The organism is Flavobacterium sp. 1, assembly GCF_002797935.1.
Lineage (GTDB): Bacteria > Bacteroidota > Bacteroidia > Flavobacteriales > Flavobacteriaceae > Flavobacterium.
Map to the genome: position 1 here is coordinate 4,613,706 of NZ_PGER01000001.1, position 115,343 is coordinate 4,729,048.

Consider the following 115,343-nt stretch of genomic DNA (forward strand, 5'->3'; position numbering starts at 1 on the left):
ACTTCTTAATTCTATTGCTTTATTATCTGACATTCTTTTATTTTTTAAATCTGAAACTAAAAATTGTTAATCTGCTATCAAAAATCCTACGTTCCCAACTGCAATTGATTTCGCACTAATTCATAATAACTTCCTTTCAATTGTATCAATTCCTGATGATTGCCAATTTCTATGATCTTTCCTTTTTCTAACACCACAATTTGGTCGGCATTCATAACCGTGCTTAATCGGTGAGCAATAACAACAACGGTTTTGTTCTTAAAAAAAACACCAAGTTTTTGCATAATCTCTTTTTCATTGTTAGCATCTAGCGAACTTGTGGCTTCGTCAAAAAATAACATTTCAGGGTTTTTATAAACCGCTCTAGCAATTAGTAATCGTTGTTTTTGACCTGTACTCATACCGACTCCTTCCATTCCTATTTTTGTATTATAACCTAGCGGATAATCTTGGATGAAATTTTTAATATTAGCCACATCAGCGGCATAAACCAATCGCTCTTTTTTGACTATATCAACTCCAATCGCTATATTATTCGCAATAGTATCATTAAAAATATATCCCTCTTGCATTACTGTTCCAACGTGTGACCTCCAAGTTTTTTGAGCGATTGTTTTTAACGGAGTTTTATCTACTAAGATTTCTCCAGAATTAGGCTCATAGAATTTAAGTAACAACTTCATCAAAGTAGTTTTACCGCTGCCACTAGTACCAACAATAGCGGTTACTTTATTTGCAGGTATTATTAAATTTAAATTTTCTAAAACATTGACATCAGAACCAATGTATCTATAACTTAAATCTTTTATTACAATATCAGCAGCTTTTGGTATATCATGTGTTTGTGTTTTTTCTTGCTGGATTTCATCTTCTTTGTTGTGAATTTCTGAAAGTCTGGCTAAGGATATTTTTGCATCTTGCAGTTCTCGAATGAAACCAATCAATTGAAAAACGGGACCATTTAAACTGCCAACAATACTAGAAATAGCCATCATCATTCCGAGTGTTATCGAGCCATCAATAACTAATTTTGCTGACAGAAATATAATAAAAATATTTTTGAGTTCGTTGATAAAATTTGAACCTATGCTTTGCGTTTGCTCCAATATCAAGCCTTTCATCGATACTTTGAATAATCGTGCTTGCACATATTCCCACCCCCAACGTTTCTGTTTTTCGGCATTGTGGAGTTTTATTTCTTGCATTCCATTTATGAGTTCTATTACTTTACTTTGTTCTTGTGAAACTTCAGCAAAACGCTTGTAGTCTAGTTTTTCTCTGCGTTTGAGAAATAAGATGATCCAAAGAAAATAAAGAAAACTTCCAGCAAAAAAAACTGCAAATATTTTGAGATTATAATAAGCTAAAATGCCCCCCATAATAAACATATTGACGACAGAAAACAAAACATCTAACGACGAAGTTGTCAATATTTTTTGTATTCTGTAATGATCATTTATACGCTGCATAATATCGCCCGTCATTCTGACATCAAAAAAGGAGATAGGCAAATTCATTAATTTAATAAAAAAATCAGAAATTAACGAAATATTTATCCTTGCCGACAAGTGCAACAAAATCCAACTACGAATCAATTCTAATGCGGTTCGTCCTGCAAAAAGGAACAGCTGTGCAAACAGTATTAAATAGATAAATTGAATATTCTGATTTTGTATGCCAACATCTACAATACTTTGGGTAAGAAAAGGGAAAATAAGTTGCAACAAACTTCCTGCTGCTAATCCAATAATTAACTGGATTACAAACGATTTATAGGGATATATATATTTGAAAAGCAAACCAAAACCAAATCCTTTTTTGTCTTCACTTTCAAATTCTGATTGATAAAATTTTGGTATTGGTTCGAGCAATAATGCAATACCCTCTTCAGTAGTTTTCGTTGCATTATTTCCAATCCAGAATTTTAAAAAATCTTTTTCGTTGTATTCTAGTAACCCAATAGCGGGGTCAGAAATATAATAAACACCTTTTTTAATTTTATAGAGAATAACATAATGATTTTTGTTCCAGAACAAGACACAAGGCAATGGTGCTTCTTGTAATTTTACTAAAGACAATTTTACACCTATTGATCGAAAGCCTATTTTTTCGGCAGCATCGCTTAACATCATCATATTGCTCCCCTCACGTGTGGTTTCGCTATAATCTCGTAGTTCTTGTATATTTATAGTTTTACCATAATGTTTGGCAATGATTTTTAGACAAGTTGGACCACAGTCTTTAGATTCAGCTTGTATATAGTTGGGAAATTTCTTCAAACTTTTCTTTTACTTTTATGATATTTATCTTGAATGATAAATTTTTGTTGGACTTATGTGATACTTATATGGAATGTTTTTTGGAATATTGAAAGAGGCACGCCTTTTCTTAAAGTTTATTAGATGATACATAATGCCTTCCATTTTTTTATTGTATATCACTTTTCCATTATCAAAAACAATCTTTCCAGGATTGCCTTCAAAAAGAATAAAATCAAAATGTGCCTTGATTTCATTTGTTATTACAGCAGCTTTTATTATATGGGTAAAGCTTACAATATCAGTTTTAAATTCAAATATTGATTTCCCTTCTCCCAAAGGTTTATAGCCAAGCTCACTACATTCATCGAAACAACAGGATTCGTAGTTTGAAAAAACGGATTTATAATCTTTACTTTTCATAAAGAAAGTATTCATTTTTTCATTGTTCTTGTACAACGAAAAACAACCCGTTGTATAATCATGACGCATACTAAGATAATCATGACTGTTAAGCATTTCCTCTGTTAGAAAACCTCTGATATCTCCATAAATAAGGTCTAAATCACTTTGCCCCCAGTAATCATATCCTTGAAATATTTCGGGGAACAAAAAACCGTAGGCAGGTTTAAAGTCATTAAGCTTAAATGGATAATCAAGACTTACCTGAAATTCTAATTTTTTGGAAGCCATTTTTTTAATCTCTTCAAGAGTTTTATGAATAATTATTAGATTATCAGGTTTGTTTGGGATTTCGTCCAAATTATCCGTGATGATATAAAAATCTATCGTTGGATTGAAAGAGCAAGAATGCACGTAATACGGAAAATACCAAGGGTAATTACCATACCAACACGTCAAGACCGCTATTGATGTCAATTGCATATTTAGTGATTTTTAAAATTCGTCTTCCAGCAAATCGTTGATAAAATAGACCAACTCTTCTCTGTCGTACATTTTGGGATATGGGTACTGATTGATGATAAGGGCTGGAGTAAACGAAATTTCGTTGGCTCGGTTCATCAAGTATTGTTCTTGCAATAGTTCATTAATTTTAAAATCTGTAATTGTTGATTTTTCAGAAACTATCAATTGGCTTTCGTCTTTGTTTTCAAACCATTGGTGGAGTGCTTCCAGGAACGTCTCTTGCCCGTAGTCAAAATAAATGCGAATTAATTTTTGATGTACTTTCTCAAATTGGTCATTACCATCTTCCACATTAAAATTAAAACGAAAATCAACACAAACGCTGTCTTTGTGTTTTTTCAGAATTTCTTCGATAATAGTATGGGCTTCTTTACAATATCCACAAAAAGGATTGGTAACCAAGGTAATTTTCAGTGAAGCATTTTCGTTGCCAACTATTAAATTGCCCGACGATAATGGTTCGTAATTAGTTTTGTTCGAAGCTAATAAAGTATTCTTGAAAACCTCATAATTACGCATAAACCTACTGCCTTTAAACTGAAATTCTTTGAGTTTTTTCTGATTTGTAAGCAATTTTTTTAAGCCAAGCCAAGCGATGAGTACCGATATAAAAACCAAGCCGTTAAGCAAAATAGACGGCACAGCAAAAGCAAAAGCAACATTTTGTAAAACGAACAAATACCCCAACTCTAAAAGAATGATGCTGATGATGACCAAGCAGAGGGGACACCATTTTTTCTCTACATATTTTTGGTAATATAATGAAGCAAAAATTACAGGCACAGCAAAAACAAGCAGTATTTTTTGAAGAGTAAAAAAGCTATCAGTATTATTCGTCAAAAAGGAAAAAAACAAACCCATGAATTGAAAACCAAAAAAAACCATGCTCAAATCACTGAAATTGACGATTTCAAAAATTTTCCATTTATTCGAACCAACAACCGTGGCACAACTGGTAGATGCCGTCATATTGCAAAAATTATTGAGCAATTCACTTTTAGCATCAAACAAATCTTTGAGGGCGGCTACAGAAAATAAAATCCCAGTTATAGGAAATAACAAAAATAGGATGTCTTTAACTGCGGCATTTAATGAATATAAAACACTGCCAAAAGCAAGAATTAAAATTGAAAAAAATAACCTATTAAAGTTTTTCTTTTCAATTTTAATGGCTTCTATTTCTGGTTTTTCAACCAAAAGCACAATTTCTAGCCATCTTTGTTCTAGTTCTTGACGGCTTAAGGTGTTTTTATCTTTAAGAATCAAATAATTTTCTCCACTCTTTTCGACTAAAAACAAGCTTGGTGGGTTTAATTCTTCGTTAAGATAGGCTATGAATAGAGTTGGCAAAACATCTATTTGCTCTTTTTCTAAACGGGTTGCCAAATTATCAATGTTAAAAAAACTCAAAGTATCAGCAATTGACAATAAAGATGGATATGCTGGATGCGACTGTATTTGAAACTCAAACTCTTGTTTGTCAATGGTTATGTTTTCCTTTTCCAAATATTGGAAAAGATAGTTAAAATTTTCGGTCATAAAATTTGAAGTATTTTAGAGTAACGGTTTTTCTTTTAGAAGATTTTCAATAGCAGGTAGGTCATTGTTAACTATTTGTTTTAGTATTTTACCATGTTTATCTATCAAAATCATAGTGGGTACACTAGATATATTATACTGCGTTCCAACACCATTCTTATTTTTTGGTAATCCTGAAAGATTGAGCCAAGGCATTTTTTCTTTATCAACGGCTTTTTTCCACCATTCGTAATCATTATCAATACTCAAATTCACAATACTTACCTTATCGTTATATTGTCCATAGAATTTTTTTAGCTCTGGTATTTCCTGCCTGCAAGGACCACACCAACTTGCCCAAAATACTAAAAGCATCTTTTCTTTGCCGTTTAATGCTTGCTCAAAATTGTAATTTTTTCCATTTATATTAACCCAATTGAAGTTGGATTTGAAGCCATTTACTTCTATGGCTAATTTATTCTTAACATAAGTTTGAATAAGACTATACGTTTTAGAATTTTTAAGATCTTCAGAAAACAAAGAAGAGAGTTTTTTAATTTCTTCAACAGTATATGAATCTCTTTTGTCAAACAAATCATTTAAAAGTGCATAACTAGAAGAATATTTTTTTATGTTTTCGGCAGTTAGCATTTTGTAATGATTTAATTTTATAAATATATCTGCTTCTTCTGAGCCATCAAATTCTATCTTAAAATTTTTAACTCCATCATATTCAATAGTCTTATATACTGAATCAACAAAAAACTTTATATGCTCATTTCCAAATAAGGGATTTCCCCAAAAAGTTCCGGTTTTAGAATACTCATCTTTAAACGATAACTTTCCCACCCTTTTGCCTTTTTTAAGTAAATAAAAAGCGGTATGCTGTGGTTCGTTAACTTTGTAGCGGTAGTCAAACTGACCATTATTAGTATTTATTGTGTCATTTGTGTATATTTGCTTTCCTGTATCGTAATCATACCTCCCTTTTTCTACAACCACTTTATCAAAATCTGTGGTCAGTTTACTAATGTCTGCTTCAATATGACCGGAATCTTCTTTTTTTGAGCAAGAGTTGAACAGAACTACAATTACTAATAAGTAAGTCGTTAAATTTAGGAATTTCATTTTTTTAAGCATTAAAAGTTATAAAAAGGTTAGGGCAGCATTTTGATGAACTGCCCTAAATTAGAAGATTAATAGCTAGAATTATTAATTCCAACATCTACTAAGTCCACCATTGCTTGTAATGGGATCCAATCCACCTATTGCATCACAATAACAAGTTACAACATTTCCAGTTTGATTTCCCCTGCAAAATCCAGTATTGGTACTTCCGCCTGAGAATACTGAACAAGGCCCCATACTGCAATTGCTAATACCACTACCCGCCATAATGTTTTTCATTTCATTTCTAGTAAGTTTGCCTGCTATGGTAGCAAGACTCATTTTTTCTAATTTTTTCATCTTTTCTTTTTTAGATGATTAATAAATATTTTTTTTACTACATAAAATTTTCAAAACAATCAGCAATTCAATCCACCACGTGCACTTGGTTTTATAAAAAATGAATGTAAGAATTTTTCATCAAATATTAAATTTAAATTTAAATATATCAATTCTTTTTTGGGCATAATTAATGCAAATTTCGGCATAATTGTTATTTTTGATAAAAATTGTCCATTATGATAAAGCAAAAACTAACGAATAAGCGTGTTGAAAGAAACCTTTCCCAAGAAAAAATTGCAGATTTACTTGGAATATCCCAATCCCAATACAATCGTAGAGAAAACGGAGTTACTAAAATATCCAAAAAAGAATGGGATAAAATGGCAAAAGTTCTGGATACTACTTTAGAAAATATTTATGAACCCGAAGACGGTATTTATATAATCAATAATGAAAGTGCAAATCGCGATTATTTGGGCAGTCATAATCATTTTGGAAGTAATAATGAATATGTCTTTGAAACAATGAAAAAATATATTTACAAATTAGAAGAAGAAATAAAAATTAAGGAGCAATATATCAAGGATTTAGAGCAAAAATAATTCTTAAAAACTTAAAAAACAGAAACACGTGGTTTTGTCCAAAGAAAAATTGTAATAAATTTCAAAAGTATGAAAAGCAAAATGCTTGGACAAGCGGGTTTATTGTGGCGAATACCATCTAATTAATTAACAAAAAATTACATCAATTATAGGTTTTACTTAGCGACTATTAGGATATATTTACTTTCAATAAATTCTTATAAATGAAAGTAAAATTACTCATTACATTATGCTTGTTCGTGTGTCAATTCAGTTTTTCCCCCTGCTGGCGCGAGCAGAAATAAGTTCAAAGGCTAGTGCGAGCATCTTGCTCGTACACACAAAGGCTATCCTAAATTACTTTGACAACAGAAGCGCCAATGCTTCGGCAGAATCTTTTAACGCTAAAATTAAAGCTTTTAGAAGTCAATTCACGGGAGTAAGAAATATAGATTTCTTCTTATTCAGATTGTCTAATCTTTTTGCGTAATTCCCAACTTTGCACCTGATCTCTTTGTAGAGTTTCTGCTCGGACCATCTAGGGTTTTTCCACGTGTACTTGGACAAAGTAAATCAGTAAGAATTTTTTAAAAATATAATAAAATAATATTTTTCTTGTTTAAAAAATTAAAATAAGTTAATTGTGTTGTAAATAAATTAGTAACACACTAATTTTTGACTCCCCATACCTAATAGTACAGTATATTATTTATATAATTTTATAAATCATTATCAACAAACTTGCTATTAAATCCAATTGTTAATTCGCCTGAATAATGTATTAAAAATCCAAATTCTAAAAGAACATTCTCTATACAATCCTTACTGGCAAAATCAGCATGTATTTCAATAGCTATTACTTTGACAATATTCAACCAACTTAAATTAGCCTTCTCACTAAAAACAGATGCTTCAGCTCCCTCAATATCTATTTTAAAAAAATCGATTAACTTTAAGTCAAATTTTTTTATAATTTCAGAGACAGAAAGAACTTCACATAATTCACTTCTGCTATCGGATCTTTCCGTTAATCTAAAAGCCCAATCTTCACTATCTTTAACAGCTGATAAATTAGAATTATATCCCCAAATACCTTTAGGGACGCAGGTAACATTCGATAAATTATTTTCTTTAATATTATGGCTCAACCTTTGGAAATTTTTCTGAGAGGGTTCCAGAGCGATAATACATAGTTCTGGAAAATATGCCATAAAGTACATACTTGTAAGACCAATGTTTGCGCCTGCATCTATTATAGTGACAGGTGAAGAATTATTGTTTTGAAAAAAATCAATAATTATTTCATATTCTTCCTCTATCAAAATTTGTTTAAATACTTCTATATCAGATGAATTTTTTTTTAAGTTAATGCTAAAAGATTTATCATTGATTAGATAATTAAAAAATATGGAGTTACCTTTTTTTTCAATTTTAATTCCTTTGAAAGAAAGGAATTCCACTAAACGAAATGTATTCAACAATACTTCATTTGTGTTGCTAATTAGTGTACGCCCGAAAGAAAATTTTGTAAATTCAAAAATCTCGAATAACGAATATAGTTTGATGTGTTTAAGATTCATTTGCTGTTAATATATTTAGATATCAATACATGTTGAGTTTAATAACGCTTTTATAAAATTAATTCGAATTTAGTGTTTTATTTTTAAATTCATTTGGGGTTGTTTAGGATTTTGATTACGGCGGATTTAATTTCCAAAATGCCTGGACAAGCGGGTTTATTGTTGCTAATACTATTTATTAACAAAAAATTACATCAATTCTAAGCTTTTCTTATGAGGATTTGAATAATTTTACCTTCAATATAATCTTACATATGAAAGTAAAATTACTTTTGGCATTATTCTTATTTATATGTCAATTCAGCTTTTCGCAAACCGAGAAACTTCTTAAAGGGGTAGTGTCTTCAGATAATTTTTTATTGTCTAACGTAGATGTTATCAATAAAACCTCCAAACAATACACTATAACCAATGAAAATGGTGAATTTGTAATTGCTGTTAAGGTAAATGACAGTCTCTTTTTTTATAACAAAGATTTCAGTTTAAAAGGATTGAAAGTAACTCCTGTGCAGGTAATACAGAATAATCTACAAGTTATAATGTCTCAAAAAGCCGAAGAATTAGAAGAAGTTTTAGTTGCGAAAAGAAATAAGATTAAGTTAAACTTGAACACATGGCGCGAACAAAGTAAACGTGATGAAATTACCGCAGAAAAAAATCCCTATACTGAGAATAAGGTTGTTATGGTTAGAGGAAACACATTTGTTAATGGCTTGAATTTTTGGGGAATTGGCAAAAAGGTTGTAGAATTATTATCAAAAAAGAAAGAGTCGGAAAAAGAAACTCCGCCAGAAACTGAATTTGCAGTATTGGCAAAAAATACCTGCGATCAAAAATTTTATTTGGAAACTTTAAAATTAAAATCAGAAGAGATAGATCTTTTCCTTCAATTTTGTGATGTCGATCCAAAAGCGAAAGCACTAATTAAAAATCACAATGTACTCAGCATGATGGATTTTTTATCTGCCAAGAATATTGAATTTCAAAAGATGAAAAAGTGATCAATGTCAACTATCTATTCAACCACCAAATACTTCCGTTTAAAATCGTTGCAAAACTTACCCAAAGCAAATATGGAATAAATAAATAACCTGAAATTTTATTGATTTTGGCAAATTGAATATGAGTTTCATAAATCATCAGCCAGAGGATAATTATTTCCAATCCGGCTAACATTGGGTTTTTTAGTGCAAAAAACAAATACGACCACAAGGCATTTAAGGCCAATTGAATGGCGAAGAACTGCAAAGCTTTTTTAACGGTTTCTTTTTCAAAATCAATTCTGTCCCAAACCAATCCTGCAGCAATTCCCATCATGATATATAACATACTCCAAACAGGAGCAAAAACCCAATTGGGCGGATTAAAACTTGGTTTAATCAATGTGGGATACCAAGTTGTTATAGCAGAACGGGTAACCATCCCAGAAAAATAGCCTACAACGAGGCAAGTGACAACTATTGATAATATGCGGGTGAGCTTATTCATTCCTTTTATTTTAGAAGCCAAAATTACTTAAAAACTTTCTAAGGAATGCACATAAAGGAATAAACGATTTAACCAAAAAAAGTATCTTTGCCAAAAATTAGTATTTATGTTTAAAGCTGACGATTTTATCCCATCAAAATATAATCATTCAATAGACCAGGGAAGTTTTTCTTGGAGTGCACCGAGTAATATTGCTTTGGTAAAATACTGGGGAAAAAAAGACAATCAGATTCCAGCAAACCCGTCCGTTAGTTTTACGTTGAATAATTGCAAAACGATTACCACTTTGGCTTTCGCCAAAAAACAAAACGACGGCAATTTTTCTTTCGATTTATTATTTGAAGGAAAACAGAAAGAAGACTTCAAGCCAAAAATCCAAAAATTCTTGGAGCGTATCGAAATATACTTGCCTTTTCTGAAAGACTATCATTTTACGATTGACACCCAAAATACTTTTCCGCATAGTTCAGGTATTGCTTCATCGGCATCGGGATTGGCGGCTTTGGCTATGAATTTCATGAGTTTGGAAAAAGATTTAAATCCAGCAATGACCGAAAAGTATTTTCTCAGTAAAGCTTCGTTTTTGGCTCGATTAGGATCAGGAAGCGCCTGCCGAAGCGTAAAAGGACAAGTAGTTGTTTGGGGAAATCAAGCGAATATAAAAGGAAGCACAGATTTATATGGAGTTGAATATCCGTACGAAATTCATCCTGTTTTTAAAAATTTTCATGACACAATTTTATTGGTTGACAAAGGCGAAAAGCAAGTTTCGAGTACAATAGGACACGATTTGATGCACGACCATCCATTTGCCGAAAGACGTTTTGCTCAGGCTCATGAAAATCTTGATAAGCTGATTCCTGTTTTTAAAAATGGAGACCTAGAAGAATTTATCAAAATTGTAGAAAGTGAGGCCTTGACTTTGCATGCAATGATGATGACTTCTTTGCCGTATTTCATTTTGATGAAACCCAATACATTGCAGATCATAAATGCAATTTGGAAATTTAGAAATGAAATTAAAACCCCTGTTTGTTTTACTTTGGATGCTGGAGCCAATGTGCATGTTTTGTATCCGAATGAGGTAAAAGAAAATGTGCTCCAATTTATTAAAGCAGAATTAGTTGGCTATTGTCAAAATGGTCAGTACCTTTGCGACGAAATTGGGAATGGCGCTTTGTTGAGTTGATTCTTTATTTTTGTATATTTAGGCTTTAATTGACACAATCATGGACTTGAATGCCGAAAAATTGGAATTAATCAAGAAGATAGCAAAGACTAAGGATATTGATATTCTGAAGAAAATTAAGGCTGTTTTTGAAGACAGAGAAAAAGAAGTTTGGAAAGAATTAACGCCCGAACAGCAGGAAGAAATAAACATAGGAATACAAAATGAAAATCGTGGTGATGAAATCGATTTTTGAAAAAATGATTTCCAAATTATATAATTTAAGTAATCATGGACATACAATTTGAAAAATCTGAATTGATGAAAAAGTTGGAGAAAACCAATGATATATCAATAATTAAAGCTATCAAGAATATTTTCAAATCGGAGAAGAAAGATTTTTGGGATGAGTTAACTCAAGAACAAAAGGACGAAATTGAAGAAGGAGAAAGACAAATTGAAAGGGGTGAGTTTGTAGATTTTGAAGAATTTATTCAGAAGTATATCGAGTAATTATGCGGGAAATTAAAATTTCAATTGACGCTCAAAAGAAAACAAAATTACTTTTAGAATATCTTGAAGCAAAATGGTCTGTAAAAGTTAGAGTTAAATTTGCAAAGAAACTCTATGACTCTTTAAAAATAATCAGAGCCAATCCTGATATTTTTCCTAAATCGGCGAGAAATAATAAACTGCACAAATGTGTTGTTACAAAACAAACGACCTTGTTTTATAGCTTCACAAGCAAACGGGTAAATGTCGTTGCTCTTTTTGACACAAGACAAAACCCATCAAAAATCATGAAAATACAATAATATCCATATGAAAGGACCTTTATTTTACTCAAAAATATTACTCTTTGGAGAATACGGAATTATTCGTGACTCAAAAGGGCTGTCAATTCCTTATAACTTTTACAACGGAGCTTTGAAGAAAAATGCAAATCCTTCTACTGAGGCGATACAGTCAAATGGACATTTGAAGCGATTTGTTGTCTATTTGGAACAATTGCAAAAAGAACAGCCGGATTTGGTGACGTTTGACTTAGAGGCTTTAAATAATGACGTTCAAACAGGAATGTATTTTGATTCCAGTATTCCGCAGGGATATGGAGTAGGCAGCAGCGGTGCTTTGGTAGCTGCTATTTATGATAAATATGCAGAAAATAAAATCACGGTTTTAGAGAATTTAACGCGTGAAAAACTATTGACTCTAAAAACAATTTTTTCCCAAATGGAGAGCTTTTTTCACGGAAAAAGTTCGGGATTGGATCCGTTGAACAGTTATTTGAGCATCCCAATTTTGATTAATTCAAAAGATAATATTGAAGCCACAGGAATTCCTACTCAAAGTCTTGACGGAAAGAGAGCAGTGTTTTTATTGGATTCAGGGATTGTTGGAGAAACGGCTCCAATGGTTAATATTTTCATGGAAAACCTAAAAGATCAAGGTTTCCGAACAATGCTGAAAAATCAATTTGTAAAATATACAGATGCTTGTGTGGAGAATTTTCTGGGAGGTGATGTAAAGTCATTATTCGAAAATACGAAACAATTGTCTAAAGTTGTTCTTAATAATTTTAAACCAATGATTCCAGAACAGTTTCATGGAATCTGGCAGGAAGGAATCGATTCAAATGATTATTATTTGAAATTGTGCGGTTCTGGCGGTGGCGGTTATATTTTAGGATTTACTGAAGATTTAGAAAAAGCAAAAGCCTCATTGAAAGATTTTAAATTGGAAGTCGTTTATCAGTTTTAATATTTAGCCTAAGAAAATTAATAAACATCTTTAAATTCTAAACCAATTTCATGTTAAGCAGAAAGCATAAACTATTTATATGGAAAATTATCAGTTTATTCTCTGTCGTAAGAGGCTATAACATACCCATTATAGCTTTAGCCCAATATTTATCAGCTATTTTCATACTGGCGCCAGAGCAGAGAGCTTTGTCAATATTATTAGATTTCCGTCTTTTTATTATTGTGCTGTGTTCAAGTCTGACCATTGCTTCGGGATATATCATCAATAGTTTTTATGACAGTAAAAAGGATTTAATTAACCGACCGAATAAATCACAACTGGATCGTTTAGTAAGTCAAAAAACGAAACTGCAGGTCTATTTCAGTCTTAACCTTTTTGTGGCTCTCATTGCTTTTTTCGTTTCTTTTAGAGCTGTTTTATTTTATTCGGCTTATATCTTTTTGATTTGGTTTTATTCTCATAAAATTAAAAGATATCCGTTAATTGGAAATTTAATGGCAGCATTTCTGGCAGTTCTTCCTTTTTTCGGAATCCTGCTTTACTATTATTTAAAAATGCCTTTGTATGAAATCGAAAGCAATAGCGGTAAACTTGCCGTAATACTTTCACATGGAGCTTTCTTATTCTTGTTAATCTTAATCAGGGAAATGATAAAGGATTTAGAGAATTTAAAAGGAGATTTTGCCAATGATTACAAAACTATTCCAATTATTTATGGAGAAGAAACGGCCAAAAAAATAATTACAGTATTAACTATATTAACCGTTCTGCCTGTTTATTTTTTAATCAATGTCTACGATGTCGGATACATGGATATTTACTTTTATTTCGGCTTTATAGTTCTGATTTTTTTCTTGTTATATTTATGGAAATGGCAAACCAAAGAACAGTATGTAATGCTTCACAATGTACTGAAGTTTCTCATTGTATCGGGAGTTTTTTGCATCGTGCTTATCAATCCAAGCGTGTTATGGCACGGAAAAAAAGTATTAATGACGATTTAAGTCGATTATTAATTTTTTGAAGCAGAAACATTAGGTATTTTTAAGAAGCATTGTTCCTGCTCTGCGTTTCAATCTTGCCACCCGAACCCCGGGCAACAAGGATTTCCACTTCGATCAGGGCTAAAAGATAAACATTTAGCATTTTTGCTATCATTATAATCACAACCAAAATCAGATTAATAACGAATTGAAAAGTTTTAAAAGTCATTAAATTAAGGAGTTATCTTTTTCTAATTGTCAAAAATCGTTTCTCAATGATATAAATAGTATCTTTGCACCAAATTATAGAATATTATGAACAATAAGGAAGGCAATAATAAAAGAAGTGGTGCTAGACCAACTAGTTCTAGACCAAGTTCAAATAAGCCAAAACCTGCGATGCAAAAAAGGGCACAAGGGCCAAAAAAAGTAAAAACAAACACTAAAGTTGCCGAAGCAGAGGTTAATAAAGTAGAGAAAAAACCTAATCAAGCGCCAAAGAGACCTAAAGTAAAAGATGAAATTCGTTTGAATAAATACATCTCAAACTCAGGAACCTGCTCAAGACGTGATGCCGATATATATATTCAATCAGGAAATGTAAAAGTAAATGGAATTCCAGTTACCGAAATGGGGTATATGGTAAAACCAGGAGATGTAGTAAATTTTGATGGTGCAGTTTTAACTCCAGAGAAAAAAGTGTACATCTTATTGAATAAGCCCAAAAATTTTACAACTGCACTTGATGAAGGCCAAGAATATCGCAATGTTTTAGAATTAGTAAAAGGTTCCACAACTGCAAAGATTGGAGCAATTGGAAGAATGGACAAGAATACAACAGGATTATTAGTCTTTACTAATGACACTGATATGATTCGTAAATTCACATTGCCGAGCCAAAAATCAACTAAAATTTACCAAGTTTCTTTAGATAAAAATTTAAAATTCGAAGATTTAGAAAAAATAAATAAAGGGCTTGTATTAGATGGCCACCGAGTTGCCGTAGACGAAATAAGTTATATTGAAGGAGAATCCAAAAGCGAAATTGGAATTCAATTGAAATCTTCCAACATAAAAGTAGTTCGCGCTATATTTGAGCATTTTGAATATAACGTTCTTAGAGTTGATCGTGTAGCTTTTGCTGGTTTAACCAAGAAAAATCTGCCGAGAGGAAATTGGAGAATGCTTACCGAACAAGAAGTTATCAATTTGAAAAATGTATAATTTTTTTTAAAAAATATAATTTCAAATCCCTTTCATTTCTATGCAAGGGATTTTTTAATTTAAAACAGTACCGAATGACACCAGAAAAATTACAATCTATAGCTTTTAAATGGTTTGAAGCTTTTAATAATCATAATTTAGAGCAATTATTATCTCTTTATGATGATGAAGCAGAGCATTTTAGTCCAAAATTAAAAATACTCAAGCCTGAAACACAAGGTTTACTAACTGGAAAAGAGGCTTTAAGAAGCTGGTGGCAAGATGCGTTTGACAGATTGCCTAGCCTGCATTATAAAGTAACTTCCCTAACTGCCAATGTTGATCGAGTTTTTATGGAATATATTCGGATAGCTGATGGTGATGAAGATATGCTTGTCGCTGAGGTTCTTGTTGTGAATGAGGATAAAATTATAGCTTCCAGAGTGTATCACGGATAGTTTTTTAAGAAAAAATTAACAGTTATATTCATAATAACAATTAGTTTTATATTTCCTTAAATATAACAAATATGAGAAAAATTACATTTTTTATAACCGTGCTGGTTGTTGCGCTAGTATTAGTGAATTGTAAGTCTAATGAGAAAAAACAAGATTTTTCATTGTTTACCAAGAATTATTTTGATGATAAAAATGCATTAGATCCGCTAGGAGCAACGCAAAACGGTCAAAATGAATACAATGATCAGCTGCAGTTTGAAATGACGGACAGCTTTAGAAAAAAGCAACTTGAATTTTTCAATAAATATGAGACTGGACTAGGAGCATTTGATGAAAATCAACTTTCAGATGAAGAGAAAAACAGTTATGAAATTATAAAATGGGAAGTTGAAGTTGGAAAAAAACTATTGGAACAACCTACAAACCTAATACCAATTCATCAGTTTTGGGGTACGCATTTAACCATGGGACAATTTGCCGGAGGTACAAGCGGACAGCCTTTTAAAACAGAAAAGGATTATACTGATTTTTTAAAGAGAATGGATAAATATAGTTTTTGGATCGATTCTGCTTTAGTATATATGAAGAAAGGAATTGAAAAAGGAATTGTTTTGCCTAAAGCATTAACAGAAAAAGTAATTCCGCAATTTGCTGAAATGCCAACTCCAAATATAGAAGACAATTTGTTCTATTCTTCTATAAAGTTGATGCCGGCAACATTTTCGGATGAAATGAAAAAAGATTTGACTGCTAAATATACTGCTGAAATCAATGAAAAATTGATACCTAGGTATAAAAAAATGGCTGATTTTCTTAAAAATGAATACTTGCCAGCGTCAAGAGCTACTAGTGGAATAGGCAGTTTGCCTTTTGGGAAAGATTTATATGCAATTTATGTAAAACAATGGACTACAACTGATATGACTCCAGAAGAAATACATGAATTAGGATTAAAAGAGGTTGCCCGCTTAAATGCTGAAATGGAAAAAGTAAAAAGCCAAGTTGGATTTAAAGGAACTCTTCTTGAGTTTTTTGAATACGTAAGAAACAAACCCGAATTAAAACCATTCAAAAAGCCAGAGGAAGTAATTGCTAATTTTGAAAGAATTTATAGTGTCATAAAGCCAAATGTTGACAAGTTATTTTCATTGCAGCCAAAGACAAAATTTGAGATTAGAAGAACAGAAGCCTTTCGTGAAAAAACGTCCAGTGCTGAGTATATGCAAGGAACAGCAGATGGTTCTCGTCCAGGCGTTTTTTATGTTCCCATTCCTGATGTAAAAGAATATAATGTATATGGGGATGAAGATTTGTTTTTGCATGAAGCCATTCCGGGGCATCATTTTCAAATTTCATTGCAACAAGAGAATACTGCTTTACCAGATTTTAGAAAGTTCAATTGGTTTGGTGCTTACGGTGAGGGTTGGGCATTATATACAGAGAGTTTAGGGAAGGAATTAGGTCTATATCAAGATCCTTATCAATATTTTGGGATGTTGGGGAATGAAATGCATAGAGCAGTTCGGTTAGTGGTTGATACAGGATTGCATAGCAAAGGCTGGACAAGAGAGCAGGCTATTAAATATTCTATGCAGAATGAAGCTGAAAGTGAAGCAGGAATTACTGTTGAAATTGAGCGTTATATGGCTATTCCGGGACAAGCTTTGTCATACAAAATTGGGCAGCTTAAAATTTTGGAACTTCGTAAAAGAGCACAAGATAAGATGGGAGCTAAATTTGATATTAAAAAGTTCCATGAAAAAGTATTAGAATCTGGTGTAATGCCGTTAGCTTTATTGGAAAAGAAAATTGATTCTTGGATTAATGAATAAATAACAGTTAAAAAAACGGCATCAATTCTAGAATTGATGCCGTTTTTTTTATGAAGTTTTTTAAAATTATAATTTAAAAATTTTACTTAAAAAGTTTGTTTTGACAAAAGTGTCAGCACTATAGTAAGTGTCTGTGTCTTCACATTCAAAATTAGGATAGCCAAGAATGACCCTAATGCCTTCTGGCACAGTATTTAATATTGCTTTTTTTTCAGAATTTAAATTGCTTTGAATGTTTTTTGTTTTTTGTTGTTCATTTTTAAAGTGAGACAAGATCAGCATGACAGCAAAATTTAAAACAGCCCCCGCAGTTGCACTTTTGATGCCAATTTCATTTGAAATCATTTCCGATATACGTCCTTTTTTAGTAGAAAAAATTAAATTTAGAGGAATGAAACCTTCGCGTTCAAATGAATAATTTATTGAAGACAGTTTCCCGTTGTCATATTGTATGGTTTTGTAGAAGTCAGTAAAGGTTACGCATTCAATAAGATCTTCATATAATGAAGGATTTTCTATTATATTATCAAGACCAATAAGTACGGTACAGATACTCGTATCAATTGATTTTTTTAATAAAATTTCATTTTCTTCATATTTTTTACAAAACATTGAAATTAATGGCGAAGTTATTATGCTTCGTAGTTGATTAAGTAAAATGGGGGTCATACTTTTATCGTTTATCAGGTAAATACATTATTTGTATTGGTTTTAAATAATAGACAAAGCGGTCAATTTTGTCGATTATCTGATAAATATATAAAAAATATAACAATGAGCAATAAAATTAATTTTTTTTATAAAATAGTATTTTTCACATAATAATTTTTTTCGCATTCACTATTTCAGCTTAGGTCAATAGTTTAGGGGAAATTGCTGTTTTTGCAAGCCTAAAAAATAGCCTTAATCCAGATAACGGGGGAAATATTCATTCCTCATAAAAAGAGGGCTTCCATGATCAGGATTTTTTTTGAAATCCTTGAACAGCCGAAAAGCGAAAAAAGCTTTTTCTTTGTCATCAGGGTTAGGGGAAGCTGATAAGCATTACAATTATAGTTTTTCCTTTTTGACTGTAATCCAGTTTGTCAAAAGCTTCGGCAAATTCCCAGCCGTCCATTACAGGATTATCCAATCTTTTTGCATAATCCCCAACTTATGCTACTGATCCTTGATCCCTTTTGTTGGAGATCAAAAAAAAAGGAATAAAAACAAAAAACCCACTAATTTCTTAGTGGGTATTGTGGTACCTCCAGGGATCGAACCAGGGACACATGGATTTTCAGTCCATTGCTCTACCATCTGAGCTAAGGTACCGTGCTAATGCGGGTGCAAATATAGAACCATTTTTAATTTATCCAAAAGAAATTTTAAAAAAAATCAATTCGTATCTTCGCATTGTTAAATATAAATTATGATTTTAGCAATTGATGTTGGAAATACCAGAATTAAATCTGCTGTATTTGAGGGTGATGCGGTTTTAGAAAGCTTTGTTTTTTCGAAAATTGAGCTTCGAAAAAACATTCAGAATATTTTAAAAAAATATAGAAAAGTTACTCATTTAGTTGTTTCTTCAGTTTCGGATATAGAAAAACAGTCTTTTTCAGAATTTGAAAGTCTTGTGGATATTCATTTTGTTTCACATAATGATCCGTTTCCGTTCGTTAATCGTTATAAAACCCCTAAAACTTTAGGAGTAGACAGAATGGTGCTTGCTGCGGGTGCAACACTTCAGTTTCCGAATCAAAACCGGCTGGTTATTGATGCAGGGACTTGTGTGACTTATGATTTTATCGACGAATCGGATAATTATCTTGGCGGAGCAATCTCTCCAGGATTACAGTTGCGATATACTGCATTGCACAACTTTACTGCAAAACTTCCCTTATTAGGACTGGAAAAGCCAGAATATTTTATTGGTAAATCTACTTCAGAATCGATTCATTCTGGTGTTGTAAACGGATTGGTCTATGAAATCGATGGTTTTATAGATGAATATAAGGTATTACATCCAAACTTTATAATAATTTTAACGGGTGGAGATGCAGTTTTTTTGGCTAAACGATTAAAAAATACCATATTTGCCAATTCAAATTTCCTATTAGAGAGTTTGAATCAAATTTTTCAATATAAAATAGAAAATGATTAAAAAATTTATTGTTATTGTATGTTTCTTTTTTTCGCTAATGGCTAATGCTCAAAGTGGATCTGCATCTCCTTACTCTTTTTTCGGATTAGGAGAATCCAGATTTAAAGGAAATCTTGAAAACCGTTCCATGGGCGGACTTAATATAGAGCAGGACAGTCTTCATATAAATATTTTGAATCCTGCAAGTTTTGCTTCTATAAGAGCCACTGCTTTCACAATTGGAGGAAATTATACGTCAACCAAATTGAAAACGGATTCCAAAAGTGATGATGCTAAAAGAACAACCATTGATTATTTAGCTGTAGCTTTGCCTTTAGGGAAAATTGGGGTTGGATTCGGATTATTGCCTTATACTTCAGTGGGGTATAATATTCAATCAACTAATCTAGATGTACCCGACGCTGTAAATAATGTTTTGAAAGGCACTGGCGGTTTAAATAAAGCCTTTTTTTCATTGGGATACACAATTATTCCTAATTTAGTTGTAGGTGGTGATGTACAGTATAATTTTGGAAGAATTAATAATTCAAATTTAGAATTTTTGACGGGAGTGCTGATTGGGACTGAAGAAAAAAATAAAGCGGATTTAAATGGATTTGCTGCCAATTTTGGCGCCATGTATAAGCATAAAATCTATAAAAAGACAAATTTCTATAGCAGTTTTACATACGCTCCTCAAGCTACTTTATCGTCAACAAATACTAAAACTATTTCAACGGTAACTTATAATTCAAATTATGATGTTGCTATTTACGATACTTCAGATAAAAAAGAAATTAAAACAGATTTAAAAATTCCTGAAAAAATGTCTTTTGGTTTTGGAGTTGGTGAAACTAAAAAATGGCTGTTAGGTACGCAATTGGTTTTTCAAAATGTTGGAAAATTAACAGATGATTTTAATACAGTAGATAATGTTTCTTACGGAAGATATTCAAGTTATAGTTTAGGCGGTTTTTATCTTCCTAAAAGCAATGTTTTTTCAAAGTATTTTCAAAAAGTTGTCTATAGGGGAGGTTTAAGATATACCAAAACAGGAACTATAATTAATTCTGAAGAAATTGATGAGAAAGCAGTTTCTTTTGGAATGGGTCTTCCTATCATAGGAAGTCTTTCCAATGTAAATGTAGGTTTGGAATATGGACAAAGAGGCACAACATCTCATGGATTGATACAGGAAAATTATTTTACTCTTGCAGTGAGTTTTTCTCTTAATGACAAATGGTTCAGGAAACATGGAATCGACTAGTCAAGAAGTAAAATAAATTCAGTCTCTTAATTGATTACTTATTATGTTTATGGCTTTCTTTAAAAAATATATTCCGTTTCTTTCGCTGTTAATTATTATTGCCAGCATGGTTTTGGGATGCGAAAGTAATTTTAAAGAAGTGCATAATAATGATTATTCTGAATTTGTCCCAAGTGGCGATGCAGATCAAGTGAATTTAAAATACACTGATTCCGGGAGAATAAAATCGATACTTGTAAGTCCAAAAATGTTTGATTATTCTAATGTCGATTTTGCCTTTACAGAATTCCCTAAAGGCGTAGATGTTACCATTTATGACGATAAAGGAAAAAAAACATTTATCAGGTCTAATTATGCGGTTTCCTATAAACTGACCAATATTATAGATTTGCAGGGCAAAGTGAAAATCACTTCTGAAGCAGGACAGATACTGGAAACAGAACAATTGTTTTTTGATCAAAAAAATCAATGGTTTTATACAGAGAAAAAATTTAAATTGACCGATGCTGCAAACAGTTCTACTGGTCAGGGAATTGATTTTAGTAAAGACTTTAAAACTATTAATTCGCAGAGAATACAAGGAGAAATTGAATCCAAAGAATAATAAAAAAATAAACACATGAATTTTTTAAAATACACATCCTATTTATATTTAGCTTTTGGACTCTATTTTTTATACGAAGGATACACGAAATGGAATGCTAACGAGAATCCTTTGTTGAGTTTTATTCTTGGAGGGCTTGCTGTTTTTATGTTTTTCTTTAGAAGAAAGTTTGCTAAAAAGTTTGAAGACAGAAATAAACAATCTTAAATGAAATGGAAATAGGTATCATAATATTGTGCTTAATACTATGTGCTTTTTTTTCAGGAATGGAGATAGCTTTTATCTCTTCGAATAAAATTTATCTGGAGTTAGAGAAAAAACAAAACAGTTTTCTTTCCAGAACACTTACTAAACTTACAGAAAAGCCATCAAAATTTATTGCGGCAATGCTTATTGGTAACAATATAGCATTAGTGGTTTATGGGTTTTTCATGGGTGAGTTATTGATGAGGTGGTTACTGCTTTTTAATCTGCATTTTTCGGATGCCATAAGTCTTTTAATTCAAACGGTAATTTCAACTTTAATAGTTTTAATAACAGCTGAATTTCTCCCGAAGGTTTTCTTTCAAATTTATGCTAATTCACTGATTAAGTTTTTTGCCATACCTTCTTACTTCTTTTATCAATTATTCTATTTTGTATCTACTTTTCTGATTTGGATTTCAGATTTTATTTTGAAAAAATTCTTTAAAACCGAAGGAGATCAAGTGCAGCTTTATTTTAGTAAAATAGAATTAGGAAACTATATTACCGAGCAAATGAGTACGGTTGAGGATGATGAAGAAGTAGATTCGGAAATACAGATTTTTAGAAATGCTTTAGATTTCTCAGGTGTAAAAGCAAGAGATGTAATGACGCCGCGTACCGAGATCGCTGCTATTGACGTAATTGAATCGATAGAGGATCTGAAGACATTGTTTATAGAAACAGGTTATTCAAAAATGGTAATTTATCAAAATTCATTAGATGATATCATTGGATATGTGCATTCTTTTGATTTGTTTAAAAAACCTTCCAGTATTAAAGAAATAGTTATCCCCGTGGAATTTATTCCAGAGGCTATTTATATAAAAGATGCTATGAATTTATTGACTAAAAAAAGAAAAAGTGTGGCAGTTGTATTGGATGAATATGGCGGTACATCGGGAATTCTTACAATTGAAGATATTGTTGAAGAGCTTTTTGGAGAAATAGAAGATGAACACGATTTGGATGAAGAATTAATTGAAAAAGAGCTAGATGATAATTCATTTTTATTTTCCGCCCGTTTTGATGTCGAATATTTGAATCAAACGTATAAGCTTGCAATTCCTGAAAGTGATTCCTATGGAACGCTTGGAGGATTTATCGTTGATTTTACTAAAGAAATTCCTCAAAAAGGAGATGAAATTACTATTGATAATTATCATTTTGTCATTGAGGAAGCAACAAATAAGAAGATTGAATTGGTTAAAATGACTGTCAAGGACTAGGATTGCTTTTTTAATTTAAAAAAAAGCAAAAAAAAAACAGTAGTTCTATAATTATTAATTAGATAATTGTATTTTCGCAAACAAAATTTTAAAATAAACAATAATATACAATGGCAGTTTTATCAAAAATCAGACAACATTCCGCTATAATGATTGGAGTTATTGCTCTAGCATTATTCTCATTTATCATACAAGATCTTTTTACAAAAGGGAATTTTGGTAAAAGCTCGAAGGATGTTGGAAGCATCAATGGAAAGGATATTGCATTTGAAGACTTTAGGCTTAAAGTAAGCAATGTCGAAAAAAGCGGACAGGGAATTACAGCTACAGAAGCATCAAGAAGAGTTTGGGACCAAGAAGTAACAATCGCTTTGCTTTCTGCAGAATTTGATAAATTAGGATTAAGAGTAGGAGAGAAACATATCTTGGAAATTCTTAAAGCTGATCAGAATATTGGTAAAAACCCAATGTTTTTGAATGCTGCTGGTATGTTTGATGTTGTAAAATTTAAAGAGTTTTTTAAATCAAATCCAGAGCAGGCTCAATATTTAAAAGACAGAGAGAAAGACGCTGAATTGAATGCTAAATTTCAAATTTATAATACTTTAATTAAAGGAGGTATTTATACAACTGAAAGCGAAGGAAAATTCAATTATGAATTGGGAGCTAACAAAGTAAGTTTTGATTATGTTGCTGGTTTATTTTCTACTATTAAAGACAGTGAAGTAAAAGTAACTGATGCTGATGTATTGGATTACATGAAAGCAAGTCCAAAAAATTCAAGTCAGAAGAAACTCGTGATATAGAGTATGTTTTAATTGAAGATAAAGCTTCACCAGCCGATATTAATGACGTTAAAGCTAAGCTTGCTTCTTTGTTGACAGGAAGTGTGGTTTACAATCAGGCTACTGGTAAAAATGATACTTTGGCTGGATTTAAAAATGCTAAAAATGCAGCTGAATTTGTAAATTCAAATTCGGATGTTCCTTATGATTCATCTTATGTTGCCAAAAAAGATTTACCAGCTGTTGATGCAGATAAATTATACAATTTAGCACCAGGAGAAGTTTATGGACCATACGTTTTTGGTAAATACTACTGTCTTTCTAAATCATTAGGAAAAAAAGCAGGTGTAAATGCTAAAGCAAGCCACATCCTTATCAGTTATGAAGGAACTCAAGTTCCTAATAAAAAGGAAAAAAGAACAAAAGAAGAAGCTAAAGCTAAAGCAGAAGCTATTTTAGCTCAAGTTACAGCAAATCCTGATAGTTTCATGATGTTAGCATTTACTGCCTCTGATGATTCATCAGCTCAGCAAGGAGGTGATTTAGGATATTTTGGACAAGGACAAATGGTAAAGCCTTTTAATGATTTTGTTTTCAATAACGGTATTGGTAAAATTGGATTGGTTGAAACGCCATTTGGTTACCATATCATTAAAGTTACAGACAAACAAGACGGTGTTCGTTTGGCAACTGTTGCTCAAAAAATTGAAGCTTCAGAAGCTACTTCTGATAAAGTATTCGAGCAGGCGACTAAATTTGAAATGGAAGTTGCTGAAAAAGATTTTAATAAAACAGCTAAAGAAATGGCTCTTACTGTATCGCCAGCTGTTTCAGTAAAAGCGATGGATGAAAGTTTTGGGCCTCTGGGAGCTCAAAGAACTATTGTAAGATGGGCTTTTGAAAATGATACTAAAGAAGGAGCCGTTAAAAGATTTGAAGTGGCTAATTTAGGTCATGTAATTGCTAAACTTAAGGCTATTGATAAATCAGGATTAGTTCCAGTTGCACAAGCAAGACCTTATGTTGAGTCTATTCTTAAAAATAAGAAAAAAGCGGAATTGCTAAAAGCTAAAATGACAGGAAGTTCATTAGAAGCGATTGCAAAAGCAACGGGTTCTACTGTTCAAAAAGCTGTTGATGTAACTTTGGAAAATCCAGTTTTACCTGGAGGAGTTGGTCAAGAGGCTAAAGTAGTTGGAAATGCATTCGCTTTGGGGGCTAATAAAGTATCTGCTCCAATCGAAGGAGTTACTGGTGTTTATGTAGTGAAAAATACAAGCACTGTAAAAGCGCCAGCTCTAAAAAGCTACACAGATAATGTTGCTAAACTGAAATCGCAAGGTGCATCAGATGCAAACAGAGTATTGCCAGCATTAAAAGAAGGTGCTGAAATAAAAGATAACAGAAAAGATTTTAATTACTAAACGGTAATTAACCAAAAAACAAAAAGCCCGATACTTATCTGCAAGTATCGGGCTTTTTGTTTTAACTATATTCTTATTGTTACTGCACAATTAAATTGTATAGCGTAATATTTTGTGAGCATTTTAAAATCTCTTTTATTTTTTATAAGACAGATCAGTGTTTTTTTATTAGTATAAAATTTTGCTGTTTAAAGTTTATTTTGGTATATAATCTAAAGAATTTGCGTTATTAGAAAAATTGCCATTAATTTGTCCTTTCATTTTTGAAGAAAGGATTTTCTCAATAAATTTTTAATTCTAAGATGGATTACCTGAAATTTTAATTAATAATGATATGTATGTTTAGTTTTTTTAGAAAAAAGCCGAAAGTATATTCCAAAATTGAAAATCATATTTTTGGAATAATTACTGAGTTATTGAAACTTAGCGTTACAGATATAAATTGTGACGAATTGGGAGGTAAATATTATTTAAGCAATGAAGAGCAGCATTTTAGAGTTACTATTTTTAGTAATGATGCAGTTATCAGATTAACTAATACGCGTGACTCTGTTGCAGAGAAATATGATAAAATCTTTGTTGATGATGTTTTAAAAGCTGTAAAAGAAGAAAAACACCGCAGGATGGAATTAGTATGCGATTCGATTACATCCAGTATCGAAAAAATGGCCGAGCGTTTGCACAATACGCTCATTGAATCAAATGAGCAGACCGATCATATGATCTGGCTTGTTGAAGCTTCAAAATATAATAAAAGTAAAAGAGCAAATTAGCGGCATATTTTTGCTCGATGATTTTATGAATTCTCCATTATAAAATCAAATCACGATACTCAATAATCGTTTCGTAGCCTTTGTTCGAAAAGTAAGATTTAGGATTTTCTTCGGAAACTACCAATACAAAATCACCTCCCCAAGCTCCAAGACTTTTTATAGTGCCGTTAAAATCCGGAAATAAAGTTTCTTTAACTGTTTTGGTTTCAAGAATTGTGCTTAATATTTTTTCGTGGTTTTCTAAAGTCTGCGCAAAAGCAGTTTCGTTTTTTGCGTTTAATACCGTTTGGGTTATCTGGCTGATAATTTCTTTTTGGGTTTCTAAATTGTTTTTTTTCTCTTTATAAGAAGCTATCGCGCTTTTACTGCTTTGCTTTTGATTGAGATAAACAAAGTATAGATTTTTTGAAAAAGAAGGATTGAATTGTACCGTTTCAATAATTGCTTTTCCTTGTTCAAGATAATATACAACTGGAGTGTTATTTTGAGCACAGGCAATATCATAACCACTGCCTCCAAAGCTGTTTTTAAGCAGTGTAAAAGCGTCAATTTGAAACCATTGGGCAATATTGTTTATTAGAGTAGAAGAGGTTCCCAGTCCCCATTTTCTTGGAAAAGTCAATCGAGTAGTTACGATATAGCCTTCAGAAATTAATAACGCACCCGGGTTGAGCTGAAGGGCTGTTCTCAAAATGATAATTAAGGTGTTTTTTATTGATTCTGTTTCAAAAGGAGTTGTTGAGAGAATTGCACCAAAAGGAATTGTCTCATCAAACCAAATACTTCCATCAGCATCATAGCTTGTCCATTTTATTTCTTGCTTGTTACTTTTTTCAACTGTCAGGTTTTGACCAAACTTTGTTGGCAGGGCCAATGCTTTTGCGCCATCAAGAACTAGATATTCTCCAGTTATTAAAAGTTTGCCGTTGCTGTAGAAGGTTGTTTTCATTTTTGAAAAAGTATTAAGAACGCAGTATTAAGTATTGAGATTTCTTAAGTTTGATTTTTTGAAATTGAAATTGATTTTTGACTGTGATTATTTCCTTAAATTTTCTAGAAAATCAACTACTGCACTATGTGAAACAACGTGGTGTTTGAAATGTTTTTTGGTCAAAATACGTTCTTCTTCATTGGCTTCAAACTGGTTTAGGATATTATTTAAATGCATTTTCATGTGGCCGTCTTGAATACCGGTGGTTGTGAGCGAGCGCAATGCGGCAAAGTTTTGAGCCAATCCAGCAACTGCTACGATTTGCATTAATTCTTCAGCTGATGGTTTCTCCAGCATTTCTAAAGATAATTTTACCAAAGGATGCAGTGATGTTAAACCGCCAACAGTTCCTAAAGCTAATGGTATTTCCAGCCAAAAACTGAATATTCCGTTTTCTATTTTGGCATGGGACAAGCTGGAATATTGACCGTTTTTTGAAGCGTAAGCATGAATTCCGGCTTCGACCGCTCTAAAATCGTTTCCTGTGGCAAGAACAACAGCATCAATTCCGTTCATGATTCCTTTATTGTGGGTCACTGCGCGGAAAGGTTCTACTTCGGCAATTTGAACCGCCTGGATAAATTTGGATGCAAATTCATGTGGGTTTTCGATATGCTTCTCAACTAAATTTTCGATAGGACAAGATACTTCGGCGCGGACAATGCAGTCTGGAACATAGTTGGAAAGAATGCTCATTATTACTTCTATGTTTTTTTCTTCTTCTGAAAATAACTCGAAAGCCAATGCTTCCTCCTTTAATGTTTTGGCAAATACTTCCAAGCAGGAGTTTATGAAATTGGCTCCCATGCTGTCTTTTGTTTCAAAAGTGGCATGAAGCTGATGGTAATTTGGGAGTAAATTGATCTTGTCTTTCAGTATGATGTCCAAAATACCGCCACCGCGTTTTTGCATGTTCTTAGTGATGTTTTCGGTTGAATCAAATAATTTTGATTTCAATTGGGTAAAGAACAGTGCTAATTTTGATGTATCTCCTTTATAGATAAAATGAACTTGTCCAATTTTTTCAGTATTAATAACGGTTGCTTTAAAACCACCGCGTGTTGACCAAAATTTGGCTGCTTTGGAAGCCGCTGCAACTACAGAGCTTTCCTCAATAGCCATTGGAACGGTGTGATATTTCCCGTTAATCAGGAAATTTGGCGCTACTCCCAGCGGAATATAAAAATTGGATATGGTGTTTTCTATGAATTCATCATGCAGTTTCTGAATTTTTTCATCGGCATTCCAATAGTTTTTCAGTAATGTAACTGCCTCGTTTGGAGTTGAAAAATAGTTATTGGCAATCCAGTTTATTTTTTCTTCTTTGGATAATTTAGAAAATCCGGCAACTGCGTTATTCATAGAGTATAAATTATAGCTTTATCGCAGCAAAGATACATATTCATTTATTTTATTTTAGAATTGATTTTGTTCTGCTTATTGCGAAAAACTGAAAGCTTGGTTTTTATAAAAAACGTAAGATTGTTTTACGAATGTCAGCGGCTTCCTGTTTATTTTCACGTCGGAAGAAAATATCACTTTTGCAGCTGTTTTGGGTTAATTTTTAAATATTGCCTATTTAATGGGAAGAATGTTTGGTATTAATTCAATCGTTGAAAAACATTCATAGGGATTGTTAAAAATATTATTTTATAACATTTAACAGCATAAAAGTGTTTTATTTGAGTAAATTTCACTAAAATTGTTGTTTTTATAACTTAATCCATATTATGTATTTGAATAAAATTACTGCGTTACTTTTCTTTTTGTGTATTACGGTATTCGGGCAGCAAAAAGTCACTGTTGATGAGATTTTTACAGGCGCTTTCCGAGCCAAAGGGATGGATGAATTACAATCGTTGCAAAACACCAATCAATATACGGTATTGAATTTTGACAGAGCAACAAGGAGCATGCAAATTGATCTTTATGATTTTGCTACCTTAAAAAAAGAGTCAAACCTAATTGACACTAAAAACTTTGCAGCACTTGTAGACGGAATAGACAGTTATACGTTTGATGCTTCTGAAAAGCAACTATTAATTGCATGTAGCTCTGATAAAATTTTCCGCCACTCTTTTGCCTCAGATTATTTTTTATATGATCTGACAACCAGAACTCTAACAAAACTTTTTGATTTTAAAGTGCAGGAGCCTACTTTCTCTCCTGATGGGACAAAAATTGCTTACGCTAAAGGAAATAATTTATATGTGTATGATGTCGCTTCGAAAAAATCGACAGCAATTACATCAGACGGAAAAAAGAATTCTATCATTAATGGTATTACAGACTGGGTTTATGAAGAAGAATTTGCTTTTGTAAGAGCTTTTGATTGGAGTAAAGACAGTAAAAAAATAGCTTTTATCCGTTTTGATGAAAGTGAGGTTCCAGAATTTTCGATGTCAATTTTTCAAAAAAGTCTGTATCCAACTATTGAGACTTTCAAATACCCGAAAGCTGGAGAAAAAAATGCAACAGTTTCTTTACATATTTATGATGTAGCGGGCAGCATAGCCAAAAAAGTTGATTTAGGAAATTATAAGGATTTTTATATTGCGAGACTGAAATGGACAAATGACAGCAATGTATTGTCGGCTCAGGTTTTAAACCGTCATCAGGATAATCTGGATTTGTTATTTATTGACGGGACAACAGCTAACGCAAAAGTGGTTTTGAACGAAAAAGACAAAGCATATGTTGATGTAACTGATAATTTAACGTTCTTACAAGACAACAGTTTTATCTGGACAAGTGAAAAAGACGGTTTTAACCACATTTATATTTATGATAAAACAGGGAAACTTAAAAATCAAATTACAAAAGGAAACTGGGAAGTTACTTCATACTACGGTTTCGACGAAAAAACAAAAACCATTTTTTATCAGTCTACAGAAAATGGTTCTATTAACAGAGATGTTTACAGCATAGCATTAGACGGAAAAAACAAAATACGTTTGACTAAAAATACAGGAACTAATACGGCTACTTTCAGCCCTAATTTCCAATTCTTCATTAATACTTTCTCAAGCGCAGCTCAGCCTACAGTTTATAGTTTAAATGAGTCAAAAACTGGGAAAGAAATTAAGGTTATCGAAAATAATCAGGAACTTGCTTCTAAATTAAAAGGCTATAATTTGCCTTTTAAAGAGTTTTTTGTTTTAAAAACAGCCAAAGGAAATGAGCTTAATGCTTGGCTGATTAAGCCAAAAGATTTTGATGCTTCAAAAAAATATCCTGTTTTTATGTACCAATATTCAGGACCAGGATCACAACAGGTAAATAACGAATGGAATTCTGCTGATGATTATTGGTTTATGATGTTAGCACAGCAAGGTTATATTGTGGCTTGTGTTGATGGTAGAGGAACTGGTTTTAAAGGTGCCGATTTCAAGAAAGTAACACAGCTGCAATTAGGGAAATATGAAGTTGAAGATCAAATTGATGCTGCCAAAGTGATAGGAGCTTATTCTTATGTAGATGCTTCAAGAATTGGTATTTTTGGCTGGTCTTATGGCGGATTTATGGCATCAAACTGTATTTTTCAGGGAGCCGATGTTTTCAAAATGGCAATCGCAGTAGCGCCTGTAACCAACTGGCGTTTTTATGACAGCATTTACACCGAAAGATACATGCAGACTCCACAAGAGAATGCAAGCGGATATGATACTAATTCGCCAATTAATCATGTAGATAAATTAAAAGGGAAATTTCTTTTGATTCATGGTTCTGGTGATGATAATGTGCATGTTCAAAATTCGATGCAAATGATGGAAGCATTAATTCAGTCTAATAAGCAATTTGATTCTCAAATATATCCAGACAAAAATCATGGTATATATGGAGGGAAAACAAGGATTCAGCTGTATAATAAAATGACTAACTTTATCAAGGAAAATTTATAACCCAAATCATAACCTAAACAAAAACCCAAACAAAAAAATGACAGAAACTAAAACGAATACAGCACATCCAAAAGGGCTTTGGGTGCTGTTTGGAACCGAAATGTGGGAGCGTTTCAACTTCTACGGAATGCGGACCCTATTAACCCTGTTTTTAGTAAATTCTTTATTAATGAAAGAAGAAGATGCTTCTTTAATTTATGGAGGTTTTCTTGGACTCTGTTATTTGACTCCAATGTTAGGAGGTTTTATTGCAGATCGTTTTTTTGGAAATAGAAACTGTATTATGCTGGGCGGATTATTAATGGCTATAGGGCAATTATTATTATTTACCAGTGCAAGTATTTTTGGTGATAATCTAGGGTTAGCTACAGCTATAATGTATTCGGGATTAGGAGTAATTATTTTTGGGAATGGTTTTTTTAAGCCAAATATTTCCAGTATGGTGGGAAGCTTGTATCCAAAACAGGAAAAAACAAAATTGGATACTGCTTTTACCATTTTCTATATGGGAATCAACATAGGAGCTTTTTTAGGTCAATTTATATGTCCATTAGTAGGAGATGTTAAAAGTGAAGGTGGCATAAGAGATATTCATGCTTTCAAATGGGGATTTCTTGCAGCGGCGATTGCAATGCTTATAGGGACGCTGGTGTTTTATTTCTTAAAAAATAAATATGTGGTTACTCCTGATGGTAAACCATTAGGAGGGCTTCCATCTAAAAATGAATCATCTGATTATGAAGAAGGAGAAGCTCAAAGTGCAGTTTTTTCGACTAAATCATTAATAGTTTCAGTATTGGCTTTTATTGGAATGTTCTTTTTGTTTCATTTTTCAGTAGATGGAGATAATGTTGTTAAAACCATTATTTATCCAATCATTTATGCCTGTGGTATAACTTTGGCAGGTTTAATTTTATCTGACAGTTCATTGACAAAAGTTGAAAAAGACCGAATTTGGGTTATTTATATAATTTCTTTTTTCATTATTTTCTTTTGGGCAGCATTTGAGCAGGCAGGTTCTTCATTAACTTTTATTGCGGATAACCAAACGGATAGAGACTTTTTTGGTTGGCCAATGCCAGCATCAATGGTTCAGATTTTTAATGGATTATTTGTTGTTGCATTAGCGGTTCCATTCAGTATATTGTGGGATAAATTAAGAGCTAAAGACAAAGAACCAATTTCTCCGGTTAAATTGGCTTTGGGACTATTAATAATTGCTATAAGCTTTTTTATGATTGCCAATCAGGTAAAAGACCTTGGTAATTCTGGATTATTGGCTGTAAAATGGTTGATCTTGTTGTATTTATTGAATACTTGTGCAGAACTTTGTTTATCTCCAATCGGTTTGTCATTGGTAGGTAAATTATCACCAAAACGTTTTTCTTCTTTATTATATGGCGTATTTTTCTTGTCGAATGCATCTGGATATGCACTAGCGGGAACTTTAGGAGCAATATTGCCAGCCACAGGAGACAAATTTGTAAAAGCAAAAGAATTAGGTATAGATCTTCAGGCTGTATTGGATAAAAAAATAATACCAACAGCTGAACAATTACAATTATTGGACAAAAATCAAATTATGGATCATAACCCAGTTTTTGTTGGGTTTGAAATTCATAATTTATTTGAATTCTTTATGGTTTTTGTAAGTTTAACTGGGCTTGCAGCATTATTATTATTTGCATTAACTCCATTTTTGAAAAAAATGATGCACGGTGTCAGATAATTTAATAAAATAAAAAAATACTGGAAACATCATCTTTTGGATTCAATCTGAAAGATGATGTTTTTTATTTATACACTTAAAATAATTATAATGGAACAGAATTTAAGTTTAGAACAAATTCAAAATTTTAAAGGAAAATATCCTAAGCAATTGTGGTATTTGTTTACTGTTGAAATGTGGGAGCGGTTTTGCTTTTATGGAATGCGTGGTGTTTTAACCTTTTTTATGGTAGATCAGCTTTTGCTAAAAGATGAAGCGGCTAATTTACAATATGGAGCTATTCAGGCATTTGTATATGCTTTTACTTTTATTGGAGGTATTTTTGCTGATAAAGTTTTAGGTTTTAAGAAATCATTGTTTTTTGGAGGAATCGTTATGATTTTAGGAAATTTGCTTATTGCTTTTGCCCCTCAACATCTGTTTTATTACGGCTTAGCATTTTCAATAATTGGGACAGGTTTTTTTAAGCCTAATATTTCCTCAATGGTTGGAGAACTTTATCATGAAAACGATCATAGAAGAGATGCAGGTTATGGAATGTTTTATGCCGGAATTAATATTGGCGGTTTTTTTGGTGGTATTTTGTGTATTTATTTAGGGAAATATTATTCTTGGCCATTGTGTTTTCTTTCAGCTGCAATTGTCATGATGTTTGGGCTGCTTACTTTTTTGTTTACTAAAAAACATCTTGGACCAATTGGGGATTCTCCGTTGCTGCATTTAGAGCCAAGTAAAAGAAAATTTAGAGAAATTGCGGTTTATATAGGATCGTTATTAAGTATTCCATTTATTTTTATAATGGTAAAAAATACCGATTACACGGATTATTTCATGTACACAATTGGTATAATTGCTATTATTTATTTTCTGTATGAAGTTATAAAATTAGGGGATGTAAAATTGCAGAAAAAGATGATTGCCGCTTTTACGTTTATTTTCTTTTATTTAGTATTTAATGCAATCTATGAGCAAAGCGGAGGTTCATTATCATTGTTTGCCAAAGATAATTTAAGTCATGATCTGCTTGGATTCAATGTTGATCCAAATGCGGTAAACAACAGTTCTAACACATTGTTTGTTGTTATATTTAGCCCTTTAGTTGGGTTGCTTTGGCTTTGGTTAGCCAAAAAGAAGATAGAGCCTAATACATTAATTAAGTTTGGAATTGGATTTTTGTTTTTATCGGCTTCATTTTATATTTTTTATTACACTAAATTTTTTGCCGATGTTAACGGAATCACCTCATTGAACGTGTTCACATTCGCTTATTTGGTAACAACAATTGGAGAGCTGTGTTTAGGTCCTATCGGAATGTCAATTATTACTAAGCTTTCGCCAAAAAGACTCTTTGGAATGATGATGGGATTGTGGTTTTTAGCAAGTGCCTTTGGTCAGTTATTTGCAGGGAAATTGGGTGCCGAGATTTCTAAATCAAATACCGGAACAACTTTGATGTCTAAGCTGCAGTCATACACAGACGGGTATTATCAATTGGCTGTTTATTCGCTGGCCGCAGGGGTTATCTTGATTGTGATCTCGCCTTTAATTAAAAAATTAATGCAAGAAGTAAAGTAAGTGATTATTTTTGCTGTTATTTTGTATAAATTTGTAAATTAGAAATATATTTTTAAAGTAAATAAAGTTCAGTTTTTGAATTTGCTTAAATGAATTAATAAAAACGTTAGATGAAAAAAATAATTTTAATCGCATTCTTTTTTATTGGGCTGAGTGTTTCTCAAGCGCAAGAATTAAAATGGTACACAGATGTAAAAGAAGCTATTAAAGTTTCAAACAATGAGAAAAAACCATTACTGTTATTTTTTACAGGAAGTGATTGGTGCGGGTGGTGTATCCGTCTGCAAAATGAAGTATTAAAAACACCTGAATTCAGTACATGGGCAAATAAAAATGTAATTCTTGTAGAATTGGATTATCCTAGAAGGACTGTACAGCCTGAAGCTGTTAAAGCACAAAATAACGAATTGCAGGAAGTATTCAAGATACAAGGTTTTCCAACGATTTATTTTGCAAATGCTAAGGTTAATAAAGAAGGAAAGATAAATTTTGAAGGTTTGGGAAGTACTGGTTATGTGGCTGGAGGTCCTGCCGCATGGATTGCTTCAGCAGATCCGTTTGTAAAAAAACCTGCTTTAACTCCAGAACCTAAAGCTAAATCAAAAACTAAAAAAGCATAAAAAATATTAGTTGATTTTAAAGAATCCCTTTTCTGCAGTTGCATGGAAAGGGATTTTTTGTTTAGAACAAGTTACTTCCCATTTTTTTTGAACTGACTTATAATTTGATGCATCGGCAACAAGAATCTTGGGTTTTATAGTTTGCAGTAATCGGTCAAGATTGAGTTTTGGAGACTGTGTCAGCAGCAAAACATCAGGGTGAATATTCTTGGGGAATACCATTGAACTGTCTATCAAAAGGATTTTTTTTCCTTTAAAATAAAACAGATTTTTTAATTTCGGCTGTTCTTTTAAAACGCTGAAATTAGCAGTCAGATAAGAAGACAGTATTGCATTGTTCTTGAGGTTTTTTAAAACACTGTCATTAGCATATACAGTTGCTGTAGTTCCATTTCTTTCTATGAGCTGTGTTTTTTTGGAGGTGTTCAAGACTATGAATTCGGTTTGATTCTGAATCTCCCATTTGGTTGCAATGCAGGATAATTGGAGTGTTATTACAGCTGATAATACTACGAATACACTTTTGGTATTTCTCCGCTGCAATGCAATAATCATTGTAATAATTACCAAATAACTGCTTATCAGAAGGGGAGTATTTAAAGGAATGTTTTTTATAATGAATTGTTCAAATGAAGCAATGAAACCAATTATTTTGTCCAAATAATGAATACTTAATTCCAGTGTTTTTGCCGGATAATAAGGAACCCAGTTAAAAGAGGCTAATATCATAACTAAACAGCCAACTCCCATAATAATACTTAGGAATGGAATCACAATGATGTTTGTAACAAAGAACAGTTCAGGAAATTGATGAAAATAATAAATGCTTAGTGGCAGCGTGCCAATCTGTGCCGCAAATGAAACGGTTAATATGTCCCAAAAGTAGTTCCCGATTTTGTTTTTTGGTCTCCAGATATTTGCCAATAAAGGCTGAAGCCAAACGATAAAAAATAGCGCTGCATAACTCAGTTGAAAACCTACATCGAATAAAAAGGAAGGCTGAAATAATAAAATAAGTAAGATTGAAACAAGCAGTGTATGGTAAATGTTGATGCTTCTTCTTAAATACTGACCAATAGCAACAAACGAAAACATCGTTACAGACCGCACCACCGAAGGAGCAAGCCCTGCCAGAATTCCAAAAAGGAACAAACTGGCAAGTATAATTAACAGTTTGATGAAAGCGCCTTTTTTGGTGTTTGGAAAAGGTTTCAGCACAAAAGTGATAAACAACAGTATAAACCCAATATGCAATCCCGAAACCGACAGAATATGCACGGCTCCCGCATATTGATAGTCCTGTGTGGTTTCTGGGTCTATGTCCTGCTGCTGTCCCATAATTAAGGCAACAGCCACGTTTAATTCTTTATTGCTGAATTTGTTTTTTTCTAAATTTTGGATAATCCGAGATCTGAATTGCGATGTGTAATACCAAATGTCTTTTGTTATTTCTGAGTTGAGCTGTATTTCATTTGGGACAGCATAGAGCTGGGCATAGATTTGTTTGTTTTCGAGATATTTGGAATAATCAAATTGATTTGGATTTTTTTGGGCAGTGTTTTTGTTTAATGAAGCATTTATTTTTAATTGATTTCCAATGATAAAAGGATGCGTCAAGCTGTCTTTACGGATGTTGAGCAGAATTCGGCCAGATGCTTCTTCTTGATTAACCGAATTCAACAGGGCAATATAGCGTTCATTGAAAGCGTTACTTTTTAATTTTTCCCTTAATGTTAGCGTGAAAGTGTGTTTTGTATCGAAGATATTTTTGTAATGGGTGTAGTTGTTTTTTTGGTTCGAATCGGTGTGGACAGTTTGTGTAGTGGCACCAATCGAAAAGGCGAGGAGATAAACCGCGATGCCGAAAAACAGTTGAAATTTGGTGTTTTTTTTGCTTGAATAATATGTACTGATAAAAATAATAACAGTTATAACCAAAAAAGCAAATATTGCAGGGGGAATTGGTCTTAGGAAATATACCGTGAATATACCTGATATAAAGGCTGTTGTGATTCTGGCTAATGGGAATTGTAGTACTTTCATACTGCCAAAATACAAATATTTTTGTAAGAAATAAAACCTTTTTTTAATTATGGTTTGCGAAGGGTGTCTTAGAGATGCTTAACAGATGTTAACCTGAGTTTGATTAATACAAAGCAAAAACAGTTATTATAAACAAAATTTACATTAAGTGAATTTATGGCTGTAAATTCCTATATTTGAAAATGAATAGGATAAAACAAACTTTCGGTTAAAGTTCCTAAATATAGGTTGATTCATTAAGGTTTGTTTTACGTTCAAAGAGTTATCCTAAGCTTAAAAAAATATAACTAAATCTGAATAATATGAGCCAAATGTATAAGAGTTTTATTGAGTCTAAAGGTTATTCTACTGATTTACAGGAATGTATTGAGAAAACAGTTGACGAATTAACAAAAAACAGGACGAATTTTAATGACCCAGGAATGTTGCTCGGGAAAATCCAAAGCGGAAAAACTAGGACATTTATCGGAATTATAGCACTTGCTTTTGACAGAGGTTATAATATTTGCGTAATATTCACGAAGGGTACAAAGGCACTTGCTGAACAAACTATGAAACGTCTAGATAATGAGTTTTTTCAATTCATTGAAAATGATGAACTAAAAGTTTATGACATTATGAGCTTGCCATCACTGACACCATACATTAAGCAACAAAATCTCATTTTTATAGTAAAAAAAGAGACAAACAATCTTGACCATTTAGTAAAACTATTTATAAATAACCCTGATTTGTCACAAAAGAAAGTACTATTTGTTGACGACGAGGCAGATTTTGCAAGTATTGGATTTAAAAGAGACCGCAGTGCTCAAAGTGGAATTTCTATAAATGTATTAGCCCAAAAAATAAATTCTATACGACAAGGGTTTGAAAATAACTACAGTTTTTTACAAGTTACAGCGACACCATATTCTTTGTATTTGCAACCAGGTGGTGAATTAGAATTAAACAGTGATGTGTTTGAGCCTATTAAGCCCGCTTTTACATCTTTGGTTCCAATTCACGATGCTTACATTGGAGGACAACAATATTTTGAAGAATCTCAAAATCCAGAATCTCCATATTCTAAGCTTTATACAAGAGTTCCTGACAATGAAATTGAAGTTCTAAACAGAAGAGACCAACGTTATCTTAATAATATAACTACAACACCAAATCTTTCTGTATTTCGAAGTGCAATTATGAATTTTTTAGTTGGCGGTTCAATCCGAATTCTTCAAAATGAATTAAATCAAAAAAAATATAAATGCAGTTTTATTATACACACATCAACAACAAAAGACAGGCATCAATGGCAAATTGAACTCGTTGAAGCATTGTTATCAAGTCTTACTGAGTCAGCATCAACCGAAAGTCAAGATTTAAAAGATTTAATTGAAATATCTTATTCGGATTTAGCAGAATCAATTGAGATGAACGGAGATAATTCTTTTACTCTTCAAAGAGTTACTAAGAAAGTTATAGAAGCACTAAATGATGGTTATGTAGGAGTTACAAAAATTAATTCTGAAAATCAGATAGCTGCTTTATTAGATCGAAATGGTCAATTAAGGCTTGACAACCCATTCAATATTTTTATAGGTGGACAGATACTTGATAGAGGCATTACCATTGACAATTTAATAGGATTCTTTTATGGAAGAAACCCGAATACATTTCAACAAGATACTGTTTTACAGCATTCTCGAATGTATGGAGCCCGAAGTTCAAAAGATATGGCATTAACAAGACTTTATACATCAAGTAGGATATATAATGCTCTCCTCTCAATGCACGAATTTGACTCAGCTTTGCGTGATGCTTTTGAAGAAGGTATTCACAATGGGGATAATAGTGTTGTATTTGTTGAGAGAGATGAACAGGGATTAATTAGACCATGTGCACCTAATAAAATCCTAATTACATCAACCCATACTATACGACCACACTCACGATTTCTTCCTGTGGGATTTCAAACAAAAGCTAGAACACATATTCAAACCACAATTACTGAAATAGATAGAATATTAAATGAATTTTCAAATGGAAATTTTGAACAACCATTTCTATTAGATGTTGAAAAGGTTTTCGAATTAATTGATTTGATAAACTCAACATTTGAATTCGAAGAAAGATATGAGAACATAGGTCTTGAATGGGATTATCTAACCTTCAAAGCAATTTTAAGAAGACTTCAAGCAAATATTTCAAATCAAGATTTAAAAGGAAAAATCTATTGTTATGTACAAACAAATAGAAATCTAAGTCGAAAAAAAAATAACGGACTAACATTTTCGGATGCACCTGATGATGGTAATACTGATAGAAGAATTGCAAGAAATGTTTCAAATGAAACTGCTTGCTTAATTCTCCTTAAACAAAATGGTTTAAAGGTTAATGGTTGGCGAGATGCAGAATTTTGGTGGCCAATATTAATGACACCTCTGAATTCTAGGCCAGCGGTATTTGCAAGTGAAACAATGAATTGAAAATAAAAACCATCCGGTTACATTGGCTAAATTTAAAAAAACAGTATCTATTTATACAAATTTAATGACACCGAAAAACAACCTGATTTAGTCCCAAACCTCTTGTGGAAAGCAACACGTTAACAAAAAATCCAAATGCCTTCTTCTTCAAAATTAATAACCAAACTCAAATTTTTAACCGCATCGTTTGTTTCGGGTGAGGGATAGAAGCAAGCTACCGAAGTAGTGCGGATAGCCCGATCTCGTTGCAATATGATTTGAATTTTAATGCAACGAGAGCACGCCCAAAATATTCTAAAAATTACTTTATAGAATCAACAATTAAATGAGCTGTTTTTTTGCTGGCGCCTATTCCGCCTAGTTTTTCTTCGAGTAAATCATAGTTTTCGAGCAACGTTTTGCGGTAATTGGGTTCCAGAATTTTGGTTAATTCTTCTCGGATGCGCTTGGTTGAGCAATCGTCCTGAATCAATTCGGTGACAACTTCTCTGTCCATGATTAGGTTGACGAGCGAAATGTATTTTAGGGTGATGATGCGTTTGGCGATTTGATAGGAAGCCCAGCTGCCTTTGTAGCAAACGACTTCGGGAACTTTGAAAAGAGCAGTTTCGAGTGTTGCCGTTCCTGAGGTTACCAGTGCTGCGGTGGCATTGCGCAATAAAGCATAAGTTTTGTTGGAAATGAATTTTATGTTTTCGCCAGAAATGAATTGCTGGTAAAAGGATAATTCCTGGCTTGGCGCTCCCGCAATTACAAATTGATAATCGGGAAAATCACTGACAACGCTTAACATTACCGACAGCATTTTGCTGATTTCCTGTTTTCGGCTACCGGGTAAAATGGCAATAATCGGTTTTTCGGACAATTGATTTTCGATTCTGAAAGTATTGGTGTCAACACCCGATTGGTTGTGAATGGCATCAATCAACGGATGACCGACAAATTCAACTGGGAATTTATGTTTGACTTCGTAGAAATCTTTTTCAAAAGGCAGAATCACGTACATTTTGTCAACGTCATGTTTGATGGCTTTGATTCGGTTTTCTTTCCAAGCCCAAATTTGAGGGGAAATATAGTAATGATTTTTATAACCGGTTTGCTTCGCCCATTTGGCGATCCGCATGTTGAAACCGGGATAATCGATGTAAATAATCACATCTGGTTTGAATTGCGTAATATTATTTTTGCAGATAGTGATATTATTTAAAATGGTCTTCAGATTAAAAATCACTTCGACAAACCCCATAAAAGCCAGTTCACGATAGTGTTTTACCAAAGTTCCGCCTACATTTTGCATCAAATCGCCACCCCAAAAAAGGATGTCGGCATTTGGGTCCTCTTCATAGAGCGCTTTCATCAAATTAGAGCCATGTAAATCTCCAGAAGCTTCTCCTGCAATAATATAGTATTTCATTTTTGTAATTTTTTAGATGAACAAAGATAGTGTTTGTTGAATAGATTCTAAGACTCTAAGATTTTGGCAGTAATTAAAAAAACTTAGAATCTCAGCAACTTAGCATCTGTATCTTCCTTAAAGAAACAAGGTAACAATGGTAAGCATAATAACTGCCAAAACAACACCTCTTGCCATGAGCTCTTTATTCATTTTTAGCAAAACTGCAAATGCGATTAAATCAAGTATGGAACCAAGAGTAACAATTTTGCCGAGATGGCCTTCGTTTTTCATTGTTTGAATTCCTACTAAAAAATCTGAGTGCATCACAATTGTGATGTAAAGAAACATTCCTAAGAAAGAAGCAATGATTCCAATTATAAATCCGATGAGTAAATCTATTTTATTCATATTTCTTTATTTAATCCAGTCTCTTTTGGTTAAATTTTGTACGGCATGATGCGCAGTAAGGTCAAATTGTACGGGGACTATGGAGATAAAACCGTTTTGCAGTGCCCATTCATCAGTGTCTTCCCCTTTGTCCAGATTGATGAATTCTCCAGTAAGCCAGTAGTAATCTTTGCCTTGAGGGGTTTTTCGCTTGTCAAATTTTTCAGTCCAAACCGCATTTGCCTGACGGCAAATTTTGATTCCTTTGATTTCTTTTTCTTTTAATTTGGGGAAATTTACATTCAGGATGACGCCTTCTGGCAGTTTATTATTTAAGACTTCGAGAGTTATGGTTTTGATGTGGGACTTGATTTGTGTAAAGTCGGCATTCCAATCGTAGTCTAATAAGGAGAATCCAATTGCTTGTATGCCTTCGATTCCTGCTTCTACAGCGGCACTCATGGTTCCTGAATAGATAACGTTTATGGATGAATTGGATCCATGGTTAATGCCTGATACGCAAAGATCCGGTTTTCTTTTCAGAATTTCGTGCACGGCTATTTTTACGCAGTCTACGGGAGTTCCAGAACAGCTGTATTCTGTTATTGCATCTGTATCTTTAGAGATTTTATTGAGATACAAAGTGTCGTTTATGGTAATGGCATGACCCATTGCGCTTTGGGGTTTGTCAGGAGCGACAACAACAACATCTCCTATTGTCGCCATAACTTCTATTAAAGTTCGGATTCCTGGAGCAGAAACTCCATCGTCATTTGTAATTAGTATTAAAGGCCTTTCATTTTTCATTGAGGGAAGTTAAAAAGAATAATTTTTTGATAAAAATTGTATTTGAAAACAAATGTACTAACACAAAATCTTATATTGCGAACAAATAAAATATATTTTTTCTGCTTAGTTTTTTTAATGTCAGAAAATCTATTTTATATCTTTAACAAAAAATTATGCAGCAAAATTGGGAGTTGGCATGGTTTTTAATGTAACTTAGTTTAAAAAATTGATGAATTCTATTGTAAGCTTTATGAAAAGAAATTATAAAATACTCATAGCAGTAGCGTGCCTATCGGTCACCTTATTTGCCTTTAATATTAATTCAAGAAAAGCTATTGATCCGGAAAGAGATAAAATATTGTTGGAATTATTGACGTTTGTAATTGAGAAAGGACATTATAATCCAGCAGTTATTGATGACGATTTTTCAAAAGGTGTCTACAAGGATTATATAGCCGCTTTGGATCCGTCTAAGCGGTTTTTCCTGCAGTCGGACATTAATGAGTTTTCCAAATTCGAAATAGAGCTTGATGATCAATTAACGAATAAAGATTTAACTTTCTTTAACCTTACTTATGATCGTTTAATGCTTCGTATGGATGAAAGTAAAAAAATTTTCAAAGACATTTTGAACAAGCCTTTTGACTATAATGTTGATGAGGATTTTAATGTTGATTATGATAAAGCTCCATATGCCAAAAATATCGCTGAATTGAAAGAGAGATGGAGAAAACAAATAAAATTATCTACATTATCGTCTTTTACAGATAAGCAAAAATTGGAAGCGGAAAAAAAATTAAAAGACCCTAACTATGTTGTTAAATCGGATGCGGTTTTAGAAAAAGAAACAAGAGAAAGCTCTTTGAATTCGCTAAATGATTCTTTTGGATTTATGAGTGAATTAAAAAGAGACGACTGGTTTACATTGTATATTAACTCCATTATGGCTCGTTTTGATCCGCATACCACTTATTTTGCTCCAGAAGAAAAAGAAAGATTCGATGTGAGTATGAGCGGTAAATTAGAAGGAATTGGCGCCAGACTGCAAAAAAAGAACGACTATACCGAAATTTCTGAATTAATTTCAGGCGGACCAGCTTGGAGAGGAAAACAGTTAGAAGCTGGAGATTTAGTGATGAAAGTTGCACAAGGTAACGGCGTGCCGGTTGATGTAGTTGGAATGCGTCTAGATGATGTAGTTAAAAAATTAAAGGGCCAAAAGGTTCTGAAGTTCGTTTAACAGTTAAAAAAGTAGACGGAACTATTCAGATAATTTCTATAATACGTGATATTGTAGAGATTGAAGAAACTTATGCTAAATCTAGTGTAGTTGAAAGGAATGGTAACAAATATGGTGTAATTTATTTACCTAAATTTTATATCGATTTTGAAAATAAAGACGGCAGAGATGCTGGGAAAGACATAGCTCTTGAGGTCGACAGATTGAAAAAAGCGGGTGTAAGCGGTATTGTTTTGGATGTACGTGATGATGGCGGAGGTTCATTATCTACTGTGGTTGACATTGCTGGTCTGTTTATTGAGCAGGGACCAATCGTTCAGATAAAATCAGCGGGGAAGAAAAAAGAAATTTTATACGATACTGATAAAAAAATTGAATGGGACGGTCCATTGGTAATAATGGTAAATGAATTTTCAGCGTCTGCTTCAGAGATTTTGGCGGCTGCTATTCAGGATTATAAAAGAGGAATTATTATTGGAAGTAAACAAACCTATGGTAAAGGAACTGTTCAAAATGTAATTGATTTGAACCAGTTTGTGCGCAATAGTTCAGCTGGTGATTTAGGGGCGTTAAAAACCACTACCCAGAAATTTTACAGAATAAACGGAGGTTCTACCCAGCTTGAAGGAGTAAGCAGTGATGTTGTTATGCCAGATCGTTATGCTTATTTAAAAATGGGAGAGCGCGATGAAGAGAATGCAATGAAATGGGATAAAATTGATCCGGCTCCATATACTGTTTGGAATAAAAATTCAAAATTTGATCAGGCAATAGCTAACAGCAAACAAAGAATTGAGAAAAATGTTCAATTTCAATTGATTGAAGAGAATGCTAAATGGATTGACAGCAGAAGCAATGAGAATAATTACAGCTTGAATATTGATAAATTTAAAGTTGCTCAAAATCAAATAGAAGAATCTGCCAAAAAGTTCAAACCTATTCTTGATTATAAAAACAATCTAAAATTCAGTTCACTGCCTTATGAATTAGAAGGGTTTGCTAAAGATTCAGTTCTAAAAGAAAAAAGAGACAGATGGCATGAAAGTTTATCTAAAGATATTTATGTTGAAGAAGCTTTAAACGTACTTGATGATCTGCAAACGAAATCAATCGTGAAAAATTCTATTCCTGGAGATAAAAAAGGAAAGTTAGTTAAATCGTAAATTTAGCATTTGATTATAAAGGAAGCGCTCCAATTTTTGGAGCGTTTTTTTTATATAATTGGTTGAATATGTTAAATAATGACATAAAAGGTCTTTTGGTCAATTGATTTGTTTAAGTTTAAAAAAACTAATTTATATTTTAGTAAAATATTATGCGGATGTCGGTTAAAAGACAAAACAAAAAAAACAATACCACCAGTACATGAAAAAAAAATATAGAATACACGTTGCATTAATTTGCCTTTCTGTAACTTTATTTGCCTTTACAGTTAATGCAAAAAAATCAAATGATCCTGAGAAAGACAAATTGCTATTGGAATTATTGATGTTTGTAATAAAGAAAGAACACTATAATCCTGCAGCGGTTAATGATAATTTTTCAAAAGGGGTTTACAAAGAGTATATAGAAGCTTTGGATCCTTCTAAACGATTTTTTCTGCAGTCGGATATCAATGAATTTTCTAAATTTGAACTGGTGCTGGATGATCAGTTGACGAATAAAGATTTGACTTTCTTTAATCTTACTTACGACCGTTTGATGCTTCGTATGGAAGAAGGGAATAAAATATTTAAAGAGATATTAAGCAGTCCTTTTGATTATAAAACCGATGAGAGTTTTAATGTAGATTATGATAAAGCTCCTTATGCTAAAAGTAATACGGAACTAAAGGATAAATGGAGGAAACAAATTAAGCTGTCTGTGCTTTCTTCTTTTACAGACAAGAAAAAAACTGAAGAGGACAAAAAACTGAAAGATCCGGCTTATGTTGTAAAATCGGACGCTATGTTGGAAAAGGAAACAAGAGAAAATTCAATAAAAGCACTAAATGATTCTTTTGGGTTTATGAATGAATTAAAAAGAGAAGATTGGTTTACATTGTATATCAATTCTATGATGTCTCAATTCGATCCGCATACTACTTATTTTGCTTCTGAAGAAAAAGAGAAATTTGATGTAAGCATAAGCGGTAAATTTGAAGGTATTGGCGCTCAGCTGCAGAAGAAAAATGATTACATCGAAGTCTCGGAACTTATTTCTGGGGGACCGGCATGGAGAGGGAAGCAATTAGAAAAAGGGGATTTAATCATTAAAGTCGCTCAATCCAATGGTGTGGCAGTTGATATAGCAGGTCTGCGTTTGGCAGATGTTATCAAAAAAATAAAAGGGCCAAAAGGTTCTGAAGTTCGTCTTACTGTAAAAAAGACTGATGGCACAATACAGATTATTTCTATTATCAGAGACATTGTTGAGATTGAAGAAACGTATGTGAAATCGAGTGTTGTGGAGAAAAACGGACTGAAATACGGGGTTATTTATTTGCCTAAATTTTATATTGATTTTGAGAACAAAGATGGGAAAGGGAGAGATGCAGCTAAAGATATTGCTAAAGAAATAGACCGCTTAAAAGAAACTGGCATAAAAGGTATTGTTTTAGATGTTCGTGATGATGGAGGAGGTTCTTTGGGGGCAGTTGTAAACATTGCAGGTTTGTTTATAGAAGAAGGGCCTATTGTTCAGGTTAAATCAACTGTTAAAAAAGAAATTCTGTATGATACTGATAAGAAAATAAAATGGGATGGACCATTAGTAATTATGGTAAATGAATTTTCGGCTTCTGCTTCGGAGATTTTGGCAGCCGCTATTCAGGATTATAAGCGGGGAATTATCATTGGCAGTAAACAAACGTATGGAAAAGGAACAGTCCAGAGAGTAATTGATCTGAACCAATATGTTAAAAATAGTTCATTTGGAGATTTTGGAGCCTTAAAAACAACTATTCAAAAATTTTATAGAATTAACGGCGGTTCTACCCAGCTTGAGGGAGTAAGCAGCGATGTGGTTATGCCAGACCGTTATGCTTATTTAAAAATGGGAGAGCGTGATGATGCGCATGCATTGCCATGGGATAAAATTGATCCAGCTCCTTACATAGTTTGGGATTCAAAATTTGATCAGGCAATTACCAATAGTAAACAAAGAATTGAGAAAAATGTTCAATTTCAATTAATTGAAGAAAATGCTAAATGGATTGACAGCAGAAGCAATGAGAATACTTACAGCTTGAATATCGATAAATTTAAGGCAGCTCAAAATCAAATAGAAGCAGCAGCCAAGAAGTTCAAACCTATCATTGATTATAGAAACAATTTAAAATTCAATTCATTGCCGTATGAATTAGAGGGGTTTGTCAATGACCCAGTTTTAAAAGAAAAAAGAGACAGATGGCATGAAAGTTTAGCTAAAGATATTTATGTCGAAGAAGCTTTAAATGTGCTGGATGATCTGCAGCCAAAATCAATTGTAAAAACTAGTATTCCAATAGATAAAAAGGGAAAGTTGGTTAAAAGATAAGTTATGTTTTGCCTTGCTAAATAATTAATGCAAGATTGGGCTAAAAACATTTAAAAAACACCTGTAAAATCATTTGCAGGTGTTTTTTTATAGCCTTTGCTGGGACATTTTCAAAAAAAAGCATCCTATTGCTAGAATGCTTTTTTTAAAATGATTAGCGGAATGACCTATTCCTGTACTACGATTTGATAACATAATATACAAATCACAAATATCAATATTATCCCCGATGTGAGGACAATATAATTTGATAATTTTTGAGAGTACAACTCAAAAAAGCCTTTAGTACCAAATACCACAAAGGTACTAAAGGCAAAGAAAATTAAAATTTCCAAAAACAAATTTAATCCTAAGAACGTATTTTGCGCTTTTAAAATAATACTGCCACTACTGACAGTACCTTCAAAAAACAGTACAAGAACAAATGAGATAAATAGCGCAAGAAGTATCCATTTGGTTTGGGTCATTAATTCCCGTCTAATCATTTCAAAAATATTTAAATTTTAAAGTACAAACATCAGTAATAAAAACAGTATTCACAATACCCACTTTTAGTGATATTTCAATTATTTTTCATTTAAAAATTAAAGCTGATTCTAAAATTATGTAGTGCAATTAAAACAGAATAAAATTTTACACGGCAAAAAAAAAACACATTTATAGTTTATACAGTTTGTTTATATTTGTAGAAATTAAAAAAATGCCAAAAGAAATCACACCTTATAAAGATTCATCTCTCAGTAAAAAAGAACAGGTTGCCAAAATGTTTGATACTATTTCCGGTAACTATGATAACCTTAACCGAGTTATTTCGTTTGGAATCGATGTTAAATGGAGAAAAAAAGTTTTGAAATTGGTTGCCGAAACTAATCCCGAAACGATATTAGACATTGCTACTGGAACTGGTGATCTCGCTATTTTAATGGCACAGACCGAAGCAAAAAAAATTATCGGGCTTGATATCTCGGCTGGAATGCTCGAAATTGGCACTAAAAAAATACAGGAAAAAAAGCTGTCTCAAACTATCGAAATGGTATTAGCTGACTCAGAGAATATGCCTTTTGAGGATAATTATTTTGATGCCATAACTGTAGCTTTTGGTGTCAGGAATTTTGAACATCTTGAAACAGGACTTTCAGAAATTCTCAGAGTATTAAAACCGGGCGGAATATTTGTAATTTTAGAAACCTCGGTACCTGATAAAACGCCTTATAAACAAGGATATAATTTTTACAGTAAAAATATTTTGCCTCTTATTGGAAAAATTTTCTCAAAAGATAATGTAGCCTATGGGTATTTATCTGAATCTGCGGCTGCTTTTCCTTACGGTGAAGCTTTAAACAATATTTTGAGAAAAACTGGGTTTATAATGGTGAATGCTATGCCTCAAACATTTGGCGTTGCAACTATTTACGTCGCTTCCAAAAAATAATACTAAAATATGCAGCATAATATGAAAAAAATAATTGTATTAATTTTATTGAGTATTGCTGTAGAAGGATTTTCTCAAAGTAAAGGAATTTTCAGTAAGGATCCGATCATTAACTTGGAGAACTGGCAGAAGAAAAGACTCTATTTTGGATTTTTCTTAGGGTTCAACTCTTATGATTTCAAAATTGACTATAAAACAGTAGGTCCCGATATACAAGTAGACAAATCGGGCGGTTTTAATGTTGGATTGGTAACTAATTTCAGGCTTCAGGAGTATTTAGATTTGCGGTTTGAGCCTGGTCTTTATTATTCGGACAGAACGTTGCATTATGCTCCAAACGCTGCTTTTAACTCTTCGAGTGACGCTATAAGAGAGGTGAACAGCACTTATGTTAATTTTCCGTTATTGCTGAAATTTTCAGCACTTAGAACTGGAAATATACGTCCTTATTTATTGGGAGGCGTATCTGCAAATTTAAATTTATCCAGTAATGCAAAATCTTTAGATGACAATCTCGAAGAACGATTTAGAGTTAAAACGTGGACTACTAATTATGAATTGGGAATTGGAATTGATATTTTTTCAGAGTATTTTATATTCTCGCCTTCTATTAGAGGACAATTTGGAATTTCTGACGAACTAATTCGGGATAAAGATCCAAACAGCCCTTGGACAGGCAATATAGAATCTATGAAATCGAGAGCAATTTTAATTAATTTCACCTTTCATTAGAGCCTGAACCTGCTCAATAGTTAATTTTAGAAGCAATAACAGAAGGCATTTTTAGAAACATGGGACCTGCTCTTCACTATATCTTTGCTTTTTTAAAGAAAAAAGCAAAGGATGCCGTTTCGATCAGGGCTAAAGAGAAAGATTTGGCATTTTTGCAGTCATTTATAATTGCGGCCAAACTAAGATTTGGAATTTTAATTCAAGCCTTGTCTTCTAAATTCACTTAAAATAATAGCTGTTGCTGTGGCTACATTCAGACTTTCGGTAATTTGAAGCTCACCAAAACGAGGAATGGTGATTCTTTTTGTAACTAATTTTTCTATGCTTTCAGAAATGCCATTTGCTTCATTTCCCATAACAATAATGCCTTCCTGCGGTAAAGCTGTTTTATAAATGTTGTCACTGTCCATAAAAGTTCCAAAAACAGGCAGTTTAGTTTTTTCCAAAAAAGGTACTAAATCGACATAATTAACGTTTACTCTGGTAATGGATCCCATAGTTGCCTGAACAACTTTTGGATTATAAATATCAACAGTTTCTTTTGAACAAACCAGCTGCTTAATGCCAAACCAATCACACAATCTGAGAATAGTCCCCATATTGCCAGGATCTCTGATGGAATCTAAAGCAAGTACCAATCCAGATTCAATGATTTTGCTCTCCATCGGAATTTTAAATACAGCCAAACAAGTATTTGGTGTAGAAAGGGCGCTTATTTTATTTAATTCATTTTCAGTAATAAGCGTTATTTTATTGGGCGCAATCGCCTTAAAATCTTCTTTAGTTGTATAAAGATGTTCCAGTTCAAAATTTGATTTTACTAATTCTTGAATTACTTTTACACCCTCAGCAAAAAACAATTGATTAGCAAAACGGTATTTTTTTTGCTGCAGACTAGATATAAGTTTTATTTGGTTTTTACTAAGCATAAAAGATGTATTTTTGAATTTAATATTCTATAACACGAATTCCCAAATGAATAAATGTTTTTTTTCCTTAAAAATAAAAAATAGTTTAGCCAAAAATTTAAGGCAATCTATACTTCTTAAGAGAAAAAAGAATGGTGCAAAAATAGCAGTATTTATTCTAATTAGTGTTCTTTTCTATGCCTGTAATTCAGAAAAAAGAGTTCCTGCCAGAAAACAGCTCCTTGTTAAAAATGAAATTTTTGAGAATGATAAATTACTCAAAAACCAAACGATTTACGATCAATTGTATCAGCAGCCCAACAGCAGCATATTGGGATATCGAATGCTGTTGAATATCTACAATTTGGCTAATCCTAATCCTGATTCTACTTTTAATCTAAAATATTTAAATAATAAAAAAAAGTACGACAGAGAAGTTAGATGGCTTTCTGCAAAACAAATTGAAGGACTCCGTAAATCATTTTGGTATCTTGGAATTCATAACTTTTTAAAACAAACGGGGGAAGCACCAGTACTAGCGGATACTTTAAGAGCTGTAAAATCACTGACTAGGCTTAAAAGTTATTATTTTAATAATGGCTATTTTGATATTAAAGCATCATACAAAATAGATTCTTTAGCTCCTAAAAAAGCTCAGATTAAGTACTTTCTGGTTACAGGAAATCCCTATTTTATTGATTCTGTAAAGACAAAAATAAAGACTCCCGCTTTAGATTCGCTTTACCAAAAGATAAAATCAGTGCTGATCCCCGGAAATCAATATAAAACAGAGGATTTTGAAAATGAAAAAAATCAAATTAGTACTTATTTTAGAAACCATGGAGCATTTCGTTTTCAGCCCAATTATGTCAATTTTGACATAGATACTATCAATAAGAAAAACAAAGCGACAATAGTTTTAAATGTTGAAAATTATTCTTATCAGGAAAACGACTCTACAAAAACGGAGCCTTTTAAAATATACAAAATCAGCGATATTAAAATTTACACCGACTACTCAGCTACAAATCACAACCAGCCCGTTAGAGACAGTGTGGCTTACAATAATATGACTTTATATGGTTTTCAAAAAATAAAATATACCCCGCACGCAATAACCGATGCCATATTTATTACCAAAGGAGATGTCTTTAGTGATACCAAAACCGTTTTATCCACCAGATATCTGAATAATCTGAAAACATTTAATTACCCAACCATACAGTATGAAGTTGATAAAAAAGACACAACGGCACAATCCTTGGTGGCCAAAATTTATTTAACCCCTCGAAAAAAATACAGCTTTGGCTATACTTTAGATGCTACCCATTCGAATATAGAAGATTTTGGGGTTACTGGAAGCATTACTGAAACAGTGCGGAATGTATTTAATGGAGCCGAAACATTAGAACTTTCGGCTAGAGGAAATATTGGAGCATCGAACGATATTGCTAATTCGAATGCCGGTTTTTTTAATGTGTCTGAGTATGGTGTGGATGCAAAATTAAATTTCCCTCGAGTATTATTTCCTGTCAAAACAGAAAAAATAATTCCGAAAAGCATGATTCCTTCTACTGTGTTTAGTCTGGGTCTTTCTAAACAAACCAATATTGGATTAGATAAGGAAAACTTTACGGGATCTTTTTCATACAACTGGACACCAAAGAAAAACACTACCAGCCGATTGGATCTTTTGAATTTTCAGTTTGTCCGAAATCTGAATGCTAGCAATTATTTCCATGTTTATACTAGTTCTTATGATGCTTTAAATGATATTGCTAAAACTTATAATATAGAATCATCTAATGTTGAAAATGGAAATTTGATTGTAGAGAGCGGAACAATTGGTTTTACAAATCAAGTTTTAACGGGCAAAACAGCTTTAACACCAAATGATGTTGAGTTTCAAAATGTAAATAGTATTGAACAGCAAAGAATAAGGCTCACCGATAATGATTTTATTCTGGCTACTAATTTTAATTTCACGAAAACAAGCAGAAAAGATCTGCAGGACAATGATTTTTATACTTTCAGAACAAAATTAGAATCGGCAGGTACCATATTATCTGCAATATCTGCAATTGGAAATATTCCTAAAAATCAAAACGGGAATTATGAGATTTTTAATTTAGAATATTCTGAATATATAAAAACAGAATTTGATTTGATTAAGCATTGGAGTATTGGCAAGTCTGGCATATTTGCCATGCGAAGCTTTTTCGGGATCGCTATACCATACGGAAACTCAAATTCTATTCCGTTCTCAAAAAGTTACTTTGCGGGAGGATCGAATGACAACAGAGCATGGCAGCCTTACAATCTTGGGCCAGGAAGCAGTTCTTTCTCCAATGATTTTAATGAAGCCAATATGAAAATAGCAATTAGTGGCGAATATCGTTTTCCAATTGCTGGCAAATGGGGTGGAGCTCTTTTTGCGGATGCAGGGAATATTTGGAACGTTCTTGATGCCGTTACTTATGAATCAGCAAAATTTAACAGCATAAAAGACTTGAGCGAAATCGCTGTAGGAACAGGATTTGGTCTCCGATATGATTTAAGTTTCTTTGTTGTAAGGCTCGATTTAGGATTCAAAACCTATAATCCAGCCAAGGAAATAGGGGAAAGATGGTTTACCCAATATAATTTTGCAAATTCTGTGTTTAATTTTGGTATCAATTACCCTTTTTAAGTGCTAATTAATTCTTATTTTTGCAAATTATAATCTAAAAACTAAAAAAAACAATTAAAAGAAAATTACAATGGCACACAATATTAAACCCGGAGTAGCTACAGGCGATCAAGTACAAGAAATATTTAACTATGCAAAAGAAAAAGGTTTTGCACTTCCTGCTGTAAATGTTATCGGATCAGACACAATTAATGGAGTACTAGAAACTGCTGCTAAATTAAACGCACCAGTTATCATCCAATTTTCAAACGGAGGAGCACAATTTAATGCTGGAAAAGGACTTTCTAATGCTGGAGAAAAAGCCGCTATTGCTGGTGGTATTGCAGGAGCAAAACATATTCATACATTAGCTGAAGCATACGGAGCAACTGTTATCTTGCACACTGACCACTGTGCTAAAAAATTATTGCCATGGATTGACGGATTATTAGATGCTTCAGAGGTGCATTTTGCAGCAACTGGAAAACCATTATTCTCTTCTCACATGATTGATTTATCTGAAGAGCCTATCGAAGAGAATATCGAAATCTGTAAAGGTTATTTAGCTAGAATGAGCAAAATGGGAATGACTCTTGAAATCGAACTTGGAATCACTGGTGGTGAAGAAGACGGTGTAGATAACTCTGATGTAGATAGCTCAAAATTATATACTCAGCCTTCAGAAGTTTCTTATGCTTACGAAGAATTATCAAAAGTTAGCCCAAAATTCACAATTGCTGCTTCTTTTGGGAACGTACACGGGGTTTACAAACCAGGTAACGTAAAATTAACTCCAAAAATCTTAAAAAATTCTCAAGATTACGTTCAGGACAAATTCAAAACTGGAAAAAATCCTGTTGATTTTGTTTTCCACGGTGGATCAGGTTCTACATTGGAAGAAATCAGAGAGGGAATTAGCTATGGTGTTGTAAAAATGAATATTGATACTGATTTGCAGTTTGCATTTACTGAAGGTATCCGTGATTTTATGGTAAACAACATTGAGTACCTTAAAACTCAAATCGGTAACCCAACTGGTTCTGATGCTCCAAACAAAAAATATTATGACCCAAGAAAGTGGTTACGTGAAGGTGAAGTAACTTTCATCTCAAGACTTGAGCAGGCATTTGCTGACTTAAATAACGTGAATACACTATAGATTGCAATACTGAGATTTACTATATATGATTTATCGTATATAGTAAATCTTAAATTATAAATTATAAAATATGGCTTGGTTTAAAAGAAAAGAAAAAGGAATCACTACGGCTACCGAAGACAAGATGGATATTCCAAAAGGGCTTTGGTACAAATCACCTACAGGAAAAATTATTGATGCCGATGAATTGGCTCGTAATTTATTTGTAAGTCCAGAAGATGGTTTCCATGTTAGAATTGGGAGTGAAGCCTATTTTGATATTTTATTTGACAATAATGAGTTTGTTGAGTTGGATAAAAACATGACTTCAAAAGATCCTCTGCATTTTGTTGATACAAAAAAATATGCAGACCGATTGAAAGAAGTAATGGAAAAAACAAAACTTAAAGACGCTGTGCGTACTGGAGTTGGAAAATCCAAAGGAAAAGAGGTTGTAATTTGCTGTATGGATTTTGCATTCATCGGCGGATCAATGGGGGCTGTTGTTGGAGAAAAAATAGCAAGAGGAATTGATTTTGCAATTAAAAACAGACTTCCTTTTGTAATGATATCCAAATCAGGAGGTGCCAGAATGATGGAAGCTGCTTACTCTTTAATGCAGTTAGCAAAAACATCTGTGAAATTGGCACAGCTTTCGGAAGCAAAACTGCCTTATATTTCTCTTTGTACAGATCCGACAACAGGAGGAACTACAGCATCTTATGCGATGTTAGGAGATATCAATATCTCAGAACCTGGTGCATTAATTGGGTTTGCGGGACCACGCGTAGTAAGAGATACTACTGGTAAAGATTTACCAGAAGGATTTCAAACTGCTGAGTTCTTACTTGAACATGGTTTTTTAGATTTTATTACACCAAGAAAAGAATTGAAAGACAAGATTAATTTATATCTTGATTTGATTCAAAATAATCCTATTAGATAGTTTTTAAACTTCTAAAATTACACAAAATCCCAAGGAAAATTTTCTTGGGATTTTGTGTTTTGTCTTTTCAGAAATGATAATTCTAAATTGTGCTATTTTTTTGGTCTGCCTTTTTTTAGTTCCTTTTCGGCAATTTTGAAAGCCAATTTTTCTCTCCATTTTGCATAACGCCCTTTGAAGACGACTTTTATAGCACTATCTACAGCTCCATGCATAAACAAACTCCAAACACTCGCTGCTTTCCTAGTAACTGACCGGTCCCAAGCGCGCAGAGTCAAGGAAAAAGAACCGTCGATATAGCGCATCCAATGCCACATTCCAGTTGGCATGAACAGAGTATCTCCATGCTCAAGAAAAACTTCATATCCTTCAACTCCTTTTAATGCAGGGAATTTTTCGAAATCTGGATTGGCAACATCATAATCTTCTAATGCATAAGTGGTGTTGGGAACACAGTAAAGCCTTTTTTTCCATTTATTGTCAAATAAGATAATGTGTTTTCGTCCTCCAAAATGAGTATGGAAAAGATGCGGTAAATCAATGTCATAATGTAAAAAAGTAATTGCTTTGGATCCGCCAAAAAACATGGCAGGCATACTTTCTATAAAACCGCCCATTAAGTCTTTGGGGACTTTAACATCATTAACTAATTCCGGTCTGTGCTTAAAAAGGTTGAAGAAAAAAATGCGAAGCTCCGTAGGTTCTCTTTTTATTAGATCCAGATATTCGCCAAATTTCATACTGGCAATTGAAGCATTGATAACTTTGGCTGGATCAGCTTTGGAATTATCCACGAGCTTTACTTCAATATCTCCAGCTATTTCTTTGAAATATTCGGTTGACCATTTTTCACGGGCAGACCAATCGTTTGTTAATCCTTTTATAATTAAAGGTTTTCTTTTGTCTAAATAGTTTTTTTTAAAATTCTCTCTAGTAATAGAGTCAACTGTATCTACATTTTTTAAAATAAAGCTCATCTATTAGAATATTAAATTATTGGATGTTTATCCAAAACTAATTAAATATTTATCGCTCACCAAAATTTACGCTTAAATAACAATAATTTGACAGCAGCTAACGGCTTATATTCCAGTTCTGATAGCTTCAACAGGATCTAGCTTGGAGGCGGCAATTGCAGGAATAATACCAGAAATAACCCCTACAATAATCGATAATCCAGAACCAATTAAAATATTAAGCAGACTTAATACAAATTCAAAATCTAATAATTTTGTGAGAAGCATAGATATAATCCAAACCATAAAAAGTCCAATTAATCCGCCAATCACACAAAGAATGATAGCTTCAAATAAAAACTGAAATAATATAAATCGGTTTTTAGCACCTAACGATTTCTGAATTCCAATTAAATTCGTTCTTTCTTTTACAGAAACAAACATAATATTGGCAACACCGAAACCGCCTACTAAAAACGAAAAAAGGCTTATAAAGATTCCTCCAATACGTAAAGTTCCTAAAAACTGATCTATAATGTCAAGAAACCCTGCAAAAACATTAATGAAAAAATTATCAATTTCTCCGGCTTTCAATCCTCTAAAATTCCTGAGTTTTTGTGAAATCTCACCTTTATACTCTTCCATATCGACTCCTTTTTCAGGTTTGAATATGATAACATTTGTCAAGTTAGGATTGTTATCGCCATACATTCTTCGAAGAAAATTCACAGGAATGTAAGCTGAAGAGTCGTTACTCCCTCCAAAGGTAGATCCTTCTTTTTTCAAAACTCCTATGACGGTAAACCTCTGACCATACAGTCTTACATTTTTTCCTATAGCATATGTGTCTTCAAAAAGTGATTTTGCAATATCAGCACCTAAAACAATTACTGCTGCGCCAGAATTAGCTTCAGACTCATTATAGAATCTCCCTTCTTCAAATGTTAGGCCTTCAATGTCAATAAATTCATGGGAGACTGGCAATATTTGTACATTACTTACAATGTTGGTTCCATATTTTATAGATTCGCTTCTGGTGAATATGCGGTAACCCAATTCATCCGTATGCGTCATTGCATCTTTTAAATAAATATATTCTGAATATTTTACGTTAGGGAATTGTTCTCTTTTCCATTGCGGTATGTCTGAAGGGCCAAATGGGAATTTTAATAAATAAATGGTGTTTTTATCCATACTGCTCAAATCTTTGGAAATTTTTTTCTGCAAAGAGTCAACTGCAGCAAGTACAGCTATTATCGAGAATATCCCAATAGTTACCCCCAATAAAGAAAGAAATGTTCTTAATTTATTGCTTCGCAAAGCATTCATAGCAAAACCAAAACTCTCTTTTAATAATCGTAGGTAAACTAGCATATTTTTAAATTTGTATTACTGTAAAATTCTATCTTTTTATTTCTTCCGAAAAGTATTTAAAATTTGGTTGTCAGAAACCGTTTTTTTATTTTAATAATTAAGAAATTTCATCCAGGCGGTTGTAAAAAGCCTAAAAAAATATATTTAACAATAGGTATGATTTTTTAAGAGATTGTTACATCTTTTTTATTGAATTATATTATCAAAAAAAACTATTTTTGCACTCTAAAATTATAACTACTCAATGAGCACAACAAAAACAATTCAATCTGCATTAATTTCAGTCTTTTCAAAAGAGGGTCTTGAGCCAATTGTTAGAAAATTACATGAGCAAAATGTAATTTTTTATTCTACAGGAGGCACGGAAGAATTCATTAAAAATTTAGGGATTCCTGTAATACCTGTTGAAGATGTAACTTCTTATCCATCAATTCTTGGTGGAAGGGTAAAAACGTTGCACCCAAAAGTTTTTGGAGGTATCCTAAATCGTCAAGACAACGAAAGTGATGTGCAGCAAATGAAGGAATATGAAATTCCTCAAATTGATTTGGTAATTGTTGATTTATATCCTTTTGAAAAAACAGTAGCTTCTGGAGCAAGTGAAGAAGATATAATAGAGAAAATAGATATTGGCGGAATTTCATTAATTCGTGCTGCCTCTAAAAACTTTAAAGACACTGTGATCGTTCCGTCAATGGATCAATATGGTTTGTTTTTAGATATGATTAGTGCTCAAAACGGAGCTACAACATTAGCTGACAGAAAATTATTAGCAACTAAAGCTTTTCATGTTTCTTCGCATTATGATGGTGCAATTTTTAACTATTTTAATACTGATGAAACAATATATAAAGCTAGTATAGAAAATGGTCAAGTATTGAGATATGGTGAAAATCCGCATCAAAAAGGATTCTTCTTTGGTGATTTTGAAGCGATGTTTACTAAAGTTCACGGAAAAGAATTGTCATATAATAATTTACTGGATGTTGATGCTGCTGTAAACTTAATTCATGAGTTTAAAACAGACGATCCAACATTTGCTATTTTAAAACACAATAACGCCTGCGGATTAGCAACCAGAGAAACCATTTCTGAAGCATACAATGTTGCATTAGCTTGTGACCCAACATCTGCTTTTGGCGGAGTATTGATTGCCAACACAACAATTGATGTGGCAACGGCCAATGAAATTAATAAACTGTTTTGTGAAGTAGTTATTGCTCCTTCGTATGATGCTGAAGCAATTGCAGTTTTACAGGAAAAGAAAAATAGGATTATATTGATTCAGAACGAAGTTGATTTACCTCAAAAACAAGTAAGAACATGTCTTAACGGTTTGTTAATTCAAGAAAGAAACAATATTACTGATACTAAAGCGGACTTAAAAACCGTTACAGCAACATCGCCTACGGAGCAAGAAATTGAGGATTTGATTTTTGCTTCCAAAGTGTGTAAGAATACCAAATCAAATACGATTGTTTTTGCTAAAAACGGAACTTTGATATCTTCTGGAACAGGACAAACTTCAAGGGTGGATGCGTTATTGCAGGCCATCGAAAAAGCAAAAGTTTTTGGATTTAGCTTAGAAGGCGCTTCAATGGCAAGTGATGCTTTTTTCCCATTCCCAGACTGTGTTGAGTTAGCTAAAAAAGCAGGAATAACTGCGGTAATTCAACCGGGAGGATCAATCAAAGATGAATTGAGCATCAATTATTGCAATGAAAACAATCTTGCGATGGTATTTACAGGAACACGTCATTTCAAACATTAATTTGTTTAACTTTGTGCGTAAATTATTTATAACTTTTTAACCCTTAAAAGGCATATGGGATTTTTTGATTTCATGACCGAGGATATTGCGATAGACCTTGGTACAGCAAACACTTTAATCATTCACAATGACAAAGTCGTAATTGACAGTCCGTCTATAGTTGCGCGTGATAGAATATCAGGCAAAATTATTGCAGTTGGTAAGGAAGCCAATATGATGCAAGGGAAGACACATGAAAACATTAAAACAATCAGGCCTTTAAAAGATGGTGTAATTGCTGATTTTGATGCCTCTGAAAAAATGATCAGTATGTTTATCAAAAGCATACCGGCATTGAAAAAAAGAATGTTTACACCTGCCTTAAGAATGGTAGTCTGTATCCCTTCAGGGATTACCGAAGTGGAGATGAGAGCGGTAAAAGAATCTTGTGAAAGGGTAAACGGTAAAGAAGTATATTTGATACATGAGCCTATGGCGGCGGCAATTGGTATCGGTATCGATATTATGCAGCCAAAGGGGAATATGATTGTTGATATAGGCGGGGGAACAACAGAAATTGCGGTAATTGCATTAGGCGGAATCGTTTGTGACAAATCAGTTAAAATAGCCGGAGACGTATTTACCAATGATATTGTTTACTATATGCGTACACAGCACAACTTATTTGTTGGGGAAAGTACTGCTGAAAAAATAAAAATTCAAATTGGTGCAGCTATTGAAGATTTAGAAACTCCTCCAGAAGATATGTCAGTTCAAGGGAGGGATTTATTAACGGGGAAACCAAAACAAGTTGAGGTGTCCTACAGAGAAATCGCAAAAGCATTGGATAAATCGATTCAGCGAATTGAAGATGCCGTAATGGAAACATTGTCTCAAACTCCTCCCGAATTAGCTGCTGATATCTATAATACGGGTATCTATCTTGCAGGCGGTGGATCGATGTTAAGAGGTCTCGATAAAAGAATCTCTCAAAAAACAGATTTACCGGTTTATATTGCCGAAGATCCGTTGAGAGCCGTAGTTAGAGGAACTGGAATGGCTCTTAAAAACATTACAAAGTTTAAAAACATTTTGATTAAGTAATATTTTTACTGAAATTAGTTTATATCTAACACTCAATATATACAATTAAGAAATGCAGCAAATATTTTCATTTATTATAAAAAACAGTAATAGAATACTGTTTTTGCTGCTTTTGGGTATTTCATTATCTCTTACCATTCAGTCCCATTCTTTTCATAGAAGTAAAGTTATCAGTTCAGCCAATTTTTTGAGTGGCGGTGTTTACGAAAAAATAAATTCTGTAGAAGAATATCTTCATCTGAGAGAACAAAATAATGAACTTGCGATAGAGAATGCTAACTTAAAAAGTCTGTTGTTTAAAACTCAAGATTCTGCCAAGATTCCAAATTTAGACAGTTTAAAAGGTGTTTTGCCCAAAGACATTGTTGTGTGTAAAGTAATCCATAACTCATTCAATGTAGTTGAGAATTTTTTAACGTTGAATGCTGGGACTAAGTCTGGAGTTAAACCTGATATGGGTGTAATAAACAGCTTAGGAATTGTGGGTATTATAGATGATGTTTCTGCCAATTATTCGACAGTAATAAGTATACTTAATACTAAATCGCAAATAAATGCGAAGATTAAAAATTCAGATCATTTTGGAACTCTAAATTGGAATGGAAAAAATACTGGTTTTGTACAATTGTTGGATGTTCCAAGATTGGCAACTGTCAAAAAAGGAGACACTATCGTAACTGGTGGACAATCTGTTATTTTTCCCGAAAACATTGGAATTGGTACAATTGATAAATTGCAAACTGATACTGAAACTCATTATTACACAATTACTGTAAAACTTTTTAATGATATGACTAATTTGGGGCATGTCTATATCATAAAAACTGAAAACAGCGAAGAAATTAAAAATTTAGAAAACCAAAGAAAAGATGAATAGCACGTTGTTAGTGAACGTTTTTCGATTTGTGTTCTTATTGGCTTTACAAATTCTAGTTTTTAATAATATGAATTTTTGGGGTTATATAAGTGCATTTCCCTACATCCTTTTTATCATTCTTTATCCAGTAAACGGAAACAAAGCAAATCTTCTTATTGCTAGTTTTTTTTTAGGTTTGGTTATGGATTTATTTTGTAATTCAGGAGGAGTACATGCTACTGCTTGTGTACTTTTGGCTTATTTGAGACCAGTTTTTTTTAAATTTTCATTTGGTCTTAGTTATGAATATCAGACCATTAAGTTAAATGATGTATTAACACCAGAACGGTTCACCTTTATCTTATTGGCTGTTATTACACATAACAGCGCATTGTTTTTATTGGAATCTTTTCAAATTTCTTTCATTTTAGATGTTTTGATTCGGACAGTTTTAAGTTCGCTGTTTACTATATTAATCTGTATTATCCTTATTTACCTTATAAAGCCAAATAAACGATGAGAAAAGTCTTGTTGCCAGCTTTAATTATTATTGGTGCATCTTTGTTAATCATACGTGTTTTTTACCTGCAGATTATTGACGATTCGTTTAAACTAAAATCGGAAAATAATGCCATAAAAATAAAATATGATTATCCAGAGAGAGGTTATATTTATGATAGAAACGGTGTTTTATTAGTAGCCAATCAGCCTTCTTATGATATCATGGTTATCCCAAGAGAACTAAATAAGACGGATACTCTTGAGTTTTGTAAATTATTGAATATAACCAAGGAAGATTTTATAAAAAAAATAGAAAAGGCAAAAGTGTACAGCCCTAGATTGCCTTCAGTGTTTTTGGCTCAACTGAATAAAAATGAATTTGCAGCTTTTCAAGAAAAAATCAGAAAATTTGAAGGTTTTTATTTCCAAAAACGTTCCTTACGTGATTATGAAGTGAATTATGGAGCTAATATTTTTGGTTTTATAACGCAAGTAAATGAAAAGCTTATTGAAAAAAACCACTATTATAAAAGTGGAGATTTAATAGGAAGACAAGGAGTAGAAGAAAGTTATGAAAAAATTCTTCGAGGTGTAAAAGGCGTTAAATATTTTCAAAAAGACAAATTCAACCGAGAAATAGGTTCTTATAAAGAAGGTAAATTTGATACAATCGCCGTTCAAGGCGAGGATATAAACCTTACTATTGATGCAGAAATCCAAAAATATGGTGAACAGTTAATGGTAAATAAAAGAGGAGGAATTGTGGCTATTGAACCAGCAACAGGTGAGATTCTTGCACTTGTAACGGCACCGTCTTATGATCCTGGAATTTTGGTGGGAAGACAGCGCTCTAAAAATTATACCAAATTATATCATGATTCTATTGCAAATCCACTTTATGACAGAGGGTTATTGGCACAGTATCCGCCGGGATCTCCATTTAAAATTATGACTGGTCTTGTTGGATTACAAGAGGGGGTTATAGATGAAAAAACTACTTTTGTTTGTAATCACGGTTTTTATTATGCCCCAGGCCGATTTCAACGTTGTCATTGCGGTGGTGGTGTATTGGATTTTCATGTCGGTATTTACAAATCGTGTAACGCTTATTTTTCGAATGTGTATTTGAGGACTATTGGCAAATATAAAAATACTCCTTACGCTGTGGATGTTTGGAGTAATCATGTTAAAAGTTTTGGACTCGGACAGTTTATGGGTTACGATTTACCAACGGGTAAAAGTGGAAAGATTCCTACTTCAAAAACATATAAAAAAATGTATCCAGGGTGGGGTTATAGTGGGAAAACGATTATTTCAAATGCTATAGGTCAAGGGGAGGTATTGGTGACTCCTATTCAGTTGGCGAATATGATGGCGACAGTAGCCAATCATGGGTATTATTACACGCCTCATATTATTAAAAAAATAAAGGGAGAAAAAATAGATACCAAGTTTACGACTAAGCATGTGACGACCATTGATCCAAAATATTTCCCTCCTATGATAAGTGGACTCTTTGATGTTTATAATAGAGGGACAGCTTATGCATTGCGAGTTGAAGGAATTGATATTTGCGGAAAGACGGGAACAGCCGAAAATTTTGCTAAAATTGGAGGCAAGAGAGTTCAGTTGAAGGATCATTCTATTTTTGTCGCTTTTGCACCAAAAGACAATCCAAAAATAGCCATAGCTGTTTTGGTTGAGAATGGAGGTTTTGGGGCAACTATTGCAGGTCCTATTGCCAGTTTGATGATTGAAAAATACCTTAGAAAAAAAATCACAAGGACTGATTTGGAAACGCGTGTCTTAAATACGAGTTTACAGAGCAGATATGCAATATTAGGAGGGCTTTCAGAAGAAGTAAAAAAGGAATTAAGAATTAAGGATTCCATTACCCAAAGTAAAGCAAAAGCAGCTTTGCAAAAAATTGACACAACCAAAACCAAAAAATAATACATTCATATCAGATGAAAAATCAAAGTTTATCGAGCAATATTGATTGGATATGTATCATTATCTATATAGCACTTGTGTGTATGGGTTGGTTAAATATTTATTCTTCTTCATTGTCTTCTACAGAAGGGACGTATGAAAAACAAGCCATTTTTATTGGTTTAACTGTTCCAATGATTTTTATTTTATTGTATATCGATGGTAAATTTTATGAAAAATATGCAAGTATCATATTTGTCATTTCTTTAATATCACTTGCTGGTCTGTTTGTATTTGGTAAAACAATTGCTGGACAGCGCTGTTGGTACGGATTTGGGAGTTTTACATTACAGCCCTCTGAATTTGCAAAAGCAGCAACTTCACTAGCTATTGCAAAATACCTTAGTGACACTCAGATAAATTTAAAAGAAGTTAACAGGCAGGTACAGGCATTAGCCATTGTTTTTTTACCGGTTATGCTCATTTTGCCACAGCCTGACCCGGGTAGTGCTCTGATTTACAGTATTTTTATTATTGTTTTATTTAGAGAAGGATTGCCTGCTTGGTATGTCTGGACCGGTTTTATAACAATAGTACTGTTCATGCTGACATTGATATTAGATCCTCAATACGTTATTTTAATATCGCTTTTGGTTATTATTCTGATTCATTATAAGTCAAGAATTGCTGATAGAAATATAGTGTTGAGCGGTATACTGTTTGCGCTTATTTCAGGCTTTGTTTTATCTGTAAACTATGTTTTTACAAATGTTTTCAAACAGCACCACCGTGACAGATTTAATATATTGTTAGGTAAAGAAGTTGACATGAAAGGTATTGGATACAATACTAATCAGTCTGAAATTGCTGTTGGTTCTGGAGGTTGGTTAGGCAAAGGCTTTCTTGAGGGGACCCAAACTAAAGGAGGTTTTGTTCCGGAACAGCATACCGATTATATTTTTACAACTGTTGGTGAAGAATGGGGATTTGTTGGTTCTTTGGTAGTAATAGCTCTTTTTACGGGTTTGTTTCTTAGAGTGATTTACCTCGCAGAAAGGCAAAAAACTAAGTTTAGCAGAGTATATGGTTATTGTGTTGCAGGTATTCTATTTATTCACTTTTTTGTAAATATTGCAATGGTTATTGGAGTTTTTCCAACCATTGGAGTACCATTGCCTTTCTTCTCGTATGGGGGATCAGGACTTTGGGGATTCACTATTTTATTATTTATTTTTATTAAAATGGATGCTAATAAAGTGAATGAATGGTAACTCTTTAATCAGTTTTTTTGTCTGGTAATTTTTATTGAATTTTAGATATAAGACGAAGATTTTAAATTAAAAAATTTAAGCGTTTTTATATATTTTTAAGGTATAAAATTATACTTTGATAAAAGTTTGATAGGTATACGCAAATTGGTGTTTATCGTCTATTGGATTAAATTCTTTTTGGACTTCTTTCCAATCATCAGAATTGATTTCTGGGAAAAAGGCATCAGCTTCAAAACTATGATGCACTTTCGTAATTTCTAACTGATCAGCGAACGGAATTCCTAAATTATAAATTTCCCCTCCGCCAATTATAAATGAAGTTTCATTTTCTGGGCAAACAGCAAGAGCTTTTTCAATGCTATCCACTACGATACAATCTTTTGGGTTATAATCTTTCTGTCTGGTTATTATAACATGCGTTCTATTAGGGAGTGGTTTGGGGAAACTCTCAAATGTTTTTCTCCCCATTATTATATGATGGCCAGTAGTTATGGCTTTGAATCTTTTGAAGTCATTAGGTAAATGCCAAACTAATTCATTGTTCTTTCCCAGAGCATTGTTTTCGGCAACAGCAGCAATCATGATAATCATAATGTTAGATTTATTTAAAATTATTGTCCTCAATTTTGGATTGTAATTGGACTATTTTTTTTTGCTGTAACGCTACAAGCCGGTCGATTTGGTCTCTTTCCCAATATTTATTCATAAATCTATCGGTAATGAAAACCTTTATGAAATGCAATACAAAAACAAATAGCCATAGGGTAATAATCCAAATACACCAATTTAATTCTATTGCTGTTTCAAAAAAATATACTGCGGTGAATAAAAAAATACTGCACAATGTAAAGAAAACGAAATGGTAATACAATCTTTTCTTTTGCTTTATGCGGTTTCTGGCATATTCATATTGTTCATGTAATTCTTTTTCCATAATGTAGAATTTTGCTTATAAAGGTAAAATTTATTTTTAAATGTAACTATTTTGATTGTTGAATATTTAACGGGAAATCGTTTTCTTAAATTGAATTAACATTTTAGAGATTCAAATTTTTTTTAATGACAAAAAAGAAATGTGTTTTTTGCTATTATGCTAAAAATGAGACTGTTTGTATATGTTTCGAATTATTTTATTTACTTTGTTATAACCTTAAAAATTAAATAGTTATGTCAGTAAAAAAGCAATTTATAAAAACGAAGCCCGTATGTAAAGTTACTTTTTCTTTAGAAGCAAAAGAGGCTAACGAAGTGTCTGTAATTGGTGATTTTAATGATTGGAAAATTGAAGAAGGTTCTTTGAGCAAATTAAAAAACGGAACTTTCAAAGGGACTTTTGAATTAGGTAAAGATGCAACATACGAGTTTAAATATCTAGTTGATGGTTCGTATGTAAATGAACCAGAAGCAGATTCATTCAAATGGAATGATTTTGCAGGTGCAGAGAATAGTGTTTTAGAGGTTTAATTCTAAAATACTTTTTATTTTTTGAAAGGGATTCAATGCGCTAATTTTTCATGCTTGATTCCCTTTCAATTAAGCATGTTTCCAATTCGATTGTTCTCGGTAAAAATGGAAGTCCGTTTTTGTGGCAAATCATTTCTTCGAGCAATAATGTAAAAGCAGCAAGTCCCATCTCATAGCTGGGCTGATCAATAGTGCTTAATTTTGGCGTTATAATTTGTGCCATAAACCAATTACTGAAACCAATTACCGCAATTTTATTAGGAACTTGAATATGTTTTTCATTAAAATATGCCAAAACACCAACTGCAACCAAATCAGTGATAACAAAAATTCCATCCACATCTGGATGTTCTTCAAGAATTTGTTTGGCAAATTCGATTCCTTCTTCAAAAGTTACATTTTTGCAGGTGTAAACTAATTTGGAGTCATACGAAATTCCATTTTTTTCTAATGCTTTTTTATATCCTAAAAAACGATCAATCGCATTTTGGGGATTTTCAGGGCCACGTATGTGGGCAATTTTTCGGCATCCTTTGTCAATTAAATGCTGAACTGCTTCCATGGCCGCTTTCTGATCATTGATAATAACTTTTGAACTTGGAATTAATTTAGAGATTTTATCAACCTGAACAAAAGGAATTCCTTTTCGGAGTATTTCCTTGATGTGAAAATCATTGTTGGATTCATTAGAAAGTGTCATGATAATTCCGTCAACTCTTTTATTGATTAAAAGTGCCACTTGTTTCTTTTCTAATTCCAAAGATTCATTTGATTGCAAAATAATAACAAGATAGCCATTTTTCTCAGCTGCAGCGATGATGCCTTTTATTACATTGGAGAAAAAATGGTGTACCACCTCAGGAATAATTAATCCGATGGTTTTAGATTCCTTGGTCCGAAGATTTACGGCAAAACTATTAGGCGTGTAATTAAGTTCTTCTGCCAAAGCAAGAACTTTTTCTATCGTTTTTTTACTGACATCAGGTTTGTTTTGTAATGCTTTTGAAACAGTGGTAATAGATATTCCTAAAATTTCTGCAATTTCTTTTAGAGTTGTCTCTTTCATTCAGCAAATATTAGATTTATTTTTTCAATTACAAATCGCAAACGTTTGCATAGTTTTCGCAAACGTTTGCAATAAGATTATTGTATTATTTAGTTAAGTTAAGACTAAGTTTATAATTAATTAACGTTAAATTTATTAAATAAACAATTTTAAACCATGAAAAAAATCATTTTACTACTAAAAAGATGCCAATTGATCTTAGCACTATTGCTATTCAATTTGTCTTTTTCCCAGAATTCCACGCTATCAGGAGTTGTTTCTGATACGAATGGTAATCCAATTTCAGGAGCAAATATTACGATTCAAAATACAGAAAAGGGAACTTCAACTAATTTTGACGGTAGTTATCAATTTCCAAATCTTCAAAACGGGAATGTTATTGTCATAGCGTCCTATATGGGTTATAAAACGACACAAACCTCTGTCAGCATTAACGGAAATACGATTCAAAATATTTCAATGACATCCGATGCAAATCAATTAAATGATATAATTATCACAGGTGTTGTTAGTCCTAGAACTAAAATAAAATCCAGTGTTTCTATTACATCGCTTAATACAAAACAGATTGAACAGTCGGCCCCAAGATCAACAGCAGAAATTTTTAGATCAATTCCAGGAATTCGTTCAGAATCATCTGGTGGAGAAGGAAACTCTAATATTTCTGTTCGTGGTGTACCAATTTCTTCGGGGGGATCAAAATATTTACAAATCCAAGAAGATGGACTTCCTGTGCTTTTATTTGGGGATATAGCTTTTGCAACAGCCGATATTTTTACAAGATTTGACGGAAACGTTTCCAGAATCGAAGCCATTCGTGGTGGATCGGCTTCTACGTTATCTTCCAATTCTCCCGGTGGAATTATCAATTTTATAAGCAAAACAGGAAAAACGGAAGGCGGAATGATCAGAACAAGTTTTGGCTTAGATTACAATAATTTTAGAACTGATTTAGACTACGGTGCAAAAATTGGGGATGGTTTATATTTTCATGCAGGTGGTTTTTACAGAGCGGGTGAAGGAGTAAGAAAAACAGGTTCTACATCTAATAACGGAGGGCAAGTAAAATTCAATATCACAAAAGAATTTGAAAAAGGAACAGTAACTGTTTATGCGAAATTTTTAAATGACAAAGCCGTAGCTTATATGCCAATGCCGGTTCAAGTTACGGGAACAAATGCTGACCCAACTTGGGGAAATGTTAAAGGTTTTGATGCTACGACAGGAGCTTTGCAATCTATTTATTTGAACCATAATGTAGGTCTTGGTCCTGACGGTCAATTAAGAAGAGGAAATGTTGCCGATGGAATGAATCCGGTTTCAACATCAATTGGAGCGAGTGCTTCTTTTAATCTGGACGAAGATTGGAAAGTAGATGATAATTTTCGTTATTCTGCTAATAGTGGTGGATTTATAGCTCCATTTCCTGCAGAAGTTGGTTCTGCTTCTGCAATAGCAAATTCATTCGGTGCAGGTTCAACTTTGACGTATGCAAATTCTGGAGCAGCTTTTGACAATCCTAACGGATTAGTTTCCAGAATACACATGTTTGACACAAAATTAAACGATTTAAGTAATTTCATGAATGATTTAAGAGTGACCAAAAAATTTGATAAAGTAGGAATCACAGCTGGTTACTTCAAATCGATTCAAAACATCTCTATGTCATGGTTATGGAATTCTTATTTACAGGAAGTTTCAGATAATAATCCTCGTTTAATAAATGTCACAAATGCCTCTGGAAATTTATTGTCCGAAAACGGATTGTATGCTTATGGTGTTCCAGCTTGGGGCAATTGTTGTACAAGAAATTATGACACTCAATACAATGTATCAGCTCCTTATGTAAACGTAACTGTTGATGCAACTGATAAACTTTCGCTCGAAGGTGGTTTACGTTATGATATGGGTAAGGTTTCAGGATCTTTTGCCGGCAGTGCACAAACCATATTTGATATTAATAATAACGGTATGATTTCTGCTCCTGAAGCAAGTGTTTCTGCAGTAAACACAGCAAACGAAACTACTGTTCACTATGACTACGATTATGTTTCCTATACTTTTGGAGCTAATTTTTTATTAACAGAAAAACAATCTCTTTTCGCAAGATACAGTAAAGGCGCTTCTGCAAAAGCCGATCGCATTTTATTCTCAGGATTGGATTATCTGGATGGAAATAAAATCAACGCATTGGACTTTTTGACACAAGCCGAATTTGGGTACAAACAAAAATTTTCTAGCGGATATGTATATGCAACTGCTTTTCATTCTAAAACAGACGAGCAAGGCGGTTATGAAGCAACTTCAAACAGCATTATAAAAAACAATTATAGATCGTATGGTTTAGAATTAGAATCGTCTTATAACGTGAATGATAATTTTAATTTGCGAGGAGCATTAACTTATACAAAAGCTGAAATTATTTCTGGCGACAACAATGGAAATGAACCAAGGAGACAACCAAAATTAATGTATAATTTTATGCCTACCTATAACTTTTCAAAAGACAAAAACACCATTGGATTGAGTGTTATTGGTCAAACCAAAGCCTATACACAAGATTCAAATGAGTTAGTAATGAATGGTTTTGCAATTGTAAATGCATTTATTGAAGTTGGAATTACAAAAGGATTATCAGTAAATTTCTCAGCAAACAACTTATTTGACACCTTGGCAATTACAGAAACCGAAGAAAGTAGTATTACGGCAAATACTGTAAACTATGTAAGAGCTAGACCAATGTCAGGAAGATCTACTTCAGTGGCTTTGTCTTATAGATTTTAAAAAATATTATATTTTTAGTTAGTTGACAATTCCTGTATGTATGTTTCAAAAATACAGGAATTGTTTTTTTACAAAAAAAACATTATTGCTGACCACTCTTTAAATTCATCAAAATGAAAAAAAACGTTTATTTATTTTTACTCTTTTTTACTCTTTTTCAAATTAATTTGAATGCTCAAGCTATTGCAGAACCAGAAAAATCGAATGAAAAAGCAAAAAAAATAATCCTTATTTATGGCAGTCCAAATTGCCATTATTGCACCGATACTAAGAATATCTTAATCGAAAATAAAATTGATTTCATCTTTTACGATATCGATACCGACAAAGGCGCTCTTAATGAAATGCTTGCAAAACTGAGAAAGGCCAACATAAACACAAATAATCTCGGAATTCCAGTTATTGATAAATATGGAGAAATATTTTCAAACAATACCACGTTTGATGATTTTATAAAAAAATTAATTCCCTAAGCTATGTTCAAAAAGACAAAACTGAATTTTTGGCAGATTATCAGTATGAATGTCGGTTTTTTCGGAATTCAATACAGTTTTGGTTTACAACAAAGTGCTGTTAATCCTATATATGACTTTTTACATGCAAGTCCAGATCAAATTCCGATACTAAATCTTGCTGGGCCATTAACGGGATTATTGATTCAACCCATTATTGGTGCGATGAGTGATAAAACTTGGCATCCAAGATGGGGCAGGCGCAAACCGTACTTTTTCATTGGAGCCATAATTTGTAGTATCGCATTATTTCTATTCCCATTTAGCAGTTCCTTATGGATGGCTGCAGGCTTGCTTTGGATTTTAGACGTAGGAAACAATACCGCCATGGAGCCGTATCGGGCTTTTATTGCCGATACGCTGGACGAAGAACAACAACCAGTAGGTTTTCAGGCGCAAAGTTTTTTTACTGGTTTTGGACAGTTTCTGGCTTATATTTCTCTTTTTCTGTTTCCAATTGTTTTTGTTGGTTATACCGGATCATTACCAACTTGGATTTATGCCTCCTTCTTTTTAGGAGCAATCCTTTCTGTAACTTCCATTTGGTGGAGTATGGGCAAAACAAAAGAAATCCCGCCAACAGCAGAAGAATTAGCCATTTTAAAAGCTGAACCATTAAATGTTTTTTCGCCCTTCATTGATATTTATAAAGCAGTTTTAGAAATGCCAACAGTGATGTGGCAACTGTTTCTGGTTTATTTGTTTCAGTGGTATGCGATGATGTGCTATTGGCAAAACAATTCAAAAAGTATTGCCTTGTCCGTGTGGAATGTGACTCCAAAGAATGTGATGGGTTATGAAAAAGCGGTAGAATGGAACGGATTAATTGGCGCTTTTGGATTTATAGTCACTTTTTCTATTGCCTTTTATTTAGCCAAATTAGCCAAAAAATACGGTGCAAAAATGATTCATTTTGCGTGTCTGCTATTTGGAGCTATTTCTTTTTTGTGGTTTCCAACAGTACAAAATCAATATGTTTTTTTTGCGGTTATTATTGGGTACGGAATTACTTGGGCAAGTATGATGGGTATTCCATATTTAATGGTCGTTGCGGTTGTTCCAAAAGAGCGTTATGGGGTATATATGGGAATTATAAATATGATGATTGTTATTCCAATGATTATCCAAAACCTGTCCTTTGGTTACATTTTAAAGAACTTTTTGGATAACGACCCTCGTCAAGCAATTCGTTTTGCTGGTGTATTATTAGTGCTTGCTGCTATCTGCACCTTATTAATCAAAATAAAAAACACAAAATTAAGTGAATAATATAATAAATAATAAAATGGAGGAAATAGACATCCTTTGTGTTGGTGAAGTTCTGGTAGATTTTATTGGGCGTCAAGAAGGTGTGCTTATTAATGAAACTAGAGATTATCATAGGTATTTAGGAGGTTCGCCTACTAATGTTGCCATGAATTCAACGCGATTAGGTTTGAATACTATTATGGTTGCAACTGTTGGAAACGATGGTTTTGGATCCTATATTACGAAACGATTAGCGAGTGTTGGCGTGAATACAAACCATCTTAACGTCCTGGATGATAAATCGACTAGTGTGATTTTTGTTTCAAGATCCGAGGGTACACCAGATTTCATTCCGTATCGTTCAGCAGATTGTTGCATTTATGAAGAACAAATTTCAAGGGAAATACTATCCCGTACAAAGATATTTCATACCACTTGTTTTGCATTAAGTAAAAATCCCGCACAGAAAACTATCTTAAAGAAAGCACAAGAAGCTCACGATTTAGGATGTAAGTTAAGTATCGATATTAACTATGCAAAAAAGCTGTGGAAAAGTCAAAAGAAGGCTTTTAAAGTAATCAAAACCTATTGCCAGTTCAATCCATTAATAAAAATTAGTGAAGATGATATGCTGCGTCTTTTTGAAAAGGAACTTCCTCATAACGAGATATTTGAATTTTTTCACGATCAAGGAGTAGATACAGTTTGCCTGACTTTAGGCAGCAAAGGGGTGAAATTATCTCAAAAAGGGAAAGGAATAATACAAATGCCGGCAATAAAAATTGACATGGTTTTGGACTCCACTGGTGCAGGCGATGCTTTTTGGTCCGGATTCTTATTTGCTCATATAAAAGAAAAACCAATTAATGAATGTTTGGATATCGCTTTAAAATTAGCAGCTTTAAAACTGCAAAATGTAGGACGACTGCCAGATAACATCAACATCCTTTCTAAACTTCTATAAAATACGATGCAGCATAAAAATAAAAATATCAGCAATGGAGTAATGCTAAATGTTTATCCAGATAGTATAGGAGAGAAATTTAGTGATACCGTAGGCATGCTCAAGATGGACGTTTTTAAAGATGTCTTTTCTTTTATATATGTATTGCCAACTTTTTTTAACAGTGATTTAGATAGAGGTTTTTCAATCATTGATTATGATATAAACAAGGAACTAGTAGACATAAAAGATTTAAAGGACTTGAATGAACTCCAGATAAAGCTTAAGTTTGATATTGTATTGAATCATCTCTCTGTGGCTTCACCACAGTTTAAAGACCTGCTGCAATACGGGAATGAATCTAAATTTAAAGATTTTTTTATCAACTGGAATGAATTCTGGGAAGGAAATGGGGTAAAAAATGAAGATGGAATTGTAATTCCAGAACCGAAGTTTCTCAATAAATTATTTATGAGAAAGTCAGGTTTGCCCATATTAAAAGTGCGTTTCCCAGATAGTACAGAACAGCCGTATTGGAATACTTTTTATCAGCAAGTAACCTACAATCCGATTGCTGTTGAAGATTTACAAAACATAAAAGGATTGACTGAGGCTCAAAATCTATTTATTGTTACTCTAGTGAATGCCGCAATGAATAACAATCAAGATTTTACCACCCTAAACTTTGAAGATTGTACCCCTCTTAAATTAGAAATTTTACAAATTGTAGAGCAAAAGCGTTCCTATTTAGGACAAATGGATGTCAATGCTGCATCACCTTTGGTTTGGGAATTTTATGAGGAAACACTAAAAAAATTAAGTGATTATGGTTGTACTATTCTTCGATTAGATGCTTTTGCTTATTTGCATAAACAAGTAGGAGAGTCCAATTTTTTTAATAAACCTGGAACCTGGGACTATTTAGACCGAATCAAGAAAATAGCACAGCAAAATAATTTAATGTTGTTGCCAGAAATTCACGCAGAATATGGTTTGCATTTACACGATGAAGTAGCCAATGAAGGATATTATATCTATGACTTTTTCTTACCTGGTTTAACGATTCATACTATCGAAAATCAAACAAGTAAAGCATTGATTAGCTGGACTAAGGAAATTATTGCCAAAGGATATAAAACGGTAAATATGCTTGGTTGCCACGATGGAATACCAGTTTTAGATTTGAAAGGCAAGGAAGTAAACGGTGTTTACAATAAAGGATTATTAGAAGATGCCGAGATTGAAAAAATAATGACCACAATCATGGAACGTGGTGGTCGTGTGAAAAATCTTTACGACCCTTCCGGGAATAAAATTTCTTACTATCAAATAAATGCTACTTTTTTTAGTGCATTGGGTGAAAATGAACAAAAGTTACTGCTTGCGAGAGCCATTCAAATGTTTATGCCTGGAATACCGCAGGTTTGGTATCTAGATATTTTTGCAGGCAAAAACAATTATGAAGCGGCAGATAATGGAGGTAGTGCCGGACATAAAGAAATTAATCGCACCACATTGTCAATGCAGGATATCGAGCAAGGGCTGAAAACAGAAGTTGTTAATAAACAACTCGAAATCATTCGTTTAAGAAATACTTCAAATGCCTTTTCAGGTGAAGTAGATATAAATGATGCTGAAGATGACATCTTGGATATCAAATGGGGTAATGGTACTAGCTTTGCGAACCTAAAAGCGAACCTTAAAACCAAGGCTTTTACAATTGACTATACAGAAAATGGTATGCTAAGCAAGATGAGTTTCTAAATATCGTACTGTAATCGAAAAATCACGTGAAAATTCATCAAAATAAATAAATAGGTATACGTGAAGAAGGAAGAGAAATTAATAATGATACAAACCAGTAAAGAAAAAAAGTACAGTTAAAATTGCCATATATCATTCGGAAATTAAAAAAATACCATATAATTACATCTCAAGTCAGAAAAGCAGAAACCGAACCCACTACAGTATTTTTTTGTATCAAAATCAACTGGAACGCCTGATTTTATTCCATACAGAGAAGCTGATTGTCAAATAGATAAGAGTCAAATTTCTGATGAACTTTTAGAATGTGCCAAGATTTTTCATACTACTTGTTTTGCTTTAAGCAAAAATCCAGCTCGTACCACTATTTTAGAAAGTGCCAAAAAAGCAAAAGCTTTGGGCTTGCAAACAAGTATTGATATTAATTTTTCTGAGAGGATTTGGACAGACCGGGAGGAAGCTAAGCTTATTCTAAAGGAATACTTATCTACAGATCCTTTAGTAAAATTAAGTACAGATGATTGTTACAGACTTTTTGCAGAGACAAAAACGGAAGATTATATTTTTGAATATTTCCATGAATTAGGCGCTTCAACCATTTGCTTGACAAAAGGGAAAGACGGTGTTGTATTGTCAAATATCACTTATGGGATATTTCATCAAAAAGCGATACCAATTTCCGAGATAAAAGATACAACTGGCGCTGGCGATGCTTTCTGGACCGGATTTTTATACGCACAATTATTGAATAAGAATTTTGAAGAAACAATTACGATTGCCCAAAAACTAGCCAGTATAAAGTTGCAAAACGTCGGGAGGTTACCAGATGATCTGAATTTAAATGAAGAACTGAATTAAAAAATCCGCTTTAAGCGGATTTTTAATTTTATACAGCTACATTTCCTTTAATAAGGGCATGAGGCTCGTATCCTTCTAATGTGAAATCATCGAAATCAAAATCGAAGATGTTTTTTATATTTGGATTTAAGATCATTTTTGGAAGCGGTTTGGGTTCACGGCTAAGCTGTAATTCAAGTTGCTCAAAATGGTTGTTGTAAATATGCGCATCTCCAAAGGTATGTATAAATTCGCCTAGATCAAGATCACAAACTTGTGCAATCATCATCGTTAGCAATGCATAAGAGGCAATATTAAAAGGCACTCCGAGAAATATGTCTGCACTGCGCTGATACAATTGGCAGGAAAGTTTTCCTTTGGTTTCTCCTTTAGTGGTATCTGGTGAAATAACATAAAATTGAAAAAAGGCATGACAAGGAGGTAAAGCAGCCTTATTATTGGCGACATTTTCCTCAAATGATTTAGTAGTGTCTGGCAATACAGATGGATTCCATGCCGAAACAAGCATTCTGCGGCTGTTTGGATTTGTTTTTAATTCAGTAATAAGCTCTGAAATTTGGTCTATTTCTTCACTGTTCCAATTACGCCATTGATGTCCGTAAACCGGACCTAAATTACCCTGGCTATCTGCCCAAGCATCCCATATTTTTACTCCATTTTCCTGAAGGTATTTAATATTAGTATCGCCTTTCAAAAACCAAAGTAATTCGTATATAATAGATTTAAGGTGTAGTTTTTTGGTAGTCACCATTGGAAAACCTTCGCTTAAATCAAACCGCATTTGATAGCCAAATACACTTTTTGTTCCAGTTCCAGTTCGATCTCCTTTTTGACAGCCGTTATTCATAACATGCTGTACTAAGTCTAGGTATTGTTTCATTTGTGTTTAACCGTTAATTGTCAATTTGTCTAAGATAAACGATTAAACAAATCATCAATTAAACTATTTTAAATTATGACTATCTCTTAGAAATTTCGTCTCGAATCTTAGCCGCTTTTTCATAATCTTCATGTTCGACCGCTTGCGCTAATAATTCGTTTAATTCCTGCAAACTATGATTAGAATACGTATTGCCGGATTCGTTACTCTCGGTTGAGCCAAAAGTCTCTGGATTGGAAAGAATATCTTCTATTTCATTAGACGCTTCGCTTTCAAGAGGGTTGGCTTTCAAATAAATTCCTGCTTTGTCCAATATGTTTTTATAGGTAAAAATAGGCGCATTAAATCGAATAGCCAAAGCAATTGCATCTGAAGTTCGGGCATCAATTATTTCTTCAATTTTATCTCTTTCGCAAATAATGCTGGAATAAAAAACGCCATCAACCAATTTGTGAATAATTACTTGTTTTACAACGATATCAAAACGCTCTGCAAAATTCTTGAACAAATCGTGTGTCAAAGGGCGTGGAGGCTTAATTTCTTTTTCCAAAGCAATTGCTATAGACTGAGCTTCAAACGCTCCAATAACAATAGGCAATTTCCGTTCCCCGTCAACCTCATTCAAGATTAACGCATAGGCGCCATTTTGAGTTTGACTGTATGAAATTCCTTTTATAGATAATTTAACTAAGCTCATGTTGTTATAGTGAGAAGTACAAAGTACTCTATTAATTGTGTCTTATTTCCTGTTTTAAATAAAGTGCAATTTTAATCAAAATTTATGGAAGAAAAAAACTGCCTAAAGCAAAGATACGATTATCTTGTTTTTAGGCAGCTTAATTATAAGAGAAATTAAATCTGCAGTGATTTAGTCCTTAGCAATTAGCGAAGAGTGATTAGTTTTTGTTAAAATCTGTGTTTCCAAGCTAATTGCTAATAGCTATTCACTAATTACTTTAAGATTGGTGTTCTTTGAAAGCTTTGAATTTAGTTATTAATTGAGGCACAATTTCGAATGCATCACCTACAACTCCGTAATCCGCTACTTTAAAGAATGGCGCTTCGGGATCGCTGTTAATAACGACTTTTACTTTAGAAGAGTTAATCCCTGCAATATGCTGTATGGCTCCAGATATTCCAATAGCAATATATAAATTAGTCGCTACTGGTTTTCCTGTCTGTCCTACGTGTTCTCCATGAGGTCTCCATCCTAAATCGGATACAGGTTTTGAACAAGCAGTTGCTGCTCCAAGAACTCCTGCTAATTCTTCAATCATGCCCCAGTTTTCAGGGCCTTTAAGACCGCGTCCGGCTGAAACAACGATATCGGCATCGGCAATTGAAACTTTTCCTGAAACTTTTTCTACAGAGACCACTTTTACTCCAAAATCAGCATCTCCGATAGTTGGATTAAAATCTTCTTCAGTCAAAGAAGAGGCATTTTCAAAGATACCATAAGAGTTTTTACCTATAGTTAATACTTTTACATCCGTATTGATTTCAGTGATATTAAAAGCTTTGTTTGAAAAAGCAGTTCTTTTTACTTGAAATGGTGAAGTGTTTACCGGTAAACCAATAACATTTGAAGCATAACCAGCTTCTAACGCTACAGCTACAAGAGAAGCCATGTAGATGCTGTCTGTTGTAGAAGGTAATAGAACTATTTTGGCTGCTTCTTTTTGAGCTGCCTGCTTGATGACATCAGCATAGGCTTTAGCTGTAAAGCTTGTTAATTTGTCATTGTTTACTTTCAAGACCTTATCAACTCCGTATTTTGATAATTCGGAAACATCACCAGCATTTACAGTTACAGCTGTAACGGTTGTTCCTAATGATTCGGCTACTTTTTTTGCATAAGATGCTAATTCTAATGCTACTTTTTTAAATTTTCCTTCTGCAGATTCTGCATATATTAATATTGACATGATGATTTGTGATTTTAGATTTTAGACTTGTGATTTTAGATTTTAGAACTTCGACTAAAGATTTTAGATTTTTTTTGCAATCAGCAATCAAAAATCGTTAATCAGTAATCCAATTCTTAAATCACTTTCGCTTCGTTGTGCAATAAATTAATTAATTCATCCAGATTATCTGCAGAAACTAATTTCACCGCCGATTTTGGAGCTGGTTTTTCAAATTTCACTGCTTTAGTATTTGCAGGTGCATCAACAGGTTCAAGAATCGTCAAAGCTTTTGTTCTGGCAGTCATGATTCCTCTCATATTTGGAATACGCAAATCTTTTTCCTCTACAATTCCTTTTTGAGTTCCGATGATAAGCGGTAATGTAGTGCTTACTGTTTCTTTTCCGCCGTCTATTTCGCGAACAGCTGTTACGTTCGTTCCCTCAACAGTGATTGCTGTACAAGAATTTAAAAAGTTGTACCCTAAAATACCAGCAATCATACCAGGAACCATTCCGCCATTATAATCTAATGATTCTTTTCCTGCAATTACAATGTCATATTCACAATTTTTAATTACTTCGGCTAATTGTTTAGCTACAAAAAAGCCATCGGTTGGATTTGCATTAACACGGATCGCTTCGTTAGCGCCAATTGCCAATGCTTTTCTTAAAGTAGGTTCTGTATCTGGTCCGCCTACATTAACGATAGTAACTGTAGCACCTTGCTGTTCTTGGAACCATATTGCGCGTGTTAGTCCAAATTCATCATTTGGATTAATTACATATTGAACTCCATTGGTATCAAATTCAGCGTCTCCGTTAGTGAAATTGATTTTTGATGTAGTATCAGGAACGTGACTGATGCAAACTAATATTTTCATAATTATATATTTAAATTCTTTTTTTTCTCTGACAAATTTAAAATAATAAATCGAATAATTTACTATGCACGCATAACATTTCATGTAACTATTACGATTTCGTCAATTCTAATGTGATAAGAATGTTTATAATGATAATTTTTTTTTAAAATGAATAATATTTTGTGAATTTCAACAATTTACATCAGCCGTCACAATTTGTCAAGGGGCTATTGTAATTTAAGCAAATAGAAAGACAAGGATTAAGTTCTTGTTTTTTTGCGCATGTCATCTAGGTCAAAATAGATAGTAATTATTTTTGTCGGCTGGGTACGAGTGAAACGAACTGAGGAGGTAAATAGCTCTAAAAAAAACAATAGTATAAAACCTTGTTATTTTAAAGTGTTTTATGCTTTTAAGTAATTTAAAATAATTATTTTTGCATTTCTAAAAATTACACACAGACTATATAAATATGAGAACGATACAATTTAGAGAGGCCATTTGTGAAGCAATGAGTGAAGAAATGCGTCGCGATGAGTCCATATACTTAATGGGTGAAGAGGTTGCAGAATATAATGGTGCCTATAAAGCATCTAAAGGAATGCTAGCTGAGTTTGGTGAAAAAAGAGTAATCGATACACCAATTGCTGAACTTGGTTTTACTGGAATTGCAGTAGGATCGGCAATGAATGGCTGTCGTCCGATTGTTGAGTATATGACTTTCAACTTTTGTTTGGTTGGTATTGATCAAATTATAAATAACGCTGCAAAAATGCGTCAGATGACAGGCGGTCAGTTTAACGTGCCTATCGTTTTCCGTGGACCAACTGCTTCAGCAGGACAATTGGGAGCAACTCACTCTCAGGCTATCGAAAACTGGTTTGCCAATACTCCAGGTCTAAAAGTGGTAGTTCCGTCAAATGTTTATGATGCCAAAGGTTTATTAAAATCGGCTATTCGTGATAATGACCCAGTTATTTTCATGGAATCAGAGCAAATGTATGGTGACAAAGGTGAAGTGCCAGATGGTGAATATACTATTCCAATTGGAGTTGCCGATATTAAAAGAGAAGGGACTGATGTAACTATCGTTTCTTTTGGAAAAATTATCAAGGAAGCTTATATCGCAGCAGATGAATTGGCAAAAGAAGGAATCTCTTGTGAAATTATCGATTTGAGAACTGTTCGTCCAATGGATAATGAAGCAATTTTAACGTCTGTTAGAAAAACAAACCGATTGGTAATTCTTGAAGAGGCTTGGCCTTTTGCAAGTGTATCTTCAGAGATTGCTTACCTAGTTCAAGAGCAAGCTTTCGATTTCCTTGATGCTCCAATTCAACGTATCACTACTGCGGATACTCCAGCGCCATATTCTCCAGTATTATTGAAAGAATGGCTGCCAAATGCAGCAGATGTTGTGAAAGCAGTTAAGAAAGTATTATACAAATAATTTGAATATAACTATTTGAAAAGCTTCATCAATTGTAATTTTGATGAAGCTTTTTTTTATACATCATGAAGAAAATATTAGCCGTTATCGTATTAATTCTTATTACAACGAATTCCCTTTTTGGTCAGACAAAAGTGAGCGGTATTGTTGTGGATAAACAAAAACAGCCTGTTCCTTATGCAAATGTTGTTTTCAAAAATTCAAGTATAGGTACTGTGACCAATGAGGACGGAAGATTTTATATGGAATCTCCAAATACCTATACAACACTGGTGATTACTTCGATTGGATTTTCTGATAAAGAAATTACGCTTAGCAAAACGGTTAATTATAATTTTACAATTGAATTAAGCGAACAGCTGGCTTTGAAAGAAGTAGTGGTTTATACTGGAAAAACTTCTAAGAAAAACAATCCGGCACTTGATATTCTGCGAAAAATTTGGGAAAAAAAGCGCAAAAACGGATTGTATCAGTTTGCTCAATACCAAATGGAGAAATATGAAAAAGTGGAATTTGATATCAATTCCATTGACAGTGCTTATAGAAAACAAAAGATTTTCAAAGGCATGGAATTTATATTTGACCATGTTGACACTTCGAAAGTAACGGGAAAAACCTATTTGCCTATTTTTATTAATGAAGCGTTGGTGGATGTTTATGGAGACAATAAAATACCGAAAGTAAAAGAAATTACAAAAGCCAGTAAGACTTCCGGTTTTGACGGGAATCAACAAATTTTATCATTCATAAAAGATTTATATTCAGATTACAATATATACAATAATTATATTGCCTTATTTGACAAAAGTTTTACAAGTCCGCTTTCTAAAACAGGAATTGATGTATATAATTATGTACTGAAAGACAGTGCATATATTGATAAAAAATGGTGTTACAATATTGTTTTTTATCCAAGGAGAAAAAACGAATTGACTTTCAAAGGTGATTTTTGGGTAAATGACACCACATTTGCCATAAAAAAGATCAATATGGCTGTTACCAAAAGTGCCAATATCAACTGGGTAAAAGATATTTATGTAGAACAGGAATTTGAAGTTTTAAATGATTCTGTTTTTCTTTTGACCAAAGATTACTTGATGTCTGATTTTGCCTTTAATAAAAAAGAAAAATCAAAAGGGGTTTATGGCAAGCGAACAACTTATTACCAGAATCATAAATTCAATATCGAAAAACCAGAGAAATTCTACAAAGAAGAAGTCAATTTTGTAGACAACGAAATATATAAAAAAAGCAATGAATACTGGGAAGAGAATCGTTTTGAGAAACTAACTAAAGACGAGCAGGGAGTTTATAAAATGCTCGACACTTTGAAAAACGTACAGGCGTTTAAGCAAATCACAAGTTTGGTAACCATGCTGGCTAGTGGTTATGTTAATTATGGCAATTTTGATTTTGGCCCTATTTTTTCCACTTTTGGATATAATGAAGTCGAAGGTTTTAAAGCCCGATTAGGTGCGAGAACCTATTTTGGTCCAAACGATCCTTGGCGGGTACAGGCTTTCACAGCTTATGGATTTACAGATCAAAAGTTTAAATATGGTTTTGCTGGAAAATGGATGATTGACAAGAAAAACCGAATTATTATTTCTGGAGGGAATAGGCGTGATATTGAACAATTGGGGTCTCAATTGACTACAACCAATGATATATTGGCTAGAAATTATGGCTCATCTGCCTTTTTTACAACAGGATCTAACGGTAAATTAACCAACATAGGTTTGACGAATGCTTACGTTGCTATAGAGCCAGTTAAGAATCTGACGTTTCAAACGGGAGTATCTTATAAAACATTGGAATCAGCTTCGCCTGTTTTTAGTTTAGATTATTATACCGCTTTGCCCTCGGCAGCAAATCCTGCGGGAGTTGTAAAAAGCACTACAACTCAATCTGAGTTTAATATTCAGGCAGAATATACTCCCAATCGAAGAACCATCGCTTATGGAGTTGAACGAAGCGTAGCCAGCAGTCCGTACACCACGGTATTTGTTAATTACAGCCAAGGATACAAGGGGGTAATGAATAGCGATTTTAATTATAAAAAAATCGAAATATATTACAAACAGCCCATCATTATTGGCCCTCTTGGACGCACTAATCTGATATTGGAACTTGGAAAAACTTTCGGGACAGTTCCTTTGGGCTTATTGAGTATAGTGCCTGGAAACCAGACGTTTTTTACTATTGAGAATACGTTTAGTAATCTTAATTATTACGAATTTATTACCGACAAGTATGCTACATTCCAGTGGAATCATGATTTCAACGGAAGACTGTTTGCTCGAATTCCTTTTATGCGAAAACTCAATTGGAGAGAATTTGTGGGTGTAAAAGCCGTTTACGGTACCGTTTCGGACGACAATAAAGCCATAAATGCTTCGGGCTTAGAGTATGTAGCACCAGAGAATGTGTATTGGGAATACAATGCAGGAATAGGAAATATTTTCAAGATATTACGTGTAGATTTCTCTTGGAGAGGTGGTTATCTCGATGTGCCAAATGCGAATAAATTTGCAGTAAAAGCATCCTTTGGGTTCTATTTTTAGAAGCCAATCCAGCTATCCACTACAAGCTTACTCAAAAACTGCTGTTTTTGTAAAAAGTAAAAAGAGCTTCCTTTGGTCGCTTTTTTACTTCCACAAAAATTAGCAGTTTTTTTCATAAGGCTTTTCATTTTATCTGGGCTAAAAAAAAATCAGACCATGCAAGAAGCAATCGATCATCTTTTTCAAAAAGATCCCATATTTCAGTATATTATTGATACCTATGGATTGCCAACAATCCCAAAAAGGCCTCAAGGATTTGAGACATTAGTGCTGTTAATTTTAGAACAGCAAGTTTCCATAGATTCGGCCAAAGCGACTTTCTTAAAAATAAAAGCTGAACATGCCACTTTCAAACCCGAATTGCTTGTCGATGTTTCCGATGATCAATACAGGGCTTTTGGCGTAAGCCGACAAAAAAGCACTTATATAAAAGCATTATCGTCTGCTATCTTAAATAAAGAAATAGATTTAGAAAGCCTTCCTCAGAAAACGGCAGAGCAAGTCCGCGAAGAACTTATCAAAATTAAAGGAATAGGCAATTGGACAATTGATATTTATTTAATGTTTTGTCTGCAGGAACCCGATTTACTGCCTCTAGGCGATATAGCAGTAGTCAATACAATAAAAGAATTACTGGATATTCATGATAAATCCATTATGGAAACCCATACTATTAATTGGAGTCCATACCGGTCTTATGCTACATTTTTGCTATGGCATTATTATTTAAGAAAGCGTAAGAGAACAATAGTGTATTAGGAAATAAGTAATTAGCGGGTAGTAATTAGTGATTGGCTGTTTGGAATATAAAAAACCAAACTCTTTACAAAAAGACTCTTTTGATTGATTATTTTTCAATTATTTTGAGTGTAATAGTGCATGAGAGTGTTAATCAAAACTAATTACGGTGAACTGATCACTAATCACTGGATTAAATTATCTTTTTTTATTGTAAAAAAGTATTGTTTGATTACTTTTGCATTCGTTAATAAAATTAAGAAAAGACAAAAAATAATGACTGCAGACAAATTAAAGACTTTTGATGTATTAATTGAAATACCAAGAGGAAGTAGAAATAAATACGAGTATGATTTTGAAATTAAAAGAATGCGTTTTGACAGAATGTTATTCTCTTCAATGATGTACCCAGCTGATTATGGATTCATTCCTGAAACTTTAGCATTGGATGGTGATCCATTAGATGTTTTAGTATTGGTAAACGAGCCGACTTTTCCTGGTTGTGTAATGGAAGTGAAGCCTATTGGAGTTTTTCACATGGCCGATGACAAAGGACCAGACGAAAAAATAATCTGTGTGCCAGTTTCAGATCCAATCTGGAATTCGTTAGAAAACCTATCAGATATAAACCCGCACTTATTGAAAGAGATTGAACATTTTTTTCAAGTTTATAAAGACCTTGAAAACAAACAAGTAGACGTAGAAGGTTGGGGAGATGTGGATGAAGCATTTGATATTATCAAAGAATGTACACAGCGTTTTAATGATATTCCAAATAAACCTGAGGGATTATTTAGTATTAAATAATTTACGCCCTTATAATTTGTAAAAAAAGCAATATTCTGCAAAGAGTGTTGCTTTTTTTCGTTAAATTGCTATCGATTACATTTTTTATAATAACAAACCAAAAAGAATATTTTATGAATTCAATTATGATTTATGTGCCAATTTTCATGGCAATAATAGGGCTTATTTTTATGGCTATCAAAAGATCTTGGGTTTTAAAACAGGATCCTGGAGACGGCAAAATGAAAGAGATATCAGATCACATATATGAAGGAGCTCTGGCTTTCTTAAAGGCAGAATACCGACTGTTGGCTGTCTTTGTAGTAATCGCAAGTGTTGTATTAGCAAGTATCACTTTTATACCAGGAGTTAAAACAAATATATTAATAGTGGTTGCATTTATATTCGGTGCATTTTTCTCTGCATTAGCAGGGAATATGGGAATGAAAATTGCAACAAAAACCAATGTAAGAACTACTCAGGCTGCCCGTACAAGTTTGCCGCAAGCTTTGAAAGTTTCTTTTGGTGGCGGAACTGTAATGGGATTAGGGGTAGCCGGTTTAGCTGTTTTAGGTTTAACCGGTTTTTTTATTATTTTTTTCAGAATATTCATGAACGGACAATGGACTTCGACAGAAGATATGACGGTTGTTCTGGAAACGTTAGCAGGATTTTCTCTTGGAGCTGAATCAATTGCTTTGTTTGCCCGTGTGGGGGGAGGAATTTATACCAAAGCCGCCGATGTAGGTGCTGATTTGGTAGGTAAAGTAGAAGCAGGGATTCCAGAAGATGATCCTCGAAATCCTGCGACAATTGCTGATAACGTAGGAGATAATGTAGGGGATGTTGCAGGAATGGGTGCCGATTTATTTGGATCGTATGTAGCAACCGTTTTGGCGGCTATGGTACTTGGAAATTATGTGATAAAAGATATGGGCGGGAACATTCAAGACGCTTTTGGAGGAATCGGACCAATTTTATTGCCGATGGCAATTGCTGGTTTTGGAATTTTGTTTTCTATAATTGGTACAATGCTAGTTAAAATCACAGACGAGAACGCCAAAGAAGCTCAAGTTCAAAAAGCATTAAATATTGGAAACTGGGTTTCTATTGTTTTAACTGCAATCTCTTGTTATTTCTTAGTGCAATACATGCTTCCAGAAACGATGAGTATGACTTTTTTCGGTGAAGGATCAATGGACATTTCATCGATGCGTGTTTTTTATGCTACACTTATTGGACTTATTGTAGGTGGAGCTATTTCATCTGTAACAGAATATTATACAGGTTTAGGAACAAAACCTGTAATGGCTATTGTTCAAAAATCAAGTACAGGAGCAGGAACAAACGTAATTGCAGGATTGGCGACAGGAATGATTTCTACGTTCCCAACTGTATTATTATTTGCAGCTGCGATTTGGTCTTCTTATGCATTAGCTGGATTCTATGGTGTAGCATTAGCTGCTTCTGCAATGATGGCAACTACAGCAATGCAATTAGCAATCGATGCATTCGGACCTATATCTGATAATGCAGGTGGAATTGCCGAAATGAGTGAATTGCCAAAAGAAGTGCGTACGAGAACCGATATTTTGGATTCAGTAGGAAATACTACTGCAGCTACAGGTAAAGGTTTTGCTATCGCTTCCGCAGCTTTAACCTCTTTGGCTTTGTTTGCTGCTTATGTAACTTTTACAGGAATTGACGGAATTAATATTTTCAAAGCACCTGTTTTAGCGATGCTTTTTGTTGGTGGAATGATTCCGGTGGTTTTCTCGGCTTTAGCAATGAATTCAGTTGGAAAAGCAGCGATGGACATGGTATATGAAGTACGTCGTCAGTTCAAAGAAATTCCAGGAATTATGGAAGGAACCGGAAAACCTGAATATGCCAAATGCGTTGACATTTCGACCAAAGCGGCTTTGCGCGAAATGATGTTGCCCGGTATTTTAACGATTGGTTTCCCAATTGCAATTGTACTTTTAGGAAAATTAGTGTACGGACATAATAATCAATTAATCGCCGAAATGTTAGGAGGCTATATGGCTGGAGTTACTGTTTCGGGGGTTCTTTGGGCAGTTTTCCAAAACAATGCCGGTGGTGCTTGGGACAATGCCAAAAAATCATTTGAAGCTGGAGTTATGATTAACGGCGAAATGACCTACAAAGGATCTGATGCTCATAAGGCAGCAGTTACAGGTGATACGGTTGGAGATCCATTCAAAGATACTTCTGGACCATCAATGAACATCTTAATCAAATTAACATGTTTGATTGGATTGGTTATGGCTCCGATTTTAGGAAGCGGAAGCAGTACTGTTGACGCAAAAGAAACTTGTCCGGAAAAGAAAGAAATCTGGATGAAAGAATGTCATAAAAATGAAGGCGGAATGATGATGGGGAAATGTGATATGTCCAAATGTGCCAAAATGACCAAAGAAGAATGCACCAAAATGTGTGATAGTCTAAAATGTACTCCTGAGCAAAAAGAAATGTGTTTGTCCCATTATGATAAAGACGGAAAATTTGTTGAACAAAAAGGGAAAGCATGTTGTGCCAAAAAAGGAGAAATCGAAAAAGAAGTGAAAGTGCAGCTAATAAACAAAAACGGAAAAGCAAAAGCAACCGTAACTACATCAGTAAACGGTAATGAAAATGTACAAGTTTTTGAAGGTTCATTGGAAGAAGTTAAAGCTAAAGTTGAAGCTTTAAAATAGTATTGACTCTGTTTAAATTAAAAATGCCCCGAATTTCGGGGCATTTTTGTTATTATTTAAAAATGTTTGAATATTAAAACAATCCATTAAGCTCAGCATCAATACGATTGATAATGCTTCCTAAATCTTCAGGATTGTCTACAAAATTAATATTGTCTACATCTATAATCATAATTTTTCCTTTTTTATAGGTTTGCACCCAAGCTTCATAACGTTCATTAAGACGGCTCAAATAATCAATAGAAATGGTGTTTTCATATTCGCGGCCACGCTTATGAATTTGTCCAACTAAGTTAGGGATGGAGCTCCTTAAGTAAATTAATAAATCGGGAGCTTCGACATGAGATTCCATTAATTCAAAAAGAGAAGAATAGTTTTCAAAGTCACGGCTGGTCATCAATCCCATGGCATAAAGATTGGGAGCAAATATGTGTGCGTCTTCATAAATGGTTCTGTCCTGAATGATTTTCTTGCCACTCTCGCGAATTTGCATTATTTGACGAAAACGGCTATTCAAGAAATAGATTTGTAAATTAAAGGACCAGCGTTCCATTTGATGGTAAAAGTCATCAAGATAGGGGTTGTCTACTACTTCTTCAAAATGAGGTTCCCATTTAAAATGTTTGGCCAGCAAACGGGTTAATGTTGTTTTTCCAGAACCTATATTTCCAGCTATTGCTATGTGCATTACGATGTTGCGATTTTATAATTCATAATTTCTAAGATTGTAAAAATAGATAAAATTTGGATTTAGCAATGGTATTTATCTAATGATTTTTGAAATATAAATCCAAAATTTCATTCTTTGGCAGAGTATTGCTGAGGAAACTTTTTTGATAGAATGATGCTCAGATTTTTTTGTAAGTAATAGTTGTAATTCATGTTTAAATTATTTGACAATTTTTTATAAAGATATTTTTTATGTATTGTTGTTTTAGGACAAGACTTGTCAAAAAAAAACCATTCGATAATCGAATGGTTTTTTCTATATGCTATTTTGAATTTTTACTACAATCCAAAAGCAGTTTTTACCTGATCTACAAAATCTAATTTTTCCCAAGTAAATAATTCTACTGTAACAGTTTTTTCGTTTCCTCCAGGAGCAGAGAATGTTTTGGTTACGGTTTCAGGAGTACGTCCCATGTGTCCGTAAGCAGCAGTTTCACTATAAATTGGGTTTCTTAATTTCAAGCGTTGTTCGATGAAGTAAGGACGCATGTCAAAAATAGCTTCTACTTTTTTAGCAATTTCACCATTAGTCAATTTCACTTTAGATGTTCCGTAAGTATCAATAAAAATACCCATTGGTTTTGCTACTCCAATCGCATACGAAACTTGTACCAAAATCTCATCGGCAACACCAGCTGCAACAAGGTTTTTTGCAATATGACGTGTAGCATAAGCAGCACTTCTGTCTACTTTACTTGGATCTTTTCCAGAGAAAGCACCCCCACCGTGAGCTCCTTTTCCACCATAAGTGTCTACAATGATTTTTCTTCCTGTCAATCCAGTATCTCCGTGAGGACCTCCAATTACGAATTTACCTGTTGGGTTAATGTGGTATTGAATTTTATCATTGAATAAATGTGCGTGAGCAGGATTTTTTGCAATGATTCTTGGAATCAATATTTCGATGATGTCTTTTTTGATTTTAGCAAGCATAGTGGCTTCTTCGTCAAAATCGTCGTGTTGTGTAGAAATTACAATAGCATCAATACGAGTAGGTTTGTTGTCATCGCTGTATTCTAAAGTAACTTGAGATTTTGCATCAGGACGTAAATAAGTAATTTCATTATTTTCACGTCTCAAAATAGCTAATTCCTGCAATAATTTATGAGATAAATCAAGTGCCAACGGCATGTAATTTTCAGTTTCATTAGTTGCATAGCCAAACATCATTCCTTGGTCTCCAGCTCCTTGCTCTTCTTTGCTTGCTCTGTCAACACCTTGATTAATATCTGCAGATTGTTCGTGAATGGCTGAAAGAATACCGCAAGAGTTTGCCTCAAACATGTATTCGCTTTTTGTATAACCAATTTTACGAATTACTTCGCGGGCAATCTGTTGTACATCTAAGTAAGTATTCGACTTTACTTCACCTGCCAATATTACTTGACCAGTAGTTACTAACGTCTCACAAGCTACTTTTGAGTCAGCATCAAATGCCAAAAAGTTATCAATTAATGCATCCGAAATTTGATCTGCAACTTTGTCTGGGTGTCCCTCACTTACAGATTCTGACGTAAATAAATAAGCCATAATAATTATAAATTTTTAAAATTAATCGAGGAAAAACAATTGCGGGAAAAATACTAAAGGAGAGTTTCTGCTTTAGCATTTTTTATGCTGAAAATTTTTCAGCATTCATAATGAAGTCATTTCATTATGAAGAGGTTGCAATCAGTTCAAATTTTTCCTCTTGTATTCGGGTGCAAAGGTATGAAACCATTTTGAATTCCAAATTATTCTTTTACTTTTTTTAATTAATTAAGAGGAATTTAACAAACTATACTAATTCCATAGAATTTATAAAATAAATTGATTTTTGCTTGGTGGATTAAAAAATAGTTTGCATTTTTGCTCCATCAAATAGAAAGAGAATGAAATTATTGATTAAGGATATGTGTTGTAACATGTGGAAAATTTCCGCAGAGTCATAGTATTGTATAATTTAAAAACATAACTATATAGATCTCTGCAAACCGCAGAGGTTTTTTTTTAAACCAATAAGAAAAATAAAGAGATGAAAGCAATAGGAAACAAAATGATGATATGTTGTATGATGTGTATGTGCATCCCAATTTGCTATTGCCAAAAGTGAAGGATAAAATCCTTGTTATAGTCCAACTATAAGCCCTTTTGGTAAACGTTCCAAAAGGGCTTTTTGTTCTCCGGAATTTTCAAAAAGACAAACTAATAAAATAACATTTAAAAACTTAAAATCATGAGTACACAAAACTTTGCAACAAACGCATTACACGCAGGACACGATGTAACTAAAAATGGCGGAACCAGAGCAGTTCCAATTTATCAGACTACTTCGTATGTATTTAATAATTCAGATCATGCGGCCAATTTATTTGGTCTTGCAGAAGAGGGATATATTTATACCCGATTAAATAACCCGACAAATGACGTTCTAGAAAAGCGTTTGGCAGTTTTAGAAGGTGGCATTGGTGCTGTAGTTACAGCCTCGGGAGCATCAGCAATATCGACAGCTTTGTTAGTGTTGCTAAAAGCCGGAGACCACATTGTAGCTTCTAGCAGTTTATATGGCGGAACCTATAATTTATTGAAAGTAACATTACCAAGATTGGGGATTACCACAACTTTTGTAGATGCCACAGATCCTGAAAATTTCACTTTAGCAGCTAAACAAAATACGAGAGTATTCTTTGTAGAAAGTCTTGGAAATCCAAAACTCGATGTGCTAAATTTAAAATCAATTGCTGAAGAAGCTAAGAAATTCAAAGTTCCTTTTATAGTAGACAACACAGTCGCTTCCCCATATTTATTGAATCCAATTGAACATGGAGCAGATATTGTTATTCATTCTTTGACCAAATATATTTCAGGAAATGGAACTTCATTAGGCGGAGTAATCATTGATGCTGGAAAATTTGATTGGTCAAATGGAAAATTCCCGGAATTTACAGAGCCTTCCGCAGGATATCATGGTTTAATATATCATCAAGCGTTAGGAAACGCAGCTTTTATTGCAAAAGCACGCATCGAAGGGCTACGAGATCATGGAGCTGCATTGAGTCCTTTTAATGCTTTCCAAATCATACAAGGATTAGAAACTTTAGAAGTTCGTATTAAAAGGCACAGTGAAAACGCATTGGCACTAGCACAATGGCTTGAGGTTCAGGATGAGGTTGCTTGGGTAAATTATCCGGGCTTAAAATCGAGCAAATATTATGTTTTAGTTCAAAAATATTTGCCAAAAGGGCAAAGTGGCGTCGTAACTTTTGGTTTAAAAGCAGGTTTTGACGCAGCCAAAAAAGTGGCCGATAACACGAAGCTATTTTCCATCCTAGCTAATATCGGGGATACCAAATCCTTAATTATTCATCCTGCCAGCACCACACACCAACAGTTGACGGATGAGGAACAAATCTCAACAGGCGTTACCAAAGATTTAATTAGACTGTCCGTTGGACTTGAAGATATAGAGGATTTAAAAGCAGATTTAAAAGCTGTTTTTGAAACCATTAAAGCACCACAATTAGCTTGATATTGTGTTTTTTTTTGTTAGTAAAACTGCCTTAGCTACTTGGATTGTTAGCCTAAGGTAGTTTTTACAAAAAAGCAGAATTCGGTTATTTGTTTTGGAAGCAGTAAAATCAGGTATTTTCAGGTTTTATGGTTCCTGCTCTTCGCTAAATCTTTACTTTTTTAAAGAAAAAAAGTAAAGTATATCGCTTCGATCAGGGCTAAAAGGAAATATTAGTACTGTTTTGCGACGACTTCCAATTGCAATCGAACTCAGGTAAATGTTAATTTTTAAAATATTCGAAAATGGAAAATTTAGAAAAAATAGATCTCTTTAATTTTGATTTAGAAATAGGAAAACAAAAGGCATATCTGCCTTTGTTTTATCACGTATTTGGGAGACCATTAGGGACTGCTCCCGTTGTAGTAGTGAATCATTCTTTGACAGGAAACTCTAAAGTTACTGGAGAAAAAGGATGGTGGAGCGGCATAGTCGGCGAAAATAAAGCAATTGATACTGATTATTTTACAGTAATAGTTTTTAATATTCCAGGAAATGGATATGATGATAATCTGGATAATTTGATAGACAATTATCGAGATTATAGTGTTCGAGACATAGCGAGAATCTTTTGGGAAGGCTTATTTTTCTTAAATGTAAAAAATGTATATGCCATAATTGGCGGTAGTTTAGGAGGAGCGATAACATGGGAAATGGCAGCGTTGCAGCCTGATAAAATTGATAATTTAATTCCAATTGCAACAGACTGGAAAGCTACGGATTGGGTTATAGCAAATGTCTTGATTCAAGATCAAATTCTAAATCACTCGGATGATCCAATCGTTGATGCCCGTCTGCATGCTACTTTACTGTATAGAACTCCAGAATATGTCAATCAAAGGTTTAGAAGAAGCAAATTAGATGAATTATCAGCTCTGAAAATTGAGAATTGGTTAATGGATCATGGTTTTAAATTGAAAAATAGATACCGATTGGCAGCTTATAAATTGATGAATCATCTGCTCAAAACAATTGATATCACCAAAAACAGGTCCGATTTTTTAACAGTGGCAAATGCTATTGAGAGCAATATTCATCTTATAACTGTCGATACAGATTATTTGTTTATTGCCGAAGAAACCCGTAAAACCTACAGAGAATTGACCAATAAAAAACAAAATGTTTTTTATCATCAAATTCAGTCCATTCATGGTCATGATGCATATTTGATTGAATTCAATCAGCTGGCTGATATTTTAAAGCCAATTTTTAGCTATCATAAAAACCAGCTTTATGCCAGCGCTTAGAATAAATGTAATCCTTTTGGCTCTAAAGCAAATAAAAAGCACCCCAAATGAAATTAAATTATATAGCTTTTGCAGTTCCATTTTTTGCATTTTTTATGCTTTTGGAATACTATATTAGTGTAAGAAAAAATAAAAAACTTCATCATTTTAATGAAAGTATTGCCAATCTTAATATTGGAATTGTTGAGCGCATTGCTGATCTTTTAACTACGGGAACTTTTTTCTTTATTTTTTCTTGGCTGAATGCAAACTTCTCTATTTTTTCAATTGAATCCACTGCTGTGACTTGGATTCTTTTGTTTCTGGCTACAGATCTGCTTTGGTATTGGTATCACAGATTCGGGCATACGGTCAATCTTTTTTGGGCATCACATATTGTACATCATCAAAGTGACGATTTTAATTATACAGCTGCGGCTAGAATAACGGTTTTTCAGGCTTTTGCCAGAGGTTTGTTTTGGTGCGTGTTGCCTATTATTGGTTTTAATGCCCAGATGATTACTGTATTATTGCTAATTCATGGAACGTATCCTTTTTTTACTCATACACAGTTAGTGGGAAAACTGGGATGGCTGGAATATATTATTGTTACGCCGTCGCACCATAGAGTTCATCATAGCAGTAATCCAGAATATTTGGATAAAAATTATGGGGACATGTTAATTATTTGGGATAAAATTTTTGGAACTTTTATAGAAGAGACAGCTGAACCAAAATTTGGATTGACTAAGTCATTAGGGAGTTATAGTTTTTTATGGCAGCATTTTCATTATGTTTTGGAATTAACAGTAGCCTTTAGAATGGCCAAAACAATCAGACAAAAACTGAAAGTAATTTTTGGAGGTCCAAATGATATCGATGGAAGAATACGGTTGCTTCTGGAAAGAAAGCTTTCTAAAAAAACAGTTGATATTGATATTAAATATTCAAAGAAACTGACAAATTCAATTATTGCAAAGACAATTGTAACAATGACTATATTGTTTTTAACAATTCTCTTTTCAGAATTTATAACTGCTTTTACTATTTTTTTAATAACTGTCTTTATTGTTTTGAGCGTAATTGCTACTGGAGCTATGCTAGATCAAAAGAAATGGATTTTTCATTTGGATTTTTTAAGGGGTATTATAATTGGTTATTTGAGTTTTTCCTTTTTCCCAAATTCATTTTTGCATTTAGTTATAATATTGTTAGGCGGATTAGGAGTTTTATTTTACCAGACAATACACTCAAAGTATCAGAATTTCCTGTTTTCGACATAGTTTTTAGTTATGGAATAGTTTAAAAACGAGAAAATTTTGTTAAAAAATCACAAGTATTTGCCAAAGTTTGTGCATGGATATTTATAAAGTGCTGATTTTTTATCAGTTATTATTTTAATTAAATATTTATTAATCATTAAATTTACGTTTAGTGTTTGGAAAATTGAAAAAAAGTTTAGATATTTGTAAAACAAAAGAAAAAAGAGGAAAAATGAGATTTAATTTATGCAATATGTCTAAAAAAGCCATTCAGGTGAAAACCTGCAAGGGGAGGTGTATATAGCTTTATTTTAAATTAAATAATATATAGCAAAAAACCTCTCAATAACTTGGGAGGTTTTTTTTATCATTTAAAGGTTAAAAAAATAATAAGAATAAGTAAAACAATAATTAAGCATGCCCCAACTTTACACGATTAACATTACCGTTTGCCAGTCAAAGAAGATTATGATGCGTAAGTACGCCATGGTGTGTGTTTGTATACGTTGATTCCAGAAGTATAAGTTTAAGATAAAACTTAAAACCCTTTTGGATATGCGTCTAAAAGGGTTTTTTGTTTTCAAAGGGCAAGAAAGTCAGAATTTAAAAATAATAAAAGCACTATAAGCTTTGTTCAAATAAAAATTAAAAAAAAGAAATTATGAGTTCAAATAAATTTGCTACTGATGCATTGCACGCAGGACACGATGTAACAAAACACGCAGGGACACGCGCAGTGCCTATTTATCAAACGACATCTTATGTTTTTAATAATTCAGAGCATGCCGCCAATTTATTTGGTCTTGCCGAATCAGGATTCATATATACTCGATTGAATAATCCAACCAATGACATTTTGGAGCAGCGTTTGGCAGCGTTAGAAGGTGGTATTGGAGCAGTAGTAACCGCATCTGGAACTGCGGCAATTGCAACATCATTATTAGTACTGCTAAAAACAGGAGACCATATTGTAGCTTCAAACAGTTTGTATGGCGGAACTTATAATTTATTGAGTGCAACATTGCCAAGACTGGGAATCACTACCACATTTGTTGATCCCTCAGATCCAGCAAATTTTACGAAAGCAGCAAAAGAAAATACTAGAGTATTCTTTGCGGAAAGTCTGGGAAATCCAAAATTAGACGTTCTTGATCTTAAAGCCATTTCGGCAGAAGCCAAATCATTTAAAGTTCCTTTCATTGTAGATAACACAGTTCCCTCTCCTTATTTATTAAATCCAATTGAGCATGGAGCCAATATTGTAATTCATTCCCTGACCAAATATATTGCTGGGAATGGTACTTCACTGGGAGGAGTGGTTATTGATGCAGGAACTTTTGATTGGAGCAGCGGTAAGTTTCCAGAGTTCACAGAACCATCGCCGGGATATCACGGATTAGTGTATCACGAGGCACTTGGAAACGCAGCGTTTATTGCAAAAGTAAGAATCGAAGGGCTGCGGGATTATGGAGCAGCGCTGAGTCCGTTTAATGCTTTTCAGATTATACAGGGATTAGAAACCCTGCCTGTTCGAGTCCAGAAGCACAGCGAAAACGGATTGGCTTTGGCGCAGTGGTTAGAAAAACAGGAAGCCGTGGCTTGGGTCAATTATCCTGGTTTGAAGTCAAGTAAATATTATGATTTAGCCCAGCAATATTTACCAAAAGGACAAAACGGTTTGCTGACATTTGGTTTAAAAGGAGGATTTGAAGCTGCCAAGAAAGTGGCTGATGAAACGAAATTATTTTCACTTTTAGCCAATATTGGAGACACCAAATCCTTGATTATCCATCCATCCAGTACAACGCATCAACAGTTGTCTGATGCAGAGCAGGTAGCCACAGGAGTTACCAAAGATTTGATTCGATTGTCAGTAGGACTGGAAGATATAGAAGATTTAAAAGCCGATTTATCAGCCGTTTTTGCAGAATTAACAGTAAAAGTATAAGTGCACAATTGTTTTTTTAGAAAATGAAACTCATTGTGCTATAAAAAAGAAGAGAATGTTGTAAAACATTTGAAATATAAGCCATAAAAAAAGACATTAATTACAAAAATAAGTATCATGAAAATTATAACATATATCACAAGCAGAGTAGAGTTACTAAAAAAAGCAATTTTGAGGACTATAACAGTAGAACCTTTTAACCCGATGAAAGAATTGAATCATCCAAGATTTCACGTAGATGAAAACTTTGATTTGAAAGCTAAAAAAGGCAACAGTTCTTTATTGTTTCACATGTACTCAAAAGAGAATGAAACTCTTTTTATTTGAAGCATAAGTAAGATACCTCGGGAAATATTCAGGTAAAAATTATTTGCCAAGAACTTCACGGATAAAAACATGCCATATTCTTTTTGGAATTAAAAGAAATGTGTGAGAATAAGTGAACTTTTGGCAAATTTTTTATTAGCGCCGAATGGTCGTTTCTAGCAAGAGTTTAATAATTATTTGGTCGTTTCATAAAATTGTAGTTAATTTGCACCTTTAAGTTCAGAAACGTATTGAAATGTTATAAAGAAAGGACGAGGGATTAGACCCGATGAAGCCTTAGCAACCCTTCGATTTATCGAAGAAGGTGCTGCATTCTACCACGCCAAACGTGGAAAGATAACACAAAGAATTCATTTAGGTTTTCTAACTTTCTTCATAATATTTCCAGGTACAAATCAAAAAATCAAAAAGATTTGAAATTGGAAAATAAACCAACAATAATTACTATACAAAATTTCACTACCGAAAGTGGTGCTTTTTTTGCTTCAATCAATTTAAGTTATCAGATTTTTGGTCTGGCACTGCATACGGCACCTATTGTTTTGGTTAATCACGCATTGACTGGGAATTCACATGTTGTGGGGTCAAAAGGATGGTGGAATGTACTTATAGGTAAAAACAGAACAATTGACACTGATAAATATACAATACTTGCTTTTAATGTGCCGGGAAATGGTTATGACGATACTATTATCGAAAACTATTTGGATTTTACGGCTAGAGATGTGGCCAGACTGTTTATAGAAGGGGTAAAATCGCTTCAGATTAATCAGTTGTTTGCCATTATTGGCGGTTCTGTAGGAGGAGGAATTGCTTGGGAAATTGCCGCATTGGAACTACAGATAACAAAACATTTAATTCCGATTGCAACCGACTGGAAATCGACAGATTGGCTTATTGCCAATTGTTTTCTGCAGGAACAAATTTTGAATAATTCGGCAAAGCCAATTGAAGACGCACGCATTCACGCGATGTTATGTTATAGAACGCCAGAATCTTTTAAGGCTAAATTTGACCGAACCATAAACGAAGAATTGGCTGTTTTTAACATCGAAAGTTGGCTGAATCATCATGGTGAGAAATTGCAGAAACGTTTTCAGCTTTCGGCGTATAAGTTGATGAATCAATTGCTGAAAACAATAGATATTTCCAGAAACAGAGAATCTTTTGTTGCTGTGGCATCACAAATTGAAGCCGATATTCATATTATTGGAATTAATTCGGATTTGTTTTTTACTGTAAATGAGAATAAAGAAACATACGAAACATTAAAAAAGCACAAAGAGAATGTAACGTTCCAAGAAATTGATTCCATTCACGGCCACGATGCTTTCTTGATTGAATATAAACAATTAGACAAATTGCTTAAAGGAATTTTTAAGCTTGAAAAAAATATATCAAAATGAAAATATTAAAATTTGGAGGTAAGTCTTTGTCAAACGGAGACGGAATCAATAAGGTTGTGGCAATTATTGCCGGGAAAGTGAATAACGGAGAGCAGATTGCAGTTGTGGTTTCGGCACGCGGAAATGCCACGGACGAACTGGAAGATATATTGGCTTTGGCTTCGAAAAACGGAAATTATAAACCGCTTTTTGAAGATTTTAAAAACTATCAGCAAGATGTTTACGTCGATGTGGATTTGTCTGAAGAGTTTGGCAAACTGGAAAAACTTTTTGAAGGCGTGAGCCTGATTGGGGATTACAGCGTGAAAATTAAGGACGAAGTACTGTCCAAAGGAGAGTTGATTTCGGCTAAACTGCTGACTGCAATTTTAATTAAAAATGGCATAAAAGCTAATTTTTCAGACACGAGAGAATTGATAAAAACGGACTCTAATTACGGAGATGCACAACCGGTTGAACAGCTTTCGAAGAAAAATGTGGTGGCCTATTTTAAGGAGCATAACGGCGAAACGGTAAATGTTGTGACTGGTTTTATTGGTTCCAATAATAAAAATGAAGCAACTACGCTGGGAAGAAATGGTAGTAATTATACGGCTTCGTTACTTGCGAATTATCTTGATGCGACGGAACTTCAAAATTATACTCACGTTGACGGAATTTATACAGCAAACCCAGATCTGGTTTTGGATGCTAAAAAAATAGACTATTTGACGTTTAACGAAGCGAATGAGCTGGCCAATTTCGGAGCAACAATTTTGCATGCAAAGACTATCATTCCTCTGTTGGAAAAAAATATTCCGCTTCGTATTTTGAACACATTCAATCATGAAAATCAAGGGACGTTAATTACTTCCAATGCCAATAAAGAAGGAATTAAAACGCTTTCGGTTTTGGAAAATGTGGCTTTGGTGAATTTGGAAGGAAGGGGATTACTTGGGAAAACAGGTGTTGATGCCCGTATTTTTAAAGTGATGGGTGATAATGATATTAGCGTTAGCATCATTTCGCAAGGTTCGTCTGAAAGAGGAATCGGAATTGTGGTTGATGCTGATAAAGCGACTCGTGCGATGATTGAATTGGAGCGAGAATTTGAAAACGACTTTTATTCTAAAGACGTTAATAAAATTACTGTTACCGATAATGTTTCGGTAATTTCGATTATTGGTCAGGATTTGAGTACTTTTCATAAACCGTACACAGCTTTAATCAAAAACAAAATTGTTCCTATCCTTTTCAATAATACGGTTACGGGCAAAAATGTGAGTTTGGTGGTGAAAAAATCGGAGCTGAACAAAGCTCTGAACGTTATTCATGGAGAGATTTTTGGAGTTTCCAAGAAAATAAATATTGCGATTTTTGGACACGGATTGGTAGGAGGAACGTTGATTAACCAAATTTTGGAATCATCTGGAGCTATCGAAAAACGCAAAGGAATCAAATTGAATGTTTTTGCGATTGCGAATTCTAAAAGTATTCTTCTTAATAAAAACGGTGTTTCACCAAACTGGAGAAATGAAATCCAAACAGCTGGAATTTCTTATACAATTGAAGATGTTATTGCTTACGCAAATGAGCACCACTTGGAGAATTTGATTGCCATTGATAACTCGGCTTCTACTTCTTTTGTTGAAAATTATATCAAATTGGCAGAAAACAGTTTTGACTTGATTTCGTCTAATAAAGTAGCCAATACATTGAGTTATTCGTTTTACAAAGAGCTGCGACAAGTATTGGAAGAAAACCAAAAAACATATTTGTATGAAACGAACGTAGGTGCAGGTTTGCCATTGATTGATACGATAAAATTATTGCACTTATCGGGTGAAAATATCACTAAGATAAAGGGCGTTTTCTCGGGAACTTTGAGCTATTTGTTCAATAATTTTTCTGCGAAAGATGCCCCGTTCAGCGAAATATTAAAAGAAGCCATCGATAACGGTTACACCGAACCAGACCCAAGAGAAGACCTTTGCGGAAATGACGTAGGTAGAAAATTATTGATATTGGCTAGAGAATTAGACCTGCAAAATGAGTTTGAGGAGATTTCGATTCAGAATTTAATTCCGGAGCATTTGCGTGAAGGAGATGTTTCTGATTTCTTAAATAAATTATCAGAGTTTGACCCAATTTATGCTAAAATTAAAGCAGATCAGCAACCAAACCATGTGTTGCGATACATCGGGGAATTATCTGGTGATTTGCAAAATGATAAAGGGAATCTGGAAGTAAAATTGGTTTCGGTGCCAAAAGAAACTGCTTTGGGCGGATTGAAAGGTTCGGATTCTTTCTTCGAAATTTACACGGAATCTTATGGAGACCGACCAATCGTGATTCAAGGAGCTGGAGCGGGATCGGCAGTAACAGCGAGAGGAGTTTTTGGAGATATTTTGAGATTATCGGATAAAGGGTAATGATTTAAGATTGCAGATTTTAGATATAAAAATAACCGTTGAATCTGCGTTAGAAAAATCGCATTATCAGCATTAAAAAAATTATGATAGAAGTTTTTAGGGGGTCGTATTTTGAAGCAATGAATGTTAGAAATTTATTAGAAGGAAAAGAAATTTCAGTTTTTACTCAAAATGAATATATGTCAAATATTGAGCCTTGGGTTGTTGCATCGGGAGGTTTAAATCCTGTAAAACTTCAAGTCGATGAATTGGATTTAGACGTATCAAGAATAATAGTTGATGATTATTTAAATGGCAATAATAATTTAGAAACTGGAGAAAAATAAAAAAATTCGCATCATTAGCGTTTAAAAAAACAAGCAAAATGAAAATAACACTTAACAGAGTAAACGACAACTTCCATTTTGAATTAAAAAATGAACGAGGTCACATTGTAAATGTTGATGCCCGTCCAGAATTTGGAGGAAATGATATGGGGCCAAGCCCAATGGAATTAGTATTAATGGGTGTCGCTGGCTGCAGTGGAATTGATATGATTTCGATTCTAAAAAAACAGCGCCAGGAAATCACTTCTTTCAAGGCTGAGGTAGAAGGCGAACGCGTACAAGTTGGCGAAGCAAAACCATTCAAAGATATTTATGTAGTTTTTTCTTTGGAAGGAAATATTAAAGAAGACAAAGCAGCAAAAGCAGCACAATTGTCTTTTGATAAATATTGCTCAGTTTCTAAAACGGTAGAACCAACGGCAACAATACATTACAAAGTAGTTTTGAATGGAGTGGAATTAGCGAAAATCTAAGACCACAAACAGCAAACTATCAACCATAAACATATTAAAATGAGCGAAGAAGAATTTGGTTTTGAAACACAGGCCATCCGTAACCAATTAGAAAGAACACAATTTTTGGAGCATTCAGTGCCTCTTTACTTAACGTCTAGTTTTGTATTTGAAGATGCTGAAGACATGCGTGCTTCTTTTGCAGATGAGAAAGACCGCAATATTTACAGTCGATACAGTAATCCAAATACCAACGAATTCGTTGATAAAGTTTGCAAAATGGAAGGTGCTGAAGCTGGTTTTGCATTTGCATCAGGAATGGCTGCGGTGTATTCTACTTTTACTGCTTTGTTGAAATCAGGAGATCATATCGTTTCTGCCAGCAGTGTTTTTGGGGCAACCCATTCCTTGTTTGTGAATTATTTTCCAAAGTGGGGAATCGAAACTTCCTATTTTGATCTTACTAAACCGGAAACCATTGAGAGTTTTATAAAACCAAATACGAAGATACTTTTTGCCGAATCGCCAACCAACCCAGCTGTTGATATTATTGATTTAGAACTTTTGGGAGCGATTGCCAAAAAACATAACTTGATTTTAATTATCGACAACTGTTTTGCTACGCCTTATCTTCAGCAGCCTATAAAATGGGGAGCGCATTTGGTAGTGCATTCTGCAACTAAATTGATTGATGGTCAAGGAAGAGTATTAGGAGGAATCACAGTAGGAAATGCCGATTTGATAAAAGATATTTATTTGTTTTCTCGACTGACAGGCCCTTCATTATCGCCTTTTAATGCTTGGGTATTGTCTAAAAGCTTGGAAACATTAGCAATTCGTGTTGATCGACACTGTGAAAATGCAATGAAAGTAGCTGAGTTTTTAGAAAGACATCCAAACGTAAATACCGTTAAATATCCATTCTTGAAGTCGCATCCGCAATACGAATTGGCCAAAAAGCAAATGAAATTAGGAGGGAATATTGTTGCTTTTGAAATTAAAGGCGGAATCGAAGCAGGAAGAGCCTTTTTGGATAAAATAAGATTGTGTTCATTGTCTCCAAATCTGGGTGATACCAGAACAATCGTAACACATCCGGCCTCTACAACTCACAGTAAATTGACTGTGGAAGAACGTTTGGCAGTGAGCATTACAGATGGATTGGTACGTGTTTCCGTAGGGCTTGAAACCGTGGAAGATGTTATTGCAGATTTAAAGCAGGCGCTTTCATAAATAATATTAATTTTAGAATGATGATTAATGATTTTAGATTGCAGATTTGTATTGCTTTCAAAAATTGTTAATCATCATTTATTTTTTTTAAAATTTGATTCACATTTTCTCTTATCATATGAAACCAAGACTTATCATTTTATCGGATTTGTGGGGAAAAGAAAAATCAGACTGGGTTTCTGGTTATGTTGAATTATTGAAGGATAAATTCGAAATTCAATATTATGATTGCTGTGAATTGGGCGAAATTGACAAAACATATTATACCGAAGAAAATCTCCATAGTCAGTTTATTAATGGAGGAATAGAGAAAGGTATGGAGAATCTTTTGAAAAGAGAAAAGAATCAAATCGATATTCTAGCTTTCAGTATAGGCGGAACGATTGCTTGGAAAGCAGCTTTAAAAGATTTGAAAGTTAGAAATTTATTAGCGGTTTCATCAACAAGATTACGGTGTGAGGATAAAATTCCTAATGGAGCAATAAAACTATATTATGGAGAAAATGACAGTAATATTCCAAACAAGAATTGGCTTCAAACACATTCGATAGATTTTGAAATCATAAAAAATAAAGAACACGATTTCTATACTGAAAAGGAATTTGCAGATTCAATTTGTGCCGAAATTTTAAAATAGTTTCATACAATTTGCTGATAAAAGGATAAAGTTTGTAGTTTCGTAAATATAATTTCAATGTGATTTAAATCTTAAAATCAAAAACATTCTAAATGCTTTCAAAGAAAACAAAATACGGAATTAAGGCTTTGACATTTTTGGCCAGACGTGAGAATAAAGAGCCTGTTGCTATTGCTGAAATTGCCCAAAGCGAGCATATATCAATTAAATTTCTGGAAAGTATTTTGTTATTACTCAGAAACTCTGGTTTTTTAGGAGCAAAAAAAGGAAAAGGCGGTGGCTACTATCTGATAAAAGACCCAAAAGATATCAGTATGGCCAAAGTATATCGCATCCTCGAAGGACCAATCGCTTTGCTTCCTTGCGCGAGTCACAATTTTTATGAAAGATGTGATGATTGTGACGACGAAACCAATTGTGGCGCACGTCGCTTAATGACTCAGGTTAGGGACAATACGCTTAAGGTTCTTGAAAATAACACTCTGGCAGACATTGCATTATAATTTATTAAATTTTATTTAAAAATAATTTTGAATTTAAAAAAAAGTGTTACTTTTGCAAAGTAATCTAGTAAGCCGATAGGGTAATGGATTTAAATAAAAATCAAATCTGCTTTTTCTCTCTCCTTTGGAGAGGGTTGGGTTGAGGAAAACATAAAAGATATGAGCACAGCAATAGCAAATACTTTATTAGAGAAAACAGCAGGTTTTTCCATTGAGGAAACCTTAGCTTTTTTAGCTAATGAATACAAAGGGAAAGTAGTTTTTTCGACTTCATTTGGTCAGGAAGACCAGGTTATAACCGTTTTGATTGCCAAAAATGAGTTACCGATAAATATTTTTACCCTTGACACAGGAAGATTATTTCAAGAAACCTATGATGTTTTTCATAGAACAATAAAAAAATACAAAGTAGCTATTCAAACTTATTTTCCAGAAGCCAGCGATGTAGAAAATTTATTGAATAAAAAAGGACCGAACAGTTTTTATGAATCGGTAGAGAACAGAAAGGAATGTTGTTTTATTCGAAAAGTAGCGCCATTGACCAAAGCTTTGAAAGGAAATGAAATTTGGATCACTGGTTTACGTGCCGAGCAATCAGAAAATAGAAATGATTTGGCAGTATTTGAATACGATGCACATTTCAATATTATAAAATTCAATCCATTGTTGAAATGGAGTTTGGCTGATGTTCAAAAGTATATTGATGATAATAACGTACCGCAAAACGCTTTACACAAAAAGGGTTTTGTAAGTATCGGTTGTGCGCCATGTACGAGAGCTATTGCCGAAGGAGAAGATATCAGAGCAGGAAGATGGTCATGGGAATCTAGTCATAAAGAATGCGGATTACACCAGAAGTAGGAAGGCAGATTTAGAGAATAGAAAATAGAATAAAGAGAATAGAAATAACAATAATAGTTGAGAGATTTTAGTCGAAGCCACAACAAGCTGAAACTTTAAACTTTAAACTTTTAAACTTAAAAAATGAGTTCAATATTAAAAACAAATGCTTTAGAAAGCGAAGCAATTTACATATTCAGAGAAGTAATTTCTCAATTTGACAAACCCGTTTTGCTTTTTTCAGGCGGTAAAGATTCAATTACATTAGTGCGTTTGGCGCAAAAAGCATTTTTCCCAGCCAAAATTCCTTTTCCATTGCTACACGTGGATACAGGACATAATTTCCCTGAAACGATTGCCTTTAGAGATAAATTGGTTGCTGAATTAGGTTTGGAATTAATCGTTCGTAACGTACAGGATGCTATTGACCAAGGTAAAGTAGTGGAAGAATCTGGTAAATATTCCAGCAGAAACAGTTTGCAGACGACTACATTATTAGACGCTATCGAAGAATTTAAATTTGATGCTTGTATAGGTGGAGCGCGTCGTGATGAAGAAAAAGCAAGAGCAAAAGAGCGTATTTTTTCTGTTCGTGATGATTTTGGACAATGGGATGAAAAAAACCAACGCCCTGAATTATTTGATCTTTTGAACGGAAAAATTGAAAATGGTCAAAACGTTCGTGTTTTTCCAATTTCAAACTGGACCGAATTGGATGTTTGGAGTTATATAGAACAAGAACAAATCGAAATTCCGTCGATTTACTTTTCACACAAACGTAAAGTGTTTATTAGAGACGGTATGATTTGGTCACATTCTCCTTTTGTGTACCAAGAAGAAGATGAAGAAATAGAAGAAAGAATTGTTCGTTTTAGAACTGTTGGAGATATGAGCTGTACCGCTGCGGTAGATTCGTATGCTGCAACAATTGCTGAAGTTGTTGGCGAAATCAGATCTTCGACTATTTCAGAAAGAGGAGCCAGAATCGATGACAAACGTTCTGAAGCTGCTATGGAAAAAAGAAAACAACAAGGGTACTTTTAGAAAACAATTATAAATTATGAATTATAAATTATGAATTGTTCCGACACATTTAAAATTTAAAATTCAACATTTAAAATAAAAAAATCAAATTTAGAAGTTTACATAGAGGTGTTTTGGAAATCTTAAACCTTAAACTTTAAACAAAAAATAAGAATGGAAGTTTTAAAAATAGCAACAGCTGGAAGCGTAGATGACGGAAAGAGTACTTTAATCGGAAGGTTATTATATGATACACAATCTTTAACTACCGATAAATTAGAAGCAATAGAAAAAAGCAGTAAGCAAAAAGGATACGATTATTTAGATTTTTCTTTGGCTACCGATGGTTTGGTTGCCGAGAGAGAACAAGGAATTACAATTGACGTAGCGCATATTTATTTTTCGACTGCGAAAAAAAGTTACATTATTGCCGATACTCCGGGTCACGTAGAATATACTCGTAACATGGTTACCGGTGCATCGACTTCACAAGTGTCCATCATTTTGATCGATGCCCGTAAAGGAGTTATTGAGCAAACGTACCGTCACTTTTTTATCAATAATTTATTGAGAGTAAAAGATGTGATTGTTGCGGTAAACAAAATGGATTTGGTTGATTATTCGGAAGAAGTTTATAATAAAATCAAAGCTGATTTTCAGGCATTAAATGCAAAAAGCGCCTACAAAGAACAAAACGTAAGCTACATTCCGTTAAGTGCTTTAACAGGAGATAATGTAGTGGAAACATTAGGAAAAATGCCTTGGTACACTGGACAAACTATTCTGCAGCATTTGGAAGGTTTAGAGCCAAAAGATATTTACGATAACGGACAAGCTCGTTTCCCAGTGCAGACAGTAATTCGTCCAAAAACGGAAGAATACCACGACTTTAGAGGATATGCTGGAAAATTATACGGAAACAATATCAAAGTTGGAGATGCCGTTACAGTATTGCCTTCTTTGACAGAATCAAAAGTGACTAACATTCACTTTTTTGACCAACAGTTTGATGAAGCTACGGCTGGTTCTTCAATTACTATCGAATTGGAAAATGACATCAATGTGACAAGAGGCGATATGATTGTAAAATCTAATGAGCTTCCTAGAGTTGAAAAAGACATCACAACAACAGTTTGCTGGATGGACAGCAAGAAATTAGTGGCTGGCGCAAAGTATTTTGTGCAGCACAATACCAATAGAGTTTTGGCAAAAATTGACAGTGTGAAAAATGTAATCGCAACCGATTATTCTGGAACAACCCCAGCAACTCAATTAGCTATTAATGAAATTGGAGAAGTGACCATTAAATTGAGCAAAGCCATTTATTTTGATGCTTACACAGACAATAAATCAAATGGAGCCTTCATCTTGATAGATGCCGCAACCAACACAACAGCAGGAGTTGGATTTATAAAATAGTTGATAGTTAATGGCTTGTAGTTGATAGTTATGATTACAACGGCCATACACCAGCAACAATAGACAATAGACAAAAAAAACTAAATAAGATGCAAAGTTTTAGAGACGAAATAGAAAACCCGATTGTCCAAAAAGAGATTATCGATTTAGAGAAAAAGATTTATTCTTTCCGTAACGGACAAATCGATGATGAGCGTTTTCGCAGTCTTCGTTTAGCACGCGGAATTTACGGTCAGCGTCAGGAAGGTGTGCAGATGATTCGTATTAAATTGCCTTACGGAAAAGTAACTAGCGAACAATTGAATAGAATTACTGAAGTTTCAGATAAATATTCTACAGGACGGTTGCATATAACAACCCGTCAGGATATCCAAATTCACTATGTTAGTTTAGACAGAACGCCTGAGCTTTGGGCAGACTTGGCCAAAGACAATATTACGTTGCGTGAAGCTTGTGGAAACACAGTTCGTAATATTACAGGAAGTGAATTGGCCGGTGTAGATGTTGACGAACCTTTTGATGTGACGCCTTATGCACATGGTTTATTTGAATATTTGTTGCGTAACCCAATTTGTCAGGAAATGGGACGTAAGTTCAAAATATCATTCTCATCTTCTGATAAAGATACGGCTTTGAGTTATTTACACGATTTAGGATTTATTCCAAAAATTGTAAATGGCGAAAAAGGTTTCAAAATTATGTTTGCAGGTGGTTTGGGTTCACAGCCAAGTCACGCTGAATTGCTTTCAGAATTCGTACCGGTAAACCAAATTATTCCAACTGCGGAAGGAATCATCAGAGTTTTTGACCGTCACGGAGAAAGAGCAAAACGTTTGAAAGCACGTATGAAATTCTTAATCAAAGACCTAGGTCGTGATGAATTTTTACGTTTAGTGGAAGAAGAGAAAAAAGCATTGCCTTTCCACTCTTACGAAATAGATACGACTGCATTTGAAGGTCCAATTACAGAACCTTTATTAGCTGTGCCTTCAGCAACAATTGATGATGCAGCAGCTTTTGAAGTTTGGAAAAAATCAAATGTTATTCCACAAAAACAAGCAGGATATGTGGCAATTGGTGTAAAAGTACTTTTAGGAGATTTCTATACTGACAAAGCAAGATTATTAGCTGATTTGATTAAAAATTATGGAGCCAACGAATTGCGTTTTTCATTAAGACAAAACATCGTTATTCGTAATATTAAAGAAGAAAACTTACCTTTCTTTTACCAAGAATTAGCCAAATTAGAAATGGTTAGTTTAGGATATGATACCATCGGAGATATCACGGCTTGTCCTGGGACAGATACTTGTAATTTAGGAATTGCAAGCAGTACGGGAATTGCAGATGAATTAGAAAGAGTAATCAAAGCAGAATTTCCTCAATACAGCAACAACACAGAAATTGAAATCAAAATCAGTGGTTGTATGAATGCTTGCGGACAGCACAATATGTCAGCAATTGGTTTCCAAGGAATGTCTATCAACTCAGGAAAATTAGTAGCGCCAGCGTTACAGGTTTTATTGGGAGGAGGAAGATTAGGAAATGGAGCAGGACGTTTTTCTGATAAAGTAATCAAAATACCAAGCCGAAGAGGGCCGGATGCTTTGCGATTAATTTTAAATGATTATGAAGCCAATGGAAATGGACAATCATTCCTTAATTATTATGATGCCAAAGGAGAGAAATATTTCTATGAATTCTTAAAACCATTAGCGGATGTAACTAATTTGACCGATGCAGATTTTGTGGATTGGGGTAATGCCGATAACTATGTGAAAGCAGTTGGAGTTGGAGAATGTGCTGGTGTTGTAATTGATTTAGTAGCTACGTTATTATTCGAAGCTAAAGATAAATTAATCGTGGCTCAGGAATCTTTCGCAGACGGAAAATGGTCAGATTCTATTTATCAAGCCTATGCTGGATTCGTAAATGGAGCGAAAGCTTTATTGTTATCTGAAAACGAAAAAACAAATACGCATTCAGGAATTATCGATTTATTTGATACTGTTTTTGTTGCAACTAATAAAATTCAATTGGATTCAACTTTTACTGAGTTGGTTTACCAAATCAATAAAAATGAGCCTTCAGAAGCTTTTGCAAAAGAATATATTGAGCAGGGAATTGCCTTTTTCGATAAAATTGAAACATATAGAGCCAAAGATTTAGCTGATGCTTAATACAATAAAACCCAAAGTAACTTTAGTTGGTGCCGGTCCTGGAGATCCAGACTTGCTTACGCTAAAAGGCGCAAATGCACTGGCTGAAGCGAACGTGGTTTTGTATGATGCCTTGGCAAATGAAGAAATATTGAAGCACGCTCCTCACAATGCCATCAAGATTTTTGTTGGAAAACAAATTGGAAATCACGCCTACACGCAAGACCAAATCAATCAGTTGATTGTTGACAACGCTTTGACGTATGGAAATGTGGTGCGCTTAAAAGGGGGAGATTCTTTTGTTTTTGGAAGAGGAAGTGAAGAAATAGATTACGCAGAAAGTTTTGGAATTCCTACATTTGTGGTTCCCGGAATTTCATCGGCGATTGCAGTTCCTGCTTATCAGGGGATTTCATTGACCAAAAGAGGAACTTCAGAAAGTTTTTGGGTAATAACGGGAACAACTTCCGACAGAAATTTGTCTAGTGATATCGCTCTCGCAGCACAATCATCAGCAACGATTGTGATTTTGATGGGAATGAGTAAACTGTCTCATATTGTGGCACTATTTCAAAAGGAATCCAAAGGAAAAACTCCCGTTGCGATTATTCAAAACGGAACAATGCCAAACGAAAAAATAGGCGTGGGAACAATTGACACGATTCAGGAAGTGGCTGTCAAAAATAATTTAAGCTCGCCGGCAATTATCATAATTGGAGAAGTAGTCAAAGAGAGCAATAAGTTGAAAGGTTTTTACGAGCAATTCGTAACTGCTGAAATAAAATTATAATGGAAAGGAACGAATTATACCCTATTTTTTTAAAACTGCATAACATTAATGTACTTATTGTAGGTGGTGGAAACGTTGGTTTGGAAAAGCTGTCGTTTATGTTGAAATCTAGTCCCAATGCCAATGTTGAGGTTGTGGCAACAAAGTTCTTACCCGAATTGGAAGCATTAGTCGAAAAATATCCTTCGGTAAAATTGACCAAAGCGAAGTTCAAGAAAAAAATGCTGAAAAAACGCCACATGGTTATCGCTTGCACCGATGATTTGAAAGTCAATAAAAGGGTTTATGAGTTAGCTCGAAAGCGTTATTTGATTTGCAATATTGCCGACACACCCGATTTATGCGATTATTATTTGGGTGGCATCGTAACTAAAGGAAATGTAAAAATTGCCATTTCAACCAACGGAAAATCGCCAACAACGGCCAAAAGATTACGCGAGTTTTTTGAAGAAGTAATTCCGGAAGACATCAATAAAATGGTCGAAAACCTGAATGAATATCGCAAAACCTTAAAAGGTAATTTTGAAGAAAAAGTTCAAAAGATGAACGAAATCACCGAAGGATTGAAAAAAAAATAATATAAAAATAGCGGATGAAATTCTCTGATATTAGTCATATTTAGAAATTGAAAACATTCGTTTATTTGCGCACTAAATAAAAATAATAATAAGAAGTAAAATTTAAATATAATGGTTAAAACAGACATACTTATAATAGGAGCTGGGCCAACAGGTCTATTCGCCGTTTTCGAAGCAGGATTATTAAAATTAAAATGTCATATTTTGGATGCCTTACCGCAACCGGGAGGACAATTATCAGAATTGTATCCAAAGAAACCAATCTATGATATTCCGGGGTTCCCTGAAGTATTGGCTGGTGATTTGGTGGATAATTTAATGGAACAAATCAAGCAGTTTGAACCAGGATTTACTCTTGGAGAACGTGCAGAAACTATCGAAAAACAAGAAGACGGAAGTTTTATTGTGACTTCTAATAAAGGGAAGAAATTCCATGCGCCTGTTGTAGCTATTGCTGGAGGATTGGGAAGTTTTGAACCAAGAAAACCACTTATCGAAGACATTGAATTTTACGAAGATAAAGGAGTGAAATACTTTATCAAAAATCCTGAGAAATTCAGAGACAAGAGAGTCGTGATTTCTGGAGGTGGAGATTCCGCTTTGGACTGGAGTATTTTCTTGGCTAATGTCGCTTCAGAGGTAACTTTGATTCACCGCAGAAATGAATTTAGAGGAGCTCTTGATTCTGTTGAAAAAGTACAGGAATTGAAATCATCTGGAAAAATCAAAATGATTACTCCTGGAGAAGTAATTGGTTTAAACGGAGCAGAACATTTAGAGTCTGTTGATGTTGAAGAAGATGGTGCACACCAAAACATTAAAACCGATTTTTTCATTCCACTTTTTGGATTGACGCCAAAATTAGGTCCAATCGCACACTGGGGATTAGAAATCGAGAAAAATGCGATCAAAGTAGACAATGCTTTAGATTATCAAACAAATATTCCTGGAATCTTCGCCATTGGTGACGTAAACACGTATCCAGGGAAATTAAAATTGATTCTTTGCGGATTCCACGAAGCCACATTAATGTGTCAAGCGGCTTACCAAATCATCAATCCTGGTAAAAAATATGTAATGAAATACACCACCGTTTCCGGAGTTGACGGATTCGACGGTACTCGTAAAGAAGCTCCAAAAGCGGTAGTGAAAGCTATTGTATAGTTTCGGTTATTAGGTTTAAAAGTTTAAATTGTTTAAAAGTTTAAGTGTTGTGTGGTTCGGCGACAATCTTAAAACAACTTTAAACAATTTAAACTTTTTTTAAACCAATCTTAAACCTTCAAAAAAACTTGCAATTCTTGGCACTATGTCGTTACTTTGCAACGTTCCTTTTTTTATTGAAAGTTATCACGAAAGGCGGAGGGAAAAGACCCAATGAAACCTTAGCAACCCTTTACTTTTTTAAAGAAGGTGCTACATTCTACCACGCATCGCGCGGATAGATAACACAAGATACATCACGTATTTTTCAAACCTTTTCCTGATAACATTTCGATAATTTTTTAAAGCGAAAGATTGGTGCATTTTTTGCAGTCAACGTTCCCGCTGTACGCTATATCTTTTATTCTGAACCACAGAATAAAAGGTAATTGCGAGAGCAATTGGACATCGAGGCTAAAGAGCCAGAATTAGGAATTTTGGAAAAATAGTAATCAAAAAGCTTTGCGCCCTGGCGACTTAGCGGTTTAAAATAAGTTATGTCAACAATTCAAGAAGAAATAAAAAAGAGAATACTCGTGCTCGACGGAGCAATGGGGACAATGCTGCAACGTTATAATTTCTCCGAAGAAGATTTTCGTGGCGAACGATTCAAAGATTTCCCTCATCCGCTGAAAGGGAACAACGATTTATTGTCCCTAACGCAGCCACAGGCCATCAAAGCCGTGCACGCAGCTTATTTTGAAGCAGGAGCCGATATTGTAGAAACCAACACTTTCTCAGGAACCACGATAGGAATGGCGGATTATTACCTAGAAGAATATGTTTATGAATTGAACTATGAATCGGCAAAAATTGCCCGTGAAGTAGCCGATGAATTCACTGCCAAAAATCCAAACCAGCCTCGTTTTGTTGCCGGTTCAATAGGCCCGACAAACCGTACGGCGAGTATGTCGCCAGACGTAAACGATCCAGGATACAGAGCCGTAACTTTTGATGATTTGCGCATTGCTTACAAACAACAAGTTGAAGCCTTAATCGACGGCGGTTGCGATTTACTTTTGGTGGAAACCATTTTTGATACTTTAAATGCTAAAGCGGCACTTTTTGCAATCGAGCAAGTGAAAGAAGAACGCAATCTTGACATTCCAATCATGGTTTCAGGAACTATTACTGATGCTTCGGGAAGAACACTTTCTGGGCAAACGGTGGAAGCCTTTTTGGTTTCGGTTTCGCATATTCCGTTGTTGAGTGTAGGATTCAATTGTGCCCTTGGTGCCGATTTATTGAAACCGTATCTGCAGACTTTGTCTCATAACACTTCTTTCAACGTTTCGGCGCATCCAAATGCAGGATTGCCAAATGCCTTTGGGGAATATGATGAAACACCAGAGCAAATGCAGGCATTCATAAAAGAATATCTAGACGATAATTTAATAAACATCATAGGCGGCTGTTGCGGAACAACCCCAAATCATATCAAGTTGATTGCTGATATTGCGAAGGATTATAAACCGCGAGTTTCGACAGCGGTGATGTAGACTGTGAAAAATAAATTTAAAATTAAATAAAATAATGAAAATAACTGTAAAAGAACTAATAGAGCAATTAAAGGTTGAAGACCAAGATTTGGAAGTTTCTTTTGGGGGACTTGATTTTTATAGATTAAAGGACAGGGGAGGAGTTTTACAAGTTGAGTTTAGTCAGACAGTTTATTTAGATGATGAAGGTTTTGTAGTTGTTGAAAATCATTTAAAATCGAAGGAATTCAAATCTAAATAAATTTGTTTTTGTTGTGAGTATGCTGGTCTAAATCTTATATGAAATTTGAAGTTTATATTTATTATTGAAAGAAAATTATATTATGTCTGTAATACAAATTGATTTGCTGAAAAAATTCGGATTATCCGATGATGAGATCAATTTATACGGAACTGATTTTTTATTACAATATTTAAAATTTCATAAAACAAGAAAAATTGGTGTTTTCTTCTCAAATTTTAATAATGAGGAATTAACAACAATTAGAAATGTTGCGATTTTAAATAATTTAACGAATCTTACTAATTTTTCTAATTCTATAGATATATTTTGTGTAAAAGAAATTTTTAATGATGATTTAAAAATACAAGAAGCACAAAATTTTGCTATTGTTCTTTCGCAGGCAGATTTTTTAGAACTATTCACAGTTAGTGAATATTTAATAAATAAGAATGAAAATATCTGTCTAAATTCAATAAGAGAAGAGTTTAGAATTGTTAAACCTCTAAGTAATTTTGATTTTATTAGAAAAGTACAAAGTTATTCAGAGGAAAATAACGCTATATATGATGTGAATTTATATAAAGGAACTTGTTCTTGCAAAGATTATATTTTGAGTAATAGAAATCAATTTGTGAATGGAGATTTAAGAAGGTATTGTAAGCATTTACGAGATTCATATAATACCAGTTTTTCTCCAAAAGAATTAAAGGGGATAAATAAATATTTTATCCGAGAAAAATTTTATTTAAAACTGAATTTTGGTAAAATTAAGATTCAAGGACTTGACAACTATGTTTATTTGGCATATAATAATAATGAAGGAAATTGTGATTTTTATTTTCCAACAAAAAATGATTCTTTTGAAAAATATGGATATGATTATGAAACAAAATATTTTTATGATAAGCCTTATGGATATGCTACTATATTGCGTAAAGAATTAGATGATTATTTTAGAACAAAAAGAAAGTTTTATATTGAAAGACAAAATTCAAAGCAGAAAAAAGATAGTATAAAACGAGAAGAACAAAATGTTAATAATGTTGTGGGCTGTTTTGTTTTTATAATAATCATTGTGTCAATTTTGTATAGCCTTTTTTAATAGAAAAGATGAGATACCCCGAAAGCGCGGATTTGCAACCGTGCCCGCAAAGAGAATAAGTTTAGTTTGTCATTCCGAGGAACGAGGAATCACATTACATGAATTACTTGATGAGATTCCTCGTTCCTCGGAATGACAAGCTGGGTGGAGAAGTGGATGAGTTTCGTAGGAACGATACATTTTGTAGCAACGAAAATTTTCGGTTGGATGAAAATAGTGTTGAATTGTATAATGCCCGCGTGAGGGATAGTAGTGGAGCTCTTTTTTCTTGATTTTTCATCAAGAAAAAAAGCGGGAACGAATAGCCCGACCCGACTTTTTTTGGAGGGTCACGCCCAAATGAATTTGAAATTAAAATAAAATATAGCTGCAGTTTTTTGGACAGTAGACAAATAATAAAAACTCAGAATCTAAGCCACTTAGAAACTTAGTAACTCAAAATAAAAAAATGGGACACAATAAAAATAGAAGAAACCTTGTATTATCGGGATTAGAGCCTTTGATCATTACGCCGGACAGCGTATTTGTGAATGTTGGGGAGCGAACCAATGTAACAGGTTCTCGAAAGTTCCTTCGATTGATCAAGGAGGAAAAATATGAGGAAGCACTCGATATTGCGAGACAGCAGGTAGAAGGAGGGGCGCAGATCATCGATATAAATATGGATGAGGGAATGCTTGATGGTGCTTATGCGATGACCAAATTCCTGAATTTGATTGCTGCCGAGCCGGATATTTCTCGTGTGCCCATTATGATTGACAGCTCGAAATGGGAAATCATTGAGGCTGGTTTGAAAGTCGTGCAGGGAAAATGTGTGGTAAACTCAATTTCGTTGAAAGAAGGAGAAGAAGCATTTATTCACCATGCCAAATTAATCAAACGTTACGGAGCAGCGGCCATTATTATGGCTTTTGATGAGGTGGGACAAGCTGATAATTTTGACAGAAGAGTTGAGATTTGCCAGCGTTCGTATGATATTTTGGTCAACAAAGTAGATTTTGCTCCACAGGATATCATCTTCGATTTGAATATATTCCCCGTAGCGACCGGTATGGAGGAACACCGCTTGAATGCTTTGGATTTCTTTAGAGGAACCAAATGGGTTCGGGAAAATTTACCGCACGCACACATTAGCGGTGGGGTGAGTAACGTTTCGTTTTCGTTTAGAGGGAATGACACCGTGAGAGAAGCGATGCATTCGGTTTTCTTGTATCACGCCATTAAAAACGGAATGACAATGGGAATCGTAAATCCAGAAATGCTTTCGATTTACGATGAGATTCCAAAAGATTTATTGGAACACGTTGAGGATGTAATCTTGGACAGACGCGACGATGCCACTGAACGTTTATTGGATTTTGCAGAAAATGTAAAAGGCGATGTAAAGAGCAATGAGAAAGCGGTTCAAGAATGGCGTTCGGGAACGGTTCAGGAAAGAATCACGCATTCCTTGGTAAAAGGGGTGGACGAATTTATAGAAATTGATGTTGAGGAAGCGAGATTGGCTGCCACAAAACCTATCGAAGTTATCGAAATCAATTTGATGACGGGAATGAATGTTGTGGGGGATTTGTTTGGTTCTGGAAAAATGTTTTTGCCACAGGTGGTAAAATCGGCTCGTGTAATGAAAAAAGCCGTGGCTTATTTGTTACCGTTTATCGAAGCTGCTAAACAAGTAGGGGACAAATCAGGAAACGGTAAAATCTTGATGGCAACAGTAAAAGGAGATGTACACGATATTGGTAAAAATATTGTTTCGGTGGTATTGGCCTGCAATAACTATGAGATTGTAGATCTTGGAGTTATGGTGCCTCCCGAAAAAATTATTGCTGCAGCTATCGAACACAATGTAGATATTATTGGATTGAGCGGATTAATCACGCCGTCTTTGGACGAAATGGTTTATCTCGCAAAAGAATTAGATAAAAAAGGGATGAAAATCCCTGTAATGATTGGTGGTGCAACTACTTCGCGCGCGCATACTGCCGTGAAAATTGCACCTCAATATAGAGAAACGGTAATTCATGTGAACGATGCGTCGAGAGCTGTTACGGTGGCAGGAAACTTATTGGA

99 protein-coding genes, 1 tRNA gene, 2 pseudogenes and 2 riboswitches (2 of these 104 cut by a window edge) are annotated in these 115,343 nt (G+C 33.7%); of the genes and pseudogenes, 73 read left to right on the forward strand and 29 right to left on the reverse strand.

Annotated features, from left to right (window positions below; translation table 11 throughout):
- The 6 genes from CLU83_RS18725 to CLU83_RS18750 all read right to left on the reverse strand — a co-directional run.
- Positions 1-33: the start of an HlyD family secretion protein gene (locus CLU83_RS18725; protein ID WP_100433011.1), read on the reverse strand. Its footprint begins 1,251 nt before the window's first position; only the first 33 of its 1,284 coding nucleotides appear in the window; its start codon is at positions 31-33; the stop codon falls past the left edge of the window.
- A 53-nt stretch (positions 34-86) separates the two neighbouring features.
- Positions 87-2,279 (reverse strand): peptidase domain-containing ABC transporter, encoded by a 2,193-nt coding sequence (locus CLU83_RS18730; RefSeq protein ID WP_100433012.1) that lies wholly within the window; start codon positions 2,277-2,279, stop codon positions 87-89.
- 24 nt (positions 2,280-2,303) lie between these two features.
- Complete coding sequence (locus CLU83_RS18735; protein ID WP_100433013.1) at positions 2,304-3,143, reverse strand: DUF6625 family protein; 840 nt, start codon at positions 3,141-3,143, stop codon at positions 2,304-2,306.
- A 12-nt stretch (positions 3,144-3,155) separates the two neighbouring features.
- Positions 3,156-4,724 carry a thioredoxin domain-containing protein gene (locus tag CLU83_RS18740; protein ID WP_100433014.1) on the reverse strand — a complete coding sequence of 523 codons (1,569 nt, stop codon included), beginning with the start codon at positions 4,722-4,724 and terminating at the stop codon, positions 3,156-3,158.
- A gap of 15 nt (positions 4,725-4,739) precedes the next feature.
- Entirely contained in the window at positions 4,740-5,831 is a 1,092-nt protein-coding gene (locus CLU83_RS18745; RefSeq protein ID WP_157802144.1) for a TlpA disulfide reductase family protein, read from the reverse strand.
- A gap of 84 nt (positions 5,832-5,915) precedes the next feature.
- On the reverse strand, positions 5,916-6,152 hold the full coding sequence (locus CLU83_RS18750) for a hypothetical protein (protein ID WP_157802145.1): 237 nt from the start codon (positions 6,150-6,152) through the stop codon (positions 5,916-5,918).
- A 236-nt stretch (positions 6,153-6,388) separates the two neighbouring features.
- Between CLU83_RS18750 and CLU83_RS18755 the strand changes: the two genes are divergently transcribed.
- Both CLU83_RS18755 and CLU83_RS18760 read left to right on the forward strand, forming a co-directional pair.
- On the forward strand, positions 6,389-6,754 hold the full coding sequence (locus CLU83_RS18755) for a helix-turn-helix transcriptional regulator (protein ID WP_100433017.1): 366 nt from the start codon (positions 6,389-6,391) through the stop codon (positions 6,752-6,754).
- Positions 6,755-6,983: 229 nt separating this feature from the next.
- Positions 6,984-7,223: a transposase gene (locus tag CLU83_RS18760; protein ID WP_232727183.1), complete on the forward strand. Its 240-nt coding sequence runs from the start codon at positions 6,984-6,986 to the stop codon at positions 7,221-7,223.
- Positions 7,224-7,452: 229 nt separating this feature from the next.
- Here the strand turns inward: CLU83_RS18760 and CLU83_RS18765 are convergent, their stop codons facing one another.
- Positions 7,453-8,211: an FkbM family methyltransferase gene (locus CLU83_RS18765; RefSeq protein WP_157802146.1), complete on the reverse strand. Its 759-nt coding sequence runs from the start codon at positions 8,209-8,211 to the stop codon at positions 7,453-7,455.
- A 356-nt stretch (positions 8,212-8,567) separates the two neighbouring features.
- Here CLU83_RS18765 and CLU83_RS18770 point away from each other — a divergent pair, with 356 nt between their 5' ends.
- Positions 8,568-9,314, forward strand: a complete 747-nt coding sequence (locus CLU83_RS18770) for a hypothetical protein (RefSeq protein WP_100433019.1) — start codon at positions 8,568-8,570, stop codon at positions 9,312-9,314.
- A 10-nt stretch (positions 9,315-9,324) separates the two neighbouring features.
- On the opposite strand, the gene CLU83_RS18775 is transcribed toward CLU83_RS18770, so the two are convergent.
- Positions 9,325-9,801, reverse strand: coding sequence for a TspO/MBR family protein (locus tag CLU83_RS18775; protein WP_100433020.1), 477 nt, complete (start codon positions 9,799-9,801; stop codon positions 9,325-9,327).
- Between the two features lie 106 nt (positions 9,802-9,907).
- On the opposite strand from CLU83_RS18775, the gene CLU83_RS18780 reads away from it, so the two are divergent.
- The 9 genes from CLU83_RS18780 (at position 9,908) to CLU83_RS18820 (ending at position 17,209) form a co-directional block, all read left to right on the forward strand.
- Complete coding sequence (locus CLU83_RS18780; RefSeq protein ID WP_100433021.1) at positions 9,908-10,990, forward strand: diphosphomevalonate/mevalonate 3,5-bisphosphate decarboxylase family protein; 1,083 nt, start codon at positions 9,908-9,910, stop codon at positions 10,988-10,990.
- Between the two features lie 40 nt (positions 10,991-11,030).
- A complete protein-coding gene (locus CLU83_RS18785) occupies positions 11,031-11,225 on the forward strand; it encodes a hypothetical protein (RefSeq protein ID WP_100433022.1) in 195 nt (64 codons plus the stop codon).
- A gap of 35 nt (positions 11,226-11,260) precedes the next feature.
- Positions 11,261-11,482: a hypothetical protein gene (locus tag CLU83_RS18790; protein ID WP_100433023.1), complete on the forward strand. Its 222-nt coding sequence runs from the start codon at positions 11,261-11,263 to the stop codon at positions 11,480-11,482.
- A gap of 2 nt (positions 11,483-11,484) precedes the next feature.
- Entirely contained in the window at positions 11,485-11,784 is a 300-nt protein-coding gene (locus tag CLU83_RS18795; protein ID WP_232727185.1) for a type II toxin-antitoxin system RelE/ParE family toxin, read from the forward strand.
- 7 nt (positions 11,785-11,791) lie between these two features.
- Complete coding sequence (locus tag CLU83_RS18800; protein ID WP_100433025.1) at positions 11,792-12,730, forward strand: mevalonate kinase; 939 nt, start codon at positions 11,792-11,794, stop codon at positions 12,728-12,730.
- A 50-nt stretch (positions 12,731-12,780) separates the two neighbouring features.
- A complete protein-coding gene (locus CLU83_RS18805; protein ID WP_100433026.1) occupies positions 12,781-13,737 on the forward strand; it encodes a geranylgeranylglycerol-phosphate geranylgeranyltransferase in 957 nt (318 codons plus the stop codon).
- Positions 13,738-14,031: 294 nt separating this feature from the next.
- On the forward strand, positions 14,032-14,940 hold the full coding sequence (locus CLU83_RS18810) for a pseudouridine synthase (RefSeq protein ID WP_100433027.1): 909 nt from the start codon (positions 14,032-14,034) through the stop codon (positions 14,938-14,940).
- 74 nt (positions 14,941-15,014) lie between these two features.
- On the forward strand, positions 15,015-15,377 hold the full coding sequence (locus tag CLU83_RS18815; RefSeq protein ID WP_100433028.1) for a nuclear transport factor 2 family protein: 363 nt from the start codon (positions 15,015-15,017) through the stop codon (positions 15,375-15,377).
- A gap of 71 nt (positions 15,378-15,448) precedes the next feature.
- Positions 15,449-17,209: a DUF885 family protein gene (locus CLU83_RS18820; protein ID WP_100433029.1), complete on the forward strand. Its 1,761-nt coding sequence runs from the start codon at positions 15,449-15,451 to the stop codon at positions 17,207-17,209.
- A 66-nt stretch (positions 17,210-17,275) separates the two neighbouring features.
- On the opposite strand, the gene CLU83_RS18825 is transcribed toward CLU83_RS18820, so the two are convergent.
- Positions 17,276-17,878: a hypothetical protein gene (locus tag CLU83_RS18825; protein WP_157802147.1), complete on the reverse strand. Its 603-nt coding sequence runs from the start codon at positions 17,876-17,878 to the stop codon at positions 17,276-17,278.
- A 572-nt stretch (positions 17,879-18,450) separates the two neighbouring features.
- Positions 18,451-18,523: transfer RNA gene (locus CLU83_RS18830), tRNA-Phe, on the reverse strand.
- A gap of 97 nt (positions 18,524-18,620) precedes the next feature.
- On the opposite strand from CLU83_RS18830, the gene CLU83_RS18835 reads away from it, so the two are divergent.
- The 8 genes from CLU83_RS18835 (at position 18,621) to CLU83_RS18865 (ending at position 25,659) form a co-directional block, all read left to right on the forward strand.
- A complete protein-coding gene (locus CLU83_RS18835; protein WP_100433031.1) occupies positions 18,621-19,355 on the forward strand; it encodes a type III pantothenate kinase in 735 nt (244 codons plus the stop codon).
- Positions 19,348-20,601, forward strand: coding sequence for a hypothetical protein (locus CLU83_RS18840; protein WP_100433032.1), 1,254 nt, complete (start codon positions 19,348-19,350; stop codon positions 20,599-20,601). Before CLU83_RS18835 ends, CLU83_RS18840 begins: the two co-directional genes overlap by 8 nt.
- A gap of 49 nt (positions 20,602-20,650) precedes the next feature.
- Positions 20,651-21,205 carry an LPS export ABC transporter periplasmic protein LptC gene (gene lptC / locus CLU83_RS18845; protein ID WP_100433033.1) on the forward strand — a complete coding sequence of 185 codons (555 nt, stop codon included), beginning with the start codon at positions 20,651-20,653 and terminating at the stop codon, positions 21,203-21,205.
- Positions 21,206-21,220: 15 nt separating this feature from the next.
- On the forward strand, positions 21,221-21,412 hold the full coding sequence (locus CLU83_RS18850; protein WP_100433034.1) for a hypothetical protein: 192 nt from the start codon (positions 21,221-21,223) through the stop codon (positions 21,410-21,412).
- Between the two features lie 5 nt (positions 21,413-21,417).
- Positions 21,418-22,677, forward strand: coding sequence for a hemolysin family protein (locus CLU83_RS18855; protein WP_100433035.1), 1,260 nt, complete (start codon positions 21,418-21,420; stop codon positions 22,675-22,677).
- Between the two features lie 110 nt (positions 22,678-22,787).
- Positions 22,788-23,483, forward strand: coding sequence for a SurA N-terminal domain-containing protein (locus tag CLU83_RS22740; protein ID WP_304529158.1), 696 nt, complete (start codon positions 22,788-22,790; stop codon positions 23,481-23,483).
- A gap of 68 nt (positions 23,484-23,551) precedes the next feature.
- Positions 23,552-24,886 (forward strand): peptidylprolyl isomerase, encoded by a 1,335-nt coding sequence (locus CLU83_RS22745; protein WP_304529159.1) that lies wholly within the window; start codon positions 23,552-23,554, stop codon positions 24,884-24,886.
- Between the two features lie 338 nt (positions 24,887-25,224).
- Positions 25,225-25,659 carry a hypothetical protein gene (locus CLU83_RS18865; RefSeq protein ID WP_100433036.1) on the forward strand — a complete coding sequence of 145 codons (435 nt, stop codon included), beginning with the start codon at positions 25,225-25,227 and terminating at the stop codon, positions 25,657-25,659.
- Positions 25,660-25,696: 37 nt separating this feature from the next.
- Here CLU83_RS18865 and CLU83_RS18870 read toward each other — a convergent pair whose 3' ends face one another.
- Together CLU83_RS18870 and CLU83_RS18875 are read right to left on the reverse strand one after the other, a co-directional pair.
- Positions 25,697-26,608, reverse strand: a complete 912-nt coding sequence (locus tag CLU83_RS18870; protein ID WP_100433037.1) for a GYDIA family GHMP kinase — start codon at positions 26,606-26,608, stop codon at positions 25,697-25,699.
- Between the two features lie 87 nt (positions 26,609-26,695).
- A complete protein-coding gene (locus CLU83_RS18875) occupies positions 26,696-28,012 on the reverse strand; it encodes a hydroxymethylglutaryl-CoA reductase, degradative (RefSeq protein ID WP_100433038.1) in 1,317 nt (438 codons plus the stop codon).
- A gap of 368 nt (positions 28,013-28,380) precedes the next feature.
- On the opposite strand from CLU83_RS18875, the gene CLU83_RS18880 reads away from it, so the two are divergent.
- From CLU83_RS18880 to CLU83_RS18895, 4 genes are all read left to right on the forward strand, one after another.
- Positions 28,381-30,552 (forward strand): S9 family peptidase, encoded by a 2,172-nt coding sequence (locus CLU83_RS18880; protein WP_100433039.1) that lies wholly within the window; start codon positions 28,381-28,383, stop codon positions 30,550-30,552.
- A gap of 37 nt (positions 30,553-30,589) precedes the next feature.
- Positions 30,590-32,281 (forward strand): peptide MFS transporter, encoded by a 1,692-nt coding sequence (locus tag CLU83_RS18885; RefSeq protein WP_100433040.1) that lies wholly within the window; start codon positions 30,590-30,592, stop codon positions 32,279-32,281.
- 90 nt (positions 32,282-32,371) lie between these two features.
- Positions 32,372-33,856 (forward strand): peptide MFS transporter, encoded by a 1,485-nt coding sequence (locus tag CLU83_RS18890; protein ID WP_100433798.1) that lies wholly within the window; start codon positions 32,372-32,374, stop codon positions 33,854-33,856.
- Positions 33,857-33,966: 110 nt separating this feature from the next.
- The gene (locus CLU83_RS18895; RefSeq protein WP_100433041.1) at positions 33,967-34,476 is read left to right on the forward strand and encodes a thioredoxin family protein; all 510 of its coding nucleotides are present in this window, start codon (positions 33,967-33,969) and stop codon (positions 34,474-34,476) included.
- 6 nt (positions 34,477-34,482) lie between these two features.
- Here CLU83_RS18895 and CLU83_RS18900 read toward each other — a convergent pair whose 3' ends face one another.
- Positions 34,483-36,519 (reverse strand): ComEC/Rec2 family competence protein, encoded by a 2,037-nt coding sequence (locus CLU83_RS18900; protein ID WP_100433042.1) that lies wholly within the window; start codon positions 36,517-36,519, stop codon positions 34,483-34,485.
- A gap of 302 nt (positions 36,520-36,821) precedes the next feature.
- Between CLU83_RS18900 and CLU83_RS18905 the strand changes: the two genes are divergently transcribed.
- Positions 36,822-38,987 (forward strand): Z1 domain-containing protein, encoded by a 2,166-nt coding sequence (locus tag CLU83_RS18905; RefSeq protein ID WP_100433043.1) that lies wholly within the window; start codon positions 36,822-36,824, stop codon positions 38,985-38,987.
- 301 nt (positions 38,988-39,288) lie between these two features.
- On the opposite strand, the gene lpxB is transcribed toward CLU83_RS18905, so the two are convergent.
- The 3 genes from lpxB to surE all read right to left on the reverse strand — a co-directional run bounded on the left by lpxB (position 39,289) and on the right by surE (position 41,577).
- Complete coding sequence (gene lpxB / locus CLU83_RS18910; protein WP_100433044.1) at positions 39,289-40,401, reverse strand: lipid-A-disaccharide synthase; 1,113 nt, start codon at positions 40,399-40,401, stop codon at positions 39,289-39,291.
- Positions 40,402-40,518: 117 nt separating this feature from the next.
- Complete coding sequence (locus CLU83_RS18915; protein WP_100433045.1) at positions 40,519-40,791, reverse strand: hypothetical protein; 273 nt, start codon at positions 40,789-40,791, stop codon at positions 40,519-40,521.
- A 6-nt stretch (positions 40,792-40,797) separates the two neighbouring features.
- A complete protein-coding gene (gene surE, locus CLU83_RS18920; RefSeq protein ID WP_100433046.1) occupies positions 40,798-41,577 on the reverse strand; it encodes a 5'/3'-nucleotidase SurE in 780 nt (259 codons plus the stop codon).
- A gap of 211 nt (positions 41,578-41,788) precedes the next feature.
- Between surE and CLU83_RS18925 the strand changes: the two are divergent.
- A pseudogene (locus CLU83_RS18925) lies at positions 41,789-43,962 on the forward strand (carboxy terminal-processing peptidase).
- Positions 43,963-44,164: 202 nt separating this feature from the next.
- Positions 44,165-46,315, forward strand: a complete 2,151-nt coding sequence (locus tag CLU83_RS18930; protein WP_100433047.1) for a carboxy terminal-processing peptidase — start codon at positions 44,165-44,167, stop codon at positions 46,313-46,315.
- Positions 46,316-46,482: 167 nt separating this feature from the next.
- Here CLU83_RS18930 and CLU83_RS18935 read toward each other — a convergent pair whose 3' ends face one another.
- Positions 46,483-46,800, reverse strand: a complete 318-nt coding sequence (locus CLU83_RS18935) for a hypothetical protein (RefSeq protein WP_232727187.1) — start codon at positions 46,798-46,800, stop codon at positions 46,483-46,485.
- Between the two features lie 215 nt (positions 46,801-47,015).
- Between CLU83_RS18935 and ubiE the strand changes: the two genes are divergently transcribed.
- Both ubiE and CLU83_RS18945 read left to right on the forward strand, forming a co-directional pair.
- The gene (gene ubiE / locus CLU83_RS18940) at positions 47,016-47,747 is read left to right on the forward strand and encodes a bifunctional demethylmenaquinone methyltransferase/2-methoxy-6-polyprenyl-1,4-benzoquinol methylase UbiE (protein WP_100433048.1); all 732 of its coding nucleotides are present in this window, start codon (positions 47,016-47,018) and stop codon (positions 47,745-47,747) included.
- 21 nt (positions 47,748-47,768) lie between these two features.
- Positions 47,769-48,479 (forward strand): porin family protein, encoded by a 711-nt coding sequence (locus tag CLU83_RS18945; protein WP_100433800.1) that lies wholly within the window; start codon positions 47,769-47,771, stop codon positions 48,477-48,479.
- A 194-nt stretch (positions 48,480-48,673) separates the two neighbouring features.
- Here CLU83_RS18945 and CLU83_RS18950 read toward each other — a convergent pair whose 3' ends face one another.
- On the reverse strand, positions 48,674-49,408 hold the full coding sequence (locus CLU83_RS18950; protein WP_100433049.1) for an RNA methyltransferase: 735 nt from the start codon (positions 49,406-49,408) through the stop codon (positions 48,674-48,676).
- A 46-nt stretch (positions 49,409-49,454) separates the two neighbouring features.
- Here CLU83_RS18950 and CLU83_RS18955 point away from each other — a divergent pair, with 46 nt between their 5' ends.
- From CLU83_RS18955 to accD, 3 genes are all read left to right on the forward strand, one after another.
- Positions 49,455-52,076: a BamA/TamA family outer membrane protein gene (locus CLU83_RS18955; RefSeq protein ID WP_100433050.1), complete on the forward strand. Its 2,622-nt coding sequence runs from the start codon at positions 49,455-49,457 to the stop codon at positions 52,074-52,076.
- 70 nt (positions 52,077-52,146) lie between these two features.
- Positions 52,147-53,214, forward strand: a complete 1,068-nt coding sequence (fbaA, locus tag CLU83_RS18960; protein WP_100433051.1) for a class II fructose-bisphosphate aldolase — start codon at positions 52,147-52,149, stop codon at positions 53,212-53,214.
- A gap of 70 nt (positions 53,215-53,284) precedes the next feature.
- Complete coding sequence (gene accD / locus CLU83_RS18965) at positions 53,285-54,139, forward strand: acetyl-CoA carboxylase, carboxyltransferase subunit beta (RefSeq protein ID WP_100433052.1); 855 nt, start codon at positions 53,285-53,287, stop codon at positions 54,137-54,139.
- A gap of 92 nt (positions 54,140-54,231) precedes the next feature.
- On the opposite strand, the gene CLU83_RS18970 is transcribed toward accD, so the two are convergent.
- On the reverse strand, positions 54,232-55,116 hold the full coding sequence (locus tag CLU83_RS18970) for a cupin-like domain-containing protein (protein WP_100433053.1): 885 nt from the start codon (positions 55,114-55,116) through the stop codon (positions 54,232-54,234).
- A 105-nt stretch (positions 55,117-55,221) separates the two neighbouring features.
- On the reverse strand, positions 55,222-56,469 hold the full coding sequence (locus CLU83_RS18975; protein WP_100433054.1) for an ABC transporter permease: 1,248 nt from the start codon (positions 56,467-56,469) through the stop codon (positions 55,222-55,224).
- A gap of 244 nt (positions 56,470-56,713) precedes the next feature.
- Here CLU83_RS18975 and purH point away from each other — a divergent pair, with 244 nt between their 5' ends.
- Genes purH through rodA form a run of 6 tightly spaced genes read left to right on the forward strand, consistent with a single transcriptional unit; the run spans position 56,714 to position 63,883 of the window.
- Positions 56,714-58,240, forward strand: a complete 1,527-nt coding sequence (gene purH / locus CLU83_RS18980; protein ID WP_100433055.1) for a bifunctional phosphoribosylaminoimidazolecarboxamide formyltransferase/IMP cyclohydrolase — start codon at positions 56,714-56,716, stop codon at positions 58,238-58,240.
- A gap of 54 nt (positions 58,241-58,294) precedes the next feature.
- Positions 58,295-59,323 (forward strand): rod shape-determining protein, encoded by a 1,029-nt coding sequence (locus tag CLU83_RS18985; RefSeq protein ID WP_100433056.1) that lies wholly within the window; start codon positions 58,295-58,297, stop codon positions 59,321-59,323.
- Positions 59,324-59,375: 52 nt separating this feature from the next.
- Entirely contained in the window at positions 59,376-60,200 is an 825-nt protein-coding gene (gene mreC, locus CLU83_RS18990; RefSeq protein ID WP_100433057.1) for a rod shape-determining protein MreC, read from the forward strand.
- A complete protein-coding gene (locus tag CLU83_RS22585; RefSeq protein ID WP_100433058.1) occupies positions 60,193-60,699 on the forward strand; it encodes a rod shape-determining protein MreD in 507 nt (168 codons plus the stop codon). The genes mreC and CLU83_RS22585 overlap by 8 nt, the downstream gene beginning before the upstream one ends.
- Positions 60,696-62,633, forward strand: a complete 1,938-nt coding sequence (gene mrdA / locus CLU83_RS19000; RefSeq protein ID WP_100433059.1) for a penicillin-binding protein 2 — start codon at positions 60,696-60,698, stop codon at positions 62,631-62,633. Before CLU83_RS22585 ends, mrdA begins: the two co-directional genes overlap by 4 nt.
- 14 nt (positions 62,634-62,647) lie before the next feature.
- The gene (rodA, locus tag CLU83_RS19005) at positions 62,648-63,883 is read left to right on the forward strand and encodes a rod shape-determining protein RodA (protein ID WP_100433060.1); all 1,236 of its coding nucleotides are present in this window, start codon (positions 62,648-62,650) and stop codon (positions 63,881-63,883) included.
- A gap of 108 nt (positions 63,884-63,991) precedes the next feature.
- Here the strand turns inward: rodA and CLU83_RS19010 are convergent, their stop codons facing one another.
- A complete protein-coding gene (locus tag CLU83_RS19010; protein ID WP_100433061.1) occupies positions 63,992-64,474 on the reverse strand; it encodes a dihydrofolate reductase in 483 nt (160 codons plus the stop codon).
- 10 nt (positions 64,475-64,484) lie between these two features.
- A complete protein-coding gene (locus CLU83_RS19015; RefSeq protein WP_100433062.1) occupies positions 64,485-64,817 on the reverse strand; it encodes a 2TM domain-containing protein in 333 nt (110 codons plus the stop codon).
- 233 nt (positions 64,818-65,050) lie between these two features.
- Here CLU83_RS19015 and CLU83_RS19020 point away from each other — a divergent pair, with 233 nt between their 5' ends.
- On the forward strand, positions 65,051-65,347 hold the full coding sequence (locus tag CLU83_RS19020) for an isoamylase early set domain-containing protein (protein WP_100433063.1): 297 nt from the start codon (positions 65,051-65,053) through the stop codon (positions 65,345-65,347).
- Between the two features lie 40 nt (positions 65,348-65,387).
- On the opposite strand, the gene CLU83_RS19025 is transcribed toward CLU83_RS19020, so the two are convergent.
- Positions 65,388-66,413, reverse strand: a complete 1,026-nt coding sequence (locus CLU83_RS19025) for a LacI family DNA-binding transcriptional regulator (RefSeq protein WP_100433064.1) — start codon at positions 66,411-66,413, stop codon at positions 65,388-65,390.
- Positions 66,414-66,569: 156 nt separating this feature from the next.
- Here CLU83_RS19025 and CLU83_RS19030 point away from each other — a divergent pair, with 156 nt between their 5' ends.
- The 6 genes and pseudogenes from CLU83_RS19030 to CLU83_RS19055 form a co-directional block, all read left to right on the forward strand.
- Complete coding sequence (locus CLU83_RS19030) at positions 66,570-69,197, forward strand: TonB-dependent receptor (protein WP_100433065.1); 2,628 nt, start codon at positions 66,570-66,572, stop codon at positions 69,195-69,197.
- Positions 69,198-69,310: 113 nt separating this feature from the next.
- Entirely contained in the window at positions 69,311-69,670 is a 360-nt protein-coding gene (locus tag CLU83_RS19035) for a glutaredoxin family protein (RefSeq protein WP_100433066.1), read from the forward strand.
- A 3-nt stretch (positions 69,671-69,673) separates the two neighbouring features.
- Positions 69,674-70,978: an MFS transporter gene (locus tag CLU83_RS19040; protein WP_100433067.1), complete on the forward strand. Its 1,305-nt coding sequence runs from the start codon at positions 69,674-69,676 to the stop codon at positions 70,976-70,978.
- 16 nt (positions 70,979-70,994) lie between these two features.
- Positions 70,995-71,921: a carbohydrate kinase family protein gene (locus CLU83_RS19045; RefSeq protein ID WP_198512358.1), complete on the forward strand. Its 927-nt coding sequence runs from the start codon at positions 70,995-70,997 to the stop codon at positions 71,919-71,921.
- A gap of 6 nt (positions 71,922-71,927) precedes the next feature.
- The gene (locus tag CLU83_RS19050; protein ID WP_100433068.1) at positions 71,928-73,664 is read left to right on the forward strand and encodes a glycosidase; all 1,737 of its coding nucleotides are present in this window, start codon (positions 71,928-71,930) and stop codon (positions 73,662-73,664) included.
- Between the two features lie 237 nt (positions 73,665-73,901).
- Positions 73,902-74,522: pseudogene (locus CLU83_RS19055) on the forward strand (carbohydrate kinase family protein); the annotation flags it as partial.
- Between the two features lie 28 nt (positions 74,523-74,550).
- Here the strand turns inward: CLU83_RS19055 and CLU83_RS19060 are convergent.
- From CLU83_RS19060 to CLU83_RS19075, 4 genes are all read right to left on the reverse strand, one after another.
- Positions 74,551-75,402, reverse strand: coding sequence for a thymidylate synthase (locus CLU83_RS19060; RefSeq protein ID WP_100433069.1), 852 nt, complete (start codon positions 75,400-75,402; stop codon positions 74,551-74,553).
- A gap of 79 nt (positions 75,403-75,481) precedes the next feature.
- Positions 75,482-76,099: a bifunctional nuclease family protein gene (locus CLU83_RS19065; protein WP_100433070.1), complete on the reverse strand. Its 618-nt coding sequence runs from the start codon at positions 76,097-76,099 to the stop codon at positions 75,482-75,484.
- Between the two features lie 259 nt (positions 76,100-76,358).
- Positions 76,359-77,327: an electron transfer flavoprotein subunit alpha/FixB family protein gene (locus CLU83_RS19070; RefSeq protein WP_100433071.1), complete on the reverse strand. Its 969-nt coding sequence runs from the start codon at positions 77,325-77,327 to the stop codon at positions 76,359-76,361.
- 116 nt (positions 77,328-77,443) lie between these two features.
- Positions 77,444-78,190: an electron transfer flavoprotein subunit beta/FixA family protein gene (locus CLU83_RS19075; protein WP_100433802.1), complete on the reverse strand. Its 747-nt coding sequence runs from the start codon at positions 78,188-78,190 to the stop codon at positions 77,444-77,446.
- Between the two features lie 454 nt (positions 78,191-78,644).
- Between CLU83_RS19075 and CLU83_RS19080 the strand changes: the two genes are divergently transcribed.
- From CLU83_RS19080 to CLU83_RS19100, 5 genes are all read left to right on the forward strand, one after another.
- Complete coding sequence (locus CLU83_RS19080) at positions 78,645-79,622, forward strand: pyruvate dehydrogenase complex E1 component subunit beta (protein ID WP_100433072.1); 978 nt, start codon at positions 78,645-78,647, stop codon at positions 79,620-79,622.
- 65 nt (positions 79,623-79,687) lie between these two features.
- The gene (locus CLU83_RS19085) at positions 79,688-82,186 is read left to right on the forward strand and encodes a DUF5686 and carboxypeptidase-like regulatory domain-containing protein (RefSeq protein WP_100433073.1); all 2,499 of its coding nucleotides are present in this window, start codon (positions 79,688-79,690) and stop codon (positions 82,184-82,186) included.
- 156 nt (positions 82,187-82,342) lie between these two features.
- Positions 82,343-82,945, forward strand: coding sequence for a DNA-3-methyladenine glycosylase (locus CLU83_RS19090; protein WP_100433074.1), 603 nt, complete (start codon positions 82,343-82,345; stop codon positions 82,943-82,945).
- Between the two features lie 255 nt (positions 82,946-83,200).
- Positions 83,201-83,731, forward strand: a complete 531-nt coding sequence (locus CLU83_RS19095; RefSeq protein ID WP_100433803.1) for an inorganic diphosphatase — start codon at positions 83,201-83,203, stop codon at positions 83,729-83,731.
- A 113-nt stretch (positions 83,732-83,844) separates the two neighbouring features.
- Positions 83,845-86,427, forward strand: coding sequence for a sodium-translocating pyrophosphatase (locus tag CLU83_RS19100; RefSeq protein ID WP_100433075.1), 2,583 nt, complete (start codon positions 83,845-83,847; stop codon positions 86,425-86,427).
- Positions 86,428-86,500: 73 nt separating this feature from the next.
- Here the strand turns inward: CLU83_RS19100 and CLU83_RS19105 are convergent, their stop codons facing one another.
- Together CLU83_RS19105 and metK are read right to left on the reverse strand one after the other, a co-directional pair.
- Entirely contained in the window at positions 86,501-87,115 is a 615-nt protein-coding gene (locus tag CLU83_RS19105) for a deoxynucleoside kinase (RefSeq protein ID WP_100433076.1), read from the reverse strand.
- 320 nt (positions 87,116-87,435) lie between these two features.
- Positions 87,436-88,686, reverse strand: a complete 1,251-nt coding sequence (gene metK, locus CLU83_RS19110; protein ID WP_100433077.1) for a methionine adenosyltransferase — start codon at positions 88,684-88,686, stop codon at positions 87,436-87,438.
- Between the two features lie 685 nt (positions 88,687-89,371).
- Here metK and CLU83_RS19115 point away from each other — a divergent pair.
- From CLU83_RS19115 to CLU83_RS19225, 23 genes are all read left to right on the forward strand, one after another.
- Positions 89,372-90,664 carry an O-acetylhomoserine aminocarboxypropyltransferase/cysteine synthase family protein gene (locus CLU83_RS19115; protein WP_100433078.1) on the forward strand — a complete coding sequence of 431 codons (1,293 nt, stop codon included), beginning with the start codon at positions 89,372-89,374 and terminating at the stop codon, positions 90,662-90,664.
- A gap of 284 nt (positions 90,665-90,948) precedes the next feature.
- Positions 90,949-91,950 carry an alpha/beta fold hydrolase gene (locus CLU83_RS19120; RefSeq protein WP_100433079.1) on the forward strand — a complete coding sequence of 334 codons (1,002 nt, stop codon included), beginning with the start codon at positions 90,949-90,951 and terminating at the stop codon, positions 91,948-91,950.
- A 47-nt stretch (positions 91,951-91,997) separates the two neighbouring features.
- Complete coding sequence (locus CLU83_RS19125; RefSeq protein ID WP_100433080.1) at positions 91,998-93,212, forward strand: sterol desaturase family protein; 1,215 nt, start codon at positions 91,998-92,000, stop codon at positions 93,210-93,212.
- A 640-nt stretch (positions 93,213-93,852) separates the two neighbouring features.
- The gene (locus CLU83_RS19130; protein ID WP_100433081.1) at positions 93,853-95,139 is read left to right on the forward strand and encodes an O-acetylhomoserine aminocarboxypropyltransferase/cysteine synthase family protein; all 1,287 of its coding nucleotides are present in this window, start codon (positions 93,853-93,855) and stop codon (positions 95,137-95,139) included.
- 117 nt (positions 95,140-95,256) lie between these two features.
- On the forward strand, positions 95,257-95,466 hold the full coding sequence (locus tag CLU83_RS19135) for a hypothetical protein (protein ID WP_100433082.1): 210 nt from the start codon (positions 95,257-95,259) through the stop codon (positions 95,464-95,466).
- Between the two features lie 235 nt (positions 95,467-95,701).
- A riboswitch (SAM riboswitch) is annotated at positions 95,702-95,809 on the forward strand.
- Positions 95,810-95,885: 76 nt separating this feature from the next.
- Complete coding sequence (locus CLU83_RS19140) at positions 95,886-96,872, forward strand: alpha/beta fold hydrolase (protein WP_232727190.1); 987 nt, start codon at positions 95,886-95,888, stop codon at positions 96,870-96,872.
- Complete coding sequence (gene thrA / locus CLU83_RS19145) at positions 96,869-99,283, forward strand: bifunctional aspartate kinase/homoserine dehydrogenase I (protein WP_100433083.1); 2,415 nt, start codon at positions 96,869-96,871, stop codon at positions 99,281-99,283. The genes CLU83_RS19140 and thrA overlap by 4 nt, the downstream gene beginning before the upstream one ends.
- A gap of 83 nt (positions 99,284-99,366) precedes the next feature.
- Complete coding sequence (locus CLU83_RS19150; RefSeq protein ID WP_100433084.1) at positions 99,367-99,609, forward strand: putative signal transducing protein; 243 nt, start codon at positions 99,367-99,369, stop codon at positions 99,607-99,609.
- Between the two features lie 38 nt (positions 99,610-99,647).
- The gene (locus CLU83_RS19155; protein ID WP_100433085.1) at positions 99,648-100,082 is read left to right on the forward strand and encodes an OsmC family protein; all 435 of its coding nucleotides are present in this window, start codon (positions 99,648-99,650) and stop codon (positions 100,080-100,082) included.
- Between the two features lie 39 nt (positions 100,083-100,121).
- A complete protein-coding gene (locus CLU83_RS19160) occupies positions 100,122-101,294 on the forward strand; it encodes a PLP-dependent aspartate aminotransferase family protein (protein ID WP_100433086.1) in 1,173 nt (390 codons plus the stop codon).
- 118 nt (positions 101,295-101,412) lie between these two features.
- Positions 101,413-101,931, forward strand: a complete 519-nt coding sequence (locus CLU83_RS19165) for an alpha/beta hydrolase (RefSeq protein ID WP_100433087.1) — start codon at positions 101,413-101,415, stop codon at positions 101,929-101,931.
- A gap of 92 nt (positions 101,932-102,023) precedes the next feature.
- Positions 102,024-102,434, forward strand: a complete 411-nt coding sequence (locus tag CLU83_RS19170; RefSeq protein ID WP_100433088.1) for an Rrf2 family transcriptional regulator — start codon at positions 102,024-102,026, stop codon at positions 102,432-102,434.
- Between the two features lie 159 nt (positions 102,435-102,593).
- A complete protein-coding gene (locus CLU83_RS19175; RefSeq protein WP_100433089.1) occupies positions 102,594-103,295 on the forward strand; it encodes a phosphoadenylyl-sulfate reductase in 702 nt (233 codons plus the stop codon).
- 123 nt (positions 103,296-103,418) lie between these two features.
- On the forward strand, positions 103,419-104,318 hold the full coding sequence (gene cysD, locus CLU83_RS19180; RefSeq protein ID WP_100433090.1) for a sulfate adenylyltransferase subunit CysD: 900 nt from the start codon (positions 103,419-103,421) through the stop codon (positions 104,316-104,318).
- A gap of 153 nt (positions 104,319-104,471) precedes the next feature.
- Positions 104,472-105,716, forward strand: coding sequence for a sulfate adenylyltransferase subunit 1 (locus CLU83_RS19185; RefSeq protein ID WP_100433091.1), 1,245 nt, complete (start codon positions 104,472-104,474; stop codon positions 105,714-105,716).
- A gap of 89 nt (positions 105,717-105,805) precedes the next feature.
- Positions 105,806-107,896 carry a HEPN domain-containing protein gene (locus CLU83_RS19190; protein ID WP_100433092.1) on the forward strand — a complete coding sequence of 697 codons (2,091 nt, stop codon included), beginning with the start codon at positions 105,806-105,808 and terminating at the stop codon, positions 107,894-107,896.
- On the forward strand, positions 107,889-108,665 hold the full coding sequence (gene cobA, locus CLU83_RS19195; protein WP_100433093.1) for a uroporphyrinogen-III C-methyltransferase: 777 nt from the start codon (positions 107,889-107,891) through the stop codon (positions 108,663-108,665). Before CLU83_RS19190 ends, cobA begins: the two co-directional genes overlap by 8 nt.
- Positions 108,665-109,243, forward strand: a complete 579-nt coding sequence (locus CLU83_RS19200) for a bifunctional precorrin-2 dehydrogenase/sirohydrochlorin ferrochelatase (RefSeq protein WP_100433094.1) — start codon at positions 108,665-108,667, stop codon at positions 109,241-109,243. Before cobA ends, CLU83_RS19200 begins: the two co-directional genes overlap by 1 nt.
- A gap of 111 nt (positions 109,244-109,354) precedes the next feature.
- Positions 109,355-110,407, forward strand: coding sequence for an NAD(P)/FAD-dependent oxidoreductase (locus CLU83_RS19205; RefSeq protein ID WP_100433095.1), 1,053 nt, complete (start codon positions 109,355-109,357; stop codon positions 110,405-110,407).
- A gap of 180 nt (positions 110,408-110,587) precedes the next feature.
- Positions 110,588-110,695: riboswitch (SAM riboswitch) on the forward strand.
- A 248-nt stretch (positions 110,696-110,943) separates the two neighbouring features.
- Positions 110,944-111,945 (forward strand): homocysteine S-methyltransferase family protein, encoded by a 1,002-nt coding sequence (locus CLU83_RS19210; protein WP_100433096.1) that lies wholly within the window; start codon positions 110,944-110,946, stop codon positions 111,943-111,945.
- A 34-nt stretch (positions 111,946-111,979) separates the two neighbouring features.
- Positions 111,980-112,186, forward strand: a complete 207-nt coding sequence (locus tag CLU83_RS19215) for a hypothetical protein (RefSeq protein ID WP_100433097.1) — start codon at positions 111,980-111,982, stop codon at positions 112,184-112,186.
- Positions 112,187-112,268: 82 nt separating this feature from the next.
- Positions 112,269-113,270 carry a hypothetical protein gene (locus CLU83_RS19220; RefSeq protein WP_100433098.1) on the forward strand — a complete coding sequence of 334 codons (1,002 nt, stop codon included), beginning with the start codon at positions 112,269-112,271 and terminating at the stop codon, positions 113,268-113,270.
- Positions 113,271-113,718: 448 nt separating this feature from the next.
- On the forward strand, positions 113,719-115,343 hold the 5' portion of the coding sequence (locus CLU83_RS19225; protein WP_369828785.1) for a dihydropteroate synthase. The gene runs 463 nt beyond the window's last position; only the first 1,625 of its 2,088 coding nucleotides appear in the window; it begins with the start codon at positions 113,719-113,721; its stop codon lies off the right edge, out of view.

Coding starts and splice junctions, on each gene's coding strand:
- CLU83_RS18735 (WP_100433013.1), bottom strand. CDS start 3,143: ATGCAATTGACATCAATAGCGGTCTTGACGTGTTGGTATGGTAATTAC.
- CLU83_RS18740 (WP_100433014.1), bottom strand. CDS start 4,724: ATGACCGAAAATTTTAACTATCTTTTCCAATATTTGGAAAAGGAAAAC.
- CLU83_RS18745 (WP_157802144.1), bottom strand. CDS start 5,831: ATGAAATTCCTAAATTTAACGACTTACTTATTAGTAATTGTAGTTCTG.
- CLU83_RS18750 (WP_157802145.1), bottom strand. CDS start 6,152: ATGAGTCTTGCTACCATAGCAGGCAAACTTACTAGAAATGAAATGAAA.
- CLU83_RS18755 (WP_100433017.1), top strand. CDS start 6,389: ATGATAAAGCAAAAACTAACGAATAAGCGTGTTGAAAGAAACCTTTCC.
- CLU83_RS18760 (WP_232727183.1), top strand. CDS start 6,984: ATGCTTGTTCGTGTGTCAATTCAGTTTTTCCCCCTGCTGGCGCGAGCA.
- CLU83_RS18770 (WP_100433019.1), top strand. CDS start 8,568: ATGAAAGTAAAATTACTTTTGGCATTATTCTTATTTATATGTCAATTC.
- CLU83_RS18775 (WP_100433020.1), bottom strand. CDS start 9,801: ATGAATAAGCTCACCCGCATATTATCAATAGTTGTCACTTGCCTCGTT.
- CLU83_RS18780 (WP_100433021.1), top strand. CDS start 9,908: ATGTTTAAAGCTGACGATTTTATCCCATCAAAATATAATCATTCAATA.
- CLU83_RS18785 (WP_100433022.1), top strand. CDS start 11,031: ATGGACTTGAATGCCGAAAAATTGGAATTAATCAAGAAGATAGCAAAG.
- CLU83_RS18790 (WP_100433023.1), top strand. CDS start 11,261: ATGGACATACAATTTGAAAAATCTGAATTGATGAAAAAGTTGGAGAAA.
- CLU83_RS18795 (WP_232727185.1), top strand. CDS start 11,485: ATGCGGGAAATTAAAATTTCAATTGACGCTCAAAAGAAAACAAAATTA.
- CLU83_RS18800 (WP_100433025.1), top strand. CDS start 11,792: ATGAAAGGACCTTTATTTTACTCAAAAATATTACTCTTTGGAGAATAC.
- CLU83_RS18805 (WP_100433026.1), top strand. CDS start 12,781: ATGTTAAGCAGAAAGCATAAACTATTTATATGGAAAATTATCAGTTTA.
- CLU83_RS18810 (WP_100433027.1), top strand. CDS start 14,032: ATGAACAATAAGGAAGGCAATAATAAAAGAAGTGGTGCTAGACCAACT.
- CLU83_RS18815 (WP_100433028.1), top strand. CDS start 15,015: ATGACACCAGAAAAATTACAATCTATAGCTTTTAAATGGTTTGAAGCT.
- CLU83_RS18820 (WP_100433029.1), top strand. CDS start 15,449: ATGAGAAAAATTACATTTTTTATAACCGTGCTGGTTGTTGCGCTAGTA.
- CLU83_RS18825 (WP_157802147.1), bottom strand. CDS start 17,878: ATGACCCCCATTTTACTTAATCAACTACGAAGCATAATAACTTCGCCA.
- CLU83_RS18835 (WP_100433031.1), top strand. CDS start 18,621: ATGATTTTAGCAATTGATGTTGGAAATACCAGAATTAAATCTGCTGTA.
- CLU83_RS18840 (WP_100433032.1), top strand. CDS start 19,348: ATGATTAAAAAATTTATTGTTATTGTATGTTTCTTTTTTTCGCTAATG.
- lptC (WP_100433033.1), top strand. CDS start 20,651: ATGGCTTTCTTTAAAAAATATATTCCGTTTCTTTCGCTGTTAATTATT.
- CLU83_RS18850 (WP_100433034.1), top strand. CDS start 21,221: ATGAATTTTTTAAAATACACATCCTATTTATATTTAGCTTTTGGACTC.
- CLU83_RS18855 (WP_100433035.1), top strand. CDS start 21,418: ATGGAAATAGGTATCATAATATTGTGCTTAATACTATGTGCTTTTTTT.
- CLU83_RS22740 (WP_304529158.1), top strand. CDS start 22,788: ATGGCAGTTTTATCAAAAATCAGACAACATTCCGCTATAATGATTGGA.
- CLU83_RS18865 (WP_100433036.1), top strand. CDS start 25,225: ATGTTTAGTTTTTTTAGAAAAAAGCCGAAAGTATATTCCAAAATTGAA.
- CLU83_RS18870 (WP_100433037.1), bottom strand. CDS start 26,608: ATGAAAACAACCTTCTACAGCAACGGCAAACTTTTAATAACTGGAGAA.
- CLU83_RS18875 (WP_100433038.1), bottom strand. CDS start 28,012: ATGAATAACGCAGTTGCCGGATTTTCTAAATTATCCAAAGAAGAAAAA.
- CLU83_RS18880 (WP_100433039.1), top strand. CDS start 28,381: ATGTATTTGAATAAAATTACTGCGTTACTTTTCTTTTTGTGTATTACG.
- CLU83_RS18885 (WP_100433040.1), top strand. CDS start 30,590: ATGACAGAAACTAAAACGAATACAGCACATCCAAAAGGGCTTTGGGTG.
- CLU83_RS18890 (WP_100433798.1), top strand. CDS start 32,372: ATGGAACAGAATTTAAGTTTAGAACAAATTCAAAATTTTAAAGGAAAA.
- CLU83_RS18895 (WP_100433041.1), top strand. CDS start 33,967: ATGAAAAAAATAATTTTAATCGCATTCTTTTTTATTGGGCTGAGTGTT.
- CLU83_RS18900 (WP_100433042.1), bottom strand. CDS start 36,519: ATGAAAGTACTACAATTCCCATTAGCCAGAATCACAACAGCCTTTATA.
- CLU83_RS18905 (WP_100433043.1), top strand. CDS start 36,822: ATGAGCCAAATGTATAAGAGTTTTATTGAGTCTAAAGGTTATTCTACT.
- lpxB (WP_100433044.1), bottom strand. CDS start 40,401: ATGAAATACTATATTATTGCAGGAGAAGCTTCTGGAGATTTACATGGC.
- CLU83_RS18915 (WP_100433045.1), bottom strand. CDS start 40,791: ATGAATAAAATAGATTTACTCATCGGATTTATAATTGGAATCATTGCT.
- surE (WP_100433046.1), bottom strand. CDS start 41,577: ATGAAAAATGAAAGGCCTTTAATACTAATTACAAATGACGATGGAGTT.
- CLU83_RS18930 (WP_100433047.1), top strand. CDS start 44,165: ATGAAAAAAAAATATAGAATACACGTTGCATTAATTTGCCTTTCTGTA.
- CLU83_RS18935 (WP_232727187.1), bottom strand. CDS start 46,800: ATGATTAGACGGGAATTAATGACCCAAACCAAATGGATACTTCTTGCG.
- ubiE (WP_100433048.1), top strand. CDS start 47,016: ATGCCAAAAGAAATCACACCTTATAAAGATTCATCTCTCAGTAAAAAA.
- CLU83_RS18945 (WP_100433800.1), top strand. CDS start 47,769: ATGAAAAAAATAATTGTATTAATTTTATTGAGTATTGCTGTAGAAGGA.
- CLU83_RS18950 (WP_100433049.1), bottom strand. CDS start 49,408: ATGCTTAGTAAAAACCAAATAAAACTTATATCTAGTCTGCAGCAAAAA.
- CLU83_RS18955 (WP_100433050.1), top strand. CDS start 49,455: ATGAATAAATGTTTTTTTTCCTTAAAAATAAAAAATAGTTTAGCCAAA.
- fbaA (WP_100433051.1), top strand. CDS start 52,147: ATGGCACACAATATTAAACCCGGAGTAGCTACAGGCGATCAAGTACAA.
- accD (WP_100433052.1), top strand. CDS start 53,285: ATGGCTTGGTTTAAAAGAAAAGAAAAAGGAATCACTACGGCTACCGAA.
- CLU83_RS18970 (WP_100433053.1), bottom strand. CDS start 55,116: ATGAGCTTTATTTTAAAAAATGTAGATACAGTTGACTCTATTACTAGA.
- CLU83_RS18975 (WP_100433054.1), bottom strand. CDS start 56,469: ATGCTAGTTTACCTACGATTATTAAAAGAGAGTTTTGGTTTTGCTATG.
- purH (WP_100433055.1), top strand. CDS start 56,714: ATGAGCACAACAAAAACAATTCAATCTGCATTAATTTCAGTCTTTTCA.
- CLU83_RS18985 (WP_100433056.1), top strand. CDS start 58,295: ATGGGATTTTTTGATTTCATGACCGAGGATATTGCGATAGACCTTGGT.
- mreC (WP_100433057.1), top strand. CDS start 59,376: ATGCAGCAAATATTTTCATTTATTATAAAAAACAGTAATAGAATACTG.
- CLU83_RS22585 (WP_100433058.1), top strand. CDS start 60,193: ATGAATAGCACGTTGTTAGTGAACGTTTTTCGATTTGTGTTCTTATTG.
- mrdA (WP_100433059.1), top strand. CDS start 60,696: ATGAGAAAAGTCTTGTTGCCAGCTTTAATTATTATTGGTGCATCTTTG.
- rodA (WP_100433060.1), top strand. CDS start 62,648: ATGAAAAATCAAAGTTTATCGAGCAATATTGATTGGATATGTATCATT.
- CLU83_RS19010 (WP_100433061.1), bottom strand. CDS start 64,474: ATGATTATCATGATTGCTGCTGTTGCCGAAAACAATGCTCTGGGAAAG.
- CLU83_RS19015 (WP_100433062.1), bottom strand. CDS start 64,817: ATGGAAAAAGAATTACATGAACAATATGAATATGCCAGAAACCGCATA.
- CLU83_RS19020 (WP_100433063.1), top strand. CDS start 65,051: ATGTCAGTAAAAAAGCAATTTATAAAAACGAAGCCCGTATGTAAAGTT.
- CLU83_RS19025 (WP_100433064.1), bottom strand. CDS start 66,413: ATGAAAGAGACAACTCTAAAAGAAATTGCAGAAATTTTAGGAATATCT.
- CLU83_RS19030 (WP_100433065.1), top strand. CDS start 66,570: ATGAAAAAAATCATTTTACTACTAAAAAGATGCCAATTGATCTTAGCA.
- CLU83_RS19035 (WP_100433066.1), top strand. CDS start 69,311: ATGAAAAAAAACGTTTATTTATTTTTACTCTTTTTTACTCTTTTTCAA.
- CLU83_RS19040 (WP_100433067.1), top strand. CDS start 69,674: ATGTTCAAAAAGACAAAACTGAATTTTTGGCAGATTATCAGTATGAAT.
- CLU83_RS19045 (WP_198512358.1), top strand. CDS start 70,995: ATGGAGGAAATAGACATCCTTTGTGTTGGTGAAGTTCTGGTAGATTTT.
- CLU83_RS19050 (WP_100433068.1), top strand. CDS start 71,928: ATGCAGCATAAAAATAAAAATATCAGCAATGGAGTAATGCTAAATGTT.
- CLU83_RS19060 (WP_100433069.1), bottom strand. CDS start 75,402: ATGAAACAATACCTAGACTTAGTACAGCATGTTATGAATAACGGCTGT.
- CLU83_RS19065 (WP_100433070.1), bottom strand. CDS start 76,099: ATGAGCTTAGTTAAATTATCTATAAAAGGAATTTCATACAGTCAAACT.
- CLU83_RS19070 (WP_100433071.1), bottom strand. CDS start 77,327: ATGTCAATATTAATATATGCAGAATCTGCAGAAGGAAAATTTAAAAAA.
- CLU83_RS19075 (WP_100433802.1), bottom strand. CDS start 78,190: ATGAAAATATTAGTTTGCATCAGTCACGTTCCTGATACTACATCAAAA.
- CLU83_RS19080 (WP_100433072.1), top strand. CDS start 78,645: ATGAGAACGATACAATTTAGAGAGGCCATTTGTGAAGCAATGAGTGAA.
- CLU83_RS19085 (WP_100433073.1), top strand. CDS start 79,688: ATGAAGAAAATATTAGCCGTTATCGTATTAATTCTTATTACAACGAAT.
- CLU83_RS19090 (WP_100433074.1), top strand. CDS start 82,343: ATGCAAGAAGCAATCGATCATCTTTTTCAAAAAGATCCCATATTTCAG.
- CLU83_RS19095 (WP_100433803.1), top strand. CDS start 83,201: ATGACTGCAGACAAATTAAAGACTTTTGATGTATTAATTGAAATACCA.
- CLU83_RS19100 (WP_100433075.1), top strand. CDS start 83,845: ATGAATTCAATTATGATTTATGTGCCAATTTTCATGGCAATAATAGGG.
- CLU83_RS19105 (WP_100433076.1), bottom strand. CDS start 87,115: ATGCACATAGCAATAGCTGGAAATATAGGTTCTGGAAAAACAACATTA.
- metK (WP_100433077.1), bottom strand. CDS start 88,686: ATGGCTTATTTATTTACGTCAGAATCTGTAAGTGAGGGACACCCAGAC.
- CLU83_RS19115 (WP_100433078.1), top strand. CDS start 89,372: ATGAGTACACAAAACTTTGCAACAAACGCATTACACGCAGGACACGAT.
- CLU83_RS19120 (WP_100433079.1), top strand. CDS start 90,949: ATGGAAAATTTAGAAAAAATAGATCTCTTTAATTTTGATTTAGAAATA.
- CLU83_RS19125 (WP_100433080.1), top strand. CDS start 91,998: ATGAAATTAAATTATATAGCTTTTGCAGTTCCATTTTTTGCATTTTTT.
- CLU83_RS19130 (WP_100433081.1), top strand. CDS start 93,853: ATGAGTTCAAATAAATTTGCTACTGATGCATTGCACGCAGGACACGAT.
- CLU83_RS19135 (WP_100433082.1), top strand. CDS start 95,257: ATGAAAATTATAACATATATCACAAGCAGAGTAGAGTTACTAAAAAAA.
- thrA (WP_100433083.1), top strand. CDS start 96,869: ATGAAAATATTAAAATTTGGAGGTAAGTCTTTGTCAAACGGAGACGGA.
- CLU83_RS19150 (WP_100433084.1), top strand. CDS start 99,367: ATGATAGAAGTTTTTAGGGGGTCGTATTTTGAAGCAATGAATGTTAGA.
- CLU83_RS19155 (WP_100433085.1), top strand. CDS start 99,648: ATGAAAATAACACTTAACAGAGTAAACGACAACTTCCATTTTGAATTA.
- CLU83_RS19160 (WP_100433086.1), top strand. CDS start 100,122: ATGAGCGAAGAAGAATTTGGTTTTGAAACACAGGCCATCCGTAACCAA.
- CLU83_RS19165 (WP_100433087.1), top strand. CDS start 101,413: ATGAAACCAAGACTTATCATTTTATCGGATTTGTGGGGAAAAGAAAAA.
- CLU83_RS19170 (WP_100433088.1), top strand. CDS start 102,024: ATGCTTTCAAAGAAAACAAAATACGGAATTAAGGCTTTGACATTTTTG.
- CLU83_RS19175 (WP_100433089.1), top strand. CDS start 102,594: ATGAGCACAGCAATAGCAAATACTTTATTAGAGAAAACAGCAGGTTTT.
- cysD (WP_100433090.1), top strand. CDS start 103,419: ATGAGTTCAATATTAAAAACAAATGCTTTAGAAAGCGAAGCAATTTAC.
- CLU83_RS19185 (WP_100433091.1), top strand. CDS start 104,472: ATGGAAGTTTTAAAAATAGCAACAGCTGGAAGCGTAGATGACGGAAAG.
- CLU83_RS19190 (WP_100433092.1), top strand. CDS start 105,806: ATGCAAAGTTTTAGAGACGAAATAGAAAACCCGATTGTCCAAAAAGAG.
- cobA (WP_100433093.1), top strand. CDS start 107,889: ATGCTTAATACAATAAAACCCAAAGTAACTTTAGTTGGTGCCGGTCCT.
- CLU83_RS19200 (WP_100433094.1), top strand. CDS start 108,665: ATGGAAAGGAACGAATTATACCCTATTTTTTTAAAACTGCATAACATT.
- CLU83_RS19205 (WP_100433095.1), top strand. CDS start 109,355: ATGGTTAAAACAGACATACTTATAATAGGAGCTGGGCCAACAGGTCTA.
- CLU83_RS19210 (WP_100433096.1), top strand. CDS start 110,944: ATGTCAACAATTCAAGAAGAAATAAAAAAGAGAATACTCGTGCTCGAC.
- CLU83_RS19215 (WP_100433097.1), top strand. CDS start 111,980: ATGAAAATAACTGTAAAAGAACTAATAGAGCAATTAAAGGTTGAAGAC.
- CLU83_RS19220 (WP_100433098.1), top strand. CDS start 112,269: ATGTCTGTAATACAAATTGATTTGCTGAAAAAATTCGGATTATCCGAT.